113 protein-coding genes (1 of these 113 running past the window's edge) are annotated in these 114,176 nt (G+C 61.9%); 31 read left to right on the top strand and 82 right to left on the bottom strand.

What is annotated here, in order from left to right; all coding sequences use genetic code 11:
* The 4 genes in view from tssM to tssJ are tightly spaced (at most 32 nt apart) and all read right to left on the bottom strand, a layout consistent with a single transcriptional unit that may run on beyond the window.
* Positions 1-2,643: the 5' portion of a type VI secretion system membrane subunit TssM gene (tssM, locus tag B9A19_RS10155; protein ID WP_084090685.1), read on the bottom strand. The gene continues 966 nt to the left of window position 1, outside the view; only the first 2,643 of its 3,609 coding nucleotides appear in the window; it begins with the start codon at positions 2,641-2,643; the stop codon falls past the left edge of the window.
* Positions 2,644-2,664: 21 nt separating this feature from the next.
* Positions 2,665-3,921, bottom strand: a complete 1,257-nt coding sequence (tssL, locus tag B9A19_RS10150) for a type VI secretion system protein TssL, long form (protein WP_139798765.1) — start codon at positions 3,919-3,921, stop codon at positions 2,665-2,667.
* Between the two features lie 32 nt (positions 3,922-3,953).
* Entirely contained in the window at positions 3,954-5,282 is a 1,329-nt protein-coding gene (gene tssK / locus B9A19_RS10145) for a type VI secretion system baseplate subunit TssK (RefSeq protein ID WP_084090684.1), read from the bottom strand.
* 27 nt (positions 5,283-5,309) lie between these two features.
* Entirely contained in the window at positions 5,310-6,023 is a 714-nt protein-coding gene (gene tssJ, locus B9A19_RS10140) for a type VI secretion system lipoprotein TssJ (protein ID WP_084090683.1), read from the bottom strand.
* A 221-nt stretch (positions 6,024-6,244) separates the two neighbouring features.
* Between tssJ and tssA the strand changes: the two genes are divergently transcribed.
* The 11 genes from tssA (at position 6,245) to B9A19_RS22550 (ending at position 18,884) form a co-directional block, all read left to right on the top strand.
* The gene (gene tssA, locus B9A19_RS10135) at positions 6,245-7,228 is read left to right on the top strand and encodes a type VI secretion system protein TssA (protein ID WP_084090682.1); all 984 of its coding nucleotides are present in this window, start codon (positions 6,245-6,247) and stop codon (positions 7,226-7,228) included.
* Between the two features lie 39 nt (positions 7,229-7,267).
* Positions 7,268-7,792: a type VI secretion system contractile sheath small subunit gene (gene tssB / locus B9A19_RS10130; protein ID WP_084090681.1), complete on the top strand. Its 525-nt coding sequence runs from the start codon at positions 7,268-7,270 to the stop codon at positions 7,790-7,792.
* Positions 7,793-7,831: 39 nt separating this feature from the next.
* Positions 7,832-9,340: a type VI secretion system contractile sheath large subunit gene (gene tssC, locus B9A19_RS10125; RefSeq protein WP_084090680.1), complete on the top strand. Its 1,509-nt coding sequence runs from the start codon at positions 7,832-7,834 to the stop codon at positions 9,338-9,340.
* Between the two features lie 288 nt (positions 9,341-9,628).
* Positions 9,629-10,114, top strand: coding sequence for an Hcp family type VI secretion system effector (locus B9A19_RS10120; RefSeq protein WP_084090679.1), 486 nt, complete (start codon positions 9,629-9,631; stop codon positions 10,112-10,114).
* Between the two features lie 143 nt (positions 10,115-10,257).
* Entirely contained in the window at positions 10,258-11,085 is an 828-nt protein-coding gene (locus B9A19_RS10115) for a type VI secretion system accessory protein TagJ (RefSeq protein WP_084090678.1), read from the top strand.
* A gap of 63 nt (positions 11,086-11,148) precedes the next feature.
* Positions 11,149-11,574 (top strand): hypothetical protein, encoded by a 426-nt coding sequence (locus B9A19_RS10110; protein ID WP_084090677.1) that lies wholly within the window; start codon positions 11,149-11,151, stop codon positions 11,572-11,574.
* Positions 11,574-12,005, top strand: a complete 432-nt coding sequence (locus B9A19_RS10105; protein WP_084090676.1) for a hypothetical protein — start codon at positions 11,574-11,576, stop codon at positions 12,003-12,005. Before B9A19_RS10110 ends, B9A19_RS10105 begins: the two co-directional genes overlap by 1 nt.
* 497 nt (positions 12,006-12,502) lie before the next feature.
* The gene (locus B9A19_RS10100) at positions 12,503-13,978 is read left to right on the top strand and encodes a ParB/Srx family N-terminal domain-containing protein (protein ID WP_084090675.1); all 1,476 of its coding nucleotides are present in this window, start codon (positions 12,503-12,505) and stop codon (positions 13,976-13,978) included.
* Positions 13,979-14,108: 130 nt separating this feature from the next.
* Positions 14,109-14,528 (top strand): VOC family protein, encoded by a 420-nt coding sequence (locus B9A19_RS10095; RefSeq protein ID WP_084090674.1) that lies wholly within the window; start codon positions 14,109-14,111, stop codon positions 14,526-14,528.
* A 319-nt stretch (positions 14,529-14,847) separates the two neighbouring features.
* The gene (locus tag B9A19_RS10090; RefSeq protein WP_084090673.1) at positions 14,848-17,250 is read left to right on the top strand and encodes a carbohydrate-binding protein; all 2,403 of its coding nucleotides are present in this window, start codon (positions 14,848-14,850) and stop codon (positions 17,248-17,250) included.
* Between the two features lie 185 nt (positions 17,251-17,435).
* Positions 17,436-18,884, top strand: coding sequence for an Ig domain-containing protein (locus tag B9A19_RS22550; RefSeq protein ID WP_176216875.1), 1,449 nt, complete (start codon positions 17,436-17,438; stop codon positions 18,882-18,884).
* Between the two features lie 7 nt (positions 18,885-18,891).
* On the opposite strand, the gene B9A19_RS10080 is transcribed toward B9A19_RS22550, so the two are convergent.
* Together B9A19_RS10080 and purT are read right to left on the bottom strand one after the other, a co-directional pair.
* Positions 18,892-19,281 (bottom strand): group II truncated hemoglobin, encoded by a 390-nt coding sequence (locus B9A19_RS10080; RefSeq protein WP_084090672.1) that lies wholly within the window; start codon positions 19,279-19,281, stop codon positions 18,892-18,894.
* A gap of 1 nt (position 19,282) precedes the next feature.
* Entirely contained in the window at positions 19,283-20,479 is a 1,197-nt protein-coding gene (gene purT, locus B9A19_RS10075) for a formate-dependent phosphoribosylglycinamide formyltransferase (RefSeq protein ID WP_084090671.1), read from the bottom strand.
* A 96-nt stretch (positions 20,480-20,575) separates the two neighbouring features.
* Here purT and B9A19_RS10070 point away from each other — a divergent pair, with 96 nt between their 5' ends.
* The gene (locus B9A19_RS10070; RefSeq protein ID WP_084090670.1) at positions 20,576-22,210 is read left to right on the top strand and encodes a methyl-accepting chemotaxis protein; all 1,635 of its coding nucleotides are present in this window, start codon (positions 20,576-20,578) and stop codon (positions 22,208-22,210) included.
* A gap of 79 nt (positions 22,211-22,289) precedes the next feature.
* Here B9A19_RS10070 and B9A19_RS10065 read toward each other — a convergent pair whose 3' ends face one another.
* The gene (locus tag B9A19_RS10065) at positions 22,290-22,487 is read right to left on the bottom strand and encodes a DUF3460 family protein (protein ID WP_084090669.1); all 198 of its coding nucleotides are present in this window, start codon (positions 22,485-22,487) and stop codon (positions 22,290-22,292) included.
* 38 nt (positions 22,488-22,525) lie between these two features.
* Positions 22,526-23,308 (bottom strand): inositol monophosphatase family protein, encoded by a 783-nt coding sequence (locus B9A19_RS10060; protein WP_084090668.1) that lies wholly within the window; start codon positions 23,306-23,308, stop codon positions 22,526-22,528.
* Positions 23,309-23,532: 224 nt separating this feature from the next.
* Here B9A19_RS10060 and bfr (B9A19_RS10055) point away from each other — a divergent pair, with 224 nt between their 5' ends.
* Both bfr (B9A19_RS10055) and bfr (B9A19_RS10050) read left to right on the top strand, forming a co-directional pair.
* Positions 23,533-24,003, top strand: coding sequence for a bacterioferritin (bfr, locus tag B9A19_RS10055; RefSeq protein ID WP_084090667.1), 471 nt, complete (start codon positions 23,533-23,535; stop codon positions 24,001-24,003).
* An 11-nt stretch (positions 24,004-24,014) separates the two neighbouring features.
* Positions 24,015-24,488, top strand: coding sequence for a bacterioferritin (bfr, locus tag B9A19_RS10050; protein ID WP_084090666.1), 474 nt, complete (start codon positions 24,015-24,017; stop codon positions 24,486-24,488).
* 67 nt (positions 24,489-24,555) lie between these two features.
* On the opposite strand, the gene B9A19_RS10045 is transcribed toward bfr (B9A19_RS10050), so the two are convergent.
* The 17 genes from B9A19_RS10045 to ndk all read right to left on the bottom strand — a co-directional run bounded on the left by B9A19_RS10045 (position 24,556) and on the right by ndk (position 40,718).
* Positions 24,556-24,762, bottom strand: a complete 207-nt coding sequence (locus B9A19_RS10045; protein ID WP_084090665.1) for a bacterioferritin-associated ferredoxin — start codon at positions 24,760-24,762, stop codon at positions 24,556-24,558.
* A gap of 189 nt (positions 24,763-24,951) precedes the next feature.
* Positions 24,952-26,247: an adenylosuccinate synthase gene (locus tag B9A19_RS10040; RefSeq protein WP_084090728.1), complete on the bottom strand. Its 1,296-nt coding sequence runs from the start codon at positions 26,245-26,247 to the stop codon at positions 24,952-24,954.
* Positions 26,248-26,349: 102 nt separating this feature from the next.
* Positions 26,350-27,495, bottom strand: a complete 1,146-nt coding sequence (locus B9A19_RS10035) for an ATP phosphoribosyltransferase regulatory subunit (protein WP_084090664.1) — start codon at positions 27,493-27,495, stop codon at positions 26,350-26,352.
* A gap of 157 nt (positions 27,496-27,652) precedes the next feature.
* Positions 27,653-27,844 carry a DUF2065 domain-containing protein gene (locus B9A19_RS10030; RefSeq protein ID WP_084090663.1) on the bottom strand — a complete coding sequence of 64 codons (192 nt, stop codon included), beginning with the start codon at positions 27,842-27,844 and terminating at the stop codon, positions 27,653-27,655.
* Positions 27,841-28,719 carry a protease modulator HflC gene (hflC, locus tag B9A19_RS10025; protein WP_084090662.1) on the bottom strand — a complete coding sequence of 293 codons (879 nt, stop codon included), beginning with the start codon at positions 28,717-28,719 and terminating at the stop codon, positions 27,841-27,843. The genes B9A19_RS10030 and hflC overlap by 4 nt, the downstream gene beginning before the upstream one ends.
* 12 nt (positions 28,720-28,731) lie before the next feature.
* Positions 28,732-29,904, bottom strand: a complete 1,173-nt coding sequence (hflK, locus tag B9A19_RS10020; protein WP_084090661.1) for an FtsH protease activity modulator HflK — start codon at positions 29,902-29,904, stop codon at positions 28,732-28,734.
* Positions 29,901-31,013 (bottom strand): GTPase HflX, encoded by a 1,113-nt coding sequence (hflX, locus tag B9A19_RS10015; RefSeq protein WP_084090660.1) that lies wholly within the window; start codon positions 31,011-31,013, stop codon positions 29,901-29,903. Before hflX ends, hflK begins: the two co-directional genes overlap by 4 nt.
* Positions 31,014-31,174: 161 nt before the next feature.
* Positions 31,175-31,438 (bottom strand): RNA chaperone Hfq, encoded by a 264-nt coding sequence (gene hfq, locus B9A19_RS10010; RefSeq protein ID WP_084090659.1) that lies wholly within the window; start codon positions 31,436-31,438, stop codon positions 31,175-31,177.
* 116 nt (positions 31,439-31,554) lie between these two features.
* Positions 31,555-32,916, bottom strand: a complete 1,362-nt coding sequence (gene der, locus B9A19_RS10005) for a ribosome biogenesis GTPase Der (protein WP_084090658.1) — start codon at positions 32,914-32,916, stop codon at positions 31,555-31,557.
* Positions 32,917-32,932: 16 nt separating this feature from the next.
* Positions 32,933-34,072 carry an outer membrane protein assembly factor BamB gene (bamB, locus tag B9A19_RS10000; RefSeq protein ID WP_084090657.1) on the bottom strand — a complete coding sequence of 380 codons (1,140 nt, stop codon included), beginning with the start codon at positions 34,070-34,072 and terminating at the stop codon, positions 32,933-32,935.
* Positions 34,069-34,695 (bottom strand): YfgM family protein, encoded by a 627-nt coding sequence (locus B9A19_RS09995; RefSeq protein ID WP_084090656.1) that lies wholly within the window; start codon positions 34,693-34,695, stop codon positions 34,069-34,071. The genes bamB and B9A19_RS09995 overlap by 4 nt, the downstream gene beginning before the upstream one ends.
* A gap of 54 nt (positions 34,696-34,749) precedes the next feature.
* Positions 34,750-36,042: a histidine--tRNA ligase gene (gene hisS / locus B9A19_RS09990; RefSeq protein WP_084090655.1), complete on the bottom strand. Its 1,293-nt coding sequence runs from the start codon at positions 36,040-36,042 to the stop codon at positions 34,750-34,752.
* 51 nt (positions 36,043-36,093) lie between these two features.
* Entirely contained in the window at positions 36,094-37,371 is a 1,278-nt protein-coding gene (ispG, locus tag B9A19_RS09985; protein ID WP_084090654.1) for a flavodoxin-dependent (E)-4-hydroxy-3-methylbut-2-enyl-diphosphate synthase, read from the bottom strand.
* Positions 37,372-37,388: 17 nt separating this feature from the next.
* Entirely contained in the window at positions 37,389-38,369 is a 981-nt protein-coding gene (locus tag B9A19_RS09980; protein ID WP_084090653.1) for a helix-turn-helix domain-containing protein, read from the bottom strand.
* Complete coding sequence (pilW, locus tag B9A19_RS09975) at positions 38,366-39,127, bottom strand: type IV pilus biogenesis/stability protein PilW (RefSeq protein ID WP_084090652.1); 762 nt, start codon at positions 39,125-39,127, stop codon at positions 38,366-38,368. The genes B9A19_RS09980 and pilW overlap by 4 nt, the downstream gene beginning before the upstream one ends.
* Before the next feature lie 12 nt (positions 39,128-39,139).
* On the bottom strand, positions 39,140-40,273 hold the full coding sequence (gene rlmN / locus B9A19_RS09970; protein ID WP_084090727.1) for a dual-specificity RNA methyltransferase RlmN: 1,134 nt from the start codon (positions 40,271-40,273) through the stop codon (positions 39,140-39,142).
* A gap of 16 nt (positions 40,274-40,289) precedes the next feature.
* Entirely contained in the window at positions 40,290-40,718 is a 429-nt protein-coding gene (gene ndk, locus B9A19_RS09965) for a nucleoside-diphosphate kinase (protein ID WP_084090651.1), read from the bottom strand.
* 250 nt (positions 40,719-40,968) lie between these two features.
* Here ndk and B9A19_RS09960 point away from each other — a divergent pair, with 250 nt between their 5' ends.
* Entirely contained in the window at positions 40,969-41,718 is a 750-nt protein-coding gene (locus tag B9A19_RS09960) for an SPOR domain-containing protein (RefSeq protein WP_084090650.1), read from the top strand.
* Positions 41,719-41,821: 103 nt separating this feature from the next.
* Entirely contained in the window at positions 41,822-42,661 is an 840-nt protein-coding gene (gene serB, locus B9A19_RS09955) for a phosphoserine phosphatase SerB (protein ID WP_084090649.1), read from the top strand.
* Positions 42,662-42,674: 13 nt separating this feature from the next.
* Here serB and B9A19_RS09950 read toward each other — a convergent pair whose 3' ends face one another.
* From B9A19_RS09950 to B9A19_RS09920, 7 genes are all read right to left on the bottom strand, one after another.
* Positions 42,675-42,905, bottom strand: coding sequence for a DUF2789 domain-containing protein (locus B9A19_RS09950; protein WP_084090648.1), 231 nt, complete (start codon positions 42,903-42,905; stop codon positions 42,675-42,677).
* 55 nt (positions 42,906-42,960) lie between these two features.
* Entirely contained in the window at positions 42,961-43,323 is a 363-nt protein-coding gene (locus tag B9A19_RS09945) for a gamma-glutamylcyclotransferase family protein (RefSeq protein ID WP_084090647.1), read from the bottom strand.
* Positions 43,323-44,585, bottom strand: coding sequence for a chitinase N-terminal domain-containing protein (locus tag B9A19_RS09940; RefSeq protein WP_084090646.1), 1,263 nt, complete (start codon positions 44,583-44,585; stop codon positions 43,323-43,325). The genes B9A19_RS09945 and B9A19_RS09940 overlap by 1 nt, the downstream gene beginning before the upstream one ends.
* A gap of 86 nt (positions 44,586-44,671) precedes the next feature.
* On the bottom strand, positions 44,672-46,993 hold the full coding sequence (locus tag B9A19_RS09935) for a glycosyl hydrolase family 18 protein (protein ID WP_084090645.1): 2,322 nt from the start codon (positions 46,991-46,993) through the stop codon (positions 44,672-44,674).
* A 658-nt stretch (positions 46,994-47,651) separates the two neighbouring features.
* Complete coding sequence (gene recJ, locus B9A19_RS09930; RefSeq protein ID WP_084090726.1) at positions 47,652-49,343, bottom strand: single-stranded-DNA-specific exonuclease RecJ; 1,692 nt, start codon at positions 49,341-49,343, stop codon at positions 47,652-47,654.
* Entirely contained in the window at positions 49,343-50,341 is a 999-nt protein-coding gene (locus B9A19_RS09925) for a hypothetical protein (RefSeq protein ID WP_084090644.1), read from the bottom strand. The genes recJ and B9A19_RS09925 overlap by 1 nt, the downstream gene beginning before the upstream one ends.
* Positions 50,342-50,417: 76 nt before the next feature.
* Complete coding sequence (locus tag B9A19_RS09920; RefSeq protein ID WP_139798764.1) at positions 50,418-51,005, bottom strand: DUF2214 family protein; 588 nt, start codon at positions 51,003-51,005, stop codon at positions 50,418-50,420.
* Between the two features lie 32 nt (positions 51,006-51,037).
* Between B9A19_RS09920 and B9A19_RS22545 the strand changes: the two genes are divergently transcribed.
* Positions 51,038-51,178, top strand: coding sequence for a hypothetical protein (locus B9A19_RS22545; protein WP_176216874.1), 141 nt, complete (start codon positions 51,038-51,040; stop codon positions 51,176-51,178).
* A gap of 123 nt (positions 51,179-51,301) precedes the next feature.
* Here the strand turns inward: B9A19_RS22545 and scpB are convergent, their stop codons facing one another.
* The 10 genes from scpB to cysM form a co-directional block, all read right to left on the bottom strand.
* Positions 51,302-51,871 (bottom strand): SMC-Scp complex subunit ScpB, encoded by a 570-nt coding sequence (gene scpB, locus B9A19_RS09915; protein ID WP_084090642.1) that lies wholly within the window; start codon positions 51,869-51,871, stop codon positions 51,302-51,304.
* The gene (locus B9A19_RS09910) at positions 51,868-52,704 is read right to left on the bottom strand and encodes a segregation and condensation protein A (RefSeq protein ID WP_084090641.1); all 837 of its coding nucleotides are present in this window, start codon (positions 52,702-52,704) and stop codon (positions 51,868-51,870) included. Before B9A19_RS09910 ends, scpB begins: the two co-directional genes overlap by 4 nt.
* Positions 52,701-53,069: a hypothetical protein gene (locus B9A19_RS09905; RefSeq protein ID WP_084090640.1), complete on the bottom strand. Its 369-nt coding sequence runs from the start codon at positions 53,067-53,069 to the stop codon at positions 52,701-52,703. Before B9A19_RS09905 ends, B9A19_RS09910 begins: the two co-directional genes overlap by 4 nt.
* Before the next feature lie 162 nt (positions 53,070-53,231).
* Complete coding sequence (locus B9A19_RS09900) at positions 53,232-54,434, bottom strand: tryptophan--tRNA ligase (protein WP_084090639.1); 1,203 nt, start codon at positions 54,432-54,434, stop codon at positions 53,232-53,234.
* Between the two features lie 63 nt (positions 54,435-54,497).
* Positions 54,498-55,184, bottom strand: a complete 687-nt coding sequence (locus B9A19_RS09895; RefSeq protein WP_084090638.1) for a site-2 protease family protein — start codon at positions 55,182-55,184, stop codon at positions 54,498-54,500.
* A 26-nt stretch (positions 55,185-55,210) separates the two neighbouring features.
* Positions 55,211-55,834: an L-threonylcarbamoyladenylate synthase gene (locus B9A19_RS09890; RefSeq protein ID WP_084090637.1), complete on the bottom strand. Its 624-nt coding sequence runs from the start codon at positions 55,832-55,834 to the stop codon at positions 55,211-55,213.
* Positions 55,835-55,844: 10 nt separating this feature from the next.
* On the bottom strand, positions 55,845-56,363 hold the full coding sequence (locus B9A19_RS09885) for a dihydrofolate reductase family protein (protein WP_084090636.1): 519 nt from the start codon (positions 56,361-56,363) through the stop codon (positions 55,845-55,847).
* Positions 56,363-57,205, bottom strand: coding sequence for a 3',5'-nucleoside bisphosphate phosphatase (locus B9A19_RS09880; protein WP_084090635.1), 843 nt, complete (start codon positions 57,203-57,205; stop codon positions 56,363-56,365). Before B9A19_RS09880 ends, B9A19_RS09885 begins: the two co-directional genes overlap by 1 nt.
* Positions 57,202-57,537 carry a SemiSWEET transporter gene (locus B9A19_RS09875; protein ID WP_084090634.1) on the bottom strand — a complete coding sequence of 112 codons (336 nt, stop codon included), beginning with the start codon at positions 57,535-57,537 and terminating at the stop codon, positions 57,202-57,204. Before B9A19_RS09875 ends, B9A19_RS09880 begins: the two co-directional genes overlap by 4 nt.
* Positions 57,534-58,436 (bottom strand): cysteine synthase CysM, encoded by a 903-nt coding sequence (gene cysM, locus B9A19_RS09870; protein ID WP_084090633.1) that lies wholly within the window; start codon positions 58,434-58,436, stop codon positions 57,534-57,536. Before cysM ends, B9A19_RS09875 begins: the two co-directional genes overlap by 4 nt.
* 138 nt (positions 58,437-58,574) lie before the next feature.
* Between cysM and B9A19_RS09865 the strand changes: the two genes are divergently transcribed.
* Together B9A19_RS09865 and B9A19_RS09860 are read left to right on the top strand one after the other, a co-directional pair.
* Entirely contained in the window at positions 58,575-59,519 is a 945-nt protein-coding gene (locus tag B9A19_RS09865; protein WP_084090632.1) for a hypothetical protein, read from the top strand.
* 36 nt (positions 59,520-59,555) lie between these two features.
* The gene (locus B9A19_RS09860) at positions 59,556-59,801 is read left to right on the top strand and encodes a pentapeptide repeat-containing protein (protein WP_084090631.1); all 246 of its coding nucleotides are present in this window, start codon (positions 59,556-59,558) and stop codon (positions 59,799-59,801) included.
* 44 nt (positions 59,802-59,845) lie between these two features.
* Here the strand turns inward: B9A19_RS09860 and rfaD are convergent, their stop codons facing one another.
* The 5 genes from rfaD to B9A19_RS09835 are packed head-to-tail and all read right to left on the bottom strand — an operon-like array spanning position 59,846 to position 64,729.
* The gene (gene rfaD, locus B9A19_RS09855; RefSeq protein ID WP_084090630.1) at positions 59,846-60,847 is read right to left on the bottom strand and encodes an ADP-glyceromanno-heptose 6-epimerase; all 1,002 of its coding nucleotides are present in this window, start codon (positions 60,845-60,847) and stop codon (positions 59,846-59,848) included.
* A gap of 6 nt (positions 60,848-60,853) precedes the next feature.
* Complete coding sequence (locus tag B9A19_RS09850) at positions 60,854-62,641, bottom strand: glycoside hydrolase family 9 protein (RefSeq protein ID WP_084090629.1); 1,788 nt, start codon at positions 62,639-62,641, stop codon at positions 60,854-60,856.
* A 40-nt stretch (positions 62,642-62,681) separates the two neighbouring features.
* Positions 62,682-63,563, bottom strand: a complete 882-nt coding sequence (locus B9A19_RS09845; RefSeq protein WP_084090628.1) for an ROK family protein — start codon at positions 63,561-63,563, stop codon at positions 62,682-62,684.
* Between the two features lie 3 nt (positions 63,564-63,566).
* On the bottom strand, positions 63,567-64,247 hold the full coding sequence (gene ung / locus B9A19_RS09840) for a uracil-DNA glycosylase (RefSeq protein WP_084090627.1): 681 nt from the start codon (positions 64,245-64,247) through the stop codon (positions 63,567-63,569).
* Positions 64,247-64,729 (bottom strand): PilZ domain-containing protein, encoded by a 483-nt coding sequence (locus B9A19_RS09835; RefSeq protein ID WP_084090626.1) that lies wholly within the window; start codon positions 64,727-64,729, stop codon positions 64,247-64,249. Before B9A19_RS09835 ends, ung begins: the two co-directional genes overlap by 1 nt.
* Positions 64,730-64,831: 102 nt before the next feature.
* Here B9A19_RS09835 and B9A19_RS09830 point away from each other — a divergent pair, with 102 nt between their 5' ends.
* Entirely contained in the window at positions 64,832-65,650 is an 819-nt protein-coding gene (locus B9A19_RS09830; RefSeq protein WP_084090625.1) for a carbonic anhydrase family protein, read from the top strand.
* Between the two features lie 71 nt (positions 65,651-65,721).
* Here B9A19_RS09830 and B9A19_RS09825 read toward each other — a convergent pair whose 3' ends face one another.
* The 24 genes from B9A19_RS09825 to B9A19_RS09710 all read right to left on the bottom strand — a co-directional run bounded on the left by B9A19_RS09825 (position 65,722) and on the right by B9A19_RS09710 (position 88,450).
* Positions 65,722-66,492, bottom strand: coding sequence for a TrmH family RNA methyltransferase (locus B9A19_RS09825; protein WP_084090624.1), 771 nt, complete (start codon positions 66,490-66,492; stop codon positions 65,722-65,724).
* Positions 66,493-66,582: 90 nt separating this feature from the next.
* Positions 66,583-68,067 carry an HDOD domain-containing protein gene (locus B9A19_RS09820; protein WP_084090623.1) on the bottom strand — a complete coding sequence of 495 codons (1,485 nt, stop codon included), beginning with the start codon at positions 68,065-68,067 and terminating at the stop codon, positions 66,583-66,585.
* Positions 68,055-68,771 carry a class I SAM-dependent methyltransferase gene (locus tag B9A19_RS09815; RefSeq protein ID WP_139798763.1) on the bottom strand — a complete coding sequence of 239 codons (717 nt, stop codon included), beginning with the start codon at positions 68,769-68,771 and terminating at the stop codon, positions 68,055-68,057. The genes B9A19_RS09820 and B9A19_RS09815 overlap by 13 nt, the downstream gene beginning before the upstream one ends.
* Complete coding sequence (motB, locus tag B9A19_RS09810; RefSeq protein ID WP_084090621.1) at positions 68,768-69,661, bottom strand: flagellar motor protein MotB; 894 nt, start codon at positions 69,659-69,661, stop codon at positions 68,768-68,770. Before motB ends, B9A19_RS09815 begins: the two co-directional genes overlap by 4 nt.
* Positions 69,662-69,710: 49 nt before the next feature.
* Positions 69,711-70,571: a flagellar motor stator protein MotA gene (gene motA / locus B9A19_RS09805; protein ID WP_084090620.1), complete on the bottom strand. Its 861-nt coding sequence runs from the start codon at positions 70,569-70,571 to the stop codon at positions 69,711-69,713.
* A gap of 176 nt (positions 70,572-70,747) precedes the next feature.
* Positions 70,748-71,326: a ribonuclease HII gene (gene rnhB, locus B9A19_RS09800; RefSeq protein ID WP_084090619.1), complete on the bottom strand. Its 579-nt coding sequence runs from the start codon at positions 71,324-71,326 to the stop codon at positions 70,748-70,750.
* Complete coding sequence (lpxB, locus tag B9A19_RS09795) at positions 71,317-72,498, bottom strand: lipid-A-disaccharide synthase (protein ID WP_084090618.1); 1,182 nt, start codon at positions 72,496-72,498, stop codon at positions 71,317-71,319. Before lpxB ends, rnhB begins: the two co-directional genes overlap by 10 nt.
* Positions 72,499-72,652: 154 nt before the next feature.
* The gene (gene lpxA, locus B9A19_RS09790) at positions 72,653-73,429 is read right to left on the bottom strand and encodes an acyl-ACP--UDP-N-acetylglucosamine O-acyltransferase (RefSeq protein WP_084090617.1); all 777 of its coding nucleotides are present in this window, start codon (positions 73,427-73,429) and stop codon (positions 72,653-72,655) included.
* A gap of 37 nt (positions 73,430-73,466) precedes the next feature.
* On the bottom strand, positions 73,467-73,919 hold the full coding sequence (gene fabZ, locus B9A19_RS09785) for a 3-hydroxyacyl-ACP dehydratase FabZ (RefSeq protein WP_217807035.1): 453 nt from the start codon (positions 73,917-73,919) through the stop codon (positions 73,467-73,469).
* A complete protein-coding gene (gene lpxD, locus B9A19_RS09780; protein WP_084090616.1) occupies positions 73,916-74,965 on the bottom strand; it encodes a UDP-3-O-(3-hydroxymyristoyl)glucosamine N-acyltransferase in 1,050 nt (349 codons plus the stop codon). Before lpxD ends, fabZ begins: the two co-directional genes overlap by 4 nt.
* A complete protein-coding gene (locus tag B9A19_RS09775; RefSeq protein ID WP_245804320.1) occupies positions 74,962-75,447 on the bottom strand; it encodes an OmpH/Skp family outer membrane protein in 486 nt (161 codons plus the stop codon). Before B9A19_RS09775 ends, lpxD begins: the two co-directional genes overlap by 4 nt.
* Before the next feature lie 25 nt (positions 75,448-75,472).
* Positions 75,473-77,761: an outer membrane protein assembly factor BamA gene (gene bamA, locus B9A19_RS09770; RefSeq protein WP_084090614.1), complete on the bottom strand. Its 2,289-nt coding sequence runs from the start codon at positions 77,759-77,761 to the stop codon at positions 75,473-75,475.
* 31 nt (positions 77,762-77,792) lie between these two features.
* On the bottom strand, positions 77,793-79,148 hold the full coding sequence (rseP, locus tag B9A19_RS09765) for an RIP metalloprotease RseP (RefSeq protein WP_084090613.1): 1,356 nt from the start codon (positions 79,146-79,148) through the stop codon (positions 77,793-77,795).
* Between the two features lie 21 nt (positions 79,149-79,169).
* Complete coding sequence (gene ispC / locus B9A19_RS09760; protein WP_084090612.1) at positions 79,170-80,369, bottom strand: 1-deoxy-D-xylulose-5-phosphate reductoisomerase; 1,200 nt, start codon at positions 80,367-80,369, stop codon at positions 79,170-79,172.
* Between the two features lie 30 nt (positions 80,370-80,399).
* Positions 80,400-81,224 carry a phosphatidate cytidylyltransferase gene (locus B9A19_RS09755; RefSeq protein WP_084090611.1) on the bottom strand — a complete coding sequence of 275 codons (825 nt, stop codon included), beginning with the start codon at positions 81,222-81,224 and terminating at the stop codon, positions 80,400-80,402.
* Position 81,225: 1 nt separating this feature from the next.
* Positions 81,226-81,978: a polyprenyl diphosphate synthase gene (uppS, locus tag B9A19_RS09750; RefSeq protein ID WP_084090610.1), complete on the bottom strand. Its 753-nt coding sequence runs from the start codon at positions 81,976-81,978 to the stop codon at positions 81,226-81,228.
* 33 nt (positions 81,979-82,011) lie between these two features.
* Positions 82,012-82,569: a ribosome recycling factor gene (frr, locus tag B9A19_RS09745; RefSeq protein ID WP_084090609.1), complete on the bottom strand. Its 558-nt coding sequence runs from the start codon at positions 82,567-82,569 to the stop codon at positions 82,012-82,014.
* Positions 82,570-82,652: 83 nt separating this feature from the next.
* A complete protein-coding gene (gene pyrH / locus B9A19_RS09740) occupies positions 82,653-83,372 on the bottom strand; it encodes a UMP kinase (protein WP_084090608.1) in 720 nt (239 codons plus the stop codon).
* Positions 83,373-83,546: 174 nt separating this feature from the next.
* Positions 83,547-84,425, bottom strand: coding sequence for a translation elongation factor Ts (gene tsf, locus B9A19_RS09735; protein ID WP_084090607.1), 879 nt, complete (start codon positions 84,423-84,425; stop codon positions 83,547-83,549).
* An 87-nt stretch (positions 84,426-84,512) separates the two neighbouring features.
* Entirely contained in the window at positions 84,513-85,232 is a 720-nt protein-coding gene (gene rpsB, locus B9A19_RS09730; protein ID WP_084090606.1) for a 30S ribosomal protein S2, read from the bottom strand.
* A gap of 161 nt (positions 85,233-85,393) precedes the next feature.
* On the bottom strand, positions 85,394-86,194 hold the full coding sequence (locus B9A19_RS09725; protein ID WP_084090605.1) for a tetratricopeptide repeat protein: 801 nt from the start codon (positions 86,192-86,194) through the stop codon (positions 85,394-85,396).
* Positions 86,195-86,223: 29 nt separating this feature from the next.
* Positions 86,224-87,192: an MlaD family protein gene (locus B9A19_RS09720; protein WP_084090604.1), complete on the bottom strand. Its 969-nt coding sequence runs from the start codon at positions 87,190-87,192 to the stop codon at positions 86,224-86,226.
* On the bottom strand, positions 87,189-87,749 hold the full coding sequence (locus B9A19_RS09715) for a hypothetical protein (protein WP_084090603.1): 561 nt from the start codon (positions 87,747-87,749) through the stop codon (positions 87,189-87,191). The genes B9A19_RS09720 and B9A19_RS09715 overlap by 4 nt, the downstream gene beginning before the upstream one ends.
* Positions 87,746-88,450 (bottom strand): ABC transporter permease, encoded by a 705-nt coding sequence (locus B9A19_RS09710; RefSeq protein WP_084090602.1) that lies wholly within the window; start codon positions 88,448-88,450, stop codon positions 87,746-87,748. The genes B9A19_RS09715 and B9A19_RS09710 overlap by 4 nt, the downstream gene beginning before the upstream one ends.
* Before the next feature lie 172 nt (positions 88,451-88,622).
* On the opposite strand from B9A19_RS09710, the gene B9A19_RS09705 reads away from it, so the two are divergent.
* The 5 genes from B9A19_RS09705 (at position 88,623) to gspN (ending at position 92,449) form a co-directional block, all read left to right on the top strand.
* Positions 88,623-88,943 (top strand): DUF190 domain-containing protein, encoded by a 321-nt coding sequence (locus B9A19_RS09705; RefSeq protein WP_084090601.1) that lies wholly within the window; start codon positions 88,623-88,625, stop codon positions 88,941-88,943.
* A gap of 130 nt (positions 88,944-89,073) precedes the next feature.
* A complete protein-coding gene (trxB, locus tag B9A19_RS09700) occupies positions 89,074-90,027 on the top strand; it encodes a thioredoxin-disulfide reductase (protein ID WP_084090600.1) in 954 nt (317 codons plus the stop codon).
* Between the two features lie 138 nt (positions 90,028-90,165).
* Positions 90,166-91,260 carry a type II secretion system protein GspL gene (gspL, locus tag B9A19_RS09695; RefSeq protein WP_084090599.1) on the top strand — a complete coding sequence of 365 codons (1,095 nt, stop codon included), beginning with the start codon at positions 90,166-90,168 and terminating at the stop codon, positions 91,258-91,260.
* Positions 91,257-91,727, top strand: a complete 471-nt coding sequence (locus B9A19_RS09690) for a type II secretion system protein M (RefSeq protein WP_084090598.1) — start codon at positions 91,257-91,259, stop codon at positions 91,725-91,727. The genes gspL and B9A19_RS09690 overlap by 4 nt, the downstream gene beginning before the upstream one ends.
* Positions 91,727-92,449, top strand: coding sequence for a type II secretion system protein N (gene gspN, locus B9A19_RS09685; protein ID WP_084090597.1), 723 nt, complete (start codon positions 91,727-91,729; stop codon positions 92,447-92,449). Before B9A19_RS09690 ends, gspN begins: the two co-directional genes overlap by 1 nt.
* Before the next feature lie 47 nt (positions 92,450-92,496).
* On the opposite strand, the gene B9A19_RS09680 is transcribed toward gspN, so the two are convergent.
* The 7 genes from B9A19_RS09680 to B9A19_RS09650 form a co-directional block, all read right to left on the bottom strand.
* The gene (locus B9A19_RS09680; RefSeq protein ID WP_084090596.1) at positions 92,497-93,111 is read right to left on the bottom strand and encodes a response regulator transcription factor; all 615 of its coding nucleotides are present in this window, start codon (positions 93,109-93,111) and stop codon (positions 92,497-92,499) included.
* Complete coding sequence (locus B9A19_RS09675; RefSeq protein ID WP_084090595.1) at positions 93,111-95,405, bottom strand: PAS domain-containing sensor histidine kinase; 2,295 nt, start codon at positions 95,403-95,405, stop codon at positions 93,111-93,113. The genes B9A19_RS09680 and B9A19_RS09675 overlap by 1 nt, the downstream gene beginning before the upstream one ends.
* 111 nt (positions 95,406-95,516) lie before the next feature.
* The gene (locus tag B9A19_RS09670) at positions 95,517-96,194 is read right to left on the bottom strand and encodes a Bax inhibitor-1/YccA family protein (protein ID WP_084090594.1); all 678 of its coding nucleotides are present in this window, start codon (positions 96,192-96,194) and stop codon (positions 95,517-95,519) included.
* Between the two features lie 164 nt (positions 96,195-96,358).
* Positions 96,359-97,426: an enoyl-CoA hydratase/isomerase family protein gene (locus B9A19_RS09665; RefSeq protein WP_176216873.1), complete on the bottom strand. Its 1,068-nt coding sequence runs from the start codon at positions 97,424-97,426 to the stop codon at positions 96,359-96,361.
* A gap of 124 nt (positions 97,427-97,550) precedes the next feature.
* Positions 97,551-98,993 carry a metalloprotease TldD gene (gene tldD, locus B9A19_RS09660; protein ID WP_084090592.1) on the bottom strand — a complete coding sequence of 481 codons (1,443 nt, stop codon included), beginning with the start codon at positions 98,991-98,993 and terminating at the stop codon, positions 97,551-97,553.
* A 111-nt stretch (positions 98,994-99,104) separates the two neighbouring features.
* Complete coding sequence (locus B9A19_RS09655) at positions 99,105-99,905, bottom strand: carbon-nitrogen hydrolase family protein (RefSeq protein ID WP_084090591.1); 801 nt, start codon at positions 99,903-99,905, stop codon at positions 99,105-99,107.
* Between the two features lie 13 nt (positions 99,906-99,918).
* Positions 99,919-103,737: a YhdP family protein gene (locus B9A19_RS09650; protein WP_139798762.1), complete on the bottom strand. Its 3,819-nt coding sequence runs from the start codon at positions 103,735-103,737 to the stop codon at positions 99,919-99,921.
* A gap of 153 nt (positions 103,738-103,890) precedes the next feature.
* Here B9A19_RS09650 and glnE point away from each other — a divergent pair, with 153 nt between their 5' ends.
* Positions 103,891-106,632: a bifunctional [glutamate--ammonia ligase]-adenylyl-L-tyrosine phosphorylase/[glutamate--ammonia-ligase] adenylyltransferase gene (gene glnE / locus B9A19_RS09645; protein ID WP_084090589.1), complete on the top strand. Its 2,742-nt coding sequence runs from the start codon at positions 103,891-103,893 to the stop codon at positions 106,630-106,632.
* Between the two features lie 82 nt (positions 106,633-106,714).
* On the opposite strand, the gene B9A19_RS09640 is transcribed toward glnE, so the two are convergent.
* The 4 genes from B9A19_RS09640 to B9A19_RS09625 all read right to left on the bottom strand — a co-directional run bounded on the left by B9A19_RS09640 (position 106,715) and on the right by B9A19_RS09625 (position 110,141).
* Positions 106,715-107,077 carry a hypothetical protein gene (locus B9A19_RS09640; protein WP_084090588.1) on the bottom strand — a complete coding sequence of 121 codons (363 nt, stop codon included), beginning with the start codon at positions 107,075-107,077 and terminating at the stop codon, positions 106,715-106,717.
* Positions 107,078-107,330: 253 nt separating this feature from the next.
* Complete coding sequence (gene aspS, locus B9A19_RS09635; protein ID WP_084090587.1) at positions 107,331-109,130, bottom strand: aspartate--tRNA ligase; 1,800 nt, start codon at positions 109,128-109,130, stop codon at positions 107,331-107,333.
* Between the two features lie 18 nt (positions 109,131-109,148).
* Positions 109,149-109,865, bottom strand: coding sequence for a DUF502 domain-containing protein (locus B9A19_RS09630; protein ID WP_084090586.1), 717 nt, complete (start codon positions 109,863-109,865; stop codon positions 109,149-109,151).
* 24 nt (positions 109,866-109,889) lie between these two features.
* Positions 109,890-110,141, bottom strand: a complete 252-nt coding sequence (locus tag B9A19_RS09625) for an FmdB family zinc ribbon protein (protein ID WP_084090585.1) — start codon at positions 110,139-110,141, stop codon at positions 109,890-109,892.
* Positions 110,142-110,346: 205 nt separating this feature from the next.
* Here B9A19_RS09625 and B9A19_RS09620 point away from each other — a divergent pair, with 205 nt between their 5' ends.
* Genes B9A19_RS09620 through cydX form a run of 5 tightly spaced genes read left to right on the top strand, consistent with a single transcriptional unit; the run spans position 110,347 to position 114,031 of the window.
* Positions 110,347-110,895 carry a GbsR/MarR family transcriptional regulator gene (locus tag B9A19_RS09620; protein ID WP_084090584.1) on the top strand — a complete coding sequence of 183 codons (549 nt, stop codon included), beginning with the start codon at positions 110,347-110,349 and terminating at the stop codon, positions 110,893-110,895.
* Between the two features lies 1 nt (position 110,896).
* Entirely contained in the window at positions 110,897-111,133 is a 237-nt protein-coding gene (locus B9A19_RS09615) for a hypothetical protein (protein ID WP_084090583.1), read from the top strand.
* Positions 111,130-112,713: a cytochrome ubiquinol oxidase subunit I gene (locus B9A19_RS09610; RefSeq protein ID WP_084090582.1), complete on the top strand. Its 1,584-nt coding sequence runs from the start codon at positions 111,130-111,132 to the stop codon at positions 112,711-112,713. The genes B9A19_RS09615 and B9A19_RS09610 overlap by 4 nt, the downstream gene beginning before the upstream one ends.
* A gap of 11 nt (positions 112,714-112,724) precedes the next feature.
* A complete protein-coding gene (gene cydB / locus B9A19_RS09605) occupies positions 112,725-113,861 on the top strand; it encodes a cytochrome d ubiquinol oxidase subunit II (protein ID WP_084090581.1) in 1,137 nt (378 codons plus the stop codon).
* Positions 113,862-113,872: 11 nt separating this feature from the next.
* Positions 113,873-114,031, top strand: coding sequence for a cytochrome bd-I oxidase subunit CydX (gene cydX, locus B9A19_RS23450; RefSeq protein WP_084090580.1), 159 nt, complete (start codon positions 113,873-113,875; stop codon positions 114,029-114,031).
* Positions 114,032-114,176 lie beyond the last annotated feature (145 nt).

Raw genomic sequence — 114,176 nt, 5'->3', positions numbered from 1 at the left:
GTCAACGATATACTCGAGTCGGGTTTCACCTTCAACCGCACGGGTGGTCGGCTTTGAGGTCATCAGCTGCTGCAGCTTGTCTTTCTGCGCCTGAACGGCGCTGGCCGCGACTGCATCCAGCTTCGCGCCCAGAGTCGGACCTTCCGCACGGGCCACCAGCGAGGTTTCGTTGGTGATGCCACGCAGCAGGTAGAGCAGCGGCGAATCCGGGCCGGACAGCACCCGTGTCACGTGCACGCTCTGTTCCAGATTGGCCTGCGGCACGATGCGGATGTCGCTGACAAAGCGTTGCCACAAGCCGGCATATTCTTCGAGGTACAGGCGGCGCACGGCATCGCGCACCTTCTTCTGTTCCTGTTCGGCGTTCACCACATCCTTCAGGCCCTTGTTGCCTTGCTCATCGCGCAGCACCCAGCCCTCTTCCTTGAACAGGTCCTTGAGGACAGGATCGATGGCCGGCAGGAAGGCCTTGGTATACCCATCGGCGGTAAACAGGCCCGGCATGCCCTGGCTGAGCGGCGCACCACTGGCGCGAACGAACACCACGGCGGCCGATGGACCGGCGGCCTCGGTAATGCGGAACTCGGCGATCTGGCTGCCCACGCCCATGCGCTTCAAGCGACCATAGATGCGGTTGGGCAGCGGTGCGCTGGATAACAGGCTGCGCACCTGCTGGGTCAGATCCTTGTCGAGCGGAATCAAGCTTTGCACTGCGCCACGCGACAACAGTACATCCAGATGCGTTTCCAGCTGCTTGCGTTGATCGATCGGGAAATCACGCGGCAGATTGCTGTCCCAGTCCAGCATCACCCAAGCCTTGAGCGCGTTGGCATCGAAATGCTCGACATCGTGCAGCATCAGGTAGACCTTGAGCGTTTCATACTGCAGGTCCGGATCATTCTTCAGCGTACGCAGTGCCTGCTCCAGGCGGGCATTGATCTGCGGCACAAAGGTATCCTGCAGCAGACGGTAGTAGGCATTGTTGGCCGCCGAGGACAGCTTGTCGCCCTGGTACATGCCCATATTGCCCAGCCACGGCGCGCTCTTGCCTGCTGCCGGCGCAGGGATGTCGCGCACGGCCTGCAAGGTCGGCAGCAGATCCGGCAACGACATGTCCTGACCGACGTTGATGCGTTCAACCTGCTCGCGCACCTTGGGCACGCGTGCGGCCACGGCATCAACGTAATCGTTGTTGTGTTGATAACCCGCCAGCATCGAGCCAGCCGCCAGCACCACCAGTACGCCCAGCAGGATGTAACCGGCCGAGTTCAGCAACGTGCGCTTGCGCGTCCACGACAGATTGCTGCCGGCAAGGTGTGCCTCGCCCAGCATTAGCTCACGGAATACGCGGGCCACGAAGAAGGGGCGAAATACCATCTGCGCGGAACGAGCCAGCGAGAACGAATGGCGCAGACCCAGCGGGCCGGCCACGGCCGGCAGCAGCGGATCGACCGGTGCACCTTGCTGTGCGCCGCTGGTGAAGTAGAAGCCACGCAGCAGAATGCGCGATTGATATGGGTTGGCGCTGAAGGTCGTTTCGATGAAGTCGAGCAGCGGCTGTTGCAGCGCATGGAAGCTCTGCGGAAAGAAGCCCAGCAAGGTACGGCGCTCGACATCGGTCTCGCGCTGCAGCTTGCCCAGCAGCAGGCCCTGAAGACGATGGTTAAGCTGCTCCAGCTCGCCCTTGATGGTGGTCAGCGCAACGTTTTCCTTCGGCGATGCCGGCAGCGGCAGCGTCACACCCCAGACCTGCTCGCGCTCTTCGGTGCTGAGCGTATCGAAGAATTCGCAGAAGCCGGAGATCAGGTCGGCCTTGGTCACCACCAGGTAAACCGGCACTTCCAGCCCCAGCACGTGGCGGATTTCATGCACGCGGTTGCGGATGGCATTGGCCTGGATTTCCAGCTCGGACTTGCGGCCACCCAGCAGCGTGTCGGCACTGACCGACACCATGATGCCGTTGATCGGCTGGCGCGGACGGGTCTTCTTCAAGAGCTGCAGGAATTCTTCCCACTCGGCCGCGTCGGCATGGCGGTCACTCTCGTGCGTGGTATAGCGGCCGGCGGTATCCAGCAGCACGGCCTTGTCCGAGAACAGCCACTTGCAGTTGCGCGTGCCGCCGACACCATCCACCGCCTCGTCGTTCTTCGGGTCACCCAGCGGAAACTTCAAACCGGAATTGCGGAAAATGGTGCTCTTGCCGGTGCCCGGCGCGCCAACGATCACGTACCACGGCAGGCGATACAGGTAGGTGTCGCGATCCAGCGCGCTGAGCATGCGGGCGAACCAGCCATGACCGGCTTCGTCCTGGCGCACCTGGCGCAAGGTGGCAATCGCATCGGCAAAGCGGCGCTTGAGCGGCTCGCCCGACTGTGAGTTGCCACCGGCGCTTTCGCCTTCCAGCATGCCTTTTTGCAGCTCGGCACTGGCACGGCGCGCGCGCGTCAGGGTCAGGATCAGCGCGCCGAAATACAGCACCGCGATCAACACGGTCAGGCCCAGGCGCACCCACAGCGATGCCAGCGGGCGCCACGACCCCACGGCCACCAGCGGGCCGACGAACCAGATCAACAGCACCAGGCCCAGCAGGCCCAGCGCAGTCAGTACCCAGCGATTGAGAATAAAGCGAAGAAACGTTTTCATCTAAAGCGGCTCAGGGTCGGGTTAGCGTGTCACGAACACCGTGATTTCAACACGGCGGTTTTTGGCGCGATTGGCCGGGGTGTCGTTCTTGACCACCGGTTCGGAGTCGGAACGGCCCTCCACGGTCAGGCGGTTGGCCGGCACATCGATGGCCAGCACATCACGCACCGACTGGGCGCGCGCCTGTGACAGGTGCCAGTTGGACGGAAAGCGCAGGCTGGCAATCGGCTGGTTGTCGGTATGCCCGGTGACGAGCACCTTGCCCTGGATCTTGTTCACTTCCTGCCCGATCCGGTGCAGCACCGGCAGCGCAGCCGGGATCACGTCGGCGCTGCCCGATTCAAACAGGCCGTCGCCCAGGATGGTGACCACCGAGCGGTCGGCAAAGTCGGCCACGCTGACCTTGCTCTCGGCGATTTCCTTCTCGAGGAACTGCGCCAGACGCGGCTGGGCGGCAGCCTTGGGCTGGGCCAGCGGCGCCGAACGGGCGCGGATGCTCTGGATGTCGCCGAAGACCGGATCGGAATGCTGGTTGATGCGCAGCGACAGGAACAGATACATGATGACCAGCACCACCAGCAGCAGGATGGCCGACACCCACAGTGGCACGATGGTCAGCGGCTTGGACACCTTGCCGTGCACGCCTTGCCAGTGATCGGCCAGATCGTTGCTGGCTGCCTGCGGACTGTACTGGCGCAGCAGTTCGGCCAGCTGGTTGCGCAGCACGGCCAGCTGCTGCTGGCCGCCATCGATCACACCAAAGCGGCCGGAGAAACCGTAGCTCAAGCACACATACATCAGCTCAAGCAGGTCGCGCGTATCGGCCGGCGTTTCCTTCAGGCGCTCTAGCAGCTGGAAGAACTTCTCGCCGCCCCAGGTTTCGTTGTGGAACTGCACCAAGAGGCTGCACGAGCCCCAGCTCACGCCCCACTCGCACGAGCAGATCACTTCGTCGAGGAAGGTACACAGCACATAGCGCGCGGCAACCACGTGCTCGTGGCGAACGCCCTTGCGACGCATGGCGTCCTCGAACTCCTTGATGCCTTGCACCAGGTAGCTCTGCAGCGCGGCCAGATTTTGCGGCGTGTCGCTGTGGCGCAACTGCATGGCGGCATACAGCAGCGGGCTGGCGCTGGACACAATGGCATTGTGACCGCTGCGCAGCGCGTCAACCGCGCCGGCATCGGCCGGGCCATAGGCTTGCGCGGGCTGGCTAGCGCCGGGGGCTGCACCCAGAAACTGGTCCAGCGGATGGCTGGATTCGGTGGCGATACTCAATCTTGCTTACTCCTGTATCGGGCTGGCAGCGGTCAGCTGCGCACGGCCCAAAGCTCTAATTCCAGACCCGGGAAATCGCCGGCCACGTGCAGGGCCAAGCCTGCCGACTGACTCAATTGCTGCCAGAATTCACTGCCCTTTTCGAGTTCGAAGTAGTTGAACCCGGCATGGAACGGGATCTGGTGTGGCACTACCGGCAACGCGGCAATGCGCACCCCTGGCAGTTGCAGACTGATCAGGTCGCGGATCTTCTCGACCGGTCCGATCTTGATCTGCGACGGCAACAGGTTGCGCAGCACTTCGCTTGCCAGCTGGCCCTTGGCTGCCAACACGAACTTGGACTGCTCGAACAGACCGCTGTCCGGCACGATGGCCACACGGATGCCGTAGTTGCGTTCCTGCAGCTCGATGGCAATCGCACTCTGCTCGAACACCATGGACAGCATGCGGCGCAGCTCGGCAATCAGCGGCGGGAAGCAGGCTTCCGGCGCATCGTGCAGGTAAAGCGGCACGTCGCTGGCAAGGCGGTTCTCGTTGGCAAAAATGGACAGATCGCCCAGCAGGGTCTGGCCCAGGCCAAAGAACAGTGAGGGATGGCAATGATTGCGCGCCACCATCTGTTCCAGCCCCGGCGAGTAACGATTCAGCGTTTGCAGCAGCAGGAATTCGGCGATATCGGCCACGCTGCTCTTGGGCGCGCCCACGCGGGCAGCCACGGCCATGGCACGCTGGCGCACCAAACCAGCCAGCTCCTTGAGCCACGCCTCCAGCACCGGCGAAGCCGTCAGCGCCAGGGTGGGCGGTACAAAGCTGTCGTCGAGCGATACGCGGCCATCGGCCAGGCATTCGATCACGCGTGCCACCGGCAAAGCCACCCAGGCGCCGGACAGCTCGCGTTGCATGACCAGCTGCAGATTCTGCCGCCCCAACAGTGCCGGCACCTTGAGCGCCGGGTCCAGCACATCGGTCAGCTCGTGGGTTTCGGCCACGTAGCGCGCCAGTGCAGCTTCCTCGCTCTGCGTCAGATCAAACTGCGCACGGCCGGCCAACGCCAGCGGCATGGCCAGATAAACCAGCTCATTGCGCGCATCCAGCGGCACATCCAGTGGTTGAGGCAACGGGTCCTGGCCCGGCACATCGAACAAGCTGCCGTCGCGCAAAATGCCGCGCGCACTGGTCAAGCCAAGCTTGCCCAGGCTGTTCAGCCCGGTATCGAGCTTGAGTTCGGCAAAACCCCATTGCCACTCCGCAGCCAGTTGCACGTGGCGTACCAGCTGCGATTCAAAAAAACGTTCCTGCTGCTGGAAGTGCTGCTGCTGCAGGAACAGCCCCTCACTCCAGACGACACGACTGCCGGTCATATCACTGCCCTACCCGTTCAAATCGCATCAGTTCACACCCGGCAGCTTGCTCAACAGCGCATCTTTGGCTTTGTCCTCGGCTGCGCTTACCGCCTTGTCGACAGCGGCATTGGCGGCGCTGGCAATGAATTCGCGTGTTTTTGCACTGACATTCGACGCAGTAGCCTGCTTGGCGGCAGCTTGTTTGATGCGGGCGCTTTCCTGCGCCACATCCAGCAGCGCCACGTCGGCCGGCGACGAAATCTGCAGATTGGAATCGGCCAGATCAATGCGCAGCGCCATGGCGGGTTTGCGCTCATAACCGATCAACGGAATCTTGATCGCGGTCACGTTCTCGACCTGACCATCAACGCGCCAGCGCGAGCGGTCAACATCACGGAATGCAGCCACGGCAGCGAAATAGGTCGCCCCCGGCAGGATGGGCCGCTTGATGCGCAGTGCCTCATCGGGGCGCACCAGCAACTCCTCGCTGCTGAGCAATTCCGGACCTAATGCTTCGGGGTGTTCGACCAGCGAAAAATAATCGGCCGCCTGGAAGGCATTCAGCCCCTTGAGCTGGAACAGGCGCACCACGACCGGCGACGGGCGCGCATTCAGATCCGGGTTCAATTTGGGCTGTGCCAGCACCAGGGCATCGACCTCGGTAGGTTGTGCCGCACAGCCGGCCAGCAGCCCCCCAACGGCGAGCACAGCAAGGAGCAACGCACCGAAGCGCATCTTGGTCTTCAAAAAATCATACATTTGCGTTTTTACTCAACAAGGCCCGGTAAGACCTTGGCTATTGACGTGGCGCGAATCCTAACTTGAGAATTACGACTTCACAACACCTAGAAAATATACGCGCGCGTTTTGACACAGATAAGTAACATTGCCCGGACGTCAGGCTGCGGTATGTTAGCTGCAACGCGATAGAATGGCACGCACGGCAACGACGTTAACAAACAATCAAATACTTATTAATCATGACGTTAGATACGCTACTAGCCCCGGTTTCCAACGAACTTCCTGCAGGCGCCAACCTTGAGTACGCCCCGGAATTCATGGAAATCGAGACGGCTGCGCAGGAAACGCCCGAGCAGCAATTCGGCGATACCATCATCGCCGCAACGCCGCCGGACTGGGTGCGCATACTCGAAAACTGTCAGCAGATATTCAGCAAGACCAAGGATCTGCGTATTGCAGCCATCCTCTGCCGCGCTCTCGTATTCAAGCAGGGCATCAAGGGGTTGGAACAAGGTCTGGCGCTGGTTGCAGGCTTGCTCGACCAATACTGGGAAACGTTGCATCCGGAGCTGGAAGACGGCGATGCAACCTTTCGCATGAATTCCGTCTCGGCACTGGCCAGCCCGGATTTCTTACTGAAGGAATTGCGCCGCGCGGTGTTCTTCCACAGCAAGGGTGCCCCGCCGATCCGCGTGTCGGAGGTGGAAGCACTCTTCACCCCCGGCGCCTCCGGCGAGCTCACGGATGCAGAGCTGCAACTGCAGCTCAACAGCAACCCCGAGGCACTGGCAGAACTGGCCCAGCAACTGGCCAGCAGCCTTGATTCGCTGGCGCGCATCAAGGCTCGGCTGGCCGATCAGGCCCCGGAGCACCAGAACACGCTGGAGGTGCTGGCGCAGTTGTTGGCGCGTTTACAACACAAACTGCCGGGGGTGTTGGCTACCGCCGAGCAGCCGACAGACGGTGAGATTGATTTTGCAAATGACGCCGAAAGTGTGGCGTCGATCACAACAGAGCCCGGTGTGATCCGTTCCAGGGCCGATGTTGACCGGCAACTGGAAGCCATTTGCAGCTATCTTGAGCGCGCAGAACCCAGCAACCCGGCTCCGCTGTTGCTGCGCCGCGCGCAACGTATCCTGTCGATGGACTTCATCGACATCATTCGCGAACTGACACCGGACAGTGTCGGCCACATTGAAATGCTCGCAGGCATCAACCGCTAAACCAGGACGGACCTGGCTATTCCCGAAAAGGACCGCAACATGGCAAGTAACAGCGCCCAGAAATTCATCGCCCGCAACCGGGCACCGCGCGTGCAGATCGAGTACGACGTTGAAGTCTACGGCTCGGAAAAGAAAATCCAGCTGCCCTTCATCATGGGCGTGCTGTCCGACCTCGCGGGCAAGTCGGCCGAAGACCTGCCGCCGCTGGCTGAGCGCAAATTCCTCGAAATCGATGTCGACAATTTCGATAGCCGCATGCAGTCGATGCGCCCGCGTGCCGCGTTCCGCGTCGACAACGTGCTGACCGGTGAAGGCGAACTGGCTGTCGATCTGACCTTCTCCAATATGGACGACTTCTCGCCGGCCAAGGCCGCCCAGCAGATCGAGCCGCTGCGTAAATTACTGGATGCACGCCAGCAGTTGTCCAACCTGCTGACCTATATGGACGGCAAGAACGGCGCCGAAACGCTGATCGCCGACCTGCTGCGCGACCCGACCCTGCTGGCCACGCTGTCGGCAACCGCCAAGCAGCAAGCAGGCGGCGACACCGCCTCCGAAGGTTAAGACCCGGCGCACGCTGGATCGCATTGAGAGATCAGGAACATGAGTAACGAAACGCTACTTGAACACGCCGGCGCAAGTGCCGTCGAACTGGAACAAGGCGATAACGATTTCTATCGCCTGTTGCAGAAGGAATTCCGTCCCAAGTCGGACGAAGCGCGCAGCGCAGTGGAAAACGCCGTGCGCACGCTGGCCGAACAGGCGCTGGGCCAGACCAGCCTGATCGGCAGTGATGCCATCCGCACCATCGAGGCCATGGTGGCCGAGCTGGATCGCAAGCTGTCCGCCCAGCTCAACCTGATCATCCACCACGCGGACTATCAGGCACTGGAGTCGGCATGGCGCGGTTTGCAGTATCTGGTGAACAACACCGAAACCGACGAAATGCTCAAGATCAAGGTGCTACCGATCTCCAAGGCCGAGCTGCATCGCAACCTGCGCCGCTACAAGGGCACCTCGTGGGATCAAAGCCCGTTCTTCAAGCGCATCTATGAAGAAGAATACGGCCAATTCGGTGGCGAGCCGTTTGGTTGCCTCGTCGGCGACTATTACTTCGATCACACCCCGGTGGATGTCGAACTGCTGCGTGAAATCGCCCGCACCGCTGCGGCATCGCACTGCCCGTTCATTACCGGCGCCTCGCCGTCGTCCATGCAGATGGAATCCTGGCAAGAGCTGGCCAATCCGCGCGACCTGACCAAGATTTTCCAGACGCCGGAATACGCCGCATGGCGCTCGCTGCGTGAATCGGAAGACGCGCGCTATCTGGGCCTGGCCATGCCGCGCTTCCTGGCGCGCCTGCCCTACGGCGTGAAGACCAACCCGGTCGACGAATTCGACTTTGAGGAAGACACCGCAGGTGCCGCGCATGAACGTTATAGCTGGGCCAACTCGGCCTACGCCATGGCGGTCAACATCAACCGTTCGTTCAAGCATTACGGCTGGTGCACACGTATCCGCGGCGTGGAGTCGGGTGGCGCGGTCGAAAATCTGCCCAGCCACACCTTCCCGACCGACGACGGTGGCGTGGACATGAAGTGCCCGACCGAAATCGCCATTTCGGACCGCCGCGAGGCCGAGTTGGCCAAAAACGGCTTCATGCCGCTGCTGCACCGCAAGAACTCGGATCTGGCGGCCTTCATCGGCGCGCAATCGCTGCAAAAGCCGACCGAATACATGGACCCGGATGCAACCGCCAATGCCAATCTGGCTGCGCGTCTGCCCTATCTGTTTGCGGTATGCCGCTTTGCGCATTACCTGAAATGCATCGTGCGCGACAAGATCGGCTCGTTTACCAGCCGTGATGAAATGCAGCGCTGGCTGAATGACTGGGTCCTGCATTATGTCGATGGTGATCCGCTCAATTCGTCCGAATCGGTCAAGGCAGAAAAGCCGCTGGCTTCCGCCGAAGTGCAAGTGGAAGAAGTCGAAGGCAATCCGGGTTATTACTCGGCCAAATTCTTCCTGCGCCCGCATTATCAGCTGGAAGGCCTGACCGTGTCGCTGCGCCTGGTATCGAAGCTGCCATCGGTCAAGAACGGGGGCAGCTAAGACCCAGTCAGCATGATGACGTAGTATCCCGGCAGGTATGCCACAAACCTGCCGGGCCTGAATCACCCCCTGTGTTCCCGCTGTTTGCAATCCATGCTGTCTATCGGCAGGGGTCTTTTCGGCCTGCAGATTGCATATTTCGCCGATTAAATATCAGGGAATCGTGATTTCACGGTGATTCTATTTGTTGGCAATTCAATATTTTCCAGTATTCCGGTGCCGACTTTCAAGGCAGCGGAAATTGATGTACCGCAGCAGCATTGCTGTACTTTTATCAAGGAGCTTTAAATGGCAAGTGATATTTTTCTGAAGATCGACGGTATCGATGGTGAGTCCAAGGACGACAAGCACGCCAACGAAATCGAAATCCACTCGCTGCAGTGGAGCATGAGCCAGGCTGCAACCATGCACGCCGGTACCGGTGGCGGCGCTGGCAAGGTCAGCATCGACGACCTCGTCATCACGCACGCCGTGGACAAGGCCAGCCCGATCCTGATGCAAAGTTGTATGAGCGGCAAGCACATCCCCAAGGCTGTGCTGACCGTGCGCAAGGCCGGTGAGAAGCCGCTGGACTACTACAAGATCACCATGACCGACGTGATGATCTCGAGCGTTTCGCCGGCTGGTGCCAATAACGGCAACGAGCTGCTCGAAACCGTGGGCCTGGCTTTCTCCAAGGTCAAGATCGAGTACCAACCGCAAGGTGCGGACGGCGCAGCCAGCGGCGGCGCAGTGGTCACCGAGTGGGACATCAAGGCCAACAAGAAGGTCTGATAGGCTGTACGGCCGGGGCTTGCTCCGGCCGCAGGACAAAGGCGCGCAAGCGCCTTTGTTCGTCCTGATTGCCAGGGCAGATCCGCCCGGGCAACACGCACCCGACCATTGTCCAATCCTGTCTGTCCCCGGGGCCGATCATCATGACCACACTGAGCACACCACAAGCCAATATCGACGCACTGATCAAACAGGGGCAGCTCGACGAAGCGCTCCAGCACATCCAGGATGTCGTGCGCAACGCACCTTCGCACGCACCGCACCGTGTCGTGCTGATCCAGCTACTGCTGGTGCTGGGCCAATGGGATCGCGCCGAGAAGCAACTGCAGCAACTGGAACTGGTAGACCGCGAATACACGCGTTTCTGCCAGACCTATCTGGCTGCCCTGCGCGGCGAGCGCCAGCGTCTGGCCGTCTTCAAAGGCGAGGCCGCACCGCAGCTGCCAGAGACCCCGCCGGCATGGATGGTGACCTATATCAACGCGATGTTGATGGAGCGCACCAAGGCGCATAGTGCCGCTGTAGCAGAACGCCAGCGCGCCGCCGAAGCCGCGCCGACCGTGGCCGGTGAAATCGACGGCGTACCGTTCGACTGGCTGGCCGATGCCGACCCGCGCCTTGGTCCCGTGGTCGAAGCCATTATCGACGGCCACTATCACTGGCTGGCGCAGGACGAAATCCGCCAGATCGATTTCTTCCCGCCGCAAACCTTGCTTGATCATGTCTGGCGCCAGGCCACCATCATCACCGCCAGTGGCCAGAACCGCCCGGCGCTGATTCCGGCGCGCTATCCCGAATCGCCGGAAGCCGGCGCACCACTGGCCCTGGCCCGTGCAACGGAATGGATTGCCGTCGGCAGCGATGGCTGGCAAGGCATGGGCCAGCGCCTGCTGACCAGTGACGAAAACGAATATGGCCTGCTGGACATCCGGCTGCTCTGTTTTGCTGCTGGCCACCCGGCCAGCGCGTAGTACGCTTTCTTGAACAACGTGGGGCAGCACCCGCTGCCTCACCCGACCTGGATTTGATTTGAAATGGCAGACCCCATCAACGAAACAGCCGCCCGCATCATCGCCGCTTGCGAAAGCAACTGGGATGCCTGGAAAAGTGATTGCAGCGGTTTTCTCAAAGCAGTCGCCTCTGATCTCGGCGTACTGTTGCAAGGCAACGCCAACGCAATCGGCAACTACCTGGAAAACGCGGCTGACTGGCAAAATCTGGGCACGGACAAAGCAACCGCCCAGATGCGCGCCAATAGCGGCATGCTGGTGGTCGGCAGCCTGAATGCCTCGGGACACGGCCATGTGGTGGTCATCGTCGCCACCGATGCCGCACATGTACAGCCCGTAGGCTACTGGGGGCGCTTCGGCTCGGTCGGCCGCAAGAACACCACCATCAATTACAGCTGGAACAACGCTGACTTGGCGCAGGTCAAGTTTTACGCCAGGACCATTTTCTGATGCGCATGATCGCTCTGACCGCCTTGCTGATTGCCGGCAATGTCGCCGCCGGTACGATAGCAAGCGGCTGCACGCTGCAAGCTGCCGACCCGGACATCCTGGCCAAAACCGCAGGGGGCATCACGCTGGAAGGCGGTGATGGCAACAGCGAGGCGCCGCTCTGGCTGGGCCCGATCCACACCCCGGCATGCAGCCTAGAGGTCGATTTGTTCGGCGGGCCGCTTGCAGTGGCGCGTGATCGCTTTCTGTTCGTGGTGCAGGTCAGCGGCAGCCAGCAACGCGTCACGCAATATGACCTGCAATCCTGCAAACAGCGCTGGCAAAGCGCGCCGCTGTTTGGCCAGGCAAAACTGCTGAAGGATGGCTACCAGATCGGCAAGAAGCTGGTCCGCTTCGGCCCGCAATGCCAGCCGGCACGGCGAGGTCATTGATGGCAGCAGCGCGCTGATTCGTCTGTCTGGCGCGCAAATGCATTAGGGCCTGTTAACACTTATTTCACGCTTGCGTTCGGGGTAGTTCGGGATGGAGCGCAAGGCGCAGAACGCGCCGCGGTACGGGTACCGCAAGCGGTTTGCAACGCAGCGAACCGCCCGAAATACCCCGAACCCGCAGGGCTGGGCCGCAAAGAGGCCATCTACGGCGTTACGTGCCTTGGCAATAACCGGTTATTGCCTGCGTTGCGTGCCTTGTAGCTGACCTCTTTGCGGCCCAGCGCAAGCGCGAAATAAGTGTTAACAGGCCCTAATTGCGATGCCGGCTTGACGTTCAAGCCGGCATCGCAACAACAGGGCCGACCTCTGCCGGCTATACGTCACCGTCATGTCATCTGCATCGCGTAAGTTCCGTGCGCGCCGCAGCCCCCTCCCCGGGCAGGCTGCGAGCGCCATAACGATACGAACCAACGCGAGCAACGACAGGACACACGCCCATGCTTTCCCCGCTTTCCCGCCTTACCACCCCTTTGCTGGTCATCGCACTGTCTGCACCGGCACTGGCGGCACAATCCGCTTGCGACACCAGCCTGCCGGCCAGCGCCCAGGCCCCTTATCTGTGTGCACAGCCGGGCGATCTGATCGACGCCCGCCTTGATGCCTTCCGCCCCACGCAATCGGTGCTGGGCAAGGATGAAATCTTCTACAAACTGGGCCGCTACCGCAGCAACAAGGACCAGTTGAACGGCAACTTCAACAAGCGCTTTGATGACTGGTGCGAGGCCAACGGTCAGGTTGCCACCGCATGGGCGAATGCCGATGCCCGCCTCGATAACCCGGCCAGCTTCGGTTGCAGCGTTGCGCTGGGCAGCGAAACGGCCGACAGCATCGCCGTGATGAAGTCGGCCGTGATTGGCCCGGGCGGCCAGCTCTATCTGACCGATGGCCACCACACCTTCACTTCCTTCATGGAAGCCAACGATGGTGGTCCGGCGCTGCATGTGCGCGTGCGCGTGGTCGATAACCTGAGCGCGCTGTCGCAAGCCGATTTCTGGCAAGCCATGCAGGACAACCGCCGTGTATGGCTGCGGGACGAAAACGATCAGCCCATCACCGTTGAACAGCTGCCGGCGCGCCTCGGGCTGGCCAGCTTCCATAACGACAAGTACCGCAGCCTGGTGTATTTCACCCGCGACATCGGTTACTCGGTGCCGACGCAAGCCACCGAGTTCCTCGAGTTCTACTGGGGCAGCTGGCTGCGCCGCAATGGCGTGGACGTGAGCAAGACCAATCTGGCCGACAGCGCGGCCTATCTCAAACTGGTGAAGCAGACCTCGCAAACCATGGCGGCACTGCCGCTGACCACCGTGCTGGATGGCAGCGTCACTGCCGCCTCGGCCGGCCGCATCGCACAATGGAACGGCGGTAAAAAGGAAACCGGCGGCGAGTTCGACAAACTGAGCAAGGCGTTCAGCGAAGCCAAGCCGGGCAAGATCGCCTACTCGCTCAACTTCCAGTCCGATATCGTGGCCGCACCGGTGTGCACCAGCACACTCAGCGGTGCGCATGACGGCACGCTGAACGTGAACAGCGGCGTGCTGTGCCTGGACCGCGTTACCCAGCAAGGCGACGTGATCGTGGCACCGGGCGCGGCGCTGGTTGCCAATGGCAGCAGCCTCAATGGCGTGCTCAGCAGCAACGGTGCTACAGCGATCTACCTGTGCGGTAACCAGATCAGCGGTTCGCTCGCCCTGAACGCCACCAATGGCGCGCAAGTGCTGGGCGGCAACGGTTGCACCTTCAACAGCGTGGCCGGCTCGGCTGCCATCACCTGGGGCAACGGCACCAGCGTGCTGAGCGGCAACCAGTTTGGCGGCGCATTGATGTGCTTTGGCAATCAGCCCGAGCTGCTCAACCCCGGCCGCAGCAACCAGGCTGGTGGTGCCAAGGTCTATCAGTGCGAATCGCTGTGATCCCGCGCTGATAGCCTGCATGCCAGACCGAACACCCCGCCCCGGCGGGGTGTTTTGTTGCCGGATGCCAGGTTGACACCATCAGCACAAAACAGAACAATCGTTCTACTTTAAAAAAACAGGAAGCAACATGCGCCCCCGTCTGAATCTCATCCTGCTTGGCGTGAGCAATATCGCTACCGCCACCGCCTTTTACGAAGCACTGGGCTGGCCCAAGGCACCCACCAGCCATGATGGCTTTGCCAAATTTGATCTGGGCGGCGTAGTGCTGGGCCTGCTGCCACGCGAAGATTTTGCACGCGATGCCGGCTTTGCCAGTGCAGAGGGCAACGGCTTTGCCGGTATGGCGCTGGCCTATATCGCGCGCAGCGCCGATGACGTGCCGCGCATCCTCGACAAGGCAGCCGCGCTGGGCGCCGAGGTGATCAAGCCGGCCACCCGCAACGACTGGGGCATTGCCGGCTACTTTCGTGATCCGGACGGCCATCTGTTCGAGGTCTGCTACGAAGATGGCTGGATTTTCGACGCGGACGACAATCTACGCGTTTGACGCCATGCCGGGGCGCTGCTGCGGATGGCGCCCCGCTGCGCACCGGAACGGGCAGCGCAATGCTGTCCGCTACGTCTCTCCTGCGCACGATGTGACCCTGGTCACGAAAAGTTCTTTTTCGCCCCATGCCATGCAAATGCCTGATCTGCTAGGGGAAACCCTTATGTCGTTTGCTTGCCTTCCGTCTTGATCGTAAATTTTTGTTGCAACGCACACAAAGCAAACGCAATATTTACGGACAAAATGATGCAAAGCACAATAATTACACCCCAAAGAAGGATGGAGGCCACATAACAAGCACACTTCAAGGGAGCAGCAGATGCATCTCATATCCAACCGCTCGCGGCGCCTGCTGGCTGCATTGGCATTTGGCACACTGGGCCTGCTGAACAGCGGCCTGAGCCACGCAGCCGCATGCCAGCCGGTCTGGCAGGACGGCAGCAGCTATATCGCAGGCCAACAGGTTTCCTGGCACACCCACAACTACAGCGCACGGGTAAACCATACCGCTTATATCGGCGTGAACTGGAATCCGGCCGATACCCCGTCGCTGTGGCAAGACCTTGGCGATTGCAGCGCCACCAGCACCACCCCGACGCCCACGGCAGCACCAACCGCAGCACCAACGCCAGTCCCGACCGCCACACCGCGCCCAAGCAACACGCCGGTGCCAAGCAACACGCCCACGCCGCTGCCGACGACCCCGCCGTCCCCCTCCCCGCTACCGACGCCCACCACGGCGCCCACTGCTACACCCGCGCCCACGGCAACGCCGACAGCGCCCGCCACGGTCACGCCTGTCGTTACCGTCACACCCACACCGGCAGGCAGCACTTGCCAGCCCGCCACTTGGGACAAGGCCACGGCCTACATCACCGGCAGCCGCGTACTGCAGGGTGGCAATGTTTATGAAGCGAAATGGTGGACCCAGGGCGACGATCCTGCACTGACCGGGCAATGGGGCCCGTGGCGTGCGGTCACCGAATGCAGCAGCCAGCCTACCGGCACGCCCACGCCTGCACCGGCCGACTTTTCCAAGCTGGTGATCAGCGAAATCGCCACCAGCAATGCGCCGGCCGATGGCGCCTGGCTGGAAATCTACAATGCAGGCACCACGCCTTATCCGCTGGGCGGCGCCAGCATGCGCACGCGCAGCAGCTATAACTGCCTGCCGCCATGCCCGATCAACACCTTCACCATTCCGGCTGGCACCAGCGTGCCCGCGCAGGGCTTCCTGGTGATTGCCGCCACCATAGATCCGCAGCCATACAACACCGCGCAGGTCATTTACGCCAATGACCCCAACAGCTATCCGCAATGGGGCGCCAGCGGATTTGTCGAGCTGGTTTCCTCGGCGGGCACCACCATCGACTTCATCCGCTTTGGCGATGAGCAGACCAACCCACTGACCGCCAGCGCGTGGACCGGCAGCAACTATGCCTACCTGCCCACCGGCCAGGCGGGCACAGGCCGCGCGCTGGCACGCCCCTTCCCGCTACAGGCCAACACGCACAGCGCAGCAGACTGGAAACTGCTGCCGTTCTCCACTCCGGGCGGCCCCAACGATGTGGCAAGCACGGCCGTGGATAGCGACAACGACGGCATTCCGGACAGCGCCAAGCAGCCGGGTGGCAGCTACAACGGCATCAACTACTACGCACTGGGCGCCCGCCCCGGCAAGCGCGACATCTTCATCCAGATCGACTGGATGCAAGGCAGCGACCCGGCGCTGACACCGCGTCGCGAGGCACTGCAAAAGGTGGTGGCCGCCTTTGCGCCGCACAATATCGCCATTCACTTCGACGTCGGCCCGCTGTTCAACCCCAACTTCAGCCCGGCCGACTTCAACCTGGGTGGCGGTGCGCAGATTGCCACTGCACAATGCGTGAGCATGGACAGTAACAGCAGCGGCAGTTGCAAATCGCTGTATGACTACAAGCAGCGCATGGACATCCGCCGCCGGCAGACCTTCCACTACATGCTGTTCGGCAGCTCGCAGAACAGCGATGGCAGCGGCGGCAGCTCCGGCCGGGCCGAAATGCCGGGCAACGACGTGATCATCACCCTGGGCGGCTGGGCGCTGAGCACCGGTGATGCCACCAGCACGCAGGTACTGATCAATCTGCAGGCTGGCACCATCATGCACGAGCTGGGGCATAACCTCGGCCTGTTCCATGGCGGCAACGACGGCATCAACTACAAGCCCAACTATCTGAGCGTGATGAACTACCTGTACCAGATTGCCGGTGTGGGCAACGACGTGCAGAGCGACGAAGCACTGCAGCGTTACTACGCACAGCATGGCTACGGCAACTTCGCCTCGCGCTGCGGCATGCGCCATGACTCGTGCGACCCGGACATGCGCATCGACTACTCGGATGGCAGCAGCATGGCGCTGGACAAGAAGGCGCTGGTGGAAAGCAAGCTGCTGGGCCGCGGCGCCTATGCCGGTGTCTATGCCGACTGGAACGGCAACTACCTGGCCGATGCCGCAGCCTACAGTTTCGATATCGACACCGACACCACCGACAGCGTGCTGCACGACTACAACGACTGGGCCAACCTGCTGCTGCCCTTTGCCCGTTACGGCAAGGTGCTGCAGGGCGAGCAAAGCAACACCAGCAGCAAGAGCACGGTGGCGCTCACCCCGCTGCTGAACGACCATCAGCCGCTGGCAGACGAACCGCCGCTGCCGAAGTGGGCGATCAACCCGCAGCATTGAGCACGCTGCCCACCGAGGTAAAAGCCGGGTATCTCCCGGCTTTTTTCTTGCCAGCAGCGGCAAGTGATACCGGAAAAACTTTCTCCATCTCGCACAGGAAAAATTCCAAACACCTCTTATAACTAGGGTACGCGGCATGCCATCACCATTGCTGCAACGCAAAAAAGCGAATCAGGGAGTGCATCATGGGCAAACGTTGGCCGTGCATCGTGCTGGGCCTTGCATGTAGCGGTGCAGCACACATGACTGGGGCAGAAGATCCAGCGCCGGGCCAACCGGTGGCAGCGCAAAAAACACTCGATATCGACCTCTATGCGAATCAATCCAGGGAATTCGGCTTCATTGGTACCGGTGAAGTCACCGGCGTACTGTCCGGAACCTACCCGCTGTTTTCACGCCTGCAGCTTGGTCCGAATTACCGGGACGCATTGCTGCGTGTCGGCACTACCTTGTTCGGTCAGAAAGGCTTGCTAACCCTGACGGGACGCGGACTGCAGACTCTCCGTGAATATGATTTCGGTATAAGCCGTGACGAAGTGTGGACTCGCGAAACCAGCTTCGGTGTCGATTTGTCAGGCAAGTTTCTCGGCATGACGTTTGGCGGCTATGCCGGTGGCAACAATGCCCCCGGCAAGGATCTGGGGACGCTGAGCCAGATTGTGAGCATGCCGGATGGTCAGTATGAATATCTGGTGCCACGCCGCCTGAGCGGCAGCCACAACTATACAGCGGGCTTGTTGATGAGCAGCGTAGTCAACGCCAATCTGCGCACCCGCATGAGCGTCGGCGGGCAACGCATAGAGACTGACTTGCTGCAGGGCCAATCCGTCAAGAGCGGCTTGACCGGCAACGTGGCGGTGGATGTATTGCTGTACAAAGGCATCCAGATGAATGTGTACGGCAACGCCGGGCTGGATGACTACTCCGGCGGGATACGCTTTTACTTTCCGGTCGACAAGACCCTGTCACTGTCTGCGCAGTGCAATGGCCAACGCCGCAAGGGCGATACCAGCCTGTATGCCTGCGGCCTGGGCCTGCAATATCGCTTTGGTGGAGAGCACATCGTTACCGCCTTCGATACCGAGCGACGTGACACTTATACCGATGAAGAACTCAAGCAGTTGATCCGCTGGGTGCCCGATTACGCCAACCATGTCGGAACCGCCACCGGGATCGATCCTTCGGCCAAACCGCAGCTGGTGCGGGTCATCACGCCCACGCCGGTTCCGACACCGGTGACAACCCCAACCCCAACGCCAATTACGACCCCCACCCCGGTGCCGGGCATAACGCCCACACCAGCGCCGACTACCACACCTACCCCGGCACCGTTGCCGACACCCACACCGGTACCACGCGGCACGCCACCCATCGTCGGGCGCATTCCGAACATGTTCTATACCAGCGGGCCGTTCTCGGGCAGCCTGGCGCCGTTTGTCACAACCACGGATGGCGACCCCATACTCAGCTTCACGCTCAGCGGCGTATTACCACCGGGCATTACCTTCAATAGTGCGAACGGCACTTTCTCGGGCAGTTCAACGGATAACCGCAACTATGTGCTGACCTTGTCTGCCACCGACAAGGATGGCGTTTCCAATTCAGTGTCCTTTGCCCTGATCTGGGGTGGTTGACACAGGATTACTGATTGCGCATGAAATCCGCAGTGCGATAGAACGACTCCTGCAAATGCTCGTAAAGCGCGCTATCCATGGGGATTTCATCCATCGCGCGGAACATGCAGTGCAGCCACTGATCGCGTTCTGCCTCGCCGATGGAAAAAGGCATGTGGCGGGCGCGCAGGCGCGGGTGGCCGTATTTTTCGACAAACAATGGCGGGCCACCCATCCAGCCGGAGAGGAACTCGAACAGCTTCTGGCGGATTTCTGCAGTATCGGCAGCGTGCATCGCGTGAATGCCGGCTGCCAGCGGGTCGCTGGCCATAATGTCGTAAAAACGGTCGACCAGCTGGCGCAAAACCGCCTCCCCACCCAGCAGATGGTAGGGCGTCATTTCACGTACTTCACTCATATTATTCCTTGACGGGTTTGACGAGGCTGGCGGCGTGCTTGGCGCGTTCACGCGCAATGCCGACATCCGGGCCGGCTGCCAGGGCCACGCCCATGCGGCGGCGCACATAGGCCGCCGGCTTGCCGAACAATTTTACATCGGCACGCGGGATCGACAGCGCTGCGGCCAAGCCGTCGTAGCTGATGGCTTCGGCATCAATGCCGCCATAGATCACCGCACTGGCCGCCGGCTCGTGCAATTGTGTATCCACCGGCAGCTTGAGGATGGCGCGCGCGTGCAGATCGAATTCGGAGAAACGCTGGCTCAACAGGGTAACCAGACCGGTATCGTGCGGGCGCGGGCTGACTTCGGAAAACCACACCTGCTCGCCCTTTACGAACAACTCGACGCCGAATATGCCACGGCCGCCCAGATTATCCGTCACCGTCCTGGCCAGATCACGTGCTTTGGCCAACGCAGCCGGGTTCATCGCCTGTGGTTGCCAGCTCTCGACGTAATCACCCTTTTGCTGGATGTGGCCGATGGGCTCGCAGAAATGCGTTTCCACCTTGCCGGCCTTGTTCTGCGCACGCACGGTCAACTGGGTGATTTCGTAATCAAAGCCGATGAAGCCTTCAACAATCACCCGCCCCTGATTCACCCGGCCGCCGCTGGCCGCGTAGTCCCATGCCGGCACGATATCGGCCTCGCTGCGCAGTGTCGATTGCCCCTTGCCCGATGATGACATCACCGGCTTCACCAGGCAGGGAAAACCGATTTCGGCAATGGCATCCTGCAACTGCGCCAGGCTGTCCGCAAAGCGGTAGGGCGAGGTGGGCAGGCCCAGCGTTTCGGCGGCAAGGCGGCGTATGCCTTCGCGGTTCATGGTCAGATTGGCAGCGCGCGCAGTGGGGATGACTTCGGCCAGGCCGTCGGCCTCGATACGCAGCAGTTCCTCGGTGGCAATCGCCTCGATTTCCGGCACGATGAAATGCGGTTTTTCCTGCTCGACCAACGCACGCAATGCCGCAGGGTCCGCCATATTGATCACATGGCTGCGGTGGGCCACCTGCATGCCTGGCGCATTGGGATAGCGATCCACCGCAATCACTTCCACCCCAAAGCGCTGCAACGCAATGATCACTTCCTTGCCCAGCTCGCCACTGCCAAGCAGCATGACACGGGTGGCACTACTGCTCAGCGGCGTTCCGATACGCATTTGCTTTTTCCTTACAAAATATGGTCTAGCATCCAGTTGAATGGTAGCACGCGGCCTCTCCCCGGCCGCGGCCATACGACCGGCGTGGAGCTTAACATGCTGAAAAACATGACAGTCGCAGCGCGCATCGCGCTGGGTTTCGGAGCCCTGATCGTGCTGATGCTGGCGATTGGTCTCGTAGGCTTTGTCAGCCTGAACCAGCTGCAGGACGAAGTAGGCAAGCTGCTGAGCAAAGACCTTGCTTACCATGCTGCGCTGGTCGAAACCCGTTACGACGTGGGCAATCTGCGCCGCTTTGAAAAAGACAGTTTCCTCAATTTCCAGAACCCCGCCAAGGTGAAGGAATACGAGGAAAAGTGGCAGAAATCCTACGATGCCGCAGCACAGGCGCTCAGCAAGGTAGACCCGTTACGGCCAGAGGGGGACGAAGCCGATCTCAAGCAGCTGCGCGACAACCTCAAGCTGTATGGCGATGGTTTCACGACCGTGCTCGCCGACGTCAAAGCCGGCAAGTTCACCAGCTCGGGTGACATCAACCAGGCCTTCAGCAAGTACAAGACACCGGTGCACGATATGGAAGAAGCGCTGGGCAAGCTGGCCGAGCGCTCGATCAAGCGGGTGGGCAGCATGAATGACACCGTGTCGTCCATCAGCCACAAGGCCATCGGCATCTCGTCGCTGCTGCTGGTGCTGGCCATTGCCGGCGCGGTGGTTTTTGCCTGGATCATCATCAACGGGGTACGTCGTCCCTTGTCGGCCATGCAGACCACGGTGGAGGAAATCGCACGCACCGGCCAGCTGGGCCTGCGCATGCCGGTCAGCGGCCGTGACGAGATCAGCGCCACATCCGCTGCGGTCAACAACCTGCTGGTCAATATGGGTCAGGTCATTGCCGAAGCACACCGCAACGCCAACGAACTGCAACGCGCGGCCGATACGCTCGCCAGCGCCGCCACCCAGGTGACCGAAGCATCACAAACACAGGCAGAGGCTGCCAGCGCCACAGCGGCAGCCATCGAGGAAATGACCGTCAGCGTGAACCTGATCTCCGGCAGCGCCAATACCCTGGAAGCAGAGGCCAAGCGCACCTCGGCCACCGCCGGCCGTGGTGTGGAAACGGCAGAGCGTACGTCATCCGAAATCAACCAGGTGGCACGATCAATTGCGCAATCCGCCGATGTCATCACCCAGCTCAACCAGCGCTCGGATGAAATCGGCAGCATTGCACTGGTGATCAAGGACATTGCCGACCAGACCAACCTGCTGGCCCTGAACGCCGCCATTGAAGCCGCCCGTGCCGGCGATCTGGGGCGTGGATTTGCCGTGGTTGCCGACGAAGTGCGCAAACTGGCCGAGCGCACCACGCAGGCCACCACCGAAATCACCAGCAAGATCAACGCCGTGCAGCAGGATACCGAGCGCGCAGCCAGCGGTATGGGGCAGGCCAGCAAGCTGATGCAAAATGGCGTGGAAAGCACGCAGAGCGTTGCCCAATCGCTGAACGAGATTGATCAGCTTGCCCAGCAGACCGTCGGCAACATCAGCAGCATGGCCAGTGCCATGCAGGAACAAAGCCAGGCCAGCCAGGACATTGCCCGCAATGTGGAACGGATTGCCCAGGCCAGCGAGGAAAACCACGCCGCGGCAGCCAGCACCAGCGATCTGTCCACCCAGCTCAAGCAGCTTGCCGACGATGTGCAGCGCTCCATCAGCCGCTTCCGTTATTCCTGAGCACCGGCCACCCTGCGTGCGAAGCACCAGCAACAAAAAACCGGGCCATGGCCCGGTTTCTTTGTGACGTATCGGCAGCTCAGTCCGGCTGGTAGGGATACGGCTTTTGCGCGACAGCGGACGAGTTCTGGCGAGCGCGCTCGTCCAGATTGATCGGCGCCTTGTCCCACAGCAGTGCACGGCCCTCGATCTGGCCCTGGGCCACTTCCGGCTTGTCCTGCAGGTACTGGTTCATGAACTGGGTGAATTCGGAAACGTAAGTCGTATCTTTGAACATGCTGCTTGCGCCAATCGTCTGAGCTATCAATACACCGATTATACAACCAGTGCGCGCAATTGCGGCAGCACTTGCGCATGCAGATCGGCATTGGCAGCCGCAAGCACGCGCCCTTCGCTGCCCAGCTGCAGCGGTTTGCCCTGCCAGTCCGTCATCACGCCACCGGCAGCCTGCAGCACCGGCGCCAGCGCGGCAAAGTCGTGCAGCTTCAACCCTTCCTCGATCACCAGATCCAGCCAGCCACTGGCCACTTGCGCATACAGATAGCCATCGCCACCGTAGATCGGATAGCGGCAGGCATCCGCCAGCGCATTGAACACCGGCTTGGCGGCATTCAGGTATTCCGGCCCGGTGGTGCCGATGCGGGCCTGCGCAATCTGCGCCACGTCGCTGGCCTTGATCGGTTCGTTGTTCAACGTGGCGGGCACACCTTCGCCACCAATCCAGCGATCCTGGGCAATCGGCTGGTTGATGATACCCAGCACCGGTACGCCCTTGTAGAGCAGGCCGATCAGCGTGACAAACAAGGGACGACCCACGGTAAATGATTTGGTGCCATCCACCGGATCAAGCACCCAGACCCAATCCGCATCTGCCCGCTCATCACCGAATTCCTCACCGATGATGCCGTCCGCCGGTCGGTTGGCTACGATCAATTCACGCATCACGCGTTCGGCCTCACGGTCGGCCTGGGTTACCGGGCTGGCGTCGAGCTTGTCGTCAATCGACAGCGTACTGCGGTAATAACCGCGGATCACGGCGGCGCTTGCATCGGCCAACTGGTGTGCCAGCGCGATCTGGGCGGGGCTTGCGGTTGTCATCGGATACTCCAAAGGTCTAGACGAGCAGCAGGCTAGCACGTTGGCGTCTATTGCTCTACCCTGCCACATGACGGTTTTCTTACGTGGCGAAATGAGAACAATTATTTCAATTAATTGCGAATGAATATCGAATTCATGATCAATTATAAATAATTCAAATCACCCAATTCAATTGCCAAATCCAATTGCCTATAATGTGCGGATAAGTAAACTGGAGCAAAGCCATGCAAGGCGACAAAAAGGTGCTCAAGGCTCTGAACGGCGTACTGGGTAACGAACTCACGGCCATCAACCAGTACTTCCTGCATGCACGCATGTACAAGAACTGGGGCTTCAAGCGCTTGAATGACCGGATTTACCACGAATCCATCGACGCGATGAAGCGTGCCGACAAACTGATCGAACGCATCCTGTTCCTCGAAGGGCTGCCCAATCTGCAGCAACTGGGCAAGCTGTTCATTGGCGAGCAGGTGCCGGAAATGATTGCCTGTGACCTCAAGCTGGTCGGTAGCCATCTGCCGGTGCTGCGCGATGCCATCGCGCTGTGCGAAACTACGCAGGATTATGTCTCACGCGATCTGCTGGAAGACCTGCTTGAAGAGGGAGAAGAATACCTCGACTGGCTGGAAACCCAGACCGAGCTGCAATCGTCGCTGGGCCTCGCCAACTATCTGCAATCCCAAGTGGCCGAATAAGGAGCATCATCATGCAAGGCAACAAACTGGTGATCGATGCGCTCAACATGCTGCTGGCTGCCGAGCTCACGTCCATCGACCAATACTTCGTGCACAGCCAGATGTATCACAACTGGGGCTATCACAAGCTCTACGTACGCATCGACCACGAACGTGGCGATGAAATCGGCCACGCCACCAAGCTGATCGAGCGCATCCTGTTCCTGAACGGCATTCCCAACGTGGCTGCGCGCACTGCATTGCGCATTGGCGCCGATGTGCCGGCCATGCTAAAGAATGACCTGGAAACCGAATACGAGGTTGCTGCGCTGCTGAAGAAAACCATCGCGCTGGCCGAAACCGAGCAGGACTACGTCACGCGCAGCATCCTGCTGCAATTGCTCGACGATACCGAACAGGACCACGCCCACTGGCTGGAACAGCAGCTGGGGCTGATTGCCGCCATCGGCTTGCCCAACTACCTGCAGCTCCAGGCAGCCGAGTAATCCGGCAGCACAGCAATGCAAAACGGCGCCTGTGGCGCCGTTTTTGTATCCATTTCGCCAACCGCGTTCAGATCGGTTGCAGTTGCAGGCTCCATACCGGCTTGCGGTCGGCCTGCAGCGCCTCGTCCATCACCTCGCGGGCGCAGCCGGCACACTTGCCGCAGCAGGTGGCGACTTCGGTGGCTTGCTGCAATTGCTTGAACGTGCGCACGCCATTACCCACCGCCTTGCGGATATCCCGGTCGGTTACGCCATTGCAGACACATACGTACATTGAGCAGCCTCAACACTGATAATCGTTCTCATTATCCTGCGTTTCTGTCAGCTTGCCAAGTGCGAACGACTCTCAATCACATACCGTAACACCAAACAACCGCCCTGCCCGACCAACGGCAAACAAACAAAAAGCCCGCATTACTGCGGGCTTTTGTGGCTGCAATGCCGCTTGAAGCGGCAAGGCAGATCAACCGTGGTACGGGTGACGCATCACGATGGTTTCTTCACGATCCGGACCAGTCGAAATGATGTCGACCGGTGCTTCGCAGATTTCAGCAATGCGCTGCAGATAGGCACGCGCGTTGGCTGGCAGGTCGTCCCAACGCTTGACGCCGAAAGTCGATTCGCTCCAGCCCGGCATTTCTTCATACACCGGTTCGCAGCGGGCGATTTCTTCGGCACCGATCGGCAGGATGTCGATGGCCTTGCCATCCAGCGTGTAGCCGGTACACAGATTGATGGTTTCAATACCATCCATCACGTCCAGCTTGGTGACGCACAGGCCGGATACGCCGTTGATCTGGATCGAGCGCTTCAGCGCAGCTGCGTCAAACCAGCCGCAGCGACGCGGGCGACCGGTCACCGAACCGAATTCGTTGCCACGCTTGGCCAGGCCCGCGCCAACGTCGTCGAACAGCTCGGTCGGGAACGGGCCGGAACCCACGCGGGTGGTGTAGGCCTTCACGATGCCCAGCACGTATTGCAGCATTTGCGGCGCCACACCGGCACCAGGCGCAGCCGCACCGGCCACACAGTTGCTGGAGGTCACGAACGGATAGGTGCCGTGGTCGATGTCGAGCAGCGTGCCTTGCGCGCCTTCAAACAGCAGCGGCTGGCCGGCCTTGTTCATGTCGTACAGCGTGCGCGACACGTCGCCCACCATCGGCTTGATGCGCTCGGCATACGCCAGGGTCTCGTCGTACACCTTCTGGAAGTCGACGGTTTCGGCCTTGAAGTAGTTCTTCAGCGCGAAGTTGTACCAGTCGAGGTTTTCCAGCAGTTTTTCGGAGAAACGCTCCGGGTGATACAGGTCTTGCAGACGGATCGAGCGGCGCGCGATCTTGTCTTCATAAGCCGGGCCGATGCCGCGACCGGTGGTGCCGATCTTCTTCTCGCCCTTGGCGGCTTCGCGCGCCTGGTCGATGGCGATGTGGTACGGCAGGATCAGCGGGCAAGCTTCGGAAATGGTCAGGCGGCTCGGCACGTCGATGCCGGCAGCGGTCAGCTCGTCGATTTCCTTCAGCAGCGCTTCCGGCGAGATCACCACGCCGTTACCGATGAAGCAGGCTTTGCCTGCGTGCAGGATGCCGGACGGAATCAGGCGCAGTACTGTCTTCTTGCCCCCTACCACCAGCGTGTGGCCGGCATTGTGGCCGCCCTGGAAACGGACCACGCCTTGCGCCTGATCAGTCAGCCAGTCAACGATTTTGCCCTTGCCCTCGTCACCCCACTGGGTACCGATCACGACCACGTTTCTGCTCATGTAAACCTCAACAATAGATAGCAAATCAAAATACGCGGCACGCACGAACGCCACGGCATCCGGCACGCCCACCCCGCCGCGCGGGCGCCGGGGTACTCAAAATCAGGCCAGCGACACAACCTGCCACTGGCCGTTGATCTGGCGCAGCGCGCGATCGCACGGCGACTCGTCCAGACGGACATCCAGGTCGACCAGCACGGTCTCGCCCGCAGCGCGCAGCTGGCGGATGGCGGCAATCAGGGCCGCGTCGTCACTGGCCGGGGCCAGAATGGCAGCAGCTGCAGCCGGGAACGGCAGATGGGTCAGCGCACGCAGGTCCAGGCTGAAACCGGTGGCCGGACGCGAACGGCCGAACTTCTCGCCCACGCTGTCATAGCGGCCACCGCGTGCAATCGCGTTGGCAAAGCCGGGGGTGTAGGCGGCAAACACCAGGCCGGTGTGATAGTCGCTGCTGCGCACTTCGGCCAGATCGAAACGGTAGGCGATGCCGCGCGCATCGAGCGCATCGACCAGCGCCTGCAATGTATCCAGCGCACTGCTGACGCCTGCAATCTCCGGCAGCACCGCGCGGGCACGCTCCAGCACGCCTTGGCTGCCATACAGCGTCGGCAGCGCCAACAGACCGGCAACAATGCCCGCATCCAGCCCGGCTGTGGTTTCGCGCAAGGTCGGCAGGTCTTTCTGCTGCAGTGCGTCGAACACCGCATCACGTGCGTCGCCCTTCAGACCGACCGCATCGGCCAGCGCGTGGAACAGGCCGATGTGACCGATATCCAGCGACACTTGCGCAAGACCGGCCACGCTGAGACTTTCCACCAGTAGTTCGATCACTTCCACGTCGGCAGCAATGCCGGCATAACCGTAGATTTCCGCGCCGATCTGGCGCGGCTCGCGGCTGGACAGGATACCGTCCGGCCGGCTGTGCACCACCGAACCGGCATAGCACAGGCGTGCCACGCCCTGGCGGTTGAGGATGTGCGCATCAATGCGCGCCACCTGCGGCGTGATGTCGGCGCGCACACCCATCTGGCGGCCCGACAGCTCGTCGACCAGCTTGAAGGTCTTGAGGTTGAGCGCCGGGTCATCCAGCACGAACAGCGATTCGACGTACTCGACCAGCGGCGGCATCACCAGCTCGTAGCCATAACGGCCAAACAGGTCGAGCAGGCTGCGGCGCAGCGTTTCGGTCTGGCGCGCTTCACGCGGCAGCACGTCGGCAATGTTCTCGGGCAGGATCCAGTTTCGCATTTTCGCTTTCTATTCAAACCAAAAGCCCGCCGGCCAACAGGCCGGACGGGCGTATCACTGCTATTTTAACGGATTAGTCGCAATCCCAGTAGCCCGGCAGGCTGGTTTTACAGCAATTAGCCGGCCAGGCCGGGCTGATGCTCGGGCTTTGCGGGGCTTAGTAACGGATGATCAACACCAGTACAAGCCCGCAGAGCATGGCCGCCAGACCAACCAGGCGTATCTGCCGGTCAGTCAAGCGCGCCAGCCGCAACATGGCACGCCGCCACAGCGCCGGCACGGCAAAAGGGAGCAAGCCCTCAATCACCAGCACCAGCGCGCAAGCCAGCCACAGACTGTCATCACTCACTTGCCGTTGCCTGCCTTGGGGTTCTTCATGTACTTGAAGAAATCCGCGCTCGGGTCGACCACCAGCACGTCGCTCTTCTTGGCAAAGCTCTTCTTGTACGCATCCAGGCTCTTGTAGAACGCGTAGAACTCGGGGTTGCGGCCATAGGCTTCGGCATAGATGGCGGCGGCTTTGGCATCGCCTTCACCCTTCAGTTGCTGCGCCTGGTTATAGGCATCGGCCAGGATCACTTCACGCTGTTTTTCAGCTTCGGCCTTGATCTTCTCGGCCTCGGCGCTGCCCTCGGCGCGCAGCTGGTTGGCCACCGCCTTGCGCTCGGACTGCATGCGCTCGTATACCGATGTCAGGGTACTGTCTTCCAGCTCGACGCGCTTGATGCGCACGTCGATCACGCGCACGCCGATGCGCGCTGCATCGGCATCTGCCAGACCACGCACCTTGGCCATCACTTCGTCGCGTTTGCCGCTGATCACGTCTTGCACAGTCAGCTTGCCGAACTCGTCACGCAGCATGTTGTTGACGGTATTGCGCAGGCGATCCACCGCCTTGTCACGATCCAGGCCGACCGCACGATAGTAGCGCTCGACATCGACGATCTGCCATTTGATGAAGCTGTCCGCCTTGACGTTCATCTTCTCGATGGTCTGGATACGCGCCGGAGCTTGCGCATCGATGGTCTGGATACGGTTGTCAAAGTAGCGAACCTCTTGCAGCAGCGGCACCTTGAAATTGAAGCCTGGCTGTTTGATGACGCGCTTGAATTCGGAAAACTGGAACACCACGGCGGACTGACGCTGGTCGACAGTGAAAAACGACAAGCTCAGCACAAACAGGGCCACCAGCACGACGGCCAATGCAGGAAGAATGCGGCTCATGGGAATTCCTCCTTAACGGCCTTCGCGCTCGATGGCGCGGGGGTTGGTCTGCGCTGCGACGGGCGCAGCGGGGGCCGCAGCGGCCGGGGCTGCTGCTTCCGGTTTGGCGGGCTCCTGATTGGTCGACATCTGCATCAGCTTGTCCAGCGGCAGATAGAGCAGATTGCCACTGGTTTTCTGATCAACCAGCACCTTGGTGGTGTTCTGAAAGACCTCCTGCATGGTGTCCAGATACATGCGGTCACGCATCACCTGCGGCGCCTTGGCGTACTCGGACGCCACCTGCTTGAAGCGCGAGGCATCACCCTCGGCACGCGCGACGACCTGCTGCTTGTAGCCGAGTGCTTCCTGGTTCAGGCGCGCAGCCATACCACTGGCGCGTGGCACCACATCATTGGCATAAGCACGGCCTTCGTTGATCAGGCGCGCCTTGTCCTGGCGCGCCTTCACGGCATCGGCAAATGCGCCCTGAACTTCGTTCGGCGCCTGCACATCCGAGATGTTGACGCGTGCGATCTGGATGCCGGTACCGTACTTGTCCAGCAGGTCCTGCATCAGTTCCTTGGTGTCATCGCCGATCTTGCCGCGACCTTCGTTGAGCACAAAATCGACCTTGTTCTTGCCAACCACTTCGCGAATGGCGGCCTCGGCAGCCTGCTTGACCAGGTCATTACCCAGCGCTTCGCGCGTGGTTTCAGTGCTGCGGTTGTTGAACAGGAAATCCTTGGCCGACTTGATGGTGAACTGGATTTCCAGTTGCACCTCGACCAGATTCTGATCACCCGTCAGCATCATCGCTTCGTCGCGACCACTGCTGGCCTGAGCATCGTTGCCTACCTCGACGCGGCGAATTTCGGTCACGCGCACGATTTCACTGCGCTCGATCGGCCACGGCAAATGCCAGTTCAGGCCCGATTTTTCCACCGTACCGGCATAGCTGCCAAAACGGGTGATCACCGCATTTTCTCGCTCGTCCACCACGTAGCAGCCCGAGGCCACCCATAGCGTGCCCAGCACGATCAGCACCACGCCGGCGCCGGCGATACCACCGCCACGCCCGGTTTGCGGGGCGTTGCCGTTGCTGCCAAACAGCCCGGAAAGCTTGTTTTTGAAACTGCGGAAGATATCGTCTAGATCTGGCGGGCCGTTGCGGCGACCGCCCCACTGCGGGTCGTTCTGGCTCATGTATTCTCGTTGTCCTCACTGGGTTGACTCATGGCTTCGACCAGAGCAGTGCGCAGCAGGTCAAGCCCTTGCCCCTGCATCGCGCTGACACGCACGGCCTGGATCTTACCATACTCGTCATGCTCGACTGCAGGCTGGCCGTCTTTCAAGTCAATCTTGTTCCAGACCATCAATTGCGGAATCCGTTCCGCACCAATTTCTGCCAACACCAGATTTACCGCTTCAATCTGCGCCTCGCGCATCGGATGATTCACATCAACCACATGCATCAGCAGGTCGGCGTGGATGGTTTCCTCCAGCGTGGCGCGGAATGCCGCCACCAGCGTATGCGGCAGATTGCGGATGAAGCCCACGGTATCGGAAACAACCACCGAATGCTCGGCATCCAGAAACAGCTTGCGCGAGGTAGTGTCCAGCGTGGCAAACAGCTGGTCCGCTGCATATATCTTGGCTTTGGTCAGCGCATTAAACAATGTCGATTTACCGGCATTGGTGTAGCCGACGATGGAAACGCTGAATTCACCGCGGCGCACGCGCGCCTTGCGCTGCGTGGCACGTTGTTTTTGTGCCGTCGCCAGCTGCTCGCGCAGCCGCTTCACGCGAATGCCAATCAGGCGGCGGTCGGTTTCCAGCTGGGTTTCACCCGGGCCGCGCAGGCCGATACCGCCCTTCTGCCGTTCAAGGTGGGTCCAGCCGCGAATCAATCGGGTCTGGATGTGCGCCAGCTGTGCCAGCTCCACCTGCAGCTTGCCTTCGGCGGTGCGGGCGCGCTGCGCAAAGATGTCGAGGATGAGCGTGGTACGATCCAGCACGCGGCACTGGATGCGTCGTTCAAGGTTGCGTTCCTGCGCGGGCGAGAGCTGGTGGTTGAAAATCACCATTTCCGCGCCCTGCGCGCGCACTACCTCGGCAATTTCATCGACCTTGCCGCTGCCGGCAAAGTAGGCCGGGTCGGGCCGTGCGCGCTTGCCCTCGACCACCGCCAGCGGTGCAACACCGGCACTTTCAACCAATTGGACAAATTCATCGACACCGTCCTGGTAGTCCGGCTCGTTGAAGTCGAGGCAGACCAGCACAGCGGCATCGCCACCCTTGTGGCGTTCAAACATGCGTGATTTCTTTTGCTATAGCGTGATGGGCGGGGCAATGCCCCTACCGGATGCAGATGGGGCCAGATGCGCCATTCTCAAGCGCGGCAAGACCGCCAGACAGATACCGGCAATAGAAAACCCCGGCCAAGGCCGGGGTTTGCATACCGCTTGCGTACCAATCAGGCTTCGGTTTCCGGGCCGACGGTCGCGTGTTGCGGATTTTCGTGCGGGATCGAAACCGGACGCGACGGCACCACCGTGGAAATGGCGTGCTTGTAGACCATCTGGGTGACGTTGTTGCGCAGCAGCACCACGTACTGGTCGAACGATTCGATCTGACCTTGCAGCTTGATGCCGTTCACGAGATAGATGTAAACAGGCACGTGCTCCTTGCGCAGCACGTTCAGGAACGGGTCCTGCAGCATTTGCCCCTTGGCACTCATATTGTTGTTCTCCGATGCATTGTTATTAGGTATAAAGCAGCACGCTTACGCTTATAGTATAAATTGCGCAACCTGCCAATAGGCAGCATTACCAACGTGCTCAGGCAGCCGCCGGTTTACTTCTCGCGCCGCCCCGGATGCACCATCTTGCGCGGCACGCGCTTGTCATCGTAGGGGTTGCCACTCAGCTTGTACTGTACTCGCAAAGGCGTGCCCTGCAGCTTGAAAATCTTCATGAATGTGTGTTCCAGGTAACGCCAGTACGAGGCTGGCACCTTTTCCAGCGCATTGCCGTGCACGATGACCACCGGCGGATTGGTACCCCCCTGGTGTGCATAGCGCATCTTGGGGCGTACCTTGCCCACCAGCGGCGGCTGCTGGCGCTCGACCGCCAGTTGCAGCGCCGAAGTCAGGCGTGGCGTCTGGATCTTGATCATCGCGGCGGCATAGGCCTGGTCGATCGACTTGAACAGATCACCCACGCCGGCGCCACGCAATGCCGAGATGTAGTGGAACTTGGCAAACTCGAGGAAGCCCAGCTTGCGGTTGATTTCGCGCTTGATGCGGTCGCGCTGTTCTTCGTCGGCGGCATCCCACTTGTTCACCGCCACCACCAGCGCACGCCCGGTTTCCAGCACGAAGCTGGCCACGCGTGCATCCTGATCCGAGACTTCCTGCGTCGCATCCAGCACCAGCACGGCCACGTTGGCATCTTCAATCGCCTGCATGGTCTTGATGACCGAGAACTTCTCGATCATCTCGGTGACCTTGCCACGCTTGCGCACACCAGCGGTATCGATGATGGTGTAGGGCTTGCTGCCATGTTCAAAGTCGATGTACACCGAATCACGCGTGGTACCCGGCTCGTCGAATGCAATCACGCGCTCTTCACCCAGCACGGCATTCACCAAGGTGGACTTGCCGACATTGGGACGGCCGACCACGGCGAATTTGGGATGATCTGCCTCGCCCTCGTCTGCCGGCACTTCAAAGCGTTCAAGCACCTCGTTGATCAGGTCGCGCACGCCTTCGCCGTGACTGCCAGAGATGGCCACCGGATCGCCCAGGCCCAGCTCGAAGAAGTCGGCGGTGACCACCGCACGCTGCATACCCTCGACCTTGTTGACCGCAACCCAGACGGGGCGATCGGTCTGGCGCAGGCGCTGCGCGATGATCTTGTCCTGCGGCGTGATGCCGACACGGCCGTCGACGATGAAGACGATGGCATCCGCCTCATCCACCGCCTGCAGCGTCTGGCGCGCCATTTCAAACATGATGCCTTCATCGACCACGGGCTCGAAACCGCCGGTATCGACGACAAAATACGGCTTCTCGCCCACCCGGCCATGGCCATAGTGGCGGTCACGGGTCAGGCCCGGCTGGTCCGCCACCAGCGCATCGCGCGTTTTGGTCAGGCGGTTGAACAACGTCGATTTGCCGACGTTGGGACGTCCGACCAATGCAATTGTGGGTTTCATTTCTTCTCTGTTTCTCTTACTTCACTTTCACGGCATAAACATTGCCAGCCTGCGTCTGCAGCACCAGCTGATCATCCCACACCTGCGCCGCAGCAGCGATACGGCTGCCATCGGTTGGCAACTGGCCGATCAGGCTGCCATCATCCGGGTCAAGCACATGCACATACCCCTGATAGTCACTCACCACCAGACGGCCATTCACCACCGCCGGCGAGCCAACGCTGCGCGCCAGCAATTTATCCTGCCGCCACAGGCTGCGGCCGCCTGCGCGGTCATAGGCCTGCACGGCACCATCGGCAGCCACCATGTAAACGTGATCGCCCTCGATCGCTACGCCGGCAAAGCTGGATGCCTCGCGCGACCATAGCAGGCTGCCATTAAGTACATTAAAGCAGCTCACACGGCCCTGATAAGCGGCTGCGCATACCGTCTGGCCGGAAACCACCGGCGCAGCAACGATATCTGCAATCCGCTCCAGCTCGGTGGCGCCGCGTGGCAGCGCCACCGGGCTATCCCAAAGCACGCGGCCATCGGTCACGCCCAGCGCCACCAGGCGACCACCGGCCAGACCAGCCAGTGCGGTGCCTCCACTGATGGTGATCGGCGCGAAATTACGCAGCACCAGTGTGGGTTGTTGGCGCTGGAACTGCCATACCCTGCTGCCATCGGCAGCAGACAGGCCGGTAATGCGCCCGTCGCCAGTGCGCACCAGCACGGTCTGCTTGGCAATGGCAGGCGGCGAAATGATTTCGCTGCTCAGCTGCGCCTTCCAGCGCAACTTGCCGTCACCACCATAGGCCAGCACTTCACCTTTGAGTGTACCGACTGCGATCAGATTGTCATTCGCCCCCACGCCACCGGCGATTTCCTTGTCGATCTGGGTGTGCCAGATCGTGGCACCGCTGGCGATATTGAGCACACTCAGCGTGTTCTTCGCCCCGGCAACCACCAGCTTGTCATCACCCAGCCGTGCCGGCTGGAAGCGAAAATCGGTTGTCGAGCCGGCGCCGCTGCGCCATGCAACCGCAACATTGGCCTTGTTGCCAGACTGCGGCAGCGGCGAGGGTGTCGGCGCGTTGCTCACGGCGCCACAACCGGCCAGCGCCAGTGCCAACAGGCTCAGACCTACACGCACAGCAGAGCGGATTCGGGTCATACGTTCCCCAGCGCAGCCAGCTTGACTTCGACAAACGGATAATTGGGTGCGTTCTTGTCCAGCTTGGCCAGTGCCTGCTTGTAGGCATCGCGTGCGCCGGCCACATCACCCTTCTCGGCCAGCACGTCGCCACTGGCTTCTGCAAACAACGCCGTCGATGCGGCCTCTTCCCGACCCTTGAGAGCGGCCAGCGCTGCATCATATTGCTTCAGGTCGATATTCACCGCCGCCAGACGCAGGCGGGCAGCATCACGCAGGCCAGCTTCGCCAGCGTGGCCGATGACCCACTGCAACTGAAGAGCGGCTTCCTTGAAATCCCCATTGCTGGCAGATGCCTTGGCGGCCAGCAAGGTCGCGCGCGCGGCAAAACCGGTGCTGCCATATTCATTCTGCAACTTCTGCGCTTCTGCCTTCAGCTTGGCGGCATCGTTCCCCAGCAGCTCGGCCTTGGCATAGATTTCGGCCGCTGATTGGGCATCACTGGTCTGGTAAGCAGACCAGCCCTGCCAGCCCAGATAGCCAATGCCGGCCGCAGCCAGCACGGCAGCCAGATATTTGCCCCAGTCTTTCCACCATGCCTTGAGTTCGGCGATTTGTTCTTGTTCTTGCAGATCGAATGCCATTTTTATGATCCTTGCGGCCCCGAGGGCATCGCTTGAGAGTGGTTTGCTGCCGGATTATGCCGCAGCGAGGATTTGTGCCGCCAGCCCTGCTTGCGGCAAGGTGATTTGTTCACCTCCGCCATCACCGGTCAGACGCTTCAGATTGGCCGTACCCGCTTCGGCTTCGCTCTCGCCGATCACCACCGCATAACGCGCGCCGGAGGCATCGGCCTTCTTGAATTGCGACTTGAAACTGCCACCGCCAGCATGCAGCACCACCTTGAGGCCGGCAGCGCGCAGCGCACGTGCCACACCAAACGCAGCACGGCCAGCAGCATCGCCGTCGTTGATCAGGTACACATCCGGATTGCTGGCCGGCGGGTTGATGCCCTGCACTTCCAGCAGCAACAGCAGGCGTTCGATACCGATGCCAAAACCGACGCCAGGGCATGGCTTGCCGCCCAGTTGCTCGACCAGGCCATCATAGCGGCCACCCGCTGCCACGGTCGCCTGCGCGCCCAGCTCGCTGGTGGTCCACTCGAAAACGGTGCGGTTGTAGTAATCGAGGCCACGCACCAGGCGGTCATTCAAGGTGTAGGCAATGCCGGCATCGTCGAGCAGCTGGCGCACGCGGGCAAAGTGGGCACGTGATTCCTCACCGAGAAAATCAGCCAGGCGCGGCGCGTTTTCAGCCATTTCCTGCAGCGCCGGGTTCTTGGTGTCCAGCACGCGCAGCGGGTTGGTATACAGGCGGCGCTTGCCGTCCTCGTCGAGGATATCGACGTGCTTTTCCAGATAGGCAATCAGCTCGGCACGATGTGCGGCACGCTCGGCCACATCACCCAGCGAGTTGAGTTCCAGCTGCAGACCGGTCAGACCCAGGCGTTGCCACAGGTCGGCCAGCATGGCGATCAGCTCGGCATCGACTTCCGCGCCGGCAAAGCCGAATGCCTCCACGCCGACTTGATGGAACTGACGATAACGGCCTTTCTGCGGGCGTTCGTGGCGGAACATCGGTCCGGTATACCACAGGCGCTGGGTCTGGTTGTACAACAGGCCGTGCTCGATGCAGGCACGCACACAGCCAGCGGTGCCCTCGGGGCGCAGCACCAGCTGATCGCCGTTCAGGCTGTCTTCGAACGAATACATTTCCTTTTCGACAATATCCGTGTGCTCGCCAACACCACGCACGAACAATGCGGTGTATTCCAATACCGGCGTACGCATCTGCTCATAACCATAGGCGGCAAGCCAGTCACGCACGACTGCTTCGAAATGCAGCCAGACCGGGGTCGGAATCGGCGCGGCCTTGTTTGCAATGGGCAGCGCGTCATTCATGCCCTTGATGCTCTGGATGGTTTTACTCATGGGTATGCTTCAATCTGGATCAGAAACAGGCAGCTGAACGAGGCTTATCGTTCAAACTGCCTTCAAAGAAATTGTTTTGCTGCTGGTCTGGCGGCGCTTTGCGCCGTCTTCGCCATAGCGTGTCTTGACGTAATCTTCGACGATGGCCTGGAATTCGACCGCCACATGGTCGCCCTTGAGCGTCACGGTCTTTTCACCGTCCACGTAGACCGGGCAGACCGGCACTTCACCGGTGCCGGGCAGACTGATGCCGATGTCGGCCAGCTTGGATTCACCCGGCCCGTTCACCACACAGCCCATCACCGCGACCTTCATTTCTTCCACGCCCGGATAGGCTTCGCGCCACACCGGCATCTGCACGCGCAGGAATTCCTGGATATCGCGCGCCAGCTCCTGGAATACGGTCGAGGTAGTACGGCCACAACCGGGGCAGGCAGTGACCAGCGGGGTGAAGCTGCGCAAACCCATGGTCTGCAGCAGTTCCTGCGCAACGATGACTTCCTTGGTTCGGTCGCCACCCGGCTCGGGGGTGAGCGAAATGCGCACAGTGTCGCCTATACCTTCCTGCAGCAAGACGGCCAGCGCCGCGCTGGATGCCACAATGCCCTTGGAGCCCATGCCGGCTTCGGTCAGCCCCAAGTGCAGCGGAAAATCGCAGCGCTTGGCCAGATCGCGATACACGGCGATCAAGTCCTGCACATGCGATACCTTGCACGACAGGATGATCTTGTCGGCCGACAGACCCCAGCCGATGGCCTGCTCGGCCGATTCCAGCGCGGAGCGGATCAGCGCTTCGCGCATGATGGCCTCGACCGGCAGCGGTTGGGCCAGTTTGGCGTTTTCGTCCATCAAACGCGTGGCCATGGCCTGATCGAGCGAACCCCAGTTCACACCAATACGCACCGCTTTATCGTACTCGATGGCTTTTTCGACCATGTAGGCGAATTTTTCGTCGCGCTTGCTGCCCTTGCCGACGTTGCCGGGGTTGATGCGGTATTTGGCCAGCGCCTCGGCACAGTCCGGATAATCACGCAGCAGCCGGTCGCCGTTGAAGTGGAAATCACCGACGATGGGCACTTTGCAGCCCCAGTTCTCCAGCTTGGTCTTGATGGTGGCAACCTGCGCTGCCGCCTCCGGGCTGTTGACGGTGATGCGCACGGCTTCGGAGCCGGCACGCCACAGCTCGAAAATCTGCCGCGCCGTGCCTTCGGCATCGGCGGTATCGGTATTGGTCATCGACTGCACCAGCACCGGGTGATCGCTACCCACCCAGACATTGCCAACCCGTACCTGGCGGGTCTGGCGGCGGGGAATCAGTACATCGCTCATGGATCGCTTCTATCTGCTTATTGCAATTCCAGCGTGGCCACATCGGTCTTGGTATAGGTACTCAGATCGATTGCCTTGCCACGCAGGTAGACTTTGGTTTTCGGCGCATTGCCGATTTTCAGCTTGTAAGGCGCTGCGCCACCAATGGCGCGGCTTTCACCCTGCTTCACGATTTCGGACAGCAATTTGTTGCCGTGTGCATCAAACACCTGCACCCAGGTATCGGCCTCGGCCACCAGGCGCAGTTCACCATTGCCCACTACGGCCGACGCACGCGAAGCCGCCTTGGCGGCACTGGCTGCGGCGGCAGGCTTGGATGCCACGGCCGGAGCAGCAGGCGCAACGGTAGGCGCTGGGGCAGCTGTCGGGGCCGGCGTTGGCGCCAGCGTAGGCTGCGCCGTGGCTTGTGGCGCGGGCGCGCTGGCCGCTGCGGTCACTTCACTGGCTGCACTTGCACTGGCTGCGGCGCCATCCGTATTGCTTGCCACCTCGCTGGCCACCGCAAGCACTGACGACGCTTCCGAGGCCACGGTCAGCGCAGGCTGGGTATCCAGCTGCGGCGATGCTGGCGATTTCAGATACCACATGCCAACGCCAGCACTCAACACGGCACTGACAGCCACCGACAAATAGAACTGGATACCCTTGCCGACATTGCGCCTGCCAGCAAAGGCCTCTTCTTCATGCACCTTGGGCAGCGCAGTCTGCACGCGCTCGACAGGCAACCAGGCAACCAGATCGTCCAGCAGCGGGGCTGGGTCGATTTCCAGCAAGCGGGCATAGTTGCGCACAAAGCCGCGGGCAAAGGTATTGCCGGGCAGCGTGTCATACGCATCGCGCTCGATGGCGGCAACTTGGGTCTTGGTCAGCTTGAGCTGCTGTGCTGCCTGTTCAATGGTCATGCCCAGCTGTTCACGCCGGGCCTTGAGGCGAGCGCCAACGCTGATGGTGCCGGGCCGGCCGGGATTCGTGTTGAATTCTTGTTCTTGTGCGGTCATTCGGCTGCGTCGTATTGATTGTTCAGGAGGCGGGCAGTTTCGGGCGCATCAGGATAAGCCTTGCGCAGCAAGTCTGCATAGCGTGCCTCGCCGTCTTTTTCGCCAGCAGCCCGTTCAACACGCAGCGCCAGCCAGGCCAGCGCAGCGCTGGGCTGAACCAGCTTTTGCAACTCGGTCATATAACGGCGCGCTTCTGGCACATCATTGCGCTTCAGATCAAGTTCAATCAATTGCTGCCTGGCAAGCGGGCTGCTGATACGCGCCTTGAGCGCTTGCAGATAGAACAATCGCGCACCTTCCAGATCACCACCCTTGGCCGTGCAGTCACCCGCCTTGATCAACGATTTTTCAGGTGTCGCGTACAGTGGGTTCTTGGCAGCAGTCAGGAAATAGGCAATGCCATCTTGCGCCTTGCCGCGTTCGCACAGAAACCAGCCGTAGTTGTGATTGGCATCCGGGTCTTCCGGTGCCAGACGCAGCGCCTCCTGAAACTGCTTCTGTGCAGATGCGTAGTCCTGCATCTGATAGAAAATCAGGCCAGCCACGCTACGCGCGGCAGGCCATTTCGGATCGGCCTCCATGGCCCTCTGGATATCATCCAGCGCCACGCTGAGCTGCCCTCGGCGCAAGTACTCGGCAGCCAGCTGGGTATAGATGGAGGCCCGATTCTTGCCGGGGGTATCATCGTCATCGGCTCGAACCACAGTGCTTGCCATCAGCAACAGCGAAAGCAGTAGTGCAAAGGGTTTGAGCGTCATTCGGTCCTCACGTCAGGGGCGGAATATGATCGGTTTTGCTTCCATTGCCGCGGCATGCTTCTCGGCACGCCGGGTCTTGTCCTTCACCTGACCAGCCAACTGGCCGCAGGCGGCGTCAATATCGTCGCCGCGGGTTTTCCGTACCGTTGCCACATAACCGGCTTCGACAAGGATATCCCGGAACGCGAGGATAGCATCACGGCCCGAACGATTGTAGTCCGCACCCGGAAACGGGTTCCACGGAATCAGGTTGATCTTGCACGGCACCTCACGCACCAGCGCTGCGAGCTGGCGCGCATGCTCGGGCTGATCGTTGATACCGGCCAGCATCACATACTCAAAAGTGATGAAATCGCGCGGTGCCTTTTCCAGATAACGATTGCAGGCCGCCAGCAGCTCTTTCAACGGATATTTCTTGTTGATGGGCACGATTTCGTCGCGAATCGCGTCATTCGGCGCATGCAGCGACACGGCCAGCGACACCGGGCAGGCATCGCGCAACTTGTCCATGGCGGGCACGATGCCCGAGGTAGACAGCGTGACGCGACGACGACTCAGCCCATAGGCGTTGTCATCCAGCATCAGCCGCATGGCGGCTACCACGTTGTCGAAATTGGCCAGCGGCTCGCCCATGCCCATCATGACGATGTTGGTCACCTTGCGGCCACCTGGCTCCAGTGGCGTCTCGCCGATACGGGCCTGCGCATCGGTCAGGCGGTTTTCCGCCCACCACAGCTGACCGATGATCTCGGCCACGCTCAGGTTGCGGTTAAAGCCCTGCTTGGCGGTCGAGCAGAAGGTGCAATCGAGCGCGCAGCCCACCTGGCTGGATACACACAAGGTGCCGCGATCATCCTCGGGGATGAACACGGTTTCAATGCCGTTGCCGACATTGACGTCCAGCAGCCATTTGGCCGTACCGTCCGAGGCGATTTTCTCGGATAGCAGGTCCGGGGCCTTGATTTCAGCATCGTGCGTGAGCTTTTCACGCAGGCTTTTGGCGATATCGGTCATCTGCGCAAAATCGGCCTCGCCACGCTGATGAATCCATTTCATCAGTTGCTTGGCGCGGAAAGGCTTCTCGCCCAACTGAGTCATCAGCTCGGCAAGACCGTCCGCATCGTAATTGAGCAGATTGACCGACATCATTCCCTTCCCGGTCTTAGCGACCTGCGTACACTTCGCTCGAGGCGAAGAAGTAAGCGATTTCGATTGCAGCATTTTCCAGCGAATCGGAGCCATGCACGGCATTGGCGTCGATCGAAGCGGCGAAGTCGGCGCGAATGGTGCCGGCGTCAGCCTTCTTCGGGTCGGTAGCACCCATCAGTTCACGGTTCTTCAGCACGGCGCCTTCGCCTTCCAGCGCCTGGATCATCACCGGGCCGGACACCATAAAGGTCACCAGATCATTGAAGAACGGGCGTTCCTTGTGCACGGCGTAGAAGCCTTCGGCTTCAGCGCGCGACAGTTGCTTGAATTTGGCAGCAACGATCTTCAGGCCAGCCGATTCAAAACGGTCGTAGATCTTGCCGATCACGTTCTTGGCAACTGCATCGGGTTTGATGATCGACAGTGTGCGTTCAATAGCCATGATTACTCCAAAATAGGTGTTAAAGGTTGAATTGCAGATGTGTATTGATCAGCCACCGGCACGGGCGGCACGGCAACAATCGAATTCGTTTACAAGCCCCATCGCTTTGGGATAGCCTCGCTGGCAAAGAGCACATCCGGACCCCACGCCAGACCTGCGACGCAGGCTGAATAGCCGGACAGTATAGCAAATCTATACCACCTCTGCCTTACACCCCGATTAAAGATTCAATCGAGCACACAGCAGCGCAATGAGCGACGGATTCGACCCGATACTGCAACAGGCCGAACAGCGCCGCCTGCGCGAGCAGGTTTACTGGCGGCTGGGCATTGCCGCCGGCCTGATCATCGTCGTACTGGGCGGCATCTACCTGCTGGACCGGCCGGACGAAAAGCCCAAGCTGGAAACCACCACCAGCACGCCGCGCATTGCCCCGCAAGCCAGCGAGCCCACCCAGGCCCCCACCGAAGAGCCGGCCTCTGCCGTGGCCAGCGAACCTGCCGCTGCCAGCGCGCCGGGGGCCACCCTCACCCCCACCACAGCCCCGACACCAACGACGGCGCCCACCGCAGCACCGGCCGCCGCAGCGACCGTACGCCCTACTTCAACGCCCATCTCGGGCAAAGTGCCGCCGCGCATTACCAACGCACCAGCACCGGTCAATACCGCACCACCGGTCATCCAGACACCGGCCAGCCCGCACACGCCGGCACGAGCAGCCGCACGCGATGCAGACCGCCTGCTGCAACCCGGCAGTCTGCTGCCCCCCGCCGACCAACCCGAGGCAGTACGCGGCCCCGGCGGCTACAGCGTACAGGCTGGCGTGTTCCTGCACGCCGACAATGCCGAGAAGCTGCTCAAGCGCCTGCAGACCGCCGGCATTCCGGCCTATCTGGAAACCCGCGTGCAAATCGGGCCATTCAAGAACAAGGCGGAGGCCGATGCTGCCGCCGCCAAGCTGCGCGCACTGGGCATAGAGCCGGTCCTGAAAAACAACTGATCATCATTCCCTGTGGATTCCCTGTGGACGGCGGGAGTCGAACCCGCGTCCGCCGCTGGCTCGGCTATAATCGCGCTTTTGCGCCTTTCAAAGCCCTGCCGCCATGCATCGCCTCGTCATCCAAGCCCCGAACATCGCCACGCAAGACCTCAAGCAGCTCGCCCGGCTGTCCGATGCCTACCAGATCGATGCGATCAACCAGCAGGCCTTCCGTCTGCTCGGCGCGCACATCGACAATGACGAAGCGGTAGCCGATTTCTGCGAGAGCAATCAGCTCGATTATGCCTTCATCCCGGAGGACGCCAACGTGCACGATATCGGTCTGGTGGTGATGGACATGGACTCCACCTTGATCACCATCGAGTGCATCGACGAAATCGCAGACATGGTCGGGATCAAACCGCAAGTGGCCGACATCACTGCTGCCGCAATGCGTGGCGAACTGGATTTCCGCGAGAGCCTTACCCGCCGCGTAGCACTGCTGGCCGGCCTGGAGGAAAGCGCGCTGGCGCGCGTTTACGATGAACGCCTGCAATTGATGGCCGGCGCAGAAAAAATGCTCAAGGGCTTCCAGCAGGCAGGCGCGAAAACGCTGCTGATTTCCGGCGGTTTCACCTTCTTCACCGGCAAGCTGCAAACCCGCTTGAGCCTGAGCCGCGCGATTGCCAATGTGCTGGAAATCGACAACGGCAAGCTCACCGGCAAGGTCAACGGCGATATCGTCGATGCGGAACGCAAGAAAACCGAGCTGATTGCCTTCCGCGAAGAGCTGGGCCTGCGCCGCGACCAGGTGGTTGCCATCGGCGATGGCGCCAACGACCTGCCCATGCTGCACGAGGCCGGCTATGGCGTAGCCTGCCACGCCAAGCCCAAGGTCAAGGCCGAAGCGCCGTACAGCATCAATCAGGTGGGACTGGAAGGCGTACTCAACTACTTCCTGTGAGCGCTTGCGACGGCTAGTGGCTCAATCTTGCCGCCAGTTCGTCGATCACCTCGGCCCAATCGCCGTCGCGGTCGATTTCCTCGGCCAGAAAGCGCGCCTGGGCGTCATTCCAGAATGGCGCAGCGGCCAGCTCATCGCCGCGGCCGATATGATGCGCATGCAGGAACAACGCGATCGATGCCGCATCATCGGGCAGGCCCAACTGTCCGAACAATGCCGTCAGATCATGCTTGCTGGTATCCATCACTCCTCCTTGCCACACTCGCGTGGCGTGGCCCTGCAAGCATAGCCGATCCAGCCTAGCGTCGTACTTCCTCGAACACGCCCCGCTCCAGCAACACACCGGTGGGTTGCGGGTGGAAATACGTCCAAGCCTGTACCACCGCCCCGTCGCTCAGTCGCACCGGAATTTGCCGACGGCAATAGTCGTCGGGATGAGCCTCCAGAATATCCAGCTTGTGCAGCCCCGCCATGCTGACGCGATATACCTCGCCCTCGACCGGATAAAGCGCCTGCCCGTCATACAGGAACGGGTATTGAATGGTGTACAGCGCGTAATGCGCCACCGTGCTGGCCGACCCCAGACAGGGCGCCTTGTCCATCCAGTGATGGTTGCTGCAACCTTGCTTGAGCGTGCCGTAAACAAAAACCAGTTCGCTCATTATTGCGCGCCACCTGCCATATTGCGCTGGCCCGACTGCGTTTCGGCCTCGTCGGGCGTGAATGCTGCGCTGTCGATGCACTCGTCCTTGCGGCACAGCCGCACCGCCAGTGCGCCGGACACATCCAGCCGCGCCACGCGGCCATCGCCGCACCAGCTGCTGATGCGCGTCTTGGGTGTGCCCGGCTCGGCGGCCATGCATTCCCGCACGCCGCCCTGCTGCTTGCCAAACACCTTGCCGGTGCCCGTATCCACCCATTGCCAGCGCTCGGGCTTGCCGGCACTGGCGTAGCGCGGCAGGCTCCAGCCCACTACCCAGCCGTCGACCGTGGTGGCCTGCAGCGCCAGCACGGGCGCGGGTGGCTGCGCGGTCGGCAGAATCACTTCCAGCGCCTCGCTGCTGCTTTCGGCGCACTCAAGTCCGCTGCACAAACGCACCTGCAGCGCATGTTTGCCCGGCTGCAAGCCATTGAGGGTGATGCGGCCCGCCTGGCTGTGGGCGTCGCTGACCTCGAAAGCCGCCGACTCCACCAGCACCTTGCCGGCATCCAGCACCTGCCAATAGCGGCCGGTATTACCCCACCACATATTCCACGCCAGCTCGACCGGCTCGCCGGTGGTCACACTGGGCAGCCAGTTGATTTGCGGCGCATCGGGCTTGCCCGTTGCCGCCTCGCTGCCCTGCCCGCCATCTACCCAAGTCTGGGCACTGACGACGGTACACGCTGGCTGGCTGCTGTTCTTGCCCTGCGCATTCACGGTATTGCACAGCCTGACTTCCAGCGCGTGACGGCCCGCAGGCAGGTCGTCCACGCTCACTACGCCACTCTGTACCGAAACAATCTTGACGTCGGTAATGCCGGTATTCACCAGCGGGCGTTGCGTGAAGTTGCGGCTGCGGATGCGCAGCACGCCGTTGTCCCAGACCTCCCAATATTCGGCCGTGGTGCCATAACCGATATCCCAGCCTATCTTGACACTGTTGCCGGTGAGCTTGGCAGGAATGGCATCCAGCGTCGGCTTCATCGGCGTATCGGGTGCTGCAGGTGGAATGCTGTCGCCAAAATCGGTGGGCTTGAGCGGCTTGGGGTCGCGCTCGTCCAGCACCGGCTGCAATGGGGGCGCAATGGTCTGACAATCGAGCATGCCATGGCTGGCTGGCTTGCAAACGCGCTCGCCCAATGCCTCAGCCTCGGACGGGGTGAGCAATACGGCGTGGCTTGCACCTGACAGGCACAGCAGCGTGGCAAACATCCAGCGCATGATCTCTCTCCTTCTGGCCGCCGATACCGGCACGCACCGCGCGGCAGCTGTTTCAGCGAGACTTTACACTGCCACGGCCAGCGGCGTCAGTCCGCAAACCATGCCGGATACAACGCGCGCAGTCGTGACACATACTGCCGGCGTACCGGCACGACGGTTTTGCCAACGATCAATTCGCACGCACCACGCGTTTTGGCCTCTGCCCGCACTACGCGGCGCGGGTTGACCAGATACGAACGATGCACCTGCAGCAGCACGTCATCAGGGAAGTACAGCCGGATGGTGCGCAAGCGCAGCGTGATGTACAGCGGCATGGCTCCATCCATGCAGTGTATGCCGCTATAGCCCTTGTCGGCGCGTATGAACAACAGCCGCTCGCGCCGCGAGGCGATCTCGTACAGCTCCGACAGCACATGTGGCTGGCGCGTCAACTCGGTCAATTGCTGGCGGATCAACGCCAACTGGGCCAGCAAATGGCGCAGCATGGCTTCGTCGTCCGGGCTGGCGGCGGTATCAAACGCCACTGCCAGCACCTGATCGGCGTTGTCATCAGGAACAATCCACGCCTGCGCCTTGTCCGCACTGAGCTGCAGGGCACCTTCGGCGCCTTCGGGGCGGGTAATCTCCTGCTCCGGCCAGTCACCAAGCTGTTGCTGCACCTCACCGTCCTGCATCAGCCTGACCGCACGCACGCCTTGCTCGTTGGCCAGAAAACCCATCACCGTTTCCAGCATGCGCTCGACACTGCGTTGCTCACCCAGCGTCTGCGCCAGCCGGCTGAGGTTATCCAGCCGCTCTGCCAGCGGCGATACTGCGGCAACGGCATCCGGCATCGCCTCGATCGATGACGTTTGCATTCCGCCCTGGCCCGGCGGCAGCAAGGGCAGGAGTTGGTGCGCCATCATCGGCAGTTGTGCCGCCAAGGGCGCCAGCGGCGCCAATTGTGCTTGCATGCCGGCCCGTTGCTGCAGCTGTTGATAATGCCGCCAGCTCACCTCCAGCAAGGGCAGCAGTGTCTGGATATTGGCTTGCACCGCCCGCACCGTCTCGACCTCGCGCCGCAACGCCTGCCTGCGCCGCAGGTAGTGGTACAACAACACGCCGCCGGCCAGCGCCAGCAAGGTGAAGATCACTCCCAGCAAGGGGTCCAGCCATACGGGCCGGCTCTCCCAGGCACTATCCCAGAGCGCCAACTGCCCCAGCAGCGGGTGGTAGTGACGATAGCTGTGCCGCAACAGGCTGTGCGCGCCTGGTGCATCGCTACCCAGCTGCCACAGTGCTACGCCGGCATAACCGGCCTGGTCGGCAAAATCGAGCTTCTCGCTGGCGGCACGCGGGCTTTCGAAGGTAACAAACTGGCGGCGCTGCGCGTTGTACAGAAAGCTGGCGTGGGCGACGTCGTCCCAGTATTCAACATAGTTTGGGTCGGCCAGCATGTAGCGTACTTCGCTGGCGGTAAAGGTGCCGGTGGGGCCGGTATCGGTATCGTCCCAGCTGCCGAAGGGCCGGCCGGTCGCCTTCTGGTACAGCCCGTGCGCATGCGGGTCGACGCCGATCCAGCTGGTCGCCTCCAGATCCAGCGCCAGCAGTAGCTTGCTGGCGGGTACGCCGCGCTGGCGCAGCACCTCGGCCACGTGCGCAACATTGTTGCCATCGCGGCCGCGCAGCGGTGCACTGTGTGTGGTATGCAGCGCGTCATCCCCCTGGAAATCGAATGCGCTGACCACGGCAAAATCCACCGGTGCAACCTCGTCACGGGTCAACGGTGGCTGCAACTGCGTGCCGTTCACCCCCAAGGTGGTGCTCAGTGTGTAGTGCCGCCCCGTGGCGTGCCCGCGCAGATCCATCGCGCCGCGCAACGCTTGCAGCAACAGCGCCTTGTTGACCTGATCATCCGGACGCGGGTGCAGCTCGGGAGTGCCGCCAACCACCGGGTATTGCCAGTCAATCTCGATACCGTCAAAACAATGGCGGTCGATGAAATCCAGCGCGTTGGCGGCAAAGCGGGCGCGCAGCACCGGATCGGCAGCAATCGCCGGGAACGGTGTCGACCAGTTCCAGCCGCCGATGGACAGCAGCGTTTTCAGATGCGGATAGCGGGTCTTGATTTCACGCAGCTTGGCATAGCCTCCCCGCACCGAGCCCGGCCCCTCGGGCCCACTGTAGGCAAAACTCAGGTCGGCCACGTAGTCGCCCGGCGTAATGCTCGCATCGGGGTGCGGGCGGGCATACACATAGGTCAGATAGTCCAGTTGCTCGAACGGAATCTGTGCCAGCGAGTTCTGGTTCTGGAATATGGTCCAGAACGGGTAGTAACCAACGATCAGCGGCTTGGCAACGGCAGGCAGCGCCACAAACAGCATGGCAGCGCACAAAGCCAGCAAGCCGCGCAGGGCTGGTCGGGCCATGCGCGCATCTCCTCTCACATTGACCTCGTCAGCGGGCCAATTCTGTGCTGCTGATTGTAAGCCTGAATACGCCGCACACAGGCCGAAAGCGCTATCAAAGCAGCCAAAAAACCACGCTTTCCGTGAAACGCGCAAACAGGGTTTTCACGCCCAAGCTACTGATTTCAATCAGGGAAGATGCCATTTCGTGAAATGCCCTGCCTACCCCTCTTGGCCCGGGCGGCGACAAGGGCGAAGCTGACGTCGTGCCGCCAACCTGCGCTGGTGGCACGGCACCATTTCCCCTGGCGCCAAAACAAGCAGGATGGAGGAGTACCCAGCAGGACCAGCGTCGCTCCGGCTGCCATCAGGGCAGCGGTGCGCTTTGTGGCAACGGGCAGGCTGCCCGTTGCCAACGCTGCAACCAGCGGGTGCACCACACCAGCTGCTGCACGCCCGGGCCCGTGCCTGACGATTTCCTCTGGCATTCGGCCCGGCATTGCGCCGGGCCATTTTTTTGACCGGGCCCGCGCCACCGATGCGGAGAACGAGGCAATTGCGCGGAACAGCGCAATGGCCAGCGGCTGTTTCACCCGTCGGCGCCAGCCCGTAGCCGAGGTGTTCGATTACTTGACCTTCACCATCCGGACACCGCGGACTGAAGGGATATCACAACCACTCAGGCGGCATCGCAATACTCGATCAGCAACTGCAAGGCCCGCTCGCCACGAAACTCGTTGATGCCCACGCTATAGACCGCCCGAATGGTGGGGGGCAACGGATCGGCATGCTGGAAGCGCATGGCACCCACCTGCTGGCCGTATTCATTGGCCAGCCGCAACCGCAAATGACGCTCGCCGACGATGCGTTGCTCGATCACCTTGAACGTGCCCTCGAAACGCGGCGCCGGAAAGCCCTGCCCCCACACCTGCGATTCCAGCTTTTCGGCCACGGTGAAATTGAGCGCGTCGGCCGGCAGCTCGCCATCGGTTTCGATCACGTGCGTCAGCACCGATTCATCCATCAACTCACGACAAACTGCCTCGAAGGCCTGCCGGAAGCGCTCGAAATCATCGCTGCGCAAGCTCAAGCCTGCCGCCATGGCGTGACCGCCGAACTTCACGATCAGGTCAGGGTGACGCTTGGACACCAGATCGAGCGCATCGCGCAGATGCAGCCCCTGTATCGAGCGCCCCGAGCCCTTGATCTCGCCTTCGCCACCATCGGCAAACACGATGGTCGGCCGGTGGAAACGATCTTTCACGCGCGAAGCCACAATGCCGATCACGCCCTGGTGCCAGTCCGGCCGGTACAGCGCGATGCTGTAGCAATCTTCCACCGCCACCGACAGCAAGGCGGTTTCGGCTTCTTCGCGCATGCCGGCTTCGATTTCGCGCCGGGCGCGGTTCATCTGATCCAGCTCGCGCGCCAGCGGCATGGCGGCTGCCTCGCTATCGGCCAGCAGGCAGGCGATGCCCAGGCTCATGTCATCCAGCCGCCCAGCGGCATTCAAACGCGGCCCGAGGGTGAAACCCAGATCGAAGCAACTGGCCTTGGCTGCATTGCGCCCGGCTGCGGCAAACAGCGCCGCCACGCCGGCACTTGCGCGCCCCGCACGCATGCGCTTGAGGCCCTGCTCGACCAGGATGCGGTTGTTGGCATCCAGCTTCACCACGTCGGCCACGGTGCCCAGTGCCACCAGGTCAAGCAATACCGCCAGATTCGGCTCGGCGCGTTCGGCAAAGGCATTGCGCGTGCGCAGCTCGGCGCGCAGCGCCAGCAGCACGTAGAACATCACGCCGCAGCCAGCCAGATTCTTGCTCGGAAACGGGCAACCCGGCTGGTTGGGATTGACGATCAGGCAATCGGGCAAGCTGTCGCCGGGCAAATGGTGATCGGTCACCAGCACATCGATGCCACGCGCCTTGGCTGCCGCAACGCCAGCCACGCTGGCAATACCGTTATCGACGGTGACGATCAGATCAGGCTGTTTTTGCGCGGCGAGCGCGACGATCTCGGGCGTCAGCCCGTAGCCATACTCAAAGCGGTTGGGCACAACGAAATCGATCGCCGCGCCCAGCATGCCCAGGCCACGCATGGCCACGCTGCAGGCCGTGGCACCATCGGCATCATAGTCGGCCACAATGAGGATGCGCTCGCGCGCGGCAATGGCATCGGCCAGCCGCACAGCAGCCTCGCAGATGCCCTTCATGCCGGCCGGCGGCAACAGGTTGCGCAGCTCGTGCTCCAGCTCCTGCGGCGAGGCGATGCCACGCGCAGCGTACAGGCGCGCCTCCAGCGGGCTGAGACCGGCACCCTGCAGTTGCTGCTGCAGCGCGGGTGATATTTCTCGGGCACGGATCAGCGACATCATGCCTCCCATGGCCAGCGCGCACGCTGCCAGAAGTGCCAGAGCTGGCTGCGCTTCACCTGTACGCTGCGCCCCAGCTCGGGAAAAGTCAGCGTGACGCTGGCAATGCGGCCATCCTGCAGCGTGGCTAGCGCGGGTGCAAGCCAGGCTTGCTCCAGTTGCTGCCAGCCCTCATACCAGGCTTGCGCATCGCCATACAGCGCGCCGTTGCGCAGTTGCGGCAGGAGCGCCAACGTATCGCGCGCCAGTTCGGGCAATTGCACAGGCAAGGGTTGTGCGTCGGCGCCTCTGCCGTGCAGCAATGCCGCCAGCAGTGCGTCGTCACCCAGCACCTGCAAGGCCGGCACTTGCGGCCAGCTTGCCAGCGGGTGCACGCCACCGCCCCACGGCCAGACGCTGTTGATGGCCGGCTTGCCGGCAGCAACACGCGCATCGTTGACCGGGTGGGCATACAAACACATCTGCATTTCGTTCAGCAGCCGGTGCCAACGCAAGGCATCCACGCCCTGCGGCAGCAGACTATCGACATTGCGGCCCAAGGCTTCGTCAAAAGCGGTAAAGGTCAAACCAGGGTCGGCGGGCAGGCGTAGATACCAGCGCAGCGGCGTTGCGGCAACAAATTCGAAGCCGTCTTCGGCAAACACCTTGTTGAGGCCGGCACACAGGCCATCGGCCTCGGCCTGCGTGAGCGAGAACGCGCGGCCATCCAGCATCACCAGTTGATCACGATCCGGCCGCAGATGCACCGGGTCGGCACGCAGCCAGTAGCCCGGCTGTGCATCGGGCAGGTCGGCCTGCAAGGTGAGTGGCGCAACAGACGCATCGGCCAGACCAAACAGGCTGGCCAGATGGGCCTGCCAGCTGGCAGCGGGAATGGGCTGGCGCCGCCCCCGGCCGATCAGCCGGGTGAGCGCAGGGGTAACAAGTGCCTTGGCAATGGCGGTGCGGCCGGCCGCATCAGGCCAGTCGGCATGGGGAATGACTAAATGCAGATTCATGCCGCATTTTACCCCAGCTTGCGGCCCGGCCGGCGAAACACCGGCCGGGCTTCACCCCCTCAAGGCACAGGACAGGTCAGGCGCCGTGGGCAGACGTACTCAGCCAGTTGGCTGGCTCATTACGCCCCAGACCAATGGCGAGGGTAATGCCGGTGAGTATGGCAGCTGCTGCAATGCAGCAGAAAACCAGCATCACTTCACCATAAGGCATGACCTTGTTCCACGGCCGGGCAATACCCAGAAATGCCGCAAACAACCAGCTGCATCCGGAAATGGCGCCCAGCAAGGCCAATTTGGCCCGCTCGGATACAGGCAGTGCAATAAAGGCGATTCTTTTCTGCAATGCCGGAAAGGCAATTGAATGCAGCAAACCACCATTGATGGTCAGCAATATCACCACCGTGACTTTGGCCCACAATTTCGGATTGGCCAGATATTGCGCGCCATCCTGCAAATAACCCAGCGTGATCAACATCAAGCCACTGAACCACAAAATCGCCAGTGTCGTGGATGCAGTACGCTGCGTGGACTGCAAATAGCCAAGGCGCGTGCTGTCCAGCGGCTTCTTGCGCCAGGCCCACAATCGCCTGTCGGCCTTGAGCACGGTTGCAAGCGCAATACAGGTGGTTAAAAGGTGAATATAAACCATTATCATTTTCAACATTACACCATCTCCTCATCATTTGGCAGCGGCGTATGGCAATTGAATCGCTCGTGGGTGGCCGCCTGTTATTGATTAAGCCTGTTCCGGCTGGATGGACGATGCAGCAATTTCCGCACACTGACGGTGCTTATGAAGTGGAAATTGCTGCGGCCAGCCGCAAACAAGCCAAATGATTCTATCCGAGGGAGTGAATGACGCTGGACTAGCGTGAGAAACGGCAAGCTGCTGTTGCTGCAAACATACAATGCAATTATTCAGCAGTAAATTCTAATAAAATCAGATAAAAATTTACTGCACTATTCTGCAGTGGATTCCGGCAATACCAGGCCCTGCAATTCGGCCAGTGGCGGCAACTCGCTCAGCCTGGACAGGCCAAGGTCATCGAGAAACTGCGGCGTAGTGCCCAGCAGTTCGGGGCGGCCCGGCACGTCCTTGTGGCCCAGCACTTCCAGCCAGCCGCGCTCTTTCAGCGTCTGGATGATGGCACTGGAAACCGTCACGCCGCGTATCTCTTCGATATCGCCGCGCGTTACCGGCTGGCGATAGGCGACGATGGCCAGCGTTTCCATTACCGCGCGCGAGTAACGCGGCGGTTTTTCCGGCTGCAGGCGGTCCAGATGCGGCTGCATTTCCAGCCGGGCACGAAAGCGCCAGCCCGATGCCAGCCGCACCAGTTCGACGCCACGCCCGCTCCATTCGCCTTGCAGTGCCTCCAGCTGGTCGTTGAGTACCGTGGCCGGCGGCTCGTCGGCAAACAAACGCTTGAGCGTGTTGACCGACAACGGGTCCTGCGCGGTCAGCAAGGCAGTTTCAACCACCATGCGGATGTGGGCCAGCTCGCGGTCGGTGTATTTGGCATCGCTCATGGCAGCGGGATGGCCTCGTGGGATTCTTCGGCACTGGACAGCCGCACATAGATGGGGGCAAAGCCCTCGTCCTGGCTGACCACAATGTACTTTTCCTTCACCAGCTCCAGCACCGCGCTGAAGGTCACCACCAGCAGTGGAATGCCCTGCGCGGTATCGAACAGCGTTTCAAAACGCGCAAAGCGCCCGTCCTGCAACAACTTGAGAATGGCCGACATCTGCTCGCGCACCGACAGCGCGCTGGTGGCGATCTTGTGATGCTGGTTGCGCTTGGCGCGCGCGAGGATGCCCTGCCAGGCCGCGCGCAGATCGGCGGCGCTCACATCAGGCAGGCGCACGATCATTTCGCGCTCGAACAGCACCGCCACCACCTGGAAATCACGCCCGGCCTGCGGCAACTGGTCCAGCTCGAACGCGGCCAGCTTCATCTGCTCGTATTCCAGCAGCCGGCGCACCAGCTCGGCACGCGGGTCGTTCTCGTTGTCTTCGCTGGCGCTCGGGCGTGGTAGCAGCAGGCGGGATTTGATTTCGATCAGCACTGCGGCCATGAGCAGGTATTCGGCTGCCAGCTCAAGCTGGCTGGCCTTCATCGCCTCGATATACTTCATGTACTGGCGCGTGACCTCGGCCATCGGGATATCGAGGATGTCGAGGTTCTGCTTGCGGATCAGGTACAGCAGCAGGTCGAGCGGCCCCTCGAACGATTCGAGCAGCACGCGCAGCGCGTCGGGCGGAATATAGAGATCAAGCGGCAGCTCGTTCACCGGCTCGCCCAGCACATGCGCCAGCGGTGCGGCCGAGGATGCTGGCAGCAGTTCGGTTACGTCACTCATGCGTCGGGCAGGTCGCCCTCACCCCAGCGGATGCGGCGGCGGCGCATGCGCTGCACACGCTCGGGCAGATTAAGCGCGCGGCCCAGCAGCAACAGCAAGCCCCACAGCATCATCAACACCGGCACCAAAAAGCGCCAGCCAATCTCGTTGTGGTCATGCACGAAGGTAGCCAAGCCGCCGGCAATCAGCAGCGGGCCGGTGACGATGCTGCTGCGGTTCAGCCCCTCGGCCACCAGCACGGCCATGCCGCCTGCAATCAGGCCGAGGATGACGATCCAGTTTGCATCGGGCAGCAGGTGCAGCTCGCTTACCAGCCAGCCGGCACCGAAGATGATCAGGATGATGGGAAACAGCGTATCGCGCATGACTTTTCCTTGTCGATGGCTGCGCCAACCGGCAACAGCCGCACAGGCCACGCAGCCCATGCATACGACATGACGCTAACACCAAATGTTGCCGCTGCCATGCGGCGTATTCACACCGCCGCGTGGCCTGGGGCCGGCATATTCACACCGGCCCGCAGGGCATCAGGTGTAGGACAGCCCCATGGCCTCGCGCACGTCGCGCATGGTCTCGCGCGCCAGCTCGCGCGCGCGCTCACAGCCATCGGCCACGATGTTCTTGATCAGTGTCGGGTCTTCCAGATACGGCTGCGCACGCTCGAACATCGGCTTTTGCTCGGCCAGCACGGCCTCGATCACCGGGGTCTTGCACTCGATACAACCGATACCGGCGCTCTTGCAGCCTTCCACCACCCAGTTTTTCGTGCTGTCATCTGAATACACCTGGTGCAGCTGCCATACCGGGCATTTTTCCGGATCGCCCGGATCGTTGCGGCGCACGCGTGCCGGGTCGGTAGGCATCACCTTGATCTTTTTGGCCACGGTATCGGCATCTTCGCGCAGCGAGATGGTGTTGCCATAGGACTTGGACATCTTCTGCCCGTCCAGCCCCGGCATGCGCGATGCAGCAGTCAGCAGCGGCTGGCACTCCGGCAGGATCATCTTGCCGCCGCCTTCCAGGTAGCCGAACAGGCGCTCGGTATCACCATGGCTCAGGTTCTGCGCCTCGGCCAGCAGTGCACGGCCAGCCTCCAGCGCCTCGACGTCGCCAGCCTGCTGGTAGCGGGTGCGCAGCTCTTCGTACAGCTTGCCCTTCTTGCCGCCCATTTTCTTGATGGCCGCCTGCGCCTTCTCTTCGAAGCCCACTTCCTTGCCGTACAAGTGGTTGAAGCGGCGCGCGATTTCGCGGGTGATTTCCAGATGCGGCACCTGATCCTCGCCCACCGGCACCAGATTGCCGCGATACAGCAGGATGTCCGCGCTCATCAGCACCGGATAGCCCAGGAAGCCATACATGCCCAGATCCTTGTGCGACAGCTTGTCGATCTGGTCCTTGTAGGTCGGCACCCGCTCCAGCCACGACAGCGGCGTCATCATCGACAGCAGCAGGTGCAGCTCGGCATGTTCGGGCACGCGGCTCTGGATGAAAATGGCCGATTGCGCCGGGTCCACGCCGGCCGCCACCCAGTCGATCACCATGTCCCACACGCTCTTTTCGATGATGCTCACGTCGTCATAGCTGGTGGTCAGCGCATGCCAGTCGGCCACCATGAACAGGCATTCGTATTCGCTTTGCAGCTTGACCCAGTTCTTCAGTACGCCGTGGTAGTGACCGAGGTGCAGCTTGCCGGTCGGGCGCATGCCGGAGAGAACGCGATCGGGGAACATGTATTCAAATCCTAAATAGGGTGGTTCTAGACAGGTGTCATTCTAGCAGGCCATCGCCTTGCATCAGAATCGCGGAACCAATAACTCGATGGGTAGTTGGAAAATAGCGCCAATAACGGTAAATCCGCTCAGCATCATTGGCCAGAGGATAACGCCCAATACCTTCATGATCATCAAGCCGATCAGGATGAAGAAGCCATAGGGCTCAATCCTGGATAGTAACTCGGCTTGACGGTGGGGCAACAAGGACACAAGGACACGACCTCCATCCAGAGGCGGAATCGGGAGCAAATTCAACATCATCAGACTCAAATTGATGTACACGCCGGCTGCGGCCATTTGCCACAGCGCAGTAGCAAGCCCAAAGCCACCGGAGTGCACAGCAATCCACACCATTGCCCCCCAGAACAGCGCCATGAGGAAGTTGGCCAGCGGGCCGGCAATCGCAACCCAGAACATATCGCCTTTCGGGTTGCGCAAACGACTGAAACGTACGGGCACTGGCTTGGCATAGCCAAACATGAAGCTGCCTGGCAGGACAAGAAACAGCAAAGGCAGCGCAATGGTACCGATCGGATCGATGTGCTTGAGCGGATTGAGCGAAATGCGACCGAGCTTCCACGCGGTGTCATCGCCGAAATGTCGTGCGACGTAGCCGTGCGCGGCCTCGTGCACGGTAATGGCAAACAGCACTGGAATTGCCCAGATGCAGATATTGGAAATGATGCTGCTGATGTCTGTACTGCCCATGATATGTCCTGTTGAAACGGCGCGGGTCAAAGGCCGAAAGGCGCAAGCGAACCGCAGCCCTGGCGGATTACATGGGGGTAGTCCTCGGATAAATCCACCACCGTGGTCGGGTCCATGCCGCAGAAGCCACCATCGATGACCAGATCGACTTCATGCTCCAGCCGCTCGCGTATGCTCCACGCATCGGTCAGCGGCTCGGTTTCGTCGGGCAGCAGCAAGGTACTGGACAGCAGCGGCTCACCCAGTTCCTCCAGCAGCGCCAGCACCACCGGGTGATCGGGCACGCGCAGGCCGATGGTCTGCTTTTTCGGATGCCAGACACGGCGTGGCACATCCTTGGTGGCGCGCAGGATGAAGGTATAGCTGCCCGGCGTGGCTGCTTTCAGCATGCGATAGGTTCGGTTATCCACCTGCGCATATTGGCCCAGCTGCGACAGATCGTGGCACACCAGCGTGAAGTGGTGCTTGTCGTCCAGCTTGCGGATGCGCTTGATGCGCTCCAGCGCGTCCTTGTTGTCGAGCTGGCAACCCAGCGCATAACAAGAGTCGGTGGGGTACACCACCAGGCCGCCCTTGCGGATGATTTCCACGGCCTGTTTGATCAGGCGTGCCTGCGGCGTTTCGGGGTGTATGGCAAAAAACTGCGACAAGCGGATGTCCTCAGGATTTCAGGTAATGCAGTTGCACCAGTCCGTCGGCAAATTGCCGGCTGGATGCCAGTTGCCAGCGGCTGAACGGCACGCCGGAGAACAGCGGAACACCTTCGCCCAGCACCACCGGCACCAGGGTCAGGATGATTTCATCGACCAGGCCATCTTCCAGCCATTGCCGCACCGTGTTGGCGCCGCCCATCAGCCACACCTTGCGGTGCCCGGCAGCCTGCAGCCGGGCCAGCAATTGCGCCGGTGGCAGATCGGTGCATGCAACATCATCGCGGCCGGTCTGCAGCTGGCCGTGCGTGTAAACGTGGGTCTGCTTGCCGGCATAGGGCCAGTCGCCCATGCCGCACACCTGCGTATAGGTTGAACGGCCCATCACCAGTGCGTCGATACTGGCATAGTAGGCGGCGTAACCGTAGTCTTCACCCTCAAGCGGGATCGCCGGCAGCCAGTCGAGTCCGCCATCGCGGCCGGCAATATGGCCGTCGATCGAGGTCGCGATATACAGGCTGACCAGCATCAGGCCGTCATCCAGCGCGACCAGACCGGCGTGCAGCCATCGGGCAGATCGGGGTTCAGGCCAGGGTCGCGCGCGCCCTCGCCAGTGGCATGGAAATCGGTGCCACTGGAGGCCAGATAGCCGAACTCTTGCGCCAGCCGGCCAAAGCGTGCCGCCTCGTGCACACCATGCACGCCGGACACCACCTCGATACCCTCGCCGCCCAGCCGCTTGAACTCGGTCAGCAGCACGCGCATGGTCTCGTTGCCCATGTCATAGCGCGCCGGGTGCGCCAGCACCGCCACGCCGCCGGCGGCACGTATCCACTCTACCGCGTCGTGCAAGCGCGCCCATTCGTGCTCGACATAGCCGGGCTTGCCGCGCACCAGATATTTGTGGAACACGCTCTTGGTGTCCTTGCAGCGGCCGGTTTCCACCAGAAAACGCGCAAAGTGGGTACGGCTGAGGATTTCGGGATTGTCGGCGTGGCGCTGCGCGCCCTCCATTGCCCCCTCGATGCCCACCTTGGCCAGCGAGTCGCTCATGCGTTGCGCGCGCTCGTAGCGACCGGCACGCACCGTCGCCAGCCCCTCGGCAATCGCCGGGTGGGCCGGGTCAAAGCCCAGGCCAACGATATGCAGGGTGTGCTTGCCCCAGCTCACCGACACCTCGACGCCATTGACGAACTGCACGCCCAGCAGCGCCGCTTCATCGGCCGCATCGGCCAAGCCGCGCGTATCGTCATGGTCGGTCAGCGCCAGCATTTTGCAGCCGCGCCCTGCCGCTTTGCGCACCACTTCGCGCGGCGGCAGCAGGCCGTCCGATACGTTGGAATGACAATGCAGATCAACAGGCGTGGTCATGGTGCGCGGTCCGTTTCGAAGGAGTCAGCCACCTTGGCGGTGAGCTTGTGCATTTCCAGCTCGACCTCGGCCGCAATGCGGTCAAAGCGCAGCTTCATGACCAGCACACTGGCCGCCAACACCAGGGTGATGGCATTGGCGACGATCACCGGCATGGCATTGGCCAGAATGCCGTACACCAGCCACATGAACACCCCGGATACGAACAAGCAGTACATGCCCAACGAAATATCCTTGGCCGAGCGCGTACGCCAGACCATGATCACCTGCGGCACGAAGGCTGCCGTGGTACAGGCGCCGGCCATCAGGCCCAGCAGGTCGACCAGGTTCATGCCGGAAACACCCCGGTGGACAGATAGCGATCACCACGATCACACACGATGGACACGATCACCGCGTTTTCCACCGTCTTTGACAACGCCAGCGCCGCCGCCAGCGCCCCTCCGGACGAAATACCGGCAAAAATGCCTTCCTCGCGCGCCAGACGGCGGGCCATTTCTTCGGCCTCGGGCTGGCTCACCTCCAGCATGCGGTCGATCTTGCTGAAATCGCAGATCGCCGGCACGTATTCCACCGGCCATTTGCGGATGCCGGGAATGCTCGCGCCATCCATGGGCTGCACGCCGACAATCTGGACATCCGGATTCATTTCTTTCAGGTAACGGCCAGTGCCCATGATGGTGCCCGTCGTACCCATGCTGGAGACAAAATGCGTGATGGTGCCGGCGGTATCGCGCCAGATTTCCGGGCCGGTGGTCTCAAAGTGCGCCAGCGGGTTGTCCGGGTTGGCAAACTGATCCAGCACGATGCCCTGCCCCTGCGCCACCATGGTCATGGCCAGATCACGCGCCACTTCCATGCCTTCAACCAGAATCACCTCGGCACCATACGCCTTCATGCTCTGCACCCGTTCGACGCTGGAGCTGGCCGGCATGATCAACACCATGCGATAGCCCATCATTGCCGCCGCCATCGCCAGCGCGATGCCGGTATTGCCACTGGTGGCCTCGATCAGCGTATCACCGGGCTTGATGGTGCCGCGCGCCTGCGCATGGCGGATCATGCTCAGCGCCGGGCGGTCTTTTACCGAGCCGGCCGGGTTGTTGCCTTCGAGCTTGACGAGGATGGTGTTGGACGTATTGCCGGGCAGACGCTTGAGCCTGACCAGCGGCGTATTGCCGACAAAGTCTTCAAGCGTCTTGAATTCGGGGAGGGATGTGGGCGTGGTCATGGCTGCGATTATACGCGCAGCAACAGCCCGCCTGCGACCAGAGAACACCTGACCATGTCGATTGGCCCACATCAGTGAAAACTTGCCCGTCAGCACGCATTCAGGCACAAAGACATACCCACCCCACGGATAGACCTCATGCGCCGCCCCCTTGCCGCCCTGCTGCTACTTGCCATCAGCACTGCCACATTCGCCAATGATGTGGTGCTGCGTTTTGGTAGCCAACGCGAGGGGCAAGCCATCCTGGGCAAGCTGGACGAGTATGCCAGCCAGACTTCGGCTTACGAGCGGCAGGCCAAGCTCAAGCTGGATCGACCGCTCAGCGCTGCCGCCTTCAGCGCAGCACAGGGTAATGAGGTGCAGGACTGGGATAAGGCCGAGTTGCAACGACTGCTGCCCATGCTGGCGCGCATACACAACGATGTTGCCGCGTTCAAACTCAAGCCACCCGGCGAGATCATGCTGTTCAAGACCTCTGGGCGCGAAGAGGGCAACGCGGCCTACACGCGCGGCAACGGCATCTTTCTCAGCAGCAGCGATGTCGGCAAACCGGATCGTGAGCTGGAGGATGAAATCCGCCACGAGCTGTTCCATGTGCTGAGCCGGCACGACCGTCAGCTGCGCGAGCGCGCCTACGCCATCATCGGCTACACGCCCTGCCCCTTGCTGAGCGTGCCGCCTGAAATCGAAGCTTCGCGCATCAGCAACCCGGACGAGCCGCGCAATGCCAGCTATTGCATCGAGCTGACCATCGATGGTCATTCAGCGCGCTACACACCGATGCTGTTCAGTACGCTGGGCCACATACCCAAGGGCAAGGAGAACTTTTTCGACGGTCTGGTGATGCGACTGCTGCAAGTCAGCACCAGCGACGGGCGCAGCACCGCCGTGCGCGACGGCAAGGCACTGCAACTGATAGACCCGGAACAAACGCCGGCCTTCCTGAAAAAGACCGGCATGAATACCGGCTACCTGATCCACCCGGAAGAAACCATGGCCGACAATTTCGTGTTTGCCAGCCATCGCAACACCAGCGTGCCATCACCGTGGGTGGTGGAGCAGTTACTCAAAGTATTGCAATAACCCTCGCCGCCCTTACCCCTTCAAGGATGACATTTCATGGATGAAGCAGAAAACCCGCAATTACTCGGCCGCACCTTCAACCGGGTCGATCTGGGCAACTCAACCTTTCACGAGGTCAATCTGGCCAGCAGCATTTTCAACAATGTGGATTTTGTCGGTTCGACTTTCCACACCATCTCGTTTCAGGATGTGACAGTCGAAAATGTCGAACTCAGCGGCATGAAAATCAATGGCGTGCTGGTGAGCGAGCTGTTCCGCGTTTACCACGAACACAAACGCTGAGCCGCACGCCAAGCATGAAAAAGCGGGGCTAGCCCCGCTTTTCATCAACTACGCAGCAAAGCCCGTACGTAGCGGCTGACGCCCTGCTCCACCGTCAGGAAATCCTGCTCGTAGCCTGCTTCGCGCAATAGCGTGAGATCGGCTTCGGTAAAGCACTGGTACTTGCCCTTGAGCGCATCCGGGAAGTCGAAGTATTCCAGCAAGCCCTGCGCCAGCAGTTCGTCGCGGCTGAGCGCCGGTTTGCCCTCGGCAGCGCGGCAGGTATTGACCACGGTGACGGCGATGTCGTTGAACGGTTGCGCACGGCCGGTGCCGACGTTGTAGATGCCACAGACTTCCGGATTGTCGAGGAACCACAGGTTGACCTTGACCACATCCTCGACCGACACGAAATCACGCGTGTGGCCGCCCGCTTCATAGCCGCCGTATTCACCGAACAGCTTGACCTTGCCGGTCTCGCGATACTGGTTGAAGTTGTGGAAGGCCACCGAGGCCATGCGGCCCTTGTGCTGTTCGCGCGGACCGTAGACGTTGAAGTAACGAAAGCCGGCCACTTGCGCGGTAATGCGCTCGTCTTCCATGCGGCGGCGCAGGATCTGGTCAAACAGCAGCTTGGAATAACCGTAGACGTTGAGCGGTTGCTCGCAATCGGGCGTCTCGATGAAGCCGTTGCTGCCGTTGCCGTAGGTGGCGGCAGACGAGGCGTAGATGAACTGCGCCTCTTGCTGCTGCGCCCACTCGAACAGGGTCAGCGTGTACTGGTAGTTGTTGTCCATCATGTAGCGACCGTCGTGCTCCATGGTGTCGGAGCACGCGCCCTGATGCAGGATGGCGGTGATCTGGCCATCGTAGTCACCCGAAGCCAGCGCTTCGATGAAATCGAGCTTGTCGATGTAGTGCGCAATGCCCAGATCGACCAGATTGCGGAACTTGTCACCCTTGGTGAGGTTGTCGACCGCAATGATGTCGGTTTCACCGCGCTCGTTCAGCGCCTTGATCAGATTGGAGCCGATGAAGCCGGCCGCGCCGGTTACCACGATGGTCATGCCGATTTACTCCTGTGGATTCAGACGCGCGCTCAACGCCAGCAGCAGCCAGGCGCCGTGCGGCATCCATTGTTCGGTAAAGCGCCAGCTGTTGGCCATGGTCGCCGTTTTGGTGTCGGGGAAGGCAATGTCTTCGTCATCCTCGAACCCGCTGGTAATGCCATTGCACACGCCACCTGGCGCGTTGAAGAAGCCAGCCTCGTAGCGCGGGTTATTGCGCCCCCAGCCTTGCAGCATGCAGGCATCGAAGGGGTTGGCACCCAGCACCCAGTGCAGCGCATTATCACCGTATTGGGCGATGGCGTCGGCAAAAGCAGCGTCTTCATCAGCAAAGAAGGCCGCAGCACGCGTTGCAGCGGCAGAAACCGACCCGAGGCGCGCGTTCTCACCCTGCCACCAATATTGCGTTTCGTTGTCGTGCGGAATGAAAAACTGCACCTTGCCCGGCTTGCCGGCGTGCTGCACATACTGGCGCGGATAGCCGAACGGGTTGGTGACGCCATTGGTGGCTGCCAGTTCGAAGGCATAGCCACGGCGCAGTGCCTCGCGAATGCGGCCGGCCAGCGGCGAGGCCGGCACCACTTCCAGATAGCGCAGCAGTGCCAGATACACCAGACCCGCCTCGGCAGCATGGAAATAGCTGCGCGCGCCGCTGCTGTCGGCGCGGAACCAGCCTTGCTCGGTCTGGCGCTCCAGCAAATTCAGTACGCGGCGTGTGGCGGCATCGGCATGTTTGCCGTCGCCGGTGATGGCCAGCAGTTCGGTCGCAGCCAGCAGCGCGCAGTAGTCGTCGATGATGTTTTCGACACCATCTTCGAGATAGCTGACGTTGTGCGCCTCAAGATGATCGAAGCCCTTCTCGGCCGCAGCCAGATACTGCGCACGGGTAAAGCCTTCGCCATCACGGTCGAGCTGCGAGGCGCGCGCCAGCGCGGCAATGGTCACCCCGCCGCCCTGGCGATAGGCAGCCTGGTAGCTGGCAAACTTCTCGCCACCCTGCTTGTATTCGCAAATGTCGCGGGCGTTTTCGTCCTTGCTCCATTTGTCGAACACGGTCATGCAGAAGAAGCCGGCCGGGTCTTGCAGGCGCATGAGGAAATCGGCGCCGTGCAGCGCTTCGTCATTGAAGCGCTCGAAGAACCACTTGTTGAAGAAGGTAATGTGCTTGTCGGCGGCTTCGCCTTGCAGATCGCCCATGGCCTCGGTCACCCAGTCCGGCCGCTTGGGCAGCAGGCGCGCACTTTCGATCAGGCTCCACACCACCAGCGGCGTCTGTTGCGGGTTCATGTATTGCGCGTAGGATAGGTGGGACAGGTATTTGGACACATCACCCGATGCGTCATACCAGCCGCCGTGCACGTCGCGGCGCACTTCCTTGCCGGCCTCGGCGCTGCCCCACAGCGGGCGCGACCGGTCGGCAATATCCCAGATGCCGGTACAGCGCTGGCCCTTGATGTAGTGCACGATGTCCGAGATCAGCAGCTCGCCCAGCACGCGACGGCGGATAGCGAAAGTGTGCGACACCAGCGGCGGGCTGACACCATCCAGGGCGATGAAATACTCGCCCTCTGCATCCAGCGCACTGAAGTCTGCCACGCAGAAATACAGTTGCGCACCATTGGCCACACCCCAGTTGGCCACCGACATGGCCTCCCCGAGCGCACCACGGTAAACCGCTTCGCGTGTGTCTGCGTTATAGACGGTGAACCCCGCCCCGAAACCCGCTGGTGCCTGCACCAGCGCGCGCTTGCGCCTGCCCGGCTCGAAGCCGATGTGATTCAGCAAGATTTTCAATGTATAAGCTCCTGGCCACTCAGGTTTTTGGATCTTGTTATTAGAAGAAACGCTTGGTCAGAAACCAGTTGCGTGCAGCGCCCATCATGCCCGCATGATTGCCTGCGCTAGCCAGTACGATCTGGCTTTGTTGTTGGAAATCGGGCAGCAGGACACGGTTGATGGCCGCATCCAGCTCGCTGCGGAACGGCTCGCCACGGCCGGCAATGCCGCCACCGATCACGACCCGCTCCGGGTTGAAAGCATAAATCAGATTGGCAATACCGGTTGCCAGCAGCTCCAGCCACTCGGCAACCACGGCCTGCAGTTGTGCATCACCCTCATCGCAGGCGGCAAAAATCTTGCGGCCATCCCAGCCAGCCACACCGGTTTGCGCAGTCACGCTGTTCACCAGGCCGCGCATGGACGCGTGGTCTTCCCACAGCTTGCCGGCGATCTTCATATAGCCCCACTCGCCCGCCGCGGCGCGGTGGCCACGGTACAAACGGCCATCGATGACAATGCCGCCACCAATGCCAGTGCCAACGGCAATGGCCAGAAAGTGCGCCACGCCCTTGGCCGCGCCCAGCCAGCCCTCGGCCAGCGCAACACAGTTGACATCGTTCTCGACCGTTACCGGCAAGCCATACGCGCTTTCCAGTGCCGCCTGCACCGACAAACCCGCATAGCCCGGCACCGCTTCGGCGGCGCCCAGTACTGCGCCGGTATGCGGCTCGATCAAGCCCAGCGAGCTGACAGCGATGCCGGCTGGCGCGTATTGCGCAACCATCGGCGCGGCCAGTGCCACCACCTTGGCCAGCAATGCGGCGCCACCGGCAGCCCCCTCAGTGTCGGCCAGGCGCGCGTCGATTACTTCGCCGGTGTCGGTCACGATGCCGTATTTGAGGTGGGTACCGCCGATATCGAAAGCAAGCAGATTCATGAGTCAGGCAGCCGCCCAGTCTATGGGCGCCTTGTGTCGGGTTTGCAGATAGGCGTTGGCCGCCGAAAAATGGCCGTTGCCGATAAAGCCGCGATGCGCCGATAGCGGCGATGGATGCGGCGAGGTCAGCACGCAATGTTGCGCGGCATCGATCAAGGGCAACTTCTTTTGCGCATGCGCGCCCCACAGCATGAAGACGATGCCGCTTTCGCGCTGCGCCAGTGCATGGATCAGGCGATCGGTAAAATGTTCCCAACCGCGTTTGGCATGGCTGCCGGCGCAGTCGGCTTCGACCGTGAGCGAGGTATTGAGCAGCAGCACGCCTTGCCGTGCCCAGCCAGCCAGATTGCCGTGCTGCGGCGGTGTAATGCCCAGATCGCGGGCGATTTCCTGCCAGATATTGCGCAGCGACGGCGGCGTTTTCACGCCGACGGGCACCGAGAACGCCAGACCATGCGCCTCGCCAGCGCCGTGGTACGGGTCCTGGCCCAGAATGACGATCTTCACATCTTGCGGGGTCAGCGCATCCAGCGCGGCAAACCAGTGCTGGCGCGGCGGGTAAATCTGCTTGCCGGCCGCCGCTTCGGCCACCAGGAACTCGCCCAGTTTGGCAAAGCGCGGACTGGTGGTCTCGGCAGCGACGAGCGCTTGCCACGCGGCCGGGAGGTGTTCAAATACCGACATCAACTTTCCTGTTTGTGCTGGCGGCGTATCTGTTCGCGGTGACGGCGGAACACCAGGCGCTCGAAAGCGATGCGCAGTGCTTCGTCCGTCAGCGCCCAACTGCCCCGGCAGCGCCAGCCGCCCTGCTCGGCTACGCTATCCTGCAGCACCAGCGGCAGGCTGACCAGATAGGGCAAGGTGTCGCTGAAACTGACGGCCAGCCAGCCGGAGGCCGGCTGTGGCGGCTGCTCGGCCCACCATTCGACGTGCTCGATGCCGACGCGCACCGCTTGCGGGGTCGGCAGCGACGGATTAAGCAACCGCGCCAGCCACAGCAACTGCAGATCCAGCCGGGCATGTTCAGGGTCGGGCTCTTCGGCCTGCTCGAAGGCGCTCAGCACCTCGAAATAGCGGCCGGCCTCAAACGCCGATTGCAGTGGCGCAGCTTGCCAGCGCAGCGGCAGGCTGGCAGAAAAACACACACCGTCGGGAAACTCGCCCATGCAGATACGCGCTCAGCGAAAAGCCCGATTATACCGCGCCGGATTGGTGTTTTCGCACGATACGGCTAAGCTCGGAAGGTCTCATTGCATTTATGCCACGCCATGCGCCTGTTTGCCCTGCTCGCCCTTGTCCTCTCTACCGCCGCCATGGCCTCAGACCCGCACGCCGCGCCCAAGCCGGCAGCCAGCGCAGAAAAGCACGCCCCCGCCAAGGCCACACACGCTGCCGAGCCGCACGACCCCAAGCACTGGACCTATGACGGCAGCACCGGGCCAGGCTACTGGGCCGACCTCGACCCGGCCAACACGCTGTGCCGCAGCGGCCAGCAGCAATCGCCCATTGATGTCAGCACCGTCTATGCACAACGGCTGGAACCGCTGACGCTGCGCTACATGCCGGGCAATGTCACCACGCTGAACAACGGCCACACAATCCAGCACAATGTGGAGCCGGGCAGTTTTCTGGAAATCGGCGCAGATCGTTATCAACTGCTGCAATTTCACTTCCACACCCCCAGCGAGGAAGCGATTGCCGGCCGCCGTTACCCGATGGTGATCCATTTCGTACACAAGAATGATGCCGGCCAGCTGGCCGTGATCGCGGTCTTCCTCAAGCAGGGCAAGGACGAACAGCGCACGTTGAAATCACTCTGGAAGAAATTCCCTGCCAGCGGTGAAACCGACAGCGACAGCCACCTGCTGGTCAACCCGCAGGCGCTGATGCCGGCACGGCTGGATTACTGGACCCTGATGGGCTCGCTGACCACGCCGCCGTGCAGCGAGGGGGTGCGCTGGATCATCCTCAAGACGCCCATTACCGTCTCGGCCCGCCAGCTGGCTCAGTTCCGCAAGTTGTTTCCGATGAATGCCCGTCCGCTGCAACCGCTGCGCCAGCGCGCGATTCTGGACGCACAGGGGTAAGGTTCAGACCGACCCCGACGTAGCATCACGGGGTAATGGGGCAACACCGCTCGCAGCACCTTGAGCGGTGCTTAGCGCGACTGCCGCACGCGTTCGTACAAGCAGATGGCCGCCGCAGCACCTACATTGAGTGATTCGATGCCCGGCGCCATCGGGATGCGCAGCCGCAGCGTGGCCAGTGCGGCAATGTCGGGGCTGACCCCCTGCCCCTCGGCCCCCAGCACCAGCGCCAGATTGCCGCGCAGGTCAGCATCGTACAGGTCGACCGACCCTTCGAGCAGGGTTGCGGCCACCGGCCCATCGAACGCCGCCAGCAGTGCCGGCAGATTGGCCCGTTCGTGTAGCGCCAGCACGAATTGCGCTCCCATGCCGGCACGCAACACCTTGGGCGACCACACATCAGCACAGCCCGGTGACAGCCAGACCTGTCCGACCCCGGCAGCCAACGCGGTGCGCAGGATGGAGCCGACATTGCCCGGGTCCTGCACGCCATCCAGCGCCAGCACCAGGCCACCGCGCTGCGGCGTAGCGGGCGCCGGCATGGCGGCAATCGCCAGCATGCCGGTCAGACTGGGCAGCTCGCTCAGCGTGGCGAACAGCGGCTCATCCAGCAGGTGCACGCGTGCATCAGCACGCTTGACCAGTGCCACGCATTCCGGGTTGTTGATGGCCGCCTGGGTCACCAGTACGTGTTGCAACGCCAGGCCCGCATCCAGCGCCGCCGCCACCAGATGCGTGCCATCCAGCAGCATCAGCCCTTGCTTGAGACGGTCGCGGCGGTGCGTAGCGAGCTTGCCGGCCAGCTTGTAGAGCGGGTTTTGCGTGGACTGGATCAACTCCATGGGGCATTCCTGGATACGACGGGGCTAGCGACACAGCGCGCGGGGGCGCCAGTTTGCCTGCAAGCAGCCTGCGCAGGCAAACGCGGGGGATCAAGCCTTGCTGCGGTCGGCCAGCGCACGGCTGACCAGGGTGCACACCTGCTTGAAAGTCTGGTAGGCCGCATCATCGAGCGGTTGCTCCGCCTGGCGGTCGGCGTAAATCATGCCCACCGGCCGCGCACCGACAAAAATCGACATCGCACAGAAATCGCCATCCCCGGCCTGGCGCACGAACAGCGGCGGCAGTCGGCCAAGCAGCTCGGCACGCGTTTGCGGGTTCAGCCAGATGCTTTGCGGCTTGCTCATCAACTTGGAGATCAGGTGTGGCGGGTCCAGCGTCAGCGCGAAGCTGCGCAGCGGGTCATCGCTCGCACCACAATGCGTAAATCGTGCCTTGAGGGTGATCTTGTCGCTATCGAGCAGGCTGAGCATCACGCGCCGCATACCCAGACCGTGGATCAGCGCCTTGAAGGCCAGCTGCATCACCTGATTGGTCTGTGCGCCCTGCTGGCCCGCCTGTTGCAACGCCAGCATGGCCTGGCGCAATGCCTCTGACGGAGTGGCCGGCTGCGGGGGCGTCGCCTTGACCTCAGGAGCGGGCGCAACAGGCGCCGCTTCGGCCTTGGGTACTTGCACTGGCTTTGGTGCAGGTACGGCAGCCTGCACAGCGGACGGCTTGGGTGCGGCAGGCGCCACCGGTAATGGCCACTCACCCGGCAGCATGGGCAACCAGCGCGCAGCGGGCCAGTGCGGTGCGGCCTGCGCCAGCAGATCCGGGCCGAGCAAACGGCTGCGTATCGGCACCCAAACGTCCTCGACCGGCACGTTGAGCACCTCGGCAATTTTTTCCAGCGACAGGCGCACGTCGTCCTGCCACCAGCCTTTGGACAGTGCGGGCACGCCGCGCACCACGGCGGCCTGCATGGCCACCCGCGCCGGCAATTCCCCGTCGAAGTCGTTGAGCTTGCGCAGCGCCTCTGGCAGCTTCCAGCCGGTGATCATCGGCAAGGCCTGGCCGGGCGCCTTGGGCGCTGCGGCATCAATGCTGGCAATCAAGCGCAGCAATTGCGGCACTCGTGCCAGCACGGCGGCCAGATAGATTTCGTCCAGCCGCGAATCAATGCGCTGGTTGGCAAAATCACGCGCCAGCCCTGCCAGCATGCGGGTCTGCTGCACCTCGGCATGCACGGCACTCAGCACGCCCTTGTGCGTGGCCAGCACGTCTTCAACCGTGATGCCGTGGCTGAAGCGCTCCAGAAAAGCGGTGGCGCCATAGAGCATGATGGCGTTCTCTATGGTGACCACATCGGCCGCCAGGCTGTTTTTCTCGCGCTGGTTCACCAGCTTGAGCACTTGGGCGCACAGCAGCGGATCCAGCATCACCGCATCGGCAATTTCATCCGACTTGATGCGTTCGGCGCGGCGTAACATGGGCTGCAGGCGCTCGCGCGTTTCGCGCAGCACCGGCCAGGGCCGTGCGTTCCAGTAACGCAACCAGCTATCGATATCCGCAACAGGGGCGCTCACAGTCGCCATAACAACAACTCGCTCTCTTTCCAATCCTGCACCGGCAGCACCAGATCGGGCTCATGGCCGGGCACGGCAAAACTGTTGCTCACAAGCAGCGCGCCGGGTTTCATCTCGGCACGCGCCTTGGCCCAGAGCTGCGCCATGGGTTCCGGCGACAGGTAGGCATACACCACATCGTAGTCGGCCAGCGGTAAGGCGAACAGGTCGCCGCGCAGCAAGCGTTGCGAGGTGCGCCACAGCCGCAGCCTGCCCAGCCAGTAGGGCAGCCAGGCAAACTCGATGCCGCTGGCGGCCACGTCGGTGCGATGACGCGCCAGCCAGGCCAGCACGGTGCCGGTGCCGGCCCCCAGATCGACAAAACGGGCTTGTGCGGGAATGTGCTCGGACAACAAGGCCAGCGCGCGCGCATTGCTGAGGTAAAGCGGCACGCGATTGCGCAAGGCCCCGGCATAGACCAGCCAGCACAACACAAATGCCACCGCCCACCACCACGCCGGCCAGTGCAGCGCCAGCGCGCCCAGCAAGGCAAACGGCAACAGCGCCTGCAGCGCCAGTTGCCACCACTGCCCGGCACCGGCAAGACGGGAGAAAACCAGTGCCAGCAGGGCTGCCAGCGCGGCGCCGGCGATGGCCGGCCAGCGCAGGCCATACGCAGCAGACAAACCCAAGGTGAAGCCGGCCAGTTGCGGCAGCAGAAAACGCAGGATCAAGATTTGGCCGCAGGCGCCGACGCGGCAGTATCCGGCGGCGGGCTGCCGACCTGATCACGGATATCCTGTTCGGCATCCTTGTTGAGCACGACAATGCTGATGCGGCGGTTCACCGGGTTATAAATGTTGCCCTTGTCGATGGGCACCTCGTCCGAGAAGCCGTTCACGCGCAGCACCTTCTTGCCGTCCATGCCGCCGCCGGCAATCATCTGCCGCCGCGCCGCATTGGCACGATCGCTCGACAGCTCCCAGTTGCTGTAGCCGTTCTGGCCGCCGCCAAACGGCGTGGCATCGGTGTGGCCGGACACGGACAGGTCATTCGGCACGTCATTCAGCAGCTTGCCGATTTCATTCAGAATGTCGCGCGCATAAGGTTCGAGATCGCTGCTGCCCGACTTGAACATCGGCCGGTTCTGCTCGTCCACAATCTGGATGCGCAGTCCTTCGGCCACCATGTCCAGCTTGAGCTGGCTCTTGTACTGTGACAGTTTGCTGTTGGTCTGCGCCTTGTCATCCATCAGCGCTTCGAATTTCTTCTTCAGGTCGGACAGGCGGCGCTTGTCGCGCGCGGCCTCTTCGGCCGCCGGGCTGCCCTTGTTGACCTGACCGGCCTGCTTGGTGATGTCGTTGCCGCCCCCCTTGATCAGCGAGGTGGCATCACCCGCACCTTCACCGCCGCTGTTGGCGACCTTGAGCGGGTTGGAGAAGTAATCGGAGATGCCCTTCAGATTGCCCTTGGACACCGAGCCCAGCAGCCACATCAACAGGAAGAAGGCCATCATCGCGGTCACGAAGTCGGCATAGGCGATTTTCCACGCACCACCATGGTGGCCGTGACCGCCTTTCTTGATCTTCTTGACGACTATGGGGCGTTGCGAATCATCGCTCATCGTGACTGACCTGAGTAAAGCGGAGAAGTAACCGGCGCATCAGCGCGGCTTATTTGCCCTTGGCGTTCTTGACGAACTCTTCCAGCTCCTTGAACGACGGGCGTTCGGTGGAGCTGAGCGCCTTGCGGCCGAATTCGACCGCCACCTGCGGCGCATAACCGTTCAGGCTGGCCAACAGGGTCACCTTGACTGTCTGGAACACCTGGGTGCCTTCGGCTGCCTTGGTTTCCATCGACGCCGCCAGCGGCCCCACGAAACCATACGCCAGCCAGATCCCCATGAAGGTACCCACCAGCGCGGCGCCGATCAGCTCGCCCAGCTGGGCCGGCGGCAAGTGCAGCGAACCCATGGTGTGCACCACGCCCATCACCGCAGCCACGATACCGAAGGCCGGCAGGCCGTCGGCCAGCTTGGTGATCACCGTGGCGGGCACCTCAACCTCGTGATGGTGGGTGTCGATTTCGACATCCATCAGGTTTTCGATTTCGAAGGCATTGAGGTTGCCGCCCACCATCAGGCGCAGATAGTCGCAAATGAACTCGACCACGTGATGATCATGCGACACTTTTTCATACTTGGAAAACACGGCGCTGGCATGCGGGTCTTCGACGTCGGCTTCGATCGACATCAGGCCTTCCTTGCGCACCTTGGACAGCAGCTCGTACATCAGCGCGAACAGGTCCATGTAGAACGCCTTGGTGTACTTGGAGCCCTTGAACACCGAGGGCAGCGCCTTGAGCGTGGCCTTGAGCGGCTTGCCACCGTAGCCGGCAATCATGCCGCCCAGTGCACCGCCGAAAATGATGACGACTTCGGAAGGTTGCCACAGCACGTGCAGCTCGCCGCCGTGGAAGGCATAAGCACCCAGAATGCAGGTGCACATGAAGACATAGCCGATGATGACGAACATGCGTCGTAATCCCTGTCGAATCGGTGCCAGGCGCCGGAGCGGTCGCCTGTACACATGGGGTTTGTTCTAATACGCCCTAGTATCTTAGAGGCTGCGCATGCCAGCGACAACAAGGCGATACATTCGCAACACACCGGTCAGCCCGCGTCACCCGCCATGCCTGCCGCCAGTTGCTTTTACCACAGCGTAGACTGGGAAGCCGCCGCGCGCACCGGTGCAAAGCTCATGCGGTGCGCCGGACACGGGCCCAGCGCCTTGAGCGCAGCCAGATGCATGGCCGTGCCATAGCCCTTGTGCTGGGCAAAACCATAGCCGGGATAGCGTGCTTCCAGCTCGTCCGCTTCGGCATCCCGGGCCACCTTGGCCAGAATCGAGGCGGCGGAAATCGCCTGTACCTTGGCATCGCCCTTGATGATGGTTTCCACCGCCATCGCCACCTTGGGGGCACGATTGCCATCGACCTGCGCCAGTTCGGGCTGCACAGCCAGTGCCTCCACCGCGCGCTGCATGGCCAGCATGGTGGCCTGCAGGATGTTGATGCGGTCTATCTCCTGCGCATCAACACCACATACCGCCCACGCTATGGCACGTTCGCGGATCAGCACGGCAAGTTGCTCGCGCTTTTGTGCGGTCAGCTTTTTCGAGTCGGCCAGACCGACAATGCCGTGATCGTCGGGCAGGATGACCGCAGCCGCAAACACCGAACCCACCAGCGGGCCGCGCCCTGCCTCATCCACACCGCAAATCAGCGCCATCTGCCCCCCAGCACGCCGGCTACCGCTTCTGCGGCACGTTCGGCGGCACCACAGCGCAACGCCTCGTGATGATCGGCAAAGCGGGCAGCCAGACGGGCCGCAAAACGCTGATCGGTAATGCTGTTGCTCAGCGCCTGCACCAGGTTATCAACTGTTGCATCGTGCTGCAGCAGTTCCGGCACCAGAAAGCGCCCTTCCAGCACATTGGGCAGGCTTACGTACGGCAGACGCAGCTTTTTCTTCACCATGCGATAGGTGGTGTTGGAGAGGCGATATGTCACCACCGTCGGCCGCTTGGCCAGCATGGCTTCGAGCGCAGCGGTACCCGATGCGACGAGAATGGCATCCGCCGCCTGCATGGCCTCGTGCGCGTGGCCAAACAGCAGGCGGAAAGGCAGCTCTTGCGCGCCCTGCTTCCACATTTCGGTTTCGAACTGCAGTCGCGTCTCGCGCGTGATCAGCGGCACCAGAAAAACCGAATTCGGAAAACGCTCGTACAGTTTTTGCGCAGTCTGCACAAACAGCGTGGCATGCATCTCCAGCTCGCTCTGGCGGCTGCCCGGCAGCATGGCAAACACGGTTTTGCCGGACGGAACATCAAGCACTTCGCGTACTTCGTCCTGCTTGGGTACCAGCGGCATCATGTCGGCCAGCGGGTGGCCCACATAGGTGGCAGGAATGCCGGCCTGGCGATAGATGTCCTGCTCGAACGGGAACAGCAGCAACACGTGCGACACGGCCTTGCCGATTTTCTTCAGCCGCTCCGGCCGCCACGCCCACACGGACGGGCCCACGTAATGCACGGCCGGGATGCCCGCTGCCTTGGCAGCAGCCTCGATATTGAAGTTGAAATCAGGCGCATCAATGCCGATCACCAGATCGGGTTTTTCAGCCAGGATGGCGGCCTTGAGTCTGCTGCGGATACGCAACAACCGCGGCAGGTGGCGCAACACCTCCACGTAACCACGCACGGCCAGCGCATCCATCTCGATCACGGTGGTGGCACCGGCAGCCTGCATCTTGGGGCCGGCAATGCCGGCAAAACGGGCCTGGGGATAGCGCAGCTTGAGCGCATCGATGAGCTGGGCGCCCAGCAGATCGCCCGAGGATTCCCCCGCGATCACGACAATGCGGGGCCCTGAACCGGCGGGTTCAAAGAGTCGATACGTCATCGGCTCGTTCAATCTTTTCTTAGGGTTGGAAAAACGGCAGCGGCATGCCGGGGGCAATGCCGCAGAGGATGCAGCGCGAGCGCTGCGCAGCCAGTGCGCATGATACTTGAGTATGCCGTGTGACAGGGCGATTGCTTGCGCAATCGCGCGGCAATCAGCGAATCAGCCCGCGCGTGCTTGCGGCGAAGAAATCGACGAACAGCTGCAATTCCGGCGCGGATTGCGCGGCAGTTTCGATTTGGGCACGCGCCTCGTCCAGCGGCAGGTTCTGCCGGTACAAGGTCTTGTAGGCCCGCTTGACCACGGCGATCTGCTCGGCGCTGAAGCCGCGCCGGCGCAAGCCCTCGCTATTGATGCCGGCCGGTATGGCGCGATTGCCGGCCGCCGTCACATAGGGCGGCACATCCTGCGACACTGCTGCCGTAAAGGCAGTCATTGCATGCGCGCCGATCTTGCAGAACTGGTGGACGGTGGTAAAGCCCCCCAGAAACACCCAGTCATCAATGTGCACGTGGCCGGCCAGCGTGGCATTGTTGGCCAGGATGCAATGACTGCCGATGCGGCAGTCATGGGCGATGTGTACATAGGCCATGATCCAGTTGTCATCGCCGATGCGCGTCAGTCCCTCGTCCTGAGTCGTGCCGGTAGATACCGTGATCGACTGGTGGAAGGTGTTGCCGTTGCCGATTTCCAGCCGCGTCGGCTCGCCCGCATACTTGAGGTCCTGCGGCGTGCAACCGATGTGGGCAAACGGGTGAAAACGGTTGTTCTCCCCAATGCGCGTCACGCCATCAATGACCACATGCGGTCCGACCACGGTGCCCGCGCCTATCTCCACGTCCGGGCCGATGACCGAAAACGGGCCAACCTGCACGTCGGCGGCCAGCCGGGCCTTGGGATCAACAATGGCGGAGGGGTGGATCAACGTCATGACAAACCGTTCTTTGATTCAATGATTTGACTGTATATCAGCGCTTGGCTTCGCGCTGCGCGACCATCAGCTCGGCTTCCGCCGCGAGCTCGTCGCCCACCAGCGCCTGCGCCTTGTACTTCCAGATGCCACGCTTGTGCGCAATGATCTCGACTTGCAAGGTCAGTTGGTCGCCCGGCACCACCTGACGCTTGAAGCGTGCATTGTCGATGCCGGCAAAGAAGTACAGCGTATCGGCCGAGGGCTGGTTCTCGACACTCTTGAACGACAGCACGCCGGCCGCCTGCGCCAGCGCCTCCAGGATCAGCACGCCCGGCATCACCGGGTAGCCCGGAAAGTGGCCCTGGAAGAACGGCTCGTTCATCGTCACATTCTTCAGCGCCTTGAGCGTCTTGCCCGGCTCAACCTCCAGTACGCGGTCTACCAGCAGGAAGGGGTAACGATGGGGGAGATATTTCATGATCTCCACGACATCCATTTGTTCGCTCATTGCTTTTCCTCTCCGGACGCCACCTGTAGTGCCGTCAATTGTTTTTCGAGTTGCTTCACCCGTTGCACCAGCTCGTTCAGATGGCGCAACTGGGCTGCATTCTTCAGCCAGTCACCGTGCTCCTGCATCGGGTACGAGCCCGAATACACACCACTCTGGTGGATGGTCTTGGCCACCAGCGTGCCGCCCAGCACCACGGTCCCGTCGGCGATTTCCAGATGGCCACTGATCATGGCCGCACCACCGATCTGGCAGCGCGCGCCGATTTTGGTCGAGCCGGCAATACCGACACAGGCCGCCATGGCGGTATGCGCGCCTACCTCGACGTTGTGCGCCACCTGGATCAGGTTGTCCAGCCGGGCACCCTGCCCGATCACGGTATCTTCCAGCGCACCACGGTCTACCGTGGTGCAGGCCCCGATCTCGACGTCGTCACCAATGATGACGCGACCGAGTTGCGGAATCTTTTCCCAATGATCACCCGCCCACGCATTGCCAAACCCATCCGCGCCGATGATGGCCGCCGGGTGCAGAATCACCCGCGCACCGATTTCGCAGTGGTCCAATACGCATACCTGTGGATACAGCAAGGCACCCTCGCCAATGATGACATCGCGGCCGACATAAACATTGGCTAGCAGGATGGCACCGGCAGCGATGCGGGCACCCGCCTCGACCACCACGCCGGGGCCGATCTGTGCACTGGCATCCACCTGCGCGGCATCGCTCACCGTGGCACTCGGGTGTACACCACCCTGCGCCACGCGTGCCGGGTGCAATAATTGCGCAGCGCGGGCAAAGAACAGATGCGGGTCTTTGGCAACGATATGCGGGCGCGTCAGCCCTTCCGCATCGGCGGCCTTGAGCACGACTGCGGCAGCGGCACTCTGTGCCATCTGCGGTTTGAAGCGCGGGTTAGCCAGGAAAGCCAGCGCACCGGATGCGGCCGATTCAAGCGAAGCGACGTGGTCTATCGCCACGTCGTCTCCATGCCATGCACCACCCAGCCGCTCGGCCAGGGTGGATATCGTCCAGCTCTGGCTCATTGCTTGTCCGTCAAAAGCTTGAGCACTTTGTCGGTAATATCGATGCGCGGATTGCTGTACGCAGCCTCCTGCAGGATCAGGTCGTACTTCTCGGCATTGGCAATTTGCTGAATGGCGCTGTTGACGCGCTCACGCAGGCCGGCAAGCTCTTCGTTCTGGCGCGCGTTCAAGTCTTCGTTCAGCTCACGCTGCATGCGGTTGAAGTCTTGCGTCAGGCGGATCAGTTCACGCTCCTTGACTTTGCGATCCTCCTCGCTCAGACCGCCACGATCAAGCTGCTGTTGCAAAGCCTTGCCTTGCTGGGAAATTTTCTGCACTTCGCTACGGCGCGCATCGAATTCACGCTCGAGTTTCTTGCCGGCACGCAGCGCCGGCGCCGACTCGCGCAGGATGCGATCGGTATTGACCACACCGATCTTGGTCTCAGCCCAAGCCGTCATCGAGCTTAGAAACAATGCGAAAATCAACAAGAGTTTTTTCATGGCCATCTCTACCGCTTAACCAGGATCAGAATACCCGACCCAACTGGAACTGCACCGGCTGCAACTTGTCACCTGTCTGCGCCTTGAATGGCTTGGCATAGCTGAGTTTGATCGGGCCAATTGGCGAAATCCAGGTAAATGCCGCGCCAGCGGAGTAACGCATGTCACTCACGCCCATCTTCTGCCCGTCACCCCAAGAGGCCCCACTATCTACAAACAGGCTCAAACGCGCAGATTTGTCATCCTTGAGGCCAGGGAAAGGGAAAAACACTTCGAAGCTGTTGGTGACAAAACTGCTGCCACCCGTGCCATCACCATTCTCGTCCTTGGGTCCTGCCGTGCCATAGTTATAACCGCGCAAGCTGTCCACACCGCCCACGTAGAAGTTTTTGTAGAACGGGAAGGTCGAGTTGCCATAGCCCTTGCCATAACCGGCATTCACGTTCCACTCAAACGTCAATGAAGGGCTAAATGGTGACCAGAAAATCTGGTTTTGCCCGCTCAGCTTGTAATAATCCACCGTGGAGTTGGGCAGGGCAAATTCAAGGTTGACGCGGCTCAGCATGCCATCAGTCGGATAGGTGGCGCTATTGCGCGAGTCGCGACCAAATGCACCGCTCACCGAGTAGGTCTGAACGGAATCACCATAACGTTTGACGAAATCCATCACACGCTGCGGCGAACTGGTATTGGTCTTGATTTTCAGGTTTTCGTAGTTACCCGCAAAATTCAGACGGTTGGTCTCCGAAATCGGAACGCCCGATTGCAGGCCCATGCCCCAACCAGTTGTAGAGTAGTTACCGGTATTGGTTTCGTTGGAATCAACGGTGCGCAAGAATGCGCTGTAGCCCAGCGATACGCCATCGGGCGTGAAATAAGGTTCAAGCAGCGAGAACGAGACCGTCTTGCTGGCCTGGCTGGTATTCACCTCGGAGGTAAATTGCTTGCCGCTACCCAGGAAGTTGTTCTGTGACAGCGACATGATGAACACAATGCCTTCGGACTGCCCATAACCCACGCCCACGTTGAACGAGCCAGTCTTCTTTTCGGTCACGCGTACGTTCATATCCACCTGGTCGGTGGCTTCAGGAACGATGGGAGTGTCGATCGTCACTTCATCAAAGTAGTCAAGCTGCTGCAGACGCTCCTTGGAGCGCTTGACCTTGGCGCCATCATACTGCGCCGACTCAACCTGGCGCAGCTCGCGGCGGATGACTTCATCACGCGTACGGTTGTTACCGGAGATATTGATGCGACGTACGTAGATCTTGCGACCCGGATCGACGTAGAAGGTGAAGTTGGCAGTATGCGTGTCTTTGTTCAGATCCGGTACTGCATTGACGTTGGCGAAGGCATAGCCAGCGTCGGCCATCTTGTCGATCAGGGCCGCAGACGATTTGTTCAGTTTTTCACGCGAAAAGACTTCACCACGCGAAACGGTGATGAGCTTGGCAAGCTCTTCGTGCGACACCACAGTATCACCGACGATTTTCACTTCGCCGATCTTGTACTGCTCGCCCTCACTCACGTTGATCGTAAGGTAGATATCCTCACGATTCTCGGAGAGCGCAACCTGGGTGGAGTCGATATTGAATTCGATATAACCGCGATCCAGATAGTAAGAGCGCAGCTTTTCCAGATCGGCCGAGAGCTTGGGCTTGGAATATTGATCACTGCGGGTATACCAGGTGAGCCAGCCGCCCGTGCTCAAGCTGAACTCGTCAGCCAGATCGCTTTCCGAAAACACCTTGTTGCCAACAATGTTGATCTGCTGAATCTTGGCAATTGCGCCGTCGGAGATACTGAATTCGACGCCGACGCGATTGCGATCCAGCTTGGTCACGGTGGTATTGATGATCACCGAATAGCGACCGCGCGAATAGTATTCCTGCTTGAGCTCTTGCACCGCCGTATCAAGCGTGGACTGATCAAAGATGCGGCCCTCGGCAAAATTCTGCAGCTTGAGCGCGTTCTTGATCTGGTCTTTTTCCAGCAGTTTGGAGCCGCCGATATTGATCTGGGCAATCGTCGGGCGCTCTTCCACCGTCACGATGAGCAGATCGCCTTCGGCCTCGACGCGCACGTCATTGAAGAAGCCGGTGGCAAACAGCGCCTTGATGGCTTCGCTGGCCTTGTTGTCGTCGAAGGTATCGCCGACCTTCACCGGGAGGTAGTTGAAGACGGTACCAACGTCGGTACGCTGCAGGCCTTCAACACGGATATCGCGAACCTTGAACGGATCGATTGCAAGAGCCTGCAGGCTGACGGTGCCAAGCGCTGCGGCAAGCAGCAAGGAGAGCGGTTTGAGTGTCATTGTCTCGGTTCGAAGGCTGATCGCAGGGCGATCACCCGAATAGGAATCGATGGAAATCGTTGAACAATGCCAGCGACATCAGCGCCAGCAGGAATACCAGGCCAATGCGTTGACCGATCGCCTCCACCGTGGCCGACACTGGTCTGCCGGTCAGGAGTTCGGCGGTATGATACATCAAATGCCCGCCATCCAGCACCGGCACGGGCAGCAGGTTCATGATGCCCAGGCTCAGGCTGATCACCACCAAAAACTGAATAAACGGCTGGAAACCCATTTCCGCGCTTTCACCTGCCACCTGGGCAATGGTCAATGGTCCACTCACCTGTTTTACCGATTCGCGGCCAATCAACATGTGGCCAAACACCGATAGTGTGATCCTGGCCTCATCCCAGAGCTGCAAGGTGGCGACATAGGGCGCCTCCAGCCAGCCATAGCGTTGTTGAATGCGCAATGCACGCAAACGCGCATCATCGATGCCGGTCGACAACGCCACACCGATTCGCGGTGCGCGCTGCCCTTCCTTATCCATCATCACCGGCGTCACCGGCAAGGTGAATTGTTGGGCACCACGGCGCACGGTAATTTGCAACGGCTGACCATCGCCACGCGCCGCAAGCCGCACCAGCGCCGATCCATCGCTGGCATCCTCACCATTCACGCGCAGCAACAGATCATCGGCCCGCAAGCCAGCCTTGGCCGCCGGGCTACCCTCTTCCACCTTGGTCAAGCGCGTTTCTGTCGGTGCCGGCGCCACGCCGATCACCCGCATCAGTGCCGGACTGAGCGGCCTGGCCGGCAAGCGGGCCAGAGGCAAATCCAGCGTGATTTCACCTTGCCCCGGTCGGCGCACGGTCAGCGGGGTTGACTCGGAATAAGCCTGCTTGAGCATCTGCAGGAAAAAACCATCCCAGGTATCGATACGGCGACCGCCGACCTGCACCACCTCGTCACCAACGCGCAAGCCGCTCTCTGCCGCCAGCGAACCAGCAGCAACCTGACCGACCACCGGCTTTATCGTGTCAAAACCATATACATTGATACCGATCAGCAACACCAGCGCCAGCAGCAGATTGGCCAACGGCCCGGCCAGCACCACGGCCATTTTCTTGAGCGGATGCTGGGTATTGAAGGCCAACTGGCGCTCGCCGGCCGGCACCGGCGCCTCGCGCTCGTCCAGCATCTTCACGTAGCCACCGAGCGGAATCGCTGCCAGCTGCCATTGCGTGTCGCCACGCTGCCATTTCAGCAGCGGCTTGCCGAAACCGATCGAGAACACCAGCACCTTGATGCCACAGCGCCTTGCTACCCAGTAGTGGCCGTATTCGTGAATACTCACGAGGATGCCCAGCGTGACGACAAAAGCGAGCAAGGTGGTCAGATTGTGCATGGCTATGCCTCCGGCACAGGGTTAGCCCAAGCGGCGCAAGGCGCTTTCGCGGGCCTGGGTATCGGCGTGCAACAGGTCTTGCAGCGTGTCGGCACGACAAGCGCCGGCGCAGTCATTCAGTACCTGCTCGATCAACGCGGGAATGCCGACAAACGAGAGTTTTTCATCCAGAAACGCCGCCACCGCAACCTCATTGGCTGCATTCAGGATGGCGGGGGCAGCCCCGCCCGCGCGCAAGGCATCGAACGCCAGCCGCAGACAGGGAAAACGCTGGTAGTCCGGCGCCTCGAAATCAAGCCGGCCGGCAGCAAACAGGTCCAGCTGCTTCACGCCAGCGTCAACGCGCTCCGGGTAGGCCAGCCCATAGGCAATCGGCGTGCGCATGTCGGGCTCGCCCAGCTGCGCCAAGACCGAACCATCAGCGTACTCGACCATGGAATGCACGATGCTTTGCGGGTGTACGACCACGGCGATTTCATCAAGTTGCGCATTGAACAGCCAGCGCGCCTCGATCACCTCCAGCCCCTTGTTCATCAGGCTGGCCGAATCGACCGAAATCTTGCGCCCCATCGACCACTTGGGGTGCTTGACCGCCTCGACCGGTGTGATGGCGGCAAAGGTATCAAAGGAGCGGGTGCGGAACGGGCCGCCGGATGCGGTGAGCAGGATGCGCTTCACCCCCACGTCGCGCAGCGTCTGCGCATAGGGGTGCTCGCGGTGCGCACGTGGCAGCACCTGGAAAATGGCATTGTGCTCGCTGTCGATCGGCAGCAGCTCGGCACCGCTGACACTCACCGCGTCCATGAACAGCTGGCCGGCCAGCACCAGAGTTTCCTTATTGGCCAGCAGCACCCGCTTGCCGGCCTTGGCGGCCGCCAGCGTGGGCGGCATGCCGGCGGCGCCGACGATGGCCGCCATGACGGCCGTGACTTCAAGCGCGACCGAAACCCGGATCAACGCATCGGCACCACACAGCACCTCGGTCTCGCTGCCTGCTGCGCGCAAACGCGCGCGCAATTGCTCGGCGGCCGCCTCATCCAGCACCACCGCGTAACGCGGTTTGAATTGCAGCGCCTGCTGGAACAGCTTGTCGATCTGGCTAGCGCCGGTCAGCGCGTATACGCTGAAGCGCTCGGGATAACGTGCCACGACATCCAGCGTGCTGACGCCGATACTGCCGGTGGCACCCAGGATGGTGAGGGTATGATGCACAGGGGTCATGACCAGCCTCGCGCCTGCCCGTTGCGGTGCTTATACCGGGACGGCAAACAATAGGGGATAGAGATAGCAGGCCGTGGCGACCGGCAGGATGGCCAGCTGGCTATCGACGCGATCAAGCACGCCGCCGTGGCCGGGCAGCAGATTGCTGCTGTCCTTGATGCCGGCCTGACGCTTGAACAGCGATTCGAGCAGGTCGCCAACGATGCTGACCGCGGTCAGCACGGCAGCCAGCAACAGCCAACCCCACAGGGGCAAGTTTGCCGCCTGCGGGAACAGGGATTTGGGCAGCACGGCCACATAGACCAGCACCGCCAGCATGCCACCCGCCGCGCCTTCCCAGCTCTTGCCGGGGCTGATGGCCGGCGCCAGCTTGTGGCGGCCAAACGCCTTGCCGCTGAAATAAGCCGCCGTGTCGGCAATCCAGGCAATCGCCAGCACGCTCAGCAACACCCAGCCACCGCGCACGTCATTGTGCAGCAGCCACATGGCAAGACCAGCCGGCATCAACAGTGCCCAGCCCAGCAATACCGAGGTCGGCCCGGCCTTGGCCAGCGACCAGCGCGCACGCAACCACAGCGGCGCCAGCAACAGCCAGAACAGACTGCCCCCCAGCATCAGGCCAAACAGGCTGGTGATAGGCAACACATAGACCAGCAGCACGAACAGTGGCGCGGTCACCAGCGGGTAAATCCAGCGCATGGGCGCGGACAGGGCAGCAAGCCGCGTCCACTCCCACGCACCCAGCGATACGATCAAGGTCACCAGCGCCAGCCAGCCAGCCGGCGGAAAGACAAACAGGCCGGCAAGGATGAGGGGCACCAGCAGCGAAGCGGTAATGATACGGGTCTTGAGCATGTCAGCTGGCCGGATTGACCTGCTCGCTGATTCGGCCAAAGCGCCGTTCACGCCCGCCAAACCAGGCCACGGCCTCTTCCAGCGCCGCACGGCCAAAATCCGGCCACAGCATATCGGTGAAATACAACTCGGTATACGCCAGCTGCCACAGCAGGAAGTTGCTGATGCGCTGCTCGCCACCGGTGCGGATGAACAGATCCGGCTCCGGCGCATAGTTCATGGCCAGATAAGGGGCGAGATCGCCCTCGTCAAAGCCGGCAGCCAGCTCTGGCCGCTCGGCCAGCATAGCTTGCGTTGCCTGGATCACGTCCCAGCGGCCGCCATAATCCACTGCCACGCTGAGTGTCAGGCCGGTATTGCCGGCCGTACTGGCCTCGGCCTGCTCGATCAGCGCCAGCAGATCGGGCGTGAAGCGTTCGCGGTTGCCAACGATGCGCAAGCGGATCTGGTTGGCGTGCATGCGCTCGATTTCGGATTCCAGCACCCGCAGGAACAAGCCCATCAGGAAAGACACTTCGTCGACCGGGCGCCGCCAGTTTTCACTACTGAAGGCGAACACGGTCAAGAATTCGACGCCCATCGCATCGCAGGCCTTGATGGTCTCGCGCAGCGCATCGACGCCGCGCTTGTGACCGAAAATGCGCGGCATGAAGCGTTGCTTGGCCCAGCGGCCATTGCCATCCATGATGACGGCAATGTGCCGCGGCACGGCATTGAGCTGCTCGGGTACGGCTTCGGTGGAACTCTTGAACATGAACGACTCGACGTAATTCAGACGCGGACGGATTTAGACCGTCATCAGTTCTTTTTCTTTCTCGGCGTAAATCTTGTCGATTTCGACCACGTATTTGTCAGTCAGTTTCTGGATTTCGTCCTGGCCACGGCGCTCGTCGTCCTCGGAGATTTCCTTGTCTTTAAGCTGCTTCTTCAGCTGTTCGTTGGCATCACGGCGCACGTTGCGCACGGCCACGCGTGCATCTTCCGCTTCGCCACGCACCACCTTGGTCAGCTCCTTGCGGCGCTCCTCGGTCAGCATCGGCATCGGCACGCGGATCACGTCACCCATCGAAGCCGGGTTCAGGCCCAGATCAGAATCGCGGATCGCCTTTTCAACTTTGGCCACCATGGGCTTTTCCCAAGCCTGCACACCGATGGTGCGCGCATCCAGCAGCGTGACGTTGGCCACCTGGTTGATCGGCGTCGGATTACCGTAGTAATCGACCATCACGTGGTCGAGCAGGCCGGTATGGGCGCGACCGGTACGAATCTTGGTCAGACTGTTCTTCAGTGCCTCGATGCTTTTCTGCATCTTGGTTTCAGCATTTTTCTTGATTTCAGCGGTCATTCTTGACTCCTTTCGGCAAAACAAAACAGGCGGATATTCCGCCTGTTTACCGGCACGCCACACGGCGTACCGCCACGAAAATCTTAGCAGTGTACCAGCGTGCCTTCGTCTTCCCCAAGCACCACGCGCTTGAGCGCGCCGGCCTTGAAGATGCTGAACACGGCGATATTCATCTTCTGGTCACGACAGAGGGCAAATGCTGTGGCATCCATCACTTTCAGATTGCGGCCGATGGCCTCGTCGAAGGTAACGGTCTGGTAGCGCACGGCGTCCGGGTTCTTCTTCGGGTCGTCGGTATAGACACCATCCACCTTGGTGGCCTTGAGCACGATGTCCGCACTCATTTCCATGCCGCGCAGCGCCGCAGCGGTATCGGTGGTGAAGAACGGGTTGCCGGTGCCGGCGCCGAAGATCACCACCTTGTTTTCTTCCAGGTAGCGGATGGCCTTGCCGCGCACATAGGGCTCGGCCACTTGCTGAATGGTCAGCGCCGACTGCACGCGGCTGACGATGCCGGCGTGGCGCATGGCATCCTGCAGCGCCAGCGCGTTCATCACCGTGGCCAGCATGCCCATGTAGTCGGCCGTAGCGCGATCCATGCCGGCGGCAGCCGGGGCCACACCGCGGAAGATGTTGCCGCCGCCGATGACGATGGCCACCTGCACGCCCAGATCAACCACCCCCTTCACTTCGTCGACAATGCGGCCGATGGTGGCACGGTTGATGCCGTAGCTGTCGTCCCCCATCAAGGCTTCACCAGAGAGTTTCAGCAAAATTCGTTTGTACTTGGGTGCTTGGCTCATGAGGGCTTCCTTTGTGGAGAGACGTTTGGATTATCCGATTGTGCAATGGTTCGCGCGAGCAAACGATTGCACAATCAGACAAGCCGGCGCGGGGCCGGGCGCAGAAACGCCGCGCGTCTCCGCGCGGCGTTCCGGGTACTGCGTGCAGGCCAACCGCACCTGCAGAATAGACGATTACAGCTGGGCTGCAGCAGCAACTTCAGCAGCGTAATCGACAACCTTCTTCTCGATGCCTTCGCCAACCACGAACATGGCGAAACGGTTCACGCTGGCCGATTGGCCCTTCACCAGTTGTTCGATGGTGACCTTGTCGTCCTTGACGAACGGCTGGTTCAGCAGGGTCACTTCCTTCAGGAACTTCTGCACGGTGCCTTCGGCGATCTTTTCCAGCATGGCTTCCGGCTTGCCGGCTTCCTTGGCACGCTCGACAGCAACGCGGCGCTCGGTTTCGATCAGCTCGGCGTCAACGCCCGATGCATCCAGCGCCTTCGGCTTGGCCGCAGCGATATGCATGGCCAGATCCTTGCCCAGTTGTTCGTCGCCACCGGTGTAGTCAACCAGCACGCCGATCTTGGCGCCGTGCAGGTAGGCCGCCAGTTGGCCGGCAGTTTCGTAGCGCTGGAAGCGACGCAGGGTCATGTTCTCGCCCAGCTTGGCGATGATGGCCTTGCGCAGGTCTTCCACGGTTTCGCCGGAATCGGTCACGGCAGCAGCCAGTGCATCGATGTCGGCCGGGTTGGCAACCACGACAGCCTTGGCGGCAGCACGCGCGAAGGCAGCGAAGTTTTCATCCTTGCCCACGAAGTCGGTTTCACAGTTGACTTCGATGATGGCGCCAGTCTTCTTGTCGTCGGAGATGAACGAAACAACCACGCCTTCGGCAGCAGTACGGCCGGCCATCTTGGAGGCCTTGTTGCCCGACTTGATGCGCAGCAGCTCTTCAGCTTTCTTCACATCGCCTTCGGTCTCAACCAGTGCCTTCTTGCACTCCATCATGCCCAAGCCGGTTGCTTCGCGCAGCTCGGCAACCATCTTTGCGGTAATTTCAGCCATGTCAGTCTCCTGAATTCGATTCAAATATGTCAGTTACGAAAAAGGGGCTGTTCTGCCCCTTTTTCGCTGGATGCTAATGCTTGCGGATTACGCTTCTGTGCTTTCAGCAGCAGCAACGATTTCCTGCACGGCCTGGTTACGGCCTTCCAGCACTGCATCTGCGACGCCGCGAGCGTACAGGCGGATCGCGCGGGACGAGTCGTCGTTACCCGGGATGATGTAATCGATGCCTTGCGGGTCGTTGTTGGTATCAACAACGCCGATGACCGGGATACCCAGCTTCTTGGCTTCGACGATGGTGCCGTGCTGGTAACCGGTGTCGATCACGAAGATCGCGTCCGGCAGACCCTTCATATCCTTGATGCCGCCCAGCGAGCGCTCGAGCTTTTCAACTTCGCGCTGCATGTCCAGCAGTTCTTTCTTGCCGTAGCCGCTGTTTTCGTCAGACAGCACAGCCTGGATTTCTTCCAGACGCTTGATCGATTGCTTGACCGTCTTGAAGTTGGTCAGCATGCCACCCAGCCAGCGGTGATCGACGAACGGCGAGCCAGCGCGTTGCGCTTCTTCAGCCACGATCTCGCGTGCTTGACGCTTGGTGCCCACGAACAGAACGGTGCCCTTGTTGGCCGACAGGCGACGCACGAACTTCAGTGCTTCTTCAAACAGCGGCAGGGTCTTTTCGAGGTTGATGATGTGAATCTTGTTGCGCGCACCAAAGATGTATTGACCCATCTTCGGGTGCCAGTAACGGGTTTGGTGACCAAAGTGGCAACCAGCTTCGAGCATTTCACGCATGCTGACAGACATTGCTAAAACTCCAATAAGGGTTATGGCCTACCGATCCGCGCGACACCCTGCACATGCAGGGCACCCTTAAGGGGCGAACCGGGAAGATTGCCTTTGCTGGACCATCCAGACAAAGGACGCAAGATTATAGCGGAAGATCGCCCCTGCACTCAAGTCACGATTCAATTACCGGAACAAGCCGCCGAGCTGAACACGGCGCAGAGCGATTGCAGGCGCTGCCCCGCCTCGGTACGCAGCACCTCGTCACCGGCCGCGGCCGCATAGCGGCGCAGGAACACGTAGTCATCAACCAGATAGGCCGGCTCGGCCAGCTGCCGGTCCAGCACGATGGCAGCATCAATGCGCTGCCGGGCGTCGGCCAGCGCTCCGTCGTGCAAGGCGACCTCGGCCATCAGCCGCAAGGCATGCGCACGCTCGCCCCCCGGCAGGCCGGGCGCCGCCAGCACCCTGGTCAGCAATGCGCCGGCACCGGCGTAGTCACCGCCCTGCACCGCCAGCCGGGCCTGCAGGTTGTCCAGCCGCGCCACCCAGCCGCAGGCCGCACCGCACAGCGCGCGTGCCTGCGCCAGGCTAGCCTTGGCCAGATCCGGCGTGGCAAGCTGCAGCAACGCCTGCTGGTAGGTGGCCCGCGCCCGTAGATCGGCAGAGAACAGCTCGTTGCCGCGCATGCTGGCCAGGATGCGCACCGCCTCGTCGCGCTCGCCTTGCCGCACCAGGCTGTTGGCAAGACCCAGCCGTGCCTCGCCCTGCCCGCCCCAGTCATCAATGCTGGCATAAGCCTGCCATGCCTCGCGCCAATAGTGGCTGGCATCGGCATCCGCGCCGGACTGGGTGGCCCGGTTGGCCGCCAGCACGGCGGCCTCGGCGGCCTGCAGCCGCGCCGGCTTGGGCGCAAGCGGCGCGCCACCACAGGCGGCCAGCAGCAGCGTGGCAGGCAAAAGCATGTACAGACACTTGAACATGACGCTCCTTTGCAGCGTGCGATGGCCGCTTATTGGCGGCTATCGGGCATGGGTGCAGATGCAGCGGGGGGCTGCATCCAGTTTTTCAGCGGCCAGCTTTGCGAGGCGCCGTCGAGCAGTTCGCGCGTGGTACGCAAGGTGGCGTCACCATTGCGCAAGATGCCGGGCACGCGCGGCGCGGCCTCGTCGACGATATGTCGCGTGGCGCCCATCACGGCAGCGGCCTCGCTGGCCGCCTGGGCGGCGTGACCCATGGTGCGGTCCAGCTGGTCGAACACGCCGGGCAGACGGCCTTGCACGTCTGCAAGGGTGCGGTCTGCGCGCTCCAGCGTGCGCTGTGCGGCCTCCAGCGTGGCCGGCACTTGCTTGTCGGCCACACGGTCGGCCTTGGCCAGCAAGGCATCGACGGCGGCGCGCGTCTGGCGCACCTCGGCCGACAGCTCCTTCAGATTACCCAGCATCTGCCGCACATCGCCCTTGGGGTCGTTGATGTATTCCAGCGTGGTTTGCGTCGAATCAATGATGGGAATGATGCGCTGGCGCAAATCAAGCGCGATGTCGGCCAGACCCAGCGCGGGTGCGAAATTGAGCTTGGCGCCATCCTGCGCCGGCGGCAGCTTGGGCGAGCCACCGACGATCTCGATGAAATGATCCCCCAGAAAGCCGTCCTGCTGCAGGATGGCCTGCGAATCGGCCTTCACCCATTTCATGTAGCGGGTTTCCACCAGCAGCTCGACGTCCACCTTAGCGCTCTCGCCCAGCGCCACGGTATCGACCACGCCGATCTTGAAGCCGGACAAACGCACTTGCATGCCGGGCAGCAGGCCCGCACCGTTCTCCGCCACGAAGTTGAGGCGCGTCTTCTGCACGAAATAACCCTGCCGCAAGCCCAGCGCCACCACCAGTGCCAGCATCAGCCCGAGCGCGAGCAGCGCAAAGCTGCCGGCCCGCCAGCCCAGCATGCGAAAACGCGGATCACTATCCTTCAAATACTTCATTCCTGCCCCTGTTCAGGCCGCTTGCCGCCGATGACCGGCAAATCCGGCGCAGCCCCTTCGCCCAACTGCAGTACAACGCTGGTCGCCTCGATAGCCTGCCACAATTCGGCGCCCAACGGCGTTTGCCGCACCCGGCGCAGCCAGGCCGGCTCGACCAGCACATAGCGTGGTGCCAGCACCAGCGTGCGCAACAGCACCAACTCCTGCTTGCGGGTGGCACTCAGCGCAGCCGGCAGGCCATCCAGCAATGCCGCTATGCCTTCATCATCCAGCTTGAACGGGCGCAACGCGGCCAGCACCCGCTGCTCCAGCACCTGCAGCTCGGCGTGGCCGTGATACCAGGCAGGCAGGATGAGGTTTTCCCACACCCGCAAATTGCTCAGCAGACTGGTGCGGAAATCCAGCACCACCGCCTGCCCTGGCTGCTGCACATGCAGGGCGGCCAGCAATGCGGCAGCCAGCGCATCATCGCAAACCAGGGCATGGCTTTCACCAAAGCGGCACTGCGCCAGCCGGGCAATCAGATCATCCAGTTCCTGCGTCTGTGGCGCGCTCATGAGGCCAGCACACACAGGAAATCAGTCACGAACACGGCCAACATGCCACGCATGACCGCGCGCGACGATGCCTTGGGAATCTCGGTGACATACGGCCGCGCCACCAGCCCCATGCGGCAAGCCACCGCTGCCGCCATGAAACCGAACAGCGCTGCCTTGCCCACGCTGAGCAAAATCATGCCCGGGCGCAGAAAACGATCCAGCTGGAATACCTGGTAGCCCACGTCCCAGCCGGACGACAGCAGAGCCCCGCCCAGCATGATGGACAGCGACAGATACAGCGCCAGCGCGGCAGACGAGATGGTCATGCCCAGCAAGCGCGGCACCACCAGATAGGACGACAGCGGGATACCCATTTCGACCAGGCTATCGAGCTCGCCATGCGCCTTCATGGCCGCCAGCTCGCTGGCCACCGCGGACGACGAACGCGCCACCAGCAGCAAGGCTGCAAACAGCGGTGCCAGCTCGCCAAAGCTGATATCGGCCAGCAGGCGCAACGAGGCTTCGCGGCTCTGGCCATACTGATCATGCAACTGGCTGACCACGATGCCGCCGAGCGAAAAGCCGATCAGCACGATCAGCAGCAGGGCTTCCACCCCGGTGAAATAGATTTGCTTGAACAACACGCGACGCACCGCCGGCCGGCGCAGGTCGGCGATGGATTGCAGCAAGGTACGGGAATAGGCGGGCAGCGGCAGCATGGTGGCAGTAAGCGGGGCTCACCATCCAGACTACCGCATGGCCGCGCGCAACGGCAAACCGCCCGGCTCGCAGCGAACAGCATCTTGTCAGCAAACAGCGGGAAACCGGCTACGCTGAGGACAAGATCGCGGCACGCCCCCTGTCCGCGCTCCCACATGACGAGGCCCGGCCATGCATCACCAGCTACTGCGCTTTTACCTGCGCCGCACCGAGCGGCACGGCAGCCTGCTGCTGTACGAATGGTTGCTGCAACTGGCCCGGCGCCACAGCGCCAGCGCAGCCAGCGCCCTGCCCGCCCTGGCCGGCTTCGCCCATCTGGGCAACCCGCAAACCCATACCACCGACCTTGGCAGCGATCAGGCCGTGGTGGTCGACATTGCCGCACGTGAAGAAGTGGTCACCATGCTGCTGGCCGATATCGAGGCCGCTGGCGTCAGGCTGTCCTGCCTGCGCATGCCGGTTGAAATCGTCCATATCGGCACAAAATCCTGATTGAGCAGGGCAAGACACGCTCGGTGACCGTCACAATCGAACCCATAGCAAAAATCGATTAGTGGCCCCGCCAGCGACGTTTTAAACTATGCCAAAAATGACGCCAACCACCCCATTCAGGACTTCGATCATGGCTACCAAACACTCCCGTCTGTTGATCCTCGGCTCCGGCCCTGCCGGTTATACCGCCGCCGTTTACGCGGCCCGTGCCAACCTCAAGCCCACGCTGGTGACCGGCCTGGCGCAGGGCGGCCAGCTGATGACGACCACCGACGTGGACAACTGGCCGGCCGATGCCGACGGCGTGCAAGGTCCGGAGCTGATGGCCCGCTTCCAGAAGCATGCAGAGCGCTTCGGCACCGAAATGATCTTCGACCACATCCATACCGTTGACCTGCGCAGCAACCCGAAGAAGCTGATCGGCGATTCGGGCGAATACACCTGCGATGCGCTGATCATTGCGACCGGCGCATCGGCACAGTATCTGGGCCTGCCGTCGGAAGAAGCCTTTGCCGGCCGTGGCGTATCTGCCTGCGCCACCTGCGACGGTTTCTTCTATCGCGGCCAGCAGGTTGCCGTGATCGGCGGCGGCAACACCGCCGTGGAAGAAGCACTGTATCTGTCCAATATTGCCAGCCACGTGACCCTGGTGCACCGCCGCGATACCTTCCGCGCTGAAGCCATCCTGGTTGACCACCTGAAAGAAGCCGTCGAAGCCGGCAAGATCACGCTGGCACTGAACAGCACGCTGGACGAAGTGCTGGGCGACAACAGCGGCGCCACCGGCATCCGCCTGAAGTCGACCGAAGACGGCAGCACGCGCGAACTGGCACTGACCGGCGTATTCATCGCCATCGGCCACAAGCCGAACACCGACCTGTTCAAGGGTCAGCTGGAAATGGACAGCACCGGCTACCTGATCACCAAGGGCGGCCGTGATGGCGGTGCCACCGGCACCAGCATTCCGGGCGTGTTTGCCGCCGGCGACGTGCAGGATCATATCTACCGCCAGGCCGTTACTTCGGCCGCCTCGGGCTGCCAGGCCGCGCTGGATGCAGACAAGTATCTGCAAACATTGAAGTAATCACCGCGCCATCCACCAGAACCCCGGCCTGCGTGCCGGGGTTTTTGCTGTCTGGGGCGCGGCTGGCTTGCCGACGGAGCTGTACGCTGTGTCATACTTCCGCTCGATAATGCCTGCCCGCTTACTGATTGCGACGGAATGACCTCTCCCCTGCCCCCTTCCAGCCACGCGCGCCTGTTTGTCCTGCTGCCTGAATCGTCAGACCCAGCTGCAGCGCTGCACTGGTTCAACCCGGATAGCCGCCAGAGCGGTCACACACCCCTTGCCGGCCTGCCCGCCAGCGAGCGGCTGACCCTGCTGCTGGCACCACCACAGCTGAACACCCACGCGCTGAAGCTGCCGCGTCAGCCTGCACACAAGCTCTTGCCCCTGTTGCGCCAGACCCTGGAAGACCGCACGCTGGGCAAGGCAGACACGCTGCACCTGAGCCATCGCCAGGACAAGGACGGGCTAACCCGCCTGCACGCCTGCGACAAAGCCTGGCTGGCTGGCTGGCTGGGCCGTTTTGCCGATGCACAACGCCCCGTTTTTGCCGCACATGCACTGACCGATTACCTGCCCGCTGGCGACGAGGCCGTGTGGCTGGCGCTGCCGCACGGCGGCGTGCTGCGCAATGCGGCTGGTGAATCGGCCTGGTTTGACGATGCGGCCATTGCGCGTGCCTGTGCTGGCGGCGACACCGAGCCGGCGCAAACAGACTGGCAAACTGCACTGACCAGCAATGGCAGCAACCCCATCGCGCTGCTGCATGGCGATATCCGTCCGCGCAATCCGGCCCGCAGTGTGGACTGGCGCCTGCTACGCCGTCCGCTGCTGCTGTTGGCACTGCTGGCCGGCGCAACCTATCTGGTGGCCCTTGCCCAGTGGTGGCAAGGCCGCAACGCCGTCACCAACCTGCAGCGTGAAATCCGCCAGAGCTATGCCGCTGCCTTCCCCGGCGAACCGATTGTCGATCCAACCCTGCAGATTGCCAGCAAGCTGCGCGCTGCCGGCATCAGCCAGAACGGCAGCCAGGGCCAACGCCTGAGCGACTGGCTGCAACGGCTGGAAACCACGCTGGATGCCGGCGTGCAGTTCACCGAACTGTCGTGGAACAACAATGAGCTCAAGCTCACCCTCGGCAACGGCGATGCCCAGGCCGCTGTAGGCAAGCTGAACGCAGCCGGCTTCAAGGCCGTGCTGGACACCAAAAGCGGCAAGCCGGTGCTGACCCTGAGCGAGAAAGCCCGATGAAACAACTCAAGCAAACCGTGCTGGCCTACTGGCAGGCGCGCAACGAGCGCGAACAACGCATGCTGACCCTGTGTGGCGTGGTCGTGGCGTTGTTCGTCCTCTATGCCGGGCTGTGGCAACCGCTGAGCAAGGCGCAGGCCAGCCAGCAACAACAATTGCCACGGCTGCAGCAAAGCCTGATCGAATTGCAGCAAGGCATCACCGCCCTCAAGGGCCAGCCGGCCACCGGCGGCAATGACGGCGACCTGCGTACTACGGTGCAGGCCCAGCTGGACCGCTACGGCATCAAGGCCGACTTGCAGGTTCTGCCGCAGGAGCGGATCAAGCTGCAGGCCGGCCAGCTCGACACCGACAAGGCATTGAAACTGATTGCCGCGCTGGAACGCGGTGCAGGGCTGCACTTGGAAGAAAGCCACCTCTCCGGCAATGCCGGGCAATTGCAACTTTCGATGACGGTGGGGCGGTGATGAAGTCCAGGCGTTTGTTGTGGCTGGGTGTCGCCAGCCTGTTGCTGTTCATGCTGATCCGCCTGCCGGTGGGTCTGTTTGCCGGCCAGTTGCCGCAGCCGTGGCAACTGGGCGAAGTCAGCGGTTCGCTCTGGCATGGCCAGGCCGCCCAGCTTGGCGCACGCGGGCAACTGCTGCTGTCCGGCCTGCGCTGGAATTGGCAGCCGGCGGCGCTGCTCAAGGGCAGGCTGGCCTGGCAGGTATCGGCGCAACACGAGCAAAAGCTGGGGCATGCGCGGCTGAGCGTCGGCGTGGGCGGCTGGCGTGCAGAGGAAATCGACGCCGTGCTGCCATTGGCACCGTTGCTGGCGGGTGATCCGCAGCTCGGCTCGCTGCAGATCGGCGGCAATCTGGCCGTGCAGGCACGCAAGCTGAGCCAGACCGAGTGGGACGGCGTGGCCGCCACACTGAGCGACGCACACTCCGCCGTCACGCCGCAGGCCAATCCGTTCGGCAGCTACCGGCTGCAGAGCACGCGCAACGGCGGCGATATCGCGTGGCAAATCCTGCCGCTGCAGGGCACCCTGCAGATAGACGGCAACGGCGTACTGCCGGCACACGGGCCAGTACAAGGCCAGCTGCGCTTCACCCCTGCACCGGGGCAGGAAGCACTGTTTGCGCCGCTGCTGCAACGGCTGGGCGGCGGAGCCGGTGGCTATACCCTGCAACTGGGCAAGCACTGATCCGGCCCACCACATGAAAAACGGGGCCCCAGGCCCCGTTTTTTGCATCAAACGCCGGCTTTTTCCCAATCCACGTCACGCAGCAGCGCTGCCAGCTCGACGCCGGAACGCACGCGCAGTTTGGAATAGATGCGCGCGCGGTGCACTTCCACCGTCTTGATGCTGATATCGAGCACGTCGGCAATCTGCTTGTTCAGGCGGCCGATCAGCAGCTCGCGCAGCACGTCGCGCTCGCGCGGTGTCAGGCTGGATAGCCGTTCGGTCAGGTGCTGGCGCACTTCCCAGTCGCCACGCTCGATGCGGTCGGTTTCCAGATACTGTTCGACCTTGCCCACCAGCAAGCGGTGGTCAAACGGCTTTTCCAGAAAATCCGCCGCACCATCCTTGATGGCGGCGACTGCCATGGGCACATCGCCGTGGCCGGTCAGGAACAGTACCGGCGGCAGGTAGCTGGCCGATTTCAGCTCGGCAAACAGCTCCAGCCCGCTCATGCCGGTCATGCGGATATCAACCACCAGACAGCCAAAATCGGCCGGGTTGCCGGCACTGAGGAAATCCTCGGCAGATTCAAAGCCCAGGCTGGGCCAGTGGCGGGTTTCAAACAGCATGGACAGCGAATCGCGTACGGCAACGTCGTCGTCGATGATGGCAATCGGACGCATCAGGACAGTTCCTTTTCGAGTTTGTCGGCAGATACCGGCAGTGGTATCCGGCAGATAAAGCGCAAGCCGCCGCCCGGATTGGGCTCGGCCCGCAAATGGCCCTTGTGCTGCTCCAGCACCGAGCGGCAGATATTCAGGCCGATGCCCATCCCCTCGCTCTTGGTACTGTAGAACGGCTGGAACAGATTGCCCGGCTCGGCCAGGCCCGGGCCACGGTCGGCAATGGTGACCTCCAGCGCATCGCCATCGCGCACGGCGCTGACGCGGATTTCGCGCCGGCTGGCCGACTGGCTTTCCAGCGCCTCGACGCCGTTCTTGAGCAGGTTGAACAGCACCTGCTCCAGCATCACGCTATCGCCGACAAAGCCCGGCAGATCAGGCGGCAGATCAACATGGATGCGCACGTGCGCTTTGCGCGCCAGCGGCTCCAGCAATTGCAGCGGCACCGCCAGCAGGGTATCGAGCCGGCACGGCTCCTCGCGCGGTGCGCGCTTGGCAGCAAAGTCGCGTATGCCACGGATGATCTGACCGGCACGGCGTGCCTGCTCACCGATCTTGGCCAGCACGTCGCGTGCGCGCGGCAACAACGGCGGTTCGGTCTCCAGCAGGCCCTCGCCCGCCGCTGCATAGTTGGAAATGGCCGCCAGCGGCTGATTCAGCTCGTGCGCCAGGCTTGACGCCAGCTCACCCATGCTGACCAGCCGCGTGGTGTGCTGCAGGCGCTCGTTGCGCACGCGCGCCTCTTCGGCGGCCAGCCGCATCTCGGTGATGTCGGTGGCGATATCCAGCCAGACCGAGCGGCCATCGACCCAATCCAGACTGCGGCGCTGCACGCTGTACCAGCGCCCGTCCACCGGGTCGCAGCACTCGGCAAACTGGGCATCGCCCGGCAGCAGCGGCAACAAACAATAGTCGCCATCCACCGGCAGCACGAAGGTGGTGGCATGGTGGCGGTTGCGGTACAGCAACTGGCCGGAATGCGCATCGGTGACCGATACTGCGGCCTCCAGCCCCTCCAGCACGGCGCGCAGCTGCGAGCGCGATGCCGCCAGCGCTTCGCGCTCACGCTTGACCTCGGTTACATCATACAAGGACGCCATCCAGCCGCGATGCTCGCCCCGGCCGTCGACCAGCTTGGAGGCATACAGGCGCACGTCGAAGCGTTCGCCATCCTTTTTCATGAAGCGCAGCTGAAAGCCATTGGCCGGCGACTGCCCGTTCAGGATGGCCTGATACACCGACGCACAGCGCGTCAGTTCCTCTGGCGGCCAGAACGGGAACGGCGGCACCAGATTGATCAGCTCGCTGTTTTCCCAGCCCACCATCTTGCAGAAGGCCGGGTTCACGTAGATCAGCCGCCCTTCGGTATCCATGGCGCGCAAGCCGGTGATCAGCGAATGCTCCATCGCGGCGCGGAAGCGGATTTCGTCGTGCAAGGTGTCTTCAACCGCCTGCCGCTCGCTGATGCGCCGTCGTACCTGCGCCAGCGCCCACAGCAACAATGCCAGCAACACTGCCACGGCGAACACCAGCGCCGGCAGCGACCAGCTGGTGGGCTCGACACGGATGCTGGCGCGCAGCATCAAGCCGTGGCCGGGTGGATCGAAAGCGATCTTGCGGGTAATCGCGTTGCCGGGTTCGATGGCGTCGGCAGGCGCAATCACGCCGCCCTGCGCATCCAGCAGTGCCAGATCGTAGCGCTGCACCATCCACCAGGGAATGCGCTGCTGCAGGAGCTGCGGCAAGGCATAGCTGGCCAGCACCGCCCCCTGATAAACCGTGCCGTGGAAATACGGCACGATGAGCATGGCGCTGGGCGTATCGCCCTCGATGATGTTGCTGTAGATCGCATAGCCCAGGGTGGCGGCACCATCCACGCCCTCCTTGACTTGCACGCTGTCCAGCGCCGGCAGGCGGCTGGGGCGGTCGCTATACACCGGCAAGCCGCTGATGCGCCGGCCGGTGAGGTCGATATATTCAACGGCCACCAGCTCGGGGCTGGCCTTCATCAACGCATCGGCACGCGAATTGAAATCAGCCGGGCGTATCGCCCCGGCAGCCAACCCGTAGGCCAGGTTTTCCAGTGCATTCTGGTTGGTTTGCAGATACAGGCGTATGCCCTGCTCCTGCCAGAGCAGGTCTTGCATCATGGTGTTTTCGCGCTGCACCCGCGCCTGATGCTCGGCCGTCCAGGTGTATCCAACCAGCGCGGCCAGGGTCAGGCCGATTGCGGCGTAGACCAGCAACCACGGCCACTGCCCGGCAAAACGGTTGAATAAGGAGTGAAAGCGCATGCATGCAGAATAGCGCGGAATGCGGCCCCGGCCCCATACAGGATTACCAAGGGCCGGGAAAACAACAACGCCGCCCTGGGGCGGCGTTGTTCAGACAAGGGCCTTGTTCGCTTAGTCGCGGCGACCAGTCAGCATCATCAGGATGTTCAGCAGGTGCACGAAGATGTTGTACACATCGAGGTACAGCTGCAGCGTAGCACTGATGTAGTTGGTTTCACCGCCATTCACGATGCGGCTGGTGTCGTACAGGATGTAACCCGAGAAAACCAGCAGCGCGACAGCGGAAATCGCCAGCGAGGCAGCCGGAATCTGGAAGAACAGATTCGCCAGCGATGCCAGCACCAGCAGCACCAGACCAACGAACAGGAACTTGCCCATGAAGGAGAAATCCTTCTTGGTTACCGTCGCCACCGCAGACAGGGACAGGAAAATCGCTGCCGTGCCCACTGCGGCCATGCCGATCATCTGGCCGCCGTTGGAGAAGCGCAGCGCAACCTGCAGGATTTGCGACAACCACAGGCCCATGAAGCCGGTATAAGCCAGCAACAGCACCACGCCAGTGGCGCTTTCCTTGGTCTTTTCAATCGCGTAGAAGGCAGCGAACGAAATACCGATGAACAGCAGCATACCCAGACCCATGCTGACGCGGAAGTGCATTGCGATGCCCAGCAGCGCGCCTGCGGCAGTAGGCAGCATGGTCAAGGCCAGCAGCGCATAAGTATTGCGCAGAACCTTGTTGCGCTCGACGGCCAGCGAATCGCCGCCGTACGTGGCGGTGTTCAATTGCATGAGTGTATCTCCCGATGAATGATCTTGGCGGGCAAATCGGCCCACAGCCCATAAGATGGCGGGGAAGCGAAAAAGTTTCAAGCTGAAAATGAATGTCAGCCCACGAAATACCGTACACAACTGCTTGCAAGCGGGTTGCTACGTAAAAAAGCCTCGCTGGCGCGCTATCCGGCCAGTGCGGCCCGGGCTGCATCCAGCGCCTGCGCCAATGTCTGCGCCTGCCAGTTTGGCGCACCATCGCGGTGGATCAGCTTGGCGCGTACGCCTTCGCGGAAGTCACCATGGCGCAAACAATACCTGGCCATGGCAATTTCCAGTGCCAGCAGGGCACGATCATCCTGCAGTGCCACCGCGCGTTGCGACAGCGCCCAGGCCAGCGCAATCGAATGCGGCGAGCCGGCACGATGCAGCGCAGATGCCTCGGTCAGCCAGGTGTCTGCACCGGCATACGCAAGCAGCCGCGCCGATATAAGCGCTAGGTCATCACCCGCTACCAAGGCAGCCACCTCGTCGCGCACAGGTTGCCATTGTGCTGCCGGCAAGGCGCAGGGCTGGGCACTGGCGAGCGCTGCCAGCACACCATGCAGCAACACCGCATCACCGTGGCCCGCTGCGACCCAGGGCAGTTCACGCAGGGTTTCCAGCAGCAGCGGCCACGCTGCGGCCGGCAAGGCCGCGTCGGCAGCGCCGGCAGCCAATGCATCGTGTGCGTTCAAGCGGATGCCGGACAGCGCCATCAGCCGCCCCACACCATCCTCAAGCTGGTGCAGCCAGTCGCTGGCTCCCACATCCGGAAACAGGCCGATGGCCACTTCGGGCATGGCCAGCAGGCTGCTTTCGGTCACCACGCGGTGGCTGCTGGAAGCAAACAGCCCGAAACCACCACCCATCACGATGCCCTGCCCCCACGCCAGCACCGGCTTGGGGTAGCGGCGCAGCTCGGCGCACAGCGTGTATTCATGCGAGAAAAACGCGTCGGCTTCATCAATCAGCGCCGGCTCGCACATTGCTTCATACAGCGCCTTGATGTCGCCACCGGCGCAGAAGGCGCGCTCGCCCTCGCCACGCACCAGCACCGCCACCACGGCGGGGTCGTCACGCCATAGTGCCAGTTGTTCCTGCATGGCCCAGACCATGGCAAGATTCTGCGCATTCAGTCGCGCCGGGGCATCCAGCGTGATCAGGCCAAGCTGGTAACCGTTGCGGGTGGGAAGCGTTTCAAAACGGACCACAGTATTTCCTCGCCGGCAGGCCGGCCCTAACATGCCAATACAAACGGCAGCCTAAGCTGCCGTTGCGTTTGTTGCGATGCGGGATGTTAGCAAGCGTAGCGCTTGCCTGTACCGCCGGCAGCACTCAACCGCCGGTGCCGCCCACCGTCAAACCGCCGTCGATGCGCAGGGTGGGCTGGCCAACACCCACCGGCACGCTCTGCCCTTCCTTGCCGCAGGTGCCCACGCCGGGGTCCAGGGCCAGATCGTTGCCGATCATCGATACGCGGGTCAGCACGTCCGGGCCATTGCCGATCAGGGTCGCGCCCTTCACCGGATACAGCATCTTGCCGTCCTCGACATACCACGCCTCGGCAGCCGAGAACACGAACTTGCCGCTGGTGATGTCGACCTGGCCGCCGCCGAAGTTGACCGCATACAGACCGCGCTTTACCGAAGCCAGGATTTCAGCCGGGTCCTTGTCGCCGCCCAGCATGATGGTATTGGTCATGCGCGGCATGGGCAGGTGGGCGTAGCTTTCGCGGCGGCCGTTGCCGGTCAGGCCGGCGCCCATCAGGCGTGCATTCAGGCTGTCCTGCAGATAGCCCTTGAGCACACCGTCCTCGATCAGCACCGTGCGCTGGGTCGGATTGCCTTCGTCGTCGATATTGAGCGAGCCGCGACGATCCGGAATGGTGCCGTCGTCGATCACCGTCACGCCGGGTGCTGCCACGCGCTCGCCAACGCGGCCCGAGAACGCGGACGACCCCTTGCGGTTGAAGTCGCCTTCCAGCCCGTGGCCGATGGCCTCGTGCAACAGGATGCCCGGCCAGCCCGAGCCCAGCACCACGGTCATTTCGCCGGCCGGCGCCGGGCGGGCGTGCAGGTTCAGCACCGCCTGATCGACGGCCTTTTTTGCATAATCATGCACCACGTCATCAGTGAAATAGCCGTAATCGAAGCGGCCACCACCGCCGGCGCTACCCTGCTCGCGCCGGCCTTGCTCTTCCACGATGACCTGCACCGACAAGCGTACCAGCGGGCGCACGTCGGCAGCGCGGTGGCCGTCGTGGCGGGCGATGAAGATCACTTCGTATTCGGATGCCAGGCTGGCCATCACCTGCACCACGCGCTTGTCGATGGCGCGGGCAGCGCGTTCCAGCTTTTCCAGTAGCGCCACCTTGGCGGCTTCGTTCAGGCTGGCCAGCGGATCAACCGGCACATACAGATCGTGGCGGCTGCCGGTGCGCGGCACGGCCACGGTGCCATTGCCGCCCTGGCGGCCAATGGCGCGCGTGGCGCGTGCGGCCTCCAGCAATGGGTCGAGACCGATGTCGTCCGAATAGGCAAAGGCGGTTTTCTCGCCCGCGACGGCACGCACGCCCACGCCCTGGTCGATATTGAAGCTGCCCGATTTGACGATGCCTTCATCCAGGCTCCAAGCCTCGGCGCGACTGTACTGGAAGTACAGATCGGCATAATCGAGGTCGTGGCTCATCAGCTCGCCGAACACTGTATCCAGCCGGGATTCGTCCAGGCCGAATGGCGACAGCAGGGTTTGTTGGGCAGTAGTCAACGGTGCGTTCATGGGGGCTCGGCTGGGCCCGTGGACAACGGGCCGGAAAGATGGGTCAATAAGCTCAAGGTAACGCGCGGCGGCAGCCTATGCAATGCAAAACGGCCAATAGCACAGCTGCGGTTACAGAATACGGTGCTGCAAGGCGGGCAAGATGCGGCGCACGCGGTCAATCTGGCTGGCTTTCAGCTCGGCGGCGGCAATGCCTTCGCCCTCGGCCACCAGCGCCAGCACCTCGCCCCACGGGTCGGCAATCAGGCTGTGGCCGAAAGTGGCGCGCCCGGTCGGGTGCAGGCCGCCCTGGCCCGGTGCGATCACATAACACTGGTTCTCGATGGCGCGGGCCCGCAGCAGCACCTCCCAGTGCGCACGGCCGGTGGTGGCGGTAAACGCAGCCGGCAGCACCCAGATATCAACATCGTGCCCACGAAACAGCTCGGGAAAGCGCAAGTCATAGCAGATGGCAATGCCGACCCGGCCAAACGGGGTATCGACCACCACTGGCGTATCGCCACGCTGGATGGTGTCGGCCTCGGCAAAGCGCTCGCTGCCGTTGTCGAAGCCGAACAGGTGAATCTTGTCGTAGCGCGCCACGCACTCGCCCTGCGGGTTGTACACCAGGCTGGCATTGCGCACGCGCGACGGATCGTCCGATACCAGCGGCACCGTGCCGCCCACCAGCCAGACGCCATGCTCGCGCGCGGCCTCGGCCAGCATGTGCTGGATGGGGCCATCACCAAAGCGCTCCTGCACCGACAGCTTGTCGGTGTCCTTGGCGCCCATGATGGCAAAGTACTCCGGCAGCGCCAGCAACTGCGCACCGGCATCGGCCGCCTGCGCGATCAGGCGCCGGGCGGTGGCCAGGTTGGTCGCCACTTCGGGCGTCGAAATCATCTGCAGGGCGGCGGCGTGGATGCTGTTCATTATCTAGAAAACCTCAATGCGGTTTGACTTCACGCAGGCGGTCGGTCAGCGTCTGTTTGGCAGGGGCGATCTGCGGATCGCGCATCGAGCCGGTGATATCGTATTCGTAGGCCACCAGCTGGCCCAGCGGGTCTTTCAGGATGCGCTGCAGCAAAAAGGCCGCGGCCCCCGCAATCGGGTTGATCAGGGTGGTGGCCACCGCCACCGAATCGCCCACCGTGGGCACGATGCGCACGCGCAGGTTCTGCGTGCCGGCCACGAAGTTGGCGTCGCCCCGGAACAGCACCTGCGCGGCAGGGCCGCTGATGATCAGGTTCTCGGTATGCGCCTGGCCACGCTGGATCACCGCCTCGCCCTTGATGGTATCGAACTCGAAGCCCTCGGAAAACACATCGCGGAAATCGAGCTGCACACGACGCGACAACGACTGCAGGCTGAGGATGGACAGAAAGCGCCCGGCTCCCGGTGCAATCTTGCTGAACTGCCCAGCCTGTACGTCGAGCTTGAGCGAACCTTCCAGCGTCGACAGATCAGGCGGGAACAGCTCGCCCTCCCACGCCAGGTCGCCGCTGAATTGCGCAGGTGCGCGCTTCATCGTATCCGGGTAATCCAGGCGGGTCAGCAGCTTGCCCAGATTATCGGTATTGATATTGATCTTGCCCTCGACGCGCGAGCGGCTGGGGCGCTGCCGCCACAGGCCGGACATGGTGAGCTTGCCGTCCGGGTTGTTGAGCACCACGTTGTTGAGTCGCCAGATTTCCCCCTGCTGCGCGGCATCGACATCCAGCTTGCCCAGTTGCAAGGCCTTGTAGCGGAAATCATCCACGTGCAGGTCCAGCGCCGGCAAGGTGCTTTGCGTGGGCACGGCGCGCGCGCCACCACCGGGCGCGGGCGTTGGCGTCGCTGCTGCGGTATCTTCCTGCAAGGGCAGGTAAAGACGGGTCAGATTGGCGGCCAGCTTGCCGCGCCCCTGGCCGTTCCAGTTCAGCTTGCCGGCAAACTCGCGGCTGCTCACCTCACCCAGCCATTGGGCGCCCTCGGCGTGCAGTTTCAGGCCCAGTTCGTTGAGCACATAGCCATGCACGATGGCGCGCGGAAAACTCACATCGACGCTGCTGACGACCGCAGCATCGTTGCCGCCCTTGCCGTCATCCAGCAGCTTGCGCCAGATATCGGCATTGATATCACTCCAGCCCCCCACCACGCTGATGCCCGGCTGGCCGCTTGCCTGTGCCGCACGTCCAAGTGCGATCTGCCCACCCAAGACACCATTGCGGCGTGCCAGCACGCCTTGCAGCAAGGTATCGTAGGCAAAATCGATCTGCGTCTGCCCCTTGCCACCGCCCACCTTCACGCGCAACTGACGCGTATCGGCCGCGTTTTTGCCCAGCGGGGCAGGCAGGTCAAGCGTAGCGCCTTGCAGCGGTGATTGCAGCGCCAGCTCGAAATTGTCGCCGCCGGCAGTCAACACACCCTGATAGGCCACCGGCCCGCGCATACGGCTGGCGAGTGGCAGCTCGAAGCGCTTCACCACGTCGCCCAGCTGGGCCTGGCCGGCCAGTTGCAGCTTGAGCGCACCGGCAGCATCGGTGCCACCCGACACACGCAGCGGCCCGCCCAGCGATTGCGCGGTGGCTTCGCTGATCTGCAGCTGTTTCTCGGTAAAGTTGACGCGCCCGTTGGCACCGGCAAGACGCGGCACGTTCTCGCCAAAATCGAGCTGGTTGTTGAGGAAGCGGTACTGACCGGCAATGCGGGCGGCATCGATATTGGCCAGCGGTAGATCAAGCCGCAGCAGCAAATCGCCCTCGCCCTCGGCCTTCAGGTCACCCAGATAGCCATCGGTGCGCTCGTGGATCGGGCTGGCACGCAAAAAGCGCAGGAATTCACGCGTGGGGCCACGCACCTGGCCGTCGATCTGCAGCAGCGGATTGAAGCTGTCGAGATCGGGGATTACCGCGCTGACATTGCTCAAGCGCGTGCCCAGCAAGTGTGCGTCGCGGCCATGGATTTCCATGCGCGTGCCGTGGAAGTCCAGCTCGCCGGCGATGCCTTCGATCATCGGCCAGCCTTCAGCGTATTTGAGCGCGGTATCGCGTACCTGCGCGGTAACGCGGAATACGCCACCCTTGTCGGCCGGGAACGGGAACTGCGCCAGATCGCCCTTGAGCGCCACCTTGCCGTCATAGGCCTCGCCCACGCCCAGCGCCTGACGCAGCCAGTGCAGGGTATCCGGCCCCACCACCTTGGGCAGATAGGCCGGCACGCGGCTGGCGCGCAGGCGCTGCAGGTCGCCGTTCAGATCAAGATAACCGGGGCCGCTGGCCGTGCTGGTATAACGTGCGGCCAGCGTGGTGGCGACGTCGTCATTCTGCAGCTGGATGCGCTTGAACTCGGCCCTCACGCCTTCTTTGGTACGCTGCCAATCCACATCCAGTTTGAGTTGCCTGAACTGCAAGACCTCGCTGAACAATGGAGGGTAATCAAGCTGGAATTGCTTGCTGGTCAACTGCAGCTGGCCACCGCGAGTATCGAAGCGCGCCTCCGCATCGACACCAGCCAGCGTGGGTACGTCCGGATAACCGGCCAGACGCAGCCCCTGGCCGCTGAACACGCCCTCATAACCCTCGGCAGCGTGCTGCAACTGCAGCTGCTTGAGCGTGCCGCCCAGCACCACCTTGCTCATGCGCTCACCCCACGGTGCCGGCAACAGCGGCAGGAACTCGCCCAGCGGGGCCAGCCGCCAATCGCGCGCCTCCACCTTCCAGTCCTGCTCACCCGATTGGGTCAGCGCGATGCTGCAGTGATCGCACAGCACGCCGCTGGCAGCCTCGATGCGGTTGCCTTGCACCTCCAGGTTTTGCGTGCCGTGCTGCTGGTACCACTGCAAGCGCATATCCACCGCCGGCAGACGCATCACATGGCCCTGGAACTGTCCCTGCAGGTCGTTGCCGTGCAGGCCGAGCTGGAAGCGCTCCGCACGCCCTTCCTTGAAGGTGAACGATGCCTCGCCGCCGCCCTGCCCGTGCCAAGCCACACGGCCTTGCAACGCCGCCGGCAACCAGCGGGATGCACGCGCCAGTTCGACCCGGCTCATGCGCGCGGTAAGCACGCCATGCCACTGGCGCCATTCGGCCACCGTGCCGCCATACCAGTTGCCCTCGACCTCGAGCGGCGAGGCCAGAGTGGCGGGCGGCGTAACCGCCAGCGAGAAACGATGGCGACGGAAAAACTTGCTGGTGGTGATGCGCACATCGGTAAGCCGCTGTGCCGGCTCATCACCCAGCTGGTCCTGCCATTCGATCTCGCCGTCGGCGATGGCCAGATTGCCTTGCTCAAGCAACCAGTCCACAAAGCGGTTGTCGTTGCCCGGCTTGCCGGTCAGCGCAAAGCCGCCTACATGCCAGATATCGTTGCGATCACGCAGCACGCTCAAGCGCGGGCGGTTCAGGGTCAGGCTATGGAAATTGGGCGATAGCAGCACAATGGACGACCACGACAGCTCGGCATCAATCGCGTCGATCGAAATGCGCGGTTGCTGCTGCGCATCGCGCACGGTCACACCCTCGATCAGCAAGCGCGGAAAAAAGCCGGCCCAGCCGCCAGAGAGGTGCCGAACGGATAGATTGGCGCCGCTGGCATCGGCAATCGCCTTGACGATGGCCGGCCGGAACTGGTCCAGCCGTGGCAGCAGGTAAAATTGCCACGTCAGCGCGATGATCAGCAACAGCGCCAGCACGGCCAGCAAAAGGCGCAGCAGCAGCCGCGAATGCCAGGCCAGCACTCGGTTGACAATGCGCGCTGCGGCGCGAATACGGGTAGTGAACGTCATGCGGCTGCCACCACTGTGCAGCAACGGGACGATCCGGTTGCGGGAAAGTACATCATTAGGCGGTCTGGGCGCTTTTCCCCGCAAGGATGGGCGCAGATATATGCTAGCTTGATAGTGAACTGCTAATTCTACCGGATTCCCCGCCTTTCGCTTATGAACGAGCTTTCAACCGCAAGTCTTGCCCCCGCCCTCGCCCACAGCCGTTATCTGGAACGCCTGTTTCTTTGTAACCCGGCACTGGCGGAAGAAACCGCCGCCAACCTCTACAAGCCGTTTGCCCGCTCCGAAATGGAGCTGCGCCTGCTCAAGCAGCCTGCGACAGACGACGCCACCTTCCGCCGCCAGCTGCGCCAACTGCGTCAGGCGGTGATGGCGCGCCTGATCGCGCGCGAGCTGGAGGGCCTCGCCACCCTGACCGAGGCCGTGCACACCGTCAGCGATCTGGCCGAGGTGGCCGTGGAACAGGCGCTGGAATGGGCCACGCAGCTCGACCCGCGCGTCGGCACGCCCATCGGCGAGGACAGCGGCCTGCCACAAACGCTGATCGTGGTCGGCATGGGCAAGCTGGGCGGGCGCGAGCTGAATGTCTCCAGCGATATCGACCTGATCTTCGTCTATCCCGAAGACGGCGTGACCGATGGCGAACGCCACCTGACCAATCACGAGTATTTCTGCAAGGTTGGCAAGAAGCTGATCAACCTGATTTCCGATTCGGACGAGAACGGCTTTGTCTTCCGCGTCGACATGCGGCTGCGGCCCTTTGGCGATGCCGGCCCGCTGGCCTGCTCGTTCGCGGCGCTGGAAAACTACTTGCTGACCCAGGGGCGCGAGTGGGAACGCTATGCGTGGATCAAGGGCCGCGCACTCACGGGCGATGCCGATGCGCTGATGCAGCTGGTTACGCCCTTCGTCTATCGCAAGTACCTGGACTACGGCGCCTATCACTCGATGCGTGAACTGCACAGCCAGATACGGCGCGAGGTGGAGCGCAAGGACCGCATCGACAACATCAAGCTGGGGCCGGGTGGCATACGCGAGATCGAGTTCATCGGCCAGGTGTTCCAGCTGATCCGTGGCGGGCGCACACGCAGCCTGCAACAACGGCCCACACGCGCCATCCTGGATGAACTGGGCAAGCTGGGCCTGCTGCCGCCGGATGCGGTCACCGAGCTGCAGGATGCTTATGCCTTCCTGCGCAATCTTGAACACCGGCTGATGTATCTGGATGACGCGCAAACCCAGTCACTGCCCGGCAACGATGGCGACAAACAGCGCATTGCCGTCAGCATGGGCTTTGCCGACTGGGACGCTTTCCGCACCGAGCTGGACAAGCAACGCGCCCGCGTCACCCGCCATTTCGAGCAGGTGTTCGTACTGCCGCCCAACCAGGACGAAAACCACCCGCAAGCCGCCGTGTGGCAGCAGGTGCAGCAATCGCGCCAGGCCAATCAGGCCGAGCAGATCAGCGACAACGACACCGGCAACCACAGCCTGGCGCAACTGGGCTATCAAGACCCGCTGGAAATCCAGCGCCGGCTGGCCACCTTTGCCGCCGGCAGTGCCTATCAGCAGATGCCGGACCGTTGCCGCAAACGCATTGACGTCATTCTGCCGCCGCTCATCGAAGTCGCTGCCAGCTTTCCCAACCCGGATGCCACCTTGCTGCGCATTCTCGACCTGCTGGTGGCCATCGGACGGCGCGAATCCTACTTGGCACTGCTGGCCGAGCACCCGCAAACACTCAAGCGCCTGGCCGGCCTGTACAGCGCCAGCCCGTGGGTGTCGGAATACCTGACTCGCCACCCCCTGCTGCTGGACGAGTTGCTGGATGTGCGCCTGCTCTACCAGAGCCCGGACTGGCACAAGCTGGGGCTGATATTGCGGCAAGAGCTGGCCGACCTGGGCGACGATGTCGAAGCCAAGATGGATTGCCTGCGTCATTTCCAGCACACGCAGGTATTCCGCCTCGTGTCACAGGATCTGGCCGGCCTGCTGCCGCTGGAAACGCTGTCCGATCATCTGTCCGATCTGGCCGATCTGGTGCTGGCCGTCACGCTGGAACAGGCGTGGCAGGAGCTGCCCAGCCGTCATCGCCCCAAGCCTCGCTTTGCTATCATTGGCTACGGCAAGCTGGGCGGCAAGGAGCTGGGCTATGCCTCCGACCTTGATCTGGTCTATCTGTACGACGACGACCACCCGAACGCATCGGAGATTTATGCCAAGCTGGCCAAGAAAATCGTCACCTGGCTGAGCACCTTGACCGCCGGCGGCCTGCTGTACGAAATCGATCTGCGGTTGCGCCCGAACGGGGCTTCCGGCCTGCTGGTCTCCAGCGTCGAGGCCTTTACCGAATACCAGCAGGCCTCGGCCTGGGTGTGGGAACACCAGGCGCTGACCCGGGCGCGCTATGCCGCCGGCGACAAGGAAATCGGCGTGGCATTCGAAGCCATACGCGAGGCCGTGCTGCGCAAACAGCGCAATCGCTTCGAACTGGCCCACGCGGTGGTCGACATGCGCAACAAGATGCTGGAAACCCACCCGGCCAAGACCAGCGATGTAAAACACTGCCGTGGTGGTATCGTCGATATCGAATTCATCGTGCAGTATCTGGTGCTTGCCTGGTCGGCCACCCACCCGCGCCTGACGGCCAACCGGGGCAATATCGCGCTGCTGGGCTTTGCCGGCGAAGATGGATTGCTGGACCCGACACTGGTTGCGCGGGTGCAGCATGCCTACCGCGAACTGCGCCGGCTGCAGCACGCCAGCCGGCTGAATGGCAGTGCACTGGCAGCAGAAAGCTTTGCGCCGCTGGGCGAGGACGTGGCCGCAGTTCGCGCGCTATGGCAGCAATTGTTCGACGAGACGCCTGGCCCGCACCAGCAGGACCAGCAATGAAAAAACCGGGCCGTTTTCATGGCCCGGTTTCTATATCCGGCATGGTCAGGGCAAACAGGTACGCTGCAACTGATGCGCAGCTTCAAGCCGGGAAGGCAAAGAAAGCAATGCTGCTCTCACCCTGCGGCAGATACGGCGACAACCAGCGCATTTCCAGCTTGATATGGTCGATCAGTGCAACCACGTGCCGCGGATCGGCATTGGTGGCAAACCAGAATTCCTTGCGCCATACCACACCCTGCCCCGGCTCACCCACTTCGACACCCGGGTGCAGCTCGTCGGCCGATTTGCTGCGCCGGCCATAACCCACGGCGGCCAGCAGATCGTCCATTTCGTCAGTGGTATCGGTCACTTCGGCCACGAAGGCCGCCATGCCCGGCGAGATTTGCTGCAGGTTCACATACACCTGAGTGTTGATGCCCAGCCGGCGGCTGACTTCGGCCATGCACTGCGGACAACGAAAAGCGGCCCGAATCAGATTCGCTTCGTGGTTATCGAATTCGGCCCCTACGTCCGCCAATGCATGCCCGCACCGGTGGGTGAGGCTGGCAGAAAATCGGTCCATTACCTGCGCCCAACAAATATTTACTTATTTCGTATGTTAGTGAAACAACGCGCATAAGAAAAGGCGCATTGCGCGCCTTTTCTTGTTTTACGACTTTTTACCAACACTCATGCTGCGAAGCAGCATGCCTGCATCATGCCGCCGGTTGCGTATTGCGCAGACGGATGTGCAGTTCGCGCAGTTGCTTCTCGTCCACCGCGTTCGGTGCATTGGTCAGCAGACACTGCGCGCGCTGGGTCTTGGGGAAGGCGATCACGTCGCGGATCGACTCGGCACCGGTCATCAGCGTCACCAGGCGGTCAAGACCGAAGGCCAGGCCACCGTGCGGGGGCGCGCCGTATTGCAGGTTGTCGAGCAGGAAGCCGAACTTGTTCTGTGCTTCTTCAGCACCAATGCCCAGCGCTTCGAACACGGTCGATTGCATGTCGGCACGATGGATACGCACCGAGCCACCGCCCATTTCCCAACCGTTCAGCACCATGTCGTAGGCACGCGCCTTGCACTTGCCCGGATCGGTCTTGAGGAACTCGATGTGCTCGACCTTGGGGCTGGTGAACGGGTGGTGGCAGGCATTCCAGCGCTTGCCGTCTTCGTCGTATTCGAACATCGGGAAATCGACTACCCACAGCGGCTTCCAGGTCTTGCTGAAATAACCGCCGGCCTCGCCCTTCTCGTGGCCGATCTTCAGGCGCAGTGCGCCGATGGCTTCGTCCACCACCTTGCGCTTGTCGGCACCGAAGAAAATGATGTCGCCGTTCTGTGCACCGGTGCGCTCGATGATGGCCTTGAGCGCGTCGTTGGACAGGAACTTGACGATCGGCGCTTGCAGACCGGAGCCTTCGGCGTTGCTGATGTTGGAAACGTCATTGACCTTGATGTAGGCCAGACCCTTGGCGCCATAGATGCCGACGAACTGGGTGTAAGCATCGATTTCGGAGCGGCTGAACGTCGAGCCACCCGGAATGCGCAGGCCGACCACGCGGCCGCCGTCCATGTCGGCTGCGCCACGGAAGACCTTGAATTCCTCGGTCTTCATCAGGTCCGTCAGTTCGGTGAACTTGAGGTCCACGCGCAGGTCCGGCTTGTCCGAGCCGTAGTAGAACATTGCATCGTCGTACTGCATGCGCGGGAAATCGCCCAGGTCAACGCCGATGGCTTCCTTGAACACATGCTTGGCCATCGATTCGGTGATCGACATGATTTCTTCCTCGTTCAGGAACGAGGTCTCGATATCAATCTGGGTGAATTCAGGCTGGCGATCAGCGCGCAGGTCTTCGTCGCGGAAGCACTTGGTAATCTGGTAGTAACGGTCGAAACCCGCCACCATCAGCAGCTGCTTGAACAGCTGCGGCGATTGCGGCAGTGCGAAGAACTGGCCGTCGTGCACGCGTGACGGCACCAGATAATCGCGCGCGCCTTCCGGGGTGGACCGGGTCAGCATCGGGGTTTCGATATCGATGAAGCCCTGTGCGTCCAGGAAATTACGCACCAGCAGCGCTACCTTGTAGCGCAGGCGCAGGTTCTTCTGCATTTGCGGGCGGCGCAGGTCGATCACGCGGTTGGTCAGGCGCACGTTTTCCGACAGGTTTTCGTCGTCGATCTGGAACGGCGGTGTCACGGCGCTGTTGAGCACGGTGATTTGCTTGGCCAGCAGTTCGATCTCACCCGAAATCAGGTTCTTGTTGGCAGTGCCTTCCGGGCGCGCACGCACGATGCCGGTGATTTCCAGCACGTATTCCGAGCGGCTGCTGTCGGCAGCGGCAAAGGCATCCGGGGTATCCGGGTCCACCACCACCTGCACCATGCCTTCGCGGTCGCGCAGGTCGATGAAGATCACGCCGCCGTGGTCGCGGCGACGATGGGCCCAGCCCTGAACGGTGACGGTCTGGCCGAGGAAGCGGGTGTCAATCAGGCCACAGTAATCGGTACGCATTGAAGGCAAATCCTTGCTTTAAACATGTTCGGCGCGCGCAGGCTCGCCGCTTTCAGTGGTGGATACGGGAAGAACAATCTTGTTGCCAGCCTGGGCCGGGCCACCGGGCGCAACCACACCCAGCGAAATGACGTATTTGAGCGCTTCGTCCACGCTCATGTCGAGCTCGCGCACATCAGCCTTATTGACCATGAACAGGAAGCCGGAGGTCGGGTTGGGCGTAGTCGGCACGAATACCGACACCAGCTCGTCGTTCAGCTTGGCACTGATCTCGCCCTTGGGCGTGCCGGTAATGAAGCCGATGGACCACGAACCCTGATGCGGAAACTGCACCAGCGCAGCCTTGCGAAAGGCCTGACCGGAGTCGGAGAACAGCGTGTCCGAGACCTGTTTCACGCTCGAATAGATCGAGCGCACGATGGGAATGCGGTTGAGCACCTGCTCGCCCAGCTGCAGCAAACGGCGGCCGAGCATGTTGCGCGCTACCATGCCGGTCACCAGCAACACGGCAACGGCAAACACCAGCCCAAAGCCCGGAATGCGCTGATACCCCTTGAAGAAGGGGATGTAATCGGCCAAATGCACCAGCAGCCAGTAGTCCGGCCGTACGGCAGACGGCAGGATGGCTCCGATCTGGTCCATGGTGCCGATGATCAGCTGGATCACCCAGATGGTGATGCCCAGCGGAATCCAGATCAGCAGGCCGGTAAACAGGTATTTTCTAAGCACGGACATCCTTTGGTCGTGGGCTTGGGCGAACTAGTGGCAGGCGCAGGCGCCGCCCGGGCAAGCCGGGCCGCTGTCTGCCGCCGGCGCTGCGACACTGCTGCCACCCTTGAAGTCAGTGGCATACCAGCCAGTGCCCTTCAGTTGAAAGCCGGCTGCAGTCACTTGTTTCTGGTAGCTCTCGGCCTTGCACGACGGGCATGCCGTGAGGACGGGGTCGGCCAGCTTCTGCATGTGTTCGTCGGCATGGCCGCAAGCGGCACAACGATAGGCATAAATAGGCATGACTTCCTCCCCTCTCAAAACAGGCCATTATACCGGAAGCAGCTTGAACTGCGCTGCAGCATGCATATCAAGGCAATGCAGCGGTAAATCAAGGGCTTCCGGACATCGGCAAGCGATGCCGAGCAGGGTATGCGCTCATTACGACTTGCATGTTGCACCCGGCTCGATTTAGAATTTTCAATAATTATTGAAATTACAAAAACACATGAACCTGTCTCCGCTGAATGAACGTTTCGTTCTCCATTTCGGCGAGATGGGCAGTCGCTGGGGTGTCAACCGTACGGTTGGCCAGATCTATGCTTTGCTGTTCATCTCTCCGAAACCGCTCAATGCCGACGACATCGTCGAGCAGCTTGGCATGTCACGCTCCAATGTGAGCATGGGCATGAAAGAGCTGCAGTCGTGGCGACTGGTCAAGCTGGTTCACCTGCCCGGCGACCGGCGTGACTACTTCGAGGCGCCCAAAGACGTCTGGGATATCTTCCGCACCCTCGCGGAGGAAAAGCGCCGCCGTGAGATCGCACCGACCTTGACCCTGTTGCGTGACGCCTTGCTGGAGACCCCGGCTAACGAGGAAGAGCGCCATGCCCAGGCGCGCATGCGTGAAATGCACGAGCTGATCGAAATGAGTAACAGCTGGTTCGACGAAATCCACCGCCTGTCGCCCGAAACACTGGAAGGGCTGATGAAGCTGGGTGCCAAGGTGCAAAAGGTGCTGGGCTTTGCCGACAAGCTGCGCGGCAAGGACGAGTGAGATGCCCCGGCCCCGCAGCACGCTGCTTAAAACCGGCCTGCCGCTGTGGGCCGAGATCACCCTCATCGTGGCAGTGAAGTTCTGCCTGTTGTGGGGGGCCAAGGCGCTGTGGTTCTCCCACCCGCTCACGCATACACACCAGATGTCCGTCCCGCAGGAGGACATCGGTAGACAAATACTCGGCACGCCCAACGCAGGTGCGTCGTCCCCGATTGATCACACTGGAGCACAACCATGATACCCGCCGCCGATGTGGTGGAACTGTCACGCCTGCAGTTCGGGCTGACCGCCATGTTCCACTTCCTGTTCGTCCCGCTCACACTGGGCCTGTCGTGGATCCTGGTGATCTGCGAATCGGTCTACGTGATGACCGGCCAGCAGGTCTACAAGGACATGACCCGCTTCTGGGGCAAGCTGTTCGGTATCAACTTCGCCATGGGCGTCACTACCGGCCTCACGCTGGAATTCCAGTTCGGCACCAACTGGGCGTATTACTCGCATTACGTTGGCGACATCTTCGGCGTGCCGCTGGCCATCGAAGGGCTGATGGCGTTCTTCCTTGAATCCACCTTTGTCGGCCTGTTTTTCTTCGGCTGGGATCGCCTCGGGCGCGTGCAGCATCTGCTGGTCACCTTCCTTGTTGCATTCGGCTCCAACCTGTCGGCACTGTGGATCCTGATTGCCAACGGCTGGATGCAGAACCCGGTGGGCGCCGAATTCAACCTGCTGACCATGCGCATGGAGCTGGCCAGCATCGCCGAGGTCATTTTCAACCCGGTGGCGCAATCCAAGTTCGTGCACACACTGGCAGCCGGCTATGTGGCTTCGTCGATGTTCGTGCTGGGCATTTCGGCCTGGTATCTGCTCAAGGCGCGCGACACCGGCTTTGCGATTCGCTCGTTTGCGGTTGCCGCCGGCTTCGGTCTGGCCTCGGTCTGCTCGGTGATCGTGCTGGGCGATGAATCGGGCTACACAACCGGTGAAGTACAGAAAGTGAAGCTGGCCGCCATCGAAGCCGAATGGGAAACCCAACCGGCCCCGGCCGCCATCACGCTATTCGGCATCCCCAACCAGGCCGAGGAGCGTACCGACTACGCCATCAAGGTTCCCTATGTGCTGGGCCTGATCGCCACCCGTTCGGTGGACAAGCAGGTGACGGGGCTGAAAGAGCTGCGCGAGGAACACACACAACGCGTCCGCAGCGGCATGCAGGCCTACGACGCGCTGGTGAAGCTGCGTGCCGGCAGCAAGGATGCAGTGGTGCAGCAGCAGTTCGATGCCCACAAGGCCGACCTTGGCTTTGGCTTGCTGCTGAAGAAGTACACGCCCAATGTCGTCGATGCCACGCCGGTGCAGATTGCCGCCGCCGCCAATGACACCATTCCCAAGGTGGCACCGCTGTTCTGGAGCTTCCGTGTCATGGTGGGGCTGGGCTTCTTCTTCCTGTTCATCTTTGCCGCTTCGTTTTGGTTCCTCGCACGCAAGCGCCTGGCGCCGCAGCGCTGGCTGCTGCGCTTGATCGTGCTCAGCATCCCGCTGCCGTGGATTGCCACCTCGGCCGGCTGGTTCGTCGCCGAGTACGGTCGCCAGCCGTGGACCATTTCGGGCGTGCTGCCCACCTTCCTGTCGGCCTCGTCACTGGAGGGTGGCCAGCTGGTGTTCAGCCTGATCGGCCTGTGCACCATCTACAGTCTGCTGTTCGTGGTGGAGATGTACCTGATGCTCAAATACATCCGCCTCGGCCCCGCCAGCCTGCACACCGGCCGCTACCACGGCGAACATGCGCTGCCTGCCAACGCCCAACCTGCCCACGCCTGAGGAGCACAACCATGTTCGACTATGAAACACTCAAGCTGATCTGGTGGGGCGTGATCATCGTACTGATGCTGGGCTTTGCCCTTACCGGCGGCTTCGACCTCGGCGTGGCCACCCTGCTGCCCTGGGTGGGCCGCAACGATGACGAGCGCCGCGTCGCCATCAACACCGTCGGCCCCACCTGGGAGGGCAACCAGACCTGGCTGGTTACCTTTGGCGGGGCGCTGTTTGCCGCGTGGCCGCTGGTGTATGCGGCGGCGTTCTCGGTGCTGTATGTGGCGCTGATCTTCACGCTGTTCGCCTTGTTCCTGCGCCCGGTGGGTTTCGACTTCCGCAGCAAGCTGGCCGACCCGCGCTGGCGCAGCTTCTGGGACTGGGGCTTGTTCGTCGGCGGCGTGTTCCCCTCGCTGGTGTTCGGCGTGGCGGTGGGCAACCTGTTCGTCGGCCTGCCGTTCCGCTACGACGAAGTACTGCGCGTGAGCTACAGCGGCAGCTTCCTCGACCTGTTCAATGTGTTTGGCGTGTTCTGCGGCGTGCTGTCCGTGTCCATGCTCACACTGCACGGCGCCGCCTTCCTTTACTTGCGCAGCGATGGCGCGGTGGCGCGCCGCGCGCGGCTGGCCACCGTGATCTTCGGCCTGGCAACCGCCGTGCTGTTCGGCGCAGGCGGCGTGCTGCTGGGCGGCATGAGCGGCCTGCACCTGGCCAGCGCGGGTGGCGACCTCAACGGCGTGGTACTGCCGCTGCAGAAAACCGTGGCACGTAACGCCGGGGGCTGGTTTGGCAACTTCGTGGCGCAGCCGCAGCTGTGGCTGGTGCCGCTGGCCACCTTGCTGGCCGCACTGGCCTGCGCGGTGTCAGCCGCACTCGGCCGCCGCTGGCTGGCGCTGCTGGCCAGCAGCCTGACGGTGACCGGCATCATTGCCACCGCAGCCATCGCGCTGTTCCCCTTCGTGCTGCCATCCAGCATCGACCCCACCTCCAGCCTGACCCTGTGGGATGCGGTATCCAGCCGCAAGACCCTGGCCATCATGCTGGTGATGGCGGCGATCTTCGTGCCGCTGATCATGCTTTACACCAGCTGGGTTTACCGTGTGATGCGTGGCACCGTCACCATCGAACGCATCCACACCGACACGCATAGCTATTAAGGAGACAAGCCATGTGGTACTTCGCCTGGATACTGGGCCTTGGCCTGGCGCTGGCCTTCGGCATCATCAATGTGATGTGGCTGGAAAGCCAGTACGCCTTCGGCAGCCGCGATGCCGATGCAACGCAGAAACGCTTTGAGGACTATCGCAAGAAGCGGCGCAAGCGCTGACAAACAACAACAAGGCCGGGATATCCCGGCCTTTTTCATGTGCACTGGCAGGCTAGGGCCTGTTAACACTTATTTCACGCTTGCGTTTGGGGTAGTTCGGGATGGAGCGCAAGGCGCAGAACGCGCCGCGGTACGGGTACCGCAA

Origin of the sequence: Andreprevotia lacus DSM 23236, from assembly GCF_900176275.1 — a bacterium.
Lineage (GTDB): Bacteria > Pseudomonadota > Gammaproteobacteria > Burkholderiales > Chitinibacteraceae > Andreprevotia > Andreprevotia lacus.
This window is presented reverse-complemented; position numbering and strand designations above follow the sequence as displayed.

Coding starts and splice junctions, on each gene's coding strand:
- B9A19_RS10040 (WP_084090728.1), bottom strand. CDS start 26,247: ATGAGCAGAAACGTGGTCGTGATCGGTACCCAGTGGGGTGACGAGGGC.
- trxB (WP_084090600.1), top strand. CDS start 89,074: ATGGCTACCAAACACTCCCGTCTGTTGATCCTCGGCTCCGGCCCTGCC.
- B9A19_RS09925 (WP_084090644.1), bottom strand. CDS start 50,341: ATGAATCTGCATTTAGTCATTCCCCATGCCGACTGGCCTGATGCGGCC.
- B9A19_RS22545 (WP_176216874.1), top strand. CDS start 51,038: ATGGCAATTGAATCGCTCGTGGGTGGCCGCCTGTTATTGATTAAGCCT.
- tldD (WP_084090592.1), bottom strand. CDS start 98,993: ATGAACGCACCGTTGACTACTGCCCAACAAACCCTGCTGTCGCCATTC.
- B9A19_RS10045 (WP_084090665.1), bottom strand. CDS start 24,762: ATGTACGTATGTGTCTGCAATGGCGTAACCGACCGGGATATCCGCAAG.
- B9A19_RS09725 (WP_084090605.1), bottom strand. CDS start 86,194: ATGTTCAAGTGTCTGTACATGCTTTTGCCTGCCACGCTGCTGCTGGCC.
- B9A19_RS10120 (WP_084090679.1), top strand. CDS start 9,629: ATGGCAAGTGATATTTTTCTGAAGATCGACGGTATCGATGGTGAGTCC.
- B9A19_RS09630 (WP_084090586.1), bottom strand. CDS start 109,865: ATGTCCGTGCTTAGAAAATACCTGTTTACCGGCCTGCTGATCTGGATT.
- B9A19_RS09935 (WP_084090645.1), bottom strand. CDS start 46,993: ATGGCCCGACCAGCCCTGCGCGGCTTGCTGGCTTTGTGCGCTGCCATG.
- B9A19_RS09875 (WP_084090634.1), bottom strand. CDS start 57,537: ATGAACCTGGTCGACCTGCTGGGCCTGATGGCCGGCGCCTGTACCACG.
- tssJ (WP_084090683.1), bottom strand. CDS start 6,023: ATGTATGATTTTTTGAAGACCAAGATGCGCTTCGGTGCGTTGCTCCTT.
- B9A19_RS09715 (WP_084090603.1), bottom strand. CDS start 87,749: ATGAGCGCGCCACAGACGCAGGAACTGGATGATCTGATTGCCCGGCTG.
- B9A19_RS09945 (WP_084090647.1), bottom strand. CDS start 43,323: ATGAGCGAACTGGTTTTTGTTTACGGCACGCTCAAGCAAGGTTGCAGC.
- B9A19_RS09825 (WP_084090624.1), bottom strand. CDS start 66,492: ATGGAGTTGATCCAGTCCACGCAAAACCCGCTCTACAAGCTGGCCGGC.
- B9A19_RS09610 (WP_084090582.1), top strand. CDS start 111,130: ATGATACCCGCCGCCGATGTGGTGGAACTGTCACGCCTGCAGTTCGGG.
- B9A19_RS09710 (WP_084090602.1), bottom strand. CDS start 88,450: ATGCTGCCGCTGCCCGCCTATTCCCGTACCTTGCTGCAATCCATCGCC.
- B9A19_RS09845 (WP_084090628.1), bottom strand. CDS start 63,563: ATGAATCTGCTTGCTTTCGATATCGGCGGTACCCACCTCAAATACGGC.
- cydB (WP_084090581.1), top strand. CDS start 112,725: ATGTTCGACTATGAAACACTCAAGCTGATCTGGTGGGGCGTGATCATC.
- B9A19_RS09615 (WP_084090583.1), top strand. CDS start 110,897: ATGCCCCGGCCCCGCAGCACGCTGCTTAAAACCGGCCTGCCGCTGTGG.
- B9A19_RS09950 (WP_084090648.1), bottom strand. CDS start 42,905: ATGGATACCAGCAAGCATGATCTGACGGCATTGTTCGGACAGTTGGGC.
- B9A19_RS09865 (WP_084090632.1), top strand. CDS start 58,575: ATGCGCCGCCCCCTTGCCGCCCTGCTGCTACTTGCCATCAGCACTGCC.
- B9A19_RS09655 (WP_084090591.1), bottom strand. CDS start 99,905: ATGAACAGCATCCACGCCGCCGCCCTGCAGATGATTTCGACGCCCGAA.
- B9A19_RS09885 (WP_084090636.1), bottom strand. CDS start 56,363: ATGCTGGTCAGCCTGTATATCGCGACCTCGATCGACGGCCATATTGCC.
- B9A19_RS09755 (WP_084090611.1), bottom strand. CDS start 81,224: ATGCTCAAGACCCGTATCATTACCGCTTCGCTGCTGGTGCCCCTCATC.
- hfq (WP_084090659.1), bottom strand. CDS start 31,438: ATGAGTGCCAAGGGGCAAATGCTGCAGGACCCGTTCCTGAACGTGCTG.
- rlmN (WP_084090727.1), bottom strand. CDS start 40,273: ATGTCGGTCAATCTGCTCAATTACGATGCGGACGGTCTTGCCGAGCTG.
- B9A19_RS09690 (WP_084090598.1), top strand. CDS start 91,257: ATGAAACAACTCAAGCAAACCGTGCTGGCCTACTGGCAGGCGCGCAAC.
- B9A19_RS09680 (WP_084090596.1), bottom strand. CDS start 93,111: ATGCGTCCGATTGCCATCATCGACGACGACGTTGCCGTACGCGATTCG.
- frr (WP_084090609.1), bottom strand. CDS start 82,569: ATGACCGCTGAAATCAAGAAAAATGCTGAAACCAAGATGCAGAAAAGC.
- B9A19_RS10060 (WP_084090668.1), bottom strand. CDS start 23,308: ATGACAACCGCAAGCCCCGCCCAGATCGCGCTGGCACACCAGTTGGCC.
- B9A19_RS09980 (WP_084090653.1), bottom strand. CDS start 38,369: ATGACCGCACAAGAACAAGAATTCAACACGAATCCCGGCCGGCCCGGC.
- gspL (WP_084090599.1), top strand. CDS start 90,166: ATGACCTCTCCCCTGCCCCCTTCCAGCCACGCGCGCCTGTTTGTCCTG.
- der (WP_084090658.1), bottom strand. CDS start 32,916: ATGAAACCCACAATTGCATTGGTCGGACGTCCCAACGTCGGCAAATCG.
- aspS (WP_084090587.1), bottom strand. CDS start 109,130: ATGCGTACCGATTACTGTGGCCTGATTGACACCCGCTTCCTCGGCCAG.
- B9A19_RS10090 (WP_084090673.1), top strand. CDS start 14,848: ATGCATCTCATATCCAACCGCTCGCGGCGCCTGCTGGCTGCATTGGCA.
- B9A19_RS09820 (WP_084090623.1), bottom strand. CDS start 68,067: ATGGCGACTGTGAGCGCCCCTGTTGCGGATATCGATAGCTGGTTGCGT.
- ndk (WP_084090651.1), bottom strand. CDS start 40,718: ATGGCTATTGAACGCACACTGTCGATCATCAAACCCGATGCAGTTGCC.
- B9A19_RS09895 (WP_084090638.1), bottom strand. CDS start 55,184: ATGGGCAGTACAGACATCAGCAGCATCATTTCCAATATCTGCATCTGG.
- hflK (WP_084090661.1), bottom strand. CDS start 29,904: ATGAGCCAGAACGACCCGCAGTGGGGCGGTCGCCGCAACGGCCCGCCA.
- B9A19_RS09905 (WP_084090640.1), bottom strand. CDS start 53,069: ATGCGCGATACGCTGTTTCCCATCATCCTGATCATCTTCGGTGCCGGC.
- ung (WP_084090627.1), bottom strand. CDS start 64,247: ATGTCGGTATTTGAACACCTCCCGGCCGCGTGGCAAGCGCTCGTCGCT.
- motB (WP_084090621.1), bottom strand. CDS start 69,661: ATGAGCGATGATTCGCAACGCCCCATAGTCGTCAAGAAGATCAAGAAA.
- gspN (WP_084090597.1), top strand. CDS start 91,727: ATGAAGTCCAGGCGTTTGTTGTGGCTGGGTGTCGCCAGCCTGTTGCTG.
- B9A19_RS10110 (WP_084090677.1), top strand. CDS start 11,149: ATGGCAGACCCCATCAACGAAACAGCCGCCCGCATCATCGCCGCTTGC.
- B9A19_RS10105 (WP_084090676.1), top strand. CDS start 11,574: ATGCGCATGATCGCTCTGACCGCCTTGCTGATTGCCGGCAATGTCGCC.
- B9A19_RS10115 (WP_084090678.1), top strand. CDS start 10,258: ATGACCACACTGAGCACACCACAAGCCAATATCGACGCACTGATCAAA.
- B9A19_RS10100 (WP_084090675.1), top strand. CDS start 12,503: ATGCTTTCCCCGCTTTCCCGCCTTACCACCCCTTTGCTGGTCATCGCA.
- B9A19_RS09650 (WP_139798762.1), bottom strand. CDS start 103,737: ATGACGTTCACTACCCGTATTCGCGCCGCAGCGCGCATTGTCAACCGA.
- B9A19_RS09920 (WP_139798764.1), bottom strand. CDS start 51,005: ATGTTGAAAATGATAATGGTTTATATTCACCTTTTAACCACCTGTATT.
- recJ (WP_084090726.1), bottom strand. CDS start 49,343: ATGTCGCTGATCCGTGCCCGAGAAATATCACCCGCGCTGCAGCAGCAA.
- B9A19_RS09995 (WP_084090656.1), bottom strand. CDS start 34,695: ATGGCATTCGATCTGCAAGAACAAGAACAAATCGCCGAACTCAAGGCA.
- bamB (WP_084090657.1), bottom strand. CDS start 34,072: ATGACCCGAATCCGCTCTGCTGTGCGTGTAGGTCTGAGCCTGTTGGCA.
- fabZ (WP_217807035.1), bottom strand. CDS start 73,919: ATGAGCGAACAAATGGATGTCGTGGAGATCATGAAATATCTCCCCCAT.
- hisS (WP_084090655.1), bottom strand. CDS start 36,042: ATGAGTAAAACCATCCAGAGCATCAAGGGCATGAATGACGCGCTGCCC.
- B9A19_RS09940 (WP_084090646.1), bottom strand. CDS start 44,585: ATGCGCTGGATGTTTGCCACGCTGCTGTGCCTGTCAGGTGCAAGCCAC.
- B9A19_RS09900 (WP_084090639.1), bottom strand. CDS start 54,434: ATGTTCCCCGATCGCGTTCTCTCCGGCATGCGCCCGACCGGCAAGCTG.
- uppS (WP_084090610.1), bottom strand. CDS start 81,978: ATGTTCAAGAGTTCCACCGAAGCCGTACCCGAGCAGCTCAATGCCGTG.
- B9A19_RS09960 (WP_084090650.1), top strand. CDS start 40,969: ATGAGCGACGGATTCGACCCGATACTGCAACAGGCCGAACAGCGCCGC.
- bfr (WP_084090667.1), top strand. CDS start 23,533: ATGCAAGGCGACAAAAAGGTGCTCAAGGCTCTGAACGGCGTACTGGGT.
- hflC (WP_084090662.1), bottom strand. CDS start 28,719: ATGAGCCGCATTCTTCCTGCATTGGCCGTCGTGCTGGTGGCCCTGTTT.
- glnE (WP_084090589.1), top strand. CDS start 103,891: ATGAACGAGCTTTCAACCGCAAGTCTTGCCCCCGCCCTCGCCCACAGC.
- purT (WP_084090671.1), bottom strand. CDS start 20,479: ATGCGTATCGGAACGCCGCTGAGCAGTAGTGCCACCCGTGTCATGCTG.
- B9A19_RS10080 (WP_084090672.1), bottom strand. CDS start 19,281: ATGAGTGAAGTACGTGAAATGACGCCCTACCATCTGCTGGGTGGGGAG.
- scpB (WP_084090642.1), bottom strand. CDS start 51,871: ATGAGCGATGCCAAATACACCGACCGCGAGCTGGCCCACATCCGCATG.
- B9A19_RS09830 (WP_084090625.1), top strand. CDS start 64,832: ATGCGCCTGTTTGCCCTGCTCGCCCTTGTCCTCTCTACCGCCGCCATG.
- B9A19_RS09625 (WP_084090585.1), bottom strand. CDS start 110,141: ATGCCTATTTATGCCTATCGTTGTGCCGCTTGCGGCCATGCCGACGAA.
- B9A19_RS10095 (WP_084090674.1), top strand. CDS start 14,109: ATGCGCCCCCGTCTGAATCTCATCCTGCTTGGCGTGAGCAATATCGCT.
- B9A19_RS10035 (WP_084090664.1), bottom strand. CDS start 27,495: ATGCGAAACTGGATCCTGCCCGAGAACATTGCCGACGTGCTGCCGCGT.
- lpxB (WP_084090618.1), bottom strand. CDS start 72,498: ATGACGTATCGACTCTTTGAACCCGCCGGTTCAGGGCCCCGCATTGTC.
- lpxA (WP_084090617.1), bottom strand. CDS start 73,429: ATGACGTTGATCCACCCCTCCGCCATTGTTGATCCCAAGGCCCGGCTG.
- B9A19_RS09880 (WP_084090635.1), bottom strand. CDS start 57,205: ATGACCACGCCTGTTGATCTGCATTGTCATTCCAACGTATCGGACGGC.
- ispC (WP_084090612.1), bottom strand. CDS start 80,369: ATGACCCCTGTGCATCATACCCTCACCATCCTGGGTGCCACCGGCAGT.
- B9A19_RS09835 (WP_084090626.1), bottom strand. CDS start 64,729: ATGGGCGAGTTTCCCGACGGTGTGTGTTTTTCTGCCAGCCTGCCGCTG.
- B9A19_RS09670 (WP_084090594.1), bottom strand. CDS start 96,194: ATGCAATTGAACACCGCCACGTACGGCGGCGATTCGCTGGCCGTCGAG.
- B9A19_RS09620 (WP_084090584.1), top strand. CDS start 110,347: ATGAACCTGTCTCCGCTGAATGAACGTTTCGTTCTCCATTTCGGCGAG.
- tsf (WP_084090607.1), bottom strand. CDS start 84,425: ATGGCTGAAATTACCGCAAAGATGGTTGCCGAGCTGCGCGAAGCAACC.
- tssB (WP_084090681.1), top strand. CDS start 7,268: ATGGCAAGTAACAGCGCCCAGAAATTCATCGCCCGCAACCGGGCACCG.
- ispG (WP_084090654.1), bottom strand. CDS start 37,371: ATGAGCGATGTACTGATTCCCCGCCGCCAGACCCGCCAGGTACGGGTT.
- hflX (WP_084090660.1), bottom strand. CDS start 31,013: ATGTTTGAACGCCACAAGGGTGGCGATGCCGCTGTGCTGGTCTGCCTC.
- rseP (WP_084090613.1), bottom strand. CDS start 79,148: ATGCACAATCTGACCACCTTGCTCGCTTTTGTCGTCACGCTGGGCATC.
- B9A19_RS09860 (WP_084090631.1), top strand. CDS start 59,556: ATGGATGAAGCAGAAAACCCGCAATTACTCGGCCGCACCTTCAACCGG.
- B9A19_RS10070 (WP_084090670.1), top strand. CDS start 20,576: ATGCTGAAAAACATGACAGTCGCAGCGCGCATCGCGCTGGGTTTCGGA.
- B9A19_RS10065 (WP_084090669.1), bottom strand. CDS start 22,487: ATGTTCAAAGATACGACTTACGTTTCCGAATTCACCCAGTTCATGAAC.
- cydX (WP_084090580.1), top strand. CDS start 113,873: ATGTGGTACTTCGCCTGGATACTGGGCCTTGGCCTGGCGCTGGCCTTC.
- tssA (WP_084090682.1), top strand. CDS start 6,245: ATGACGTTAGATACGCTACTAGCCCCGGTTTCCAACGAACTTCCTGCA.
- bamA (WP_084090614.1), bottom strand. CDS start 77,761: ATGACACTCAAACCGCTCTCCTTGCTGCTTGCCGCAGCGCTTGGCACC.
- lpxD (WP_084090616.1), bottom strand. CDS start 74,965: ATGAGCCAGAGCTGGACGATATCCACCCTGGCCGAGCGGCTGGGTGGT.
- pyrH (WP_084090608.1), bottom strand. CDS start 83,372: ATGAGCCAAGCACCCAAGTACAAACGAATTTTGCTGAAACTCTCTGGT.
- rnhB (WP_084090619.1), bottom strand. CDS start 71,326: ATGGCGCTGATTTGCGGTGTGGATGAGGCAGGGCGCGGCCCGCTGGTG.
- pilW (WP_084090652.1), bottom strand. CDS start 39,127: ATGACGCTCAAACCCTTTGCACTACTGCTTTCGCTGTTGCTGATGGCA.
- tssK (WP_084090684.1), bottom strand. CDS start 5,282: ATGACCGGCAGTCGTGTCGTCTGGAGTGAGGGGCTGTTCCTGCAGCAG.
- B9A19_RS09640 (WP_084090588.1), bottom strand. CDS start 107,077: ATGGCCGAAGTCAGCCGCCGGCTGGGCATCAACACTCAGGTGTATGTG.
- B9A19_RS09720 (WP_084090604.1), bottom strand. CDS start 87,192: ATGAAGTATTTGAAGGATAGTGATCCGCGTTTTCGCATGCTGGGCTGG.
- cysM (WP_084090633.1), bottom strand. CDS start 58,436: ATGACCACGCCCACATCCCTCCCCGAATTCAAGACGCTTGAAGACTTT.
- B9A19_RS09910 (WP_084090641.1), bottom strand. CDS start 52,704: ATGAGTGACGTAACCGAACTGCTGCCAGCATCCTCGGCCGCACCGCTG.
- rpsB (WP_084090606.1), bottom strand. CDS start 85,232: ATGTCTGTCAGCATGCGTGAAATGCTCGAAGCTGGTTGCCACTTTGGT.
- serB (WP_084090649.1), top strand. CDS start 41,822: ATGCATCGCCTCGTCATCCAAGCCCCGAACATCGCCACGCAAGACCTC.
- bfr (WP_084090666.1), top strand. CDS start 24,015: ATGCAAGGCAACAAACTGGTGATCGATGCGCTCAACATGCTGCTGGCT.
- B9A19_RS22550 (WP_176216875.1), top strand. CDS start 17,436: ATGGGCAAACGTTGGCCGTGCATCGTGCTGGGCCTTGCATGTAGCGGT.
- B9A19_RS09775 (WP_245804320.1), bottom strand. CDS start 75,447: ATGAAAAAACTCTTGTTGATTTTCGCATTGTTTCTAAGCTCGATGACG.
- B9A19_RS09705 (WP_084090601.1), top strand. CDS start 88,623: ATGCATCACCAGCTACTGCGCTTTTACCTGCGCCGCACCGAGCGGCAC.
- B9A19_RS09675 (WP_084090595.1), bottom strand. CDS start 95,405: ATGCGCTTTCACTCCTTATTCAACCGTTTTGCCGGGCAGTGGCCGTGG.
- motA (WP_084090620.1), bottom strand. CDS start 70,571: ATGTTCGTCATCATCGGCTATGTCTTCATGTGCACCTGCATTCTGGGT.
- tssC (WP_084090680.1), top strand. CDS start 7,832: ATGAGTAACGAAACGCTACTTGAACACGCCGGCGCAAGTGCCGTCGAA.
- rfaD (WP_084090630.1), bottom strand. CDS start 60,847: ATGACCATCGTGGTAACCGGCGCGGCCGGCTTCATCGGCTCCAATCTG.